Source organism: Plantibacter sp. AC185 (assembly GCF_979258065.1).
Genome location: NZ_OZ409831.1, coordinates 2,706,141 through 2,819,853, shown reverse-complemented (window position 1 = coordinate 2,819,853; position 113,713 = coordinate 2,706,141). Strand labels below are relative to the sequence as shown.

General features: G+C 68.3%; 104 protein-coding genes, 1 tRNA gene and 2 pseudogenes (2 of these 107 only partly in view). 47 read left to right on the top strand and 60 right to left on the bottom strand.

Translation table 11 applies throughout. The annotated features are described in order from the left end of the window. A protein-coding gene (locus tag ACZZZB_RS13360; protein ID WP_463529941.1) for a response regulator transcription factor crosses the window boundary here: on the bottom strand, window positions 1-425 show its 5' portion. It extends 301 nt beyond the left edge of the window; 425 of the gene's 726 nt are visible here — the first part of the coding sequence; its start codon is at window positions 423-425; its stop codon lies beyond the left edge, outside the window. 197 nt (window positions 426-622) lie between these two features. Between ACZZZB_RS13360 and ACZZZB_RS13355 the strand changes: the two genes are divergently transcribed. Continuing rightward, window positions 623-1,297 carry a M15 family metallopeptidase gene (locus tag ACZZZB_RS13355; protein ID WP_463529940.1) on the top strand — a complete coding sequence of 225 codons (675 nt, stop codon included), beginning with the start codon at window positions 623-625 and terminating at the stop codon, window positions 1,295-1,297. A 42-nt stretch (window positions 1,298-1,339) separates the two neighbouring features. Here the strand turns inward: ACZZZB_RS13355 and ACZZZB_RS13350 are convergent, their stop codons facing one another. Beyond that, a complete protein-coding gene (locus tag ACZZZB_RS13350; RefSeq protein WP_463529939.1) occupies window positions 1,340-2,005 on the bottom strand; it encodes a metalloregulator ArsR/SmtB family transcription factor in 666 nt (221 codons plus the stop codon). A gap of 114 nt (window positions 2,006-2,119) precedes the next feature. Here ACZZZB_RS13350 and ACZZZB_RS13345 point away from each other — a divergent pair, with 114 nt between their 5' ends. From ACZZZB_RS13345 to ACZZZB_RS13330, 4 genes are read left to right on the top strand one after another with little or no spacing between them, the layout of a single operon-like run. Beyond that, complete coding sequence (locus ACZZZB_RS13345; protein WP_064295666.1) at window positions 2,120-2,380, top strand: DUF6458 family protein; 261 nt, start codon at window positions 2,120-2,122, stop codon at window positions 2,378-2,380. A 23-nt stretch (window positions 2,381-2,403) separates the two neighbouring features. Further along, on the top strand, window positions 2,404-3,639 hold the full coding sequence (locus ACZZZB_RS13340) for a serine/threonine-protein kinase (protein ID WP_463529938.1): 1,236 nt from the start codon (window positions 2,404-2,406) through the stop codon (window positions 3,637-3,639). Then, window positions 3,636-4,097, top strand: coding sequence for a hypothetical protein (locus ACZZZB_RS13335; protein ID WP_463529937.1), 462 nt, complete (start codon window positions 3,636-3,638; stop codon window positions 4,095-4,097). Before ACZZZB_RS13340 ends, ACZZZB_RS13335 begins: the two co-directional genes overlap by 4 nt. Continuing rightward, window positions 4,094-4,657 carry an SRPBCC family protein gene (locus ACZZZB_RS13330; RefSeq protein WP_463529936.1) on the top strand — a complete coding sequence of 188 codons (564 nt, stop codon included), beginning with the start codon at window positions 4,094-4,096 and terminating at the stop codon, window positions 4,655-4,657. Before ACZZZB_RS13335 ends, ACZZZB_RS13330 begins: the two co-directional genes overlap by 4 nt. 17 nt (window positions 4,658-4,674) lie before the next feature. Here ACZZZB_RS13330 and ACZZZB_RS13325 read toward each other — a convergent pair whose 3' ends face one another. The 3 genes from ACZZZB_RS13325 to ACZZZB_RS13315 form a co-directional block, all read right to left on the bottom strand. Then, window positions 4,675-5,469 carry an SDR family NAD(P)-dependent oxidoreductase gene (locus ACZZZB_RS13325; protein WP_463529935.1) on the bottom strand — a complete coding sequence of 265 codons (795 nt, stop codon included), beginning with the start codon at window positions 5,467-5,469 and terminating at the stop codon, window positions 4,675-4,677. 152 nt (window positions 5,470-5,621) lie between these two features. Beyond that, a complete protein-coding gene (locus ACZZZB_RS13320; protein ID WP_463530563.1) occupies window positions 5,622-7,286 on the bottom strand; it encodes an MDR family MFS transporter in 1,665 nt (554 codons plus the stop codon). A 32-nt stretch (window positions 7,287-7,318) separates the two neighbouring features. After that, a complete protein-coding gene (locus tag ACZZZB_RS13315) occupies window positions 7,319-7,996 on the bottom strand; it encodes a TetR/AcrR family transcriptional regulator (RefSeq protein WP_463529934.1) in 678 nt (225 codons plus the stop codon). A 122-nt stretch (window positions 7,997-8,118) separates the two neighbouring features. Between ACZZZB_RS13315 and ACZZZB_RS13310 the strand changes: the two genes are divergently transcribed. The 3 genes from ACZZZB_RS13310 to ACZZZB_RS13300 all read left to right on the top strand — a co-directional run bounded on the left by ACZZZB_RS13310 (window position 8,119) and on the right by ACZZZB_RS13300 (window position 10,342). Beyond that, the gene (locus ACZZZB_RS13310; protein WP_124767453.1) at window positions 8,119-8,709 is read left to right on the top strand and encodes a TetR/AcrR family transcriptional regulator; all 591 of its coding nucleotides are present in this window, start codon (window positions 8,119-8,121) and stop codon (window positions 8,707-8,709) included. Between the two features lie 227 nt (window positions 8,710-8,936). Then, a complete protein-coding gene (locus ACZZZB_RS13305) occupies window positions 8,937-9,503 on the top strand; it encodes a hypothetical protein (RefSeq protein ID WP_137244019.1) in 567 nt (188 codons plus the stop codon). A 53-nt stretch (window positions 9,504-9,556) separates the two neighbouring features. Next, a complete protein-coding gene (locus ACZZZB_RS13300) occupies window positions 9,557-10,342 on the top strand; it encodes a PKD domain-containing protein (protein ID WP_463529933.1) in 786 nt (261 codons plus the stop codon). A gap of 36 nt (window positions 10,343-10,378) precedes the next feature. Here the strand turns inward: ACZZZB_RS13300 and ACZZZB_RS13295 are convergent, their stop codons facing one another. From ACZZZB_RS13295 to ACZZZB_RS13280, 4 genes are all read right to left on the bottom strand, one after another. After that, window positions 10,379-11,428 (bottom strand): aldo/keto reductase, encoded by a 1,050-nt coding sequence (locus ACZZZB_RS13295; protein WP_463529932.1) that lies wholly within the window; start codon window positions 11,426-11,428, stop codon window positions 10,379-10,381. Window positions 11,429-11,486: 58 nt separating this feature from the next. Beyond that, window positions 11,487-12,482, bottom strand: a complete 996-nt coding sequence (locus tag ACZZZB_RS13290) for a hypothetical protein (protein ID WP_463529931.1) — start codon at window positions 12,480-12,482, stop codon at window positions 11,487-11,489. Between the two features lie 77 nt (window positions 12,483-12,559). Beyond that, window positions 12,560-12,907 carry a GntR family transcriptional regulator gene (locus ACZZZB_RS13285; RefSeq protein WP_137244023.1) on the bottom strand — a complete coding sequence of 116 codons (348 nt, stop codon included), beginning with the start codon at window positions 12,905-12,907 and terminating at the stop codon, window positions 12,560-12,562. 214 nt (window positions 12,908-13,121) lie between these two features. Then, window positions 13,122-13,937 (bottom strand): DeoR/GlpR family DNA-binding transcription regulator, encoded by an 816-nt coding sequence (locus ACZZZB_RS13280; protein ID WP_463529930.1) that lies wholly within the window; start codon window positions 13,935-13,937, stop codon window positions 13,122-13,124. A 110-nt stretch (window positions 13,938-14,047) separates the two neighbouring features. Between ACZZZB_RS13280 and melA the strand changes: the two genes are divergently transcribed. The 7 genes from melA to ACZZZB_RS13245 all read left to right on the top strand — a co-directional run bounded on the left by melA (window position 14,048) and on the right by ACZZZB_RS13245 (window position 22,039). After that, the gene (gene melA / locus ACZZZB_RS13275; RefSeq protein WP_426737670.1) at window positions 14,048-15,364 is read left to right on the top strand and encodes an alpha-glucosidase/alpha-galactosidase; all 1,317 of its coding nucleotides are present in this window, start codon (window positions 14,048-14,050) and stop codon (window positions 15,362-15,364) included. Between the two features lie 62 nt (window positions 15,365-15,426). Beyond that, entirely contained in the window at window positions 15,427-16,782 is a 1,356-nt protein-coding gene (locus ACZZZB_RS13270; protein ID WP_079706575.1) for an ABC transporter substrate-binding protein, read from the top strand. Then, window positions 16,782-17,747, top strand: coding sequence for a carbohydrate ABC transporter permease (locus ACZZZB_RS13265; protein WP_124767461.1), 966 nt, complete (start codon window positions 16,782-16,784; stop codon window positions 17,745-17,747). The genes ACZZZB_RS13270 and ACZZZB_RS13265 overlap by 1 nt, the downstream gene beginning before the upstream one ends. Continuing rightward, the gene (locus tag ACZZZB_RS13260; protein ID WP_192019877.1) at window positions 17,747-18,643 is read left to right on the top strand and encodes a carbohydrate ABC transporter permease; all 897 of its coding nucleotides are present in this window, start codon (window positions 17,747-17,749) and stop codon (window positions 18,641-18,643) included. The genes ACZZZB_RS13265 and ACZZZB_RS13260 overlap by 1 nt, the downstream gene beginning before the upstream one ends. A 116-nt stretch (window positions 18,644-18,759) precedes the next feature. Next, entirely contained in the window at window positions 18,760-19,932 is a 1,173-nt protein-coding gene (locus tag ACZZZB_RS13255) for an SIS domain-containing protein (protein WP_463529929.1), read from the top strand. 2 nt (window positions 19,933-19,934) lie between these two features. After that, window positions 19,935-20,900, top strand: coding sequence for an N-acetylglucosamine kinase (locus tag ACZZZB_RS13250; RefSeq protein WP_202939354.1), 966 nt, complete (start codon window positions 19,935-19,937; stop codon window positions 20,898-20,900). Window positions 20,901-21,154: 254 nt separating this feature from the next. Beyond that, window positions 21,155-22,039, top strand: coding sequence for a DUF2268 domain-containing putative Zn-dependent protease (locus ACZZZB_RS13245; protein ID WP_463529928.1), 885 nt, complete (start codon window positions 21,155-21,157; stop codon window positions 22,037-22,039). A 12-nt stretch (window positions 22,040-22,051) separates the two neighbouring features. On the opposite strand, the gene ACZZZB_RS13240 is transcribed toward ACZZZB_RS13245, so the two are convergent. Both ACZZZB_RS13240 and ACZZZB_RS13235 read right to left on the bottom strand, forming a co-directional pair. Continuing rightward, window positions 22,052-22,858 (bottom strand): MerR family transcriptional regulator, encoded by an 807-nt coding sequence (locus ACZZZB_RS13240; RefSeq protein ID WP_463529927.1) that lies wholly within the window; start codon window positions 22,856-22,858, stop codon window positions 22,052-22,054. A gap of 407 nt (window positions 22,859-23,265) precedes the next feature. Beyond that, window positions 23,266-26,358 (bottom strand): lamin tail domain-containing protein, encoded by a 3,093-nt coding sequence (locus ACZZZB_RS13235; protein WP_463529926.1) that lies wholly within the window; start codon window positions 26,356-26,358, stop codon window positions 23,266-23,268. 166 nt (window positions 26,359-26,524) lie between these two features. Here ACZZZB_RS13235 and ACZZZB_RS13230 point away from each other — a divergent pair, with 166 nt between their 5' ends. Both ACZZZB_RS13230 and ACZZZB_RS13225 read left to right on the top strand, forming a co-directional pair. Continuing rightward, on the top strand, window positions 26,525-27,361 hold the full coding sequence (locus tag ACZZZB_RS13230; protein ID WP_463529925.1) for a dienelactone hydrolase family protein: 837 nt from the start codon (window positions 26,525-26,527) through the stop codon (window positions 27,359-27,361). A 38-nt stretch (window positions 27,362-27,399) separates the two neighbouring features. Next, entirely contained in the window at window positions 27,400-27,777 is a 378-nt protein-coding gene (locus ACZZZB_RS13225) for a bleomycin resistance protein (RefSeq protein WP_463529924.1), read from the top strand. Window positions 27,778-27,820: 43 nt separating this feature from the next. Here the strand turns inward: ACZZZB_RS13225 and ACZZZB_RS13220 are convergent, their stop codons facing one another. The 5 genes from ACZZZB_RS13220 to ACZZZB_RS13200 form a co-directional block, all read right to left on the bottom strand. Continuing rightward, window positions 27,821-29,143 (bottom strand): GNAT family N-acetyltransferase, encoded by a 1,323-nt coding sequence (locus tag ACZZZB_RS13220; protein ID WP_191941873.1) that lies wholly within the window; start codon window positions 29,141-29,143, stop codon window positions 27,821-27,823. Between the two features lie 59 nt (window positions 29,144-29,202). Then, the gene (locus ACZZZB_RS13215) at window positions 29,203-30,012 is read right to left on the bottom strand and encodes a MerR family DNA-binding transcriptional regulator (RefSeq protein WP_463529923.1); all 810 of its coding nucleotides are present in this window, start codon (window positions 30,010-30,012) and stop codon (window positions 29,203-29,205) included. A 244-nt stretch (window positions 30,013-30,256) separates the two neighbouring features. Then, the gene (locus ACZZZB_RS13210; RefSeq protein ID WP_463529922.1) at window positions 30,257-31,435 is read right to left on the bottom strand and encodes an MFS transporter; all 1,179 of its coding nucleotides are present in this window, start codon (window positions 31,433-31,435) and stop codon (window positions 30,257-30,259) included. A gap of 80 nt (window positions 31,436-31,515) precedes the next feature. After that, window positions 31,516-32,895, bottom strand: a complete 1,380-nt coding sequence (locus ACZZZB_RS13205; RefSeq protein ID WP_463529921.1) for an ATP-grasp domain-containing protein — start codon at window positions 32,893-32,895, stop codon at window positions 31,516-31,518. Beyond that, window positions 32,885-34,036, bottom strand: a complete 1,152-nt coding sequence (locus ACZZZB_RS13200; protein ID WP_463529920.1) for an ATP-grasp domain-containing protein — start codon at window positions 34,034-34,036, stop codon at window positions 32,885-32,887. Before ACZZZB_RS13200 ends, ACZZZB_RS13205 begins: the two co-directional genes overlap by 11 nt. A 249-nt stretch (window positions 34,037-34,285) precedes the next feature. Here ACZZZB_RS13200 and ACZZZB_RS13195 point away from each other — a divergent pair, with 249 nt between their 5' ends. Continuing rightward, window positions 34,286-34,468: a hypothetical protein gene (locus ACZZZB_RS13195; RefSeq protein WP_137244039.1), complete on the top strand. Its 183-nt coding sequence runs from the start codon at window positions 34,286-34,288 to the stop codon at window positions 34,466-34,468. A 14-nt stretch (window positions 34,469-34,482) separates the two neighbouring features. Next, the gene (locus ACZZZB_RS13190; protein ID WP_463529919.1) at window positions 34,483-35,028 is read left to right on the top strand and encodes a GNAT family N-acetyltransferase; all 546 of its coding nucleotides are present in this window, start codon (window positions 34,483-34,485) and stop codon (window positions 35,026-35,028) included. Window positions 35,029-35,037: 9 nt separating this feature from the next. On the opposite strand, the gene ACZZZB_RS13185 is transcribed toward ACZZZB_RS13190, so the two are convergent. Together ACZZZB_RS13185 and tdh are read right to left on the bottom strand one after the other, a co-directional pair. Beyond that, window positions 35,038-36,207: a glycine C-acetyltransferase gene (locus ACZZZB_RS13185; RefSeq protein ID WP_463529918.1), complete on the bottom strand. Its 1,170-nt coding sequence runs from the start codon at window positions 36,205-36,207 to the stop codon at window positions 35,038-35,040. 49 nt (window positions 36,208-36,256) lie between these two features. Continuing rightward, window positions 36,257-37,369 (bottom strand): L-threonine 3-dehydrogenase, encoded by a 1,113-nt coding sequence (gene tdh / locus ACZZZB_RS13180; RefSeq protein WP_137244318.1) that lies wholly within the window; start codon window positions 37,367-37,369, stop codon window positions 36,257-36,259. Window positions 37,370-37,514: 145 nt separating this feature from the next. Between tdh and ACZZZB_RS13175 the strand changes: the two are divergent. Next, window positions 37,515-38,375: pseudogene (locus ACZZZB_RS13175) on the top strand (LysR family transcriptional regulator); the annotation flags it as partial. 24 nt (window positions 38,376-38,399) lie between these two features. After that, complete coding sequence (locus ACZZZB_RS13170) at window positions 38,400-38,876, top strand: VOC family protein (RefSeq protein WP_228502027.1); 477 nt, start codon at window positions 38,400-38,402, stop codon at window positions 38,874-38,876. Here ACZZZB_RS13170 and ACZZZB_RS13165 read toward each other — a convergent pair. Together ACZZZB_RS13165 and ACZZZB_RS13160 are read right to left on the bottom strand one after the other, a co-directional pair. Continuing rightward, window positions 38,873-39,352: a hypothetical protein gene (locus tag ACZZZB_RS13165; protein WP_137244044.1), complete on the bottom strand. Its 480-nt coding sequence runs from the start codon at window positions 39,350-39,352 to the stop codon at window positions 38,873-38,875. The genes ACZZZB_RS13170 and ACZZZB_RS13165 overlap by 4 nt on opposite strands. 184 nt (window positions 39,353-39,536) lie before the next feature. Then, complete coding sequence (locus tag ACZZZB_RS13160; protein WP_463529917.1) at window positions 39,537-40,049, bottom strand: hypothetical protein; 513 nt, start codon at window positions 40,047-40,049, stop codon at window positions 39,537-39,539. Between the two features lie 238 nt (window positions 40,050-40,287). Between ACZZZB_RS13160 and ACZZZB_RS13155 the strand changes: the two genes are divergently transcribed. The 3 genes from ACZZZB_RS13155 to ACZZZB_RS13145 are packed head-to-tail and all read left to right on the top strand — an operon-like array spanning window position 40,288 to window position 42,849. Further along, complete coding sequence (locus tag ACZZZB_RS13155; protein ID WP_463529916.1) at window positions 40,288-41,088, top strand: DUF2510 domain-containing protein; 801 nt, start codon at window positions 40,288-40,290, stop codon at window positions 41,086-41,088. A gap of 40 nt (window positions 41,089-41,128) precedes the next feature. Further along, the gene (locus ACZZZB_RS13150; protein ID WP_463529915.1) at window positions 41,129-42,382 is read left to right on the top strand and encodes a hypothetical protein; all 1,254 of its coding nucleotides are present in this window, start codon (window positions 41,129-41,131) and stop codon (window positions 42,380-42,382) included. 5 nt (window positions 42,383-42,387) lie between these two features. Next, a complete protein-coding gene (locus ACZZZB_RS13145) occupies window positions 42,388-42,849 on the top strand; it encodes a hypothetical protein (protein WP_137244047.1) in 462 nt (153 codons plus the stop codon). 589 nt (window positions 42,850-43,438) lie between these two features. Here the strand turns inward: ACZZZB_RS13145 and ACZZZB_RS13140 are convergent. The 12 genes and pseudogenes from ACZZZB_RS13140 to ACZZZB_RS13085 form a co-directional block, all read right to left on the bottom strand. Then, window positions 43,439-49,507, bottom strand: coding sequence for a DUF4011 domain-containing protein (locus tag ACZZZB_RS13140; RefSeq protein WP_463530562.1), 6,069 nt, complete (start codon window positions 49,505-49,507; stop codon window positions 43,439-43,441). Between the two features lie 183 nt (window positions 49,508-49,690). Then, a pseudogene (locus ACZZZB_RS13135) lies at window positions 49,691-50,059 on the bottom strand (Swt1 family HEPN domain-containing protein); the annotation flags it as partial. 414 nt (window positions 50,060-50,473) lie between these two features. After that, window positions 50,474-51,595, bottom strand: coding sequence for a DUF3320 domain-containing protein (locus ACZZZB_RS13130; RefSeq protein ID WP_463529914.1), 1,122 nt, complete (start codon window positions 51,593-51,595; stop codon window positions 50,474-50,476). Next, entirely contained in the window at window positions 51,592-55,020 is a 3,429-nt protein-coding gene (locus ACZZZB_RS13125; protein WP_463529913.1) for an SNF2-related protein, read from the bottom strand. The genes ACZZZB_RS13130 and ACZZZB_RS13125 overlap by 4 nt, the downstream gene beginning before the upstream one ends. Then, window positions 55,017-59,024 (bottom strand): Eco57I restriction-modification methylase domain-containing protein, encoded by a 4,008-nt coding sequence (locus ACZZZB_RS13120; RefSeq protein WP_463529912.1) that lies wholly within the window; start codon window positions 59,022-59,024, stop codon window positions 55,017-55,019. The genes ACZZZB_RS13125 and ACZZZB_RS13120 overlap by 4 nt, the downstream gene beginning before the upstream one ends. Window positions 59,025-59,255: 231 nt before the next feature. After that, window positions 59,256-59,636, bottom strand: coding sequence for a hypothetical protein (locus tag ACZZZB_RS13115; RefSeq protein WP_463529911.1), 381 nt, complete (start codon window positions 59,634-59,636; stop codon window positions 59,256-59,258). A 25-nt stretch (window positions 59,637-59,661) separates the two neighbouring features. Next, window positions 59,662-60,816 carry a Wadjet anti-phage system protein JetD domain-containing protein gene (locus ACZZZB_RS13110; protein ID WP_463529910.1) on the bottom strand — a complete coding sequence of 385 codons (1,155 nt, stop codon included), beginning with the start codon at window positions 60,814-60,816 and terminating at the stop codon, window positions 59,662-59,664. Then, on the bottom strand, window positions 60,813-64,181 hold the full coding sequence (locus ACZZZB_RS13105) for an ATP-binding protein (protein WP_463529909.1): 3,369 nt from the start codon (window positions 64,179-64,181) through the stop codon (window positions 60,813-60,815). Before ACZZZB_RS13105 ends, ACZZZB_RS13110 begins: the two co-directional genes overlap by 4 nt. After that, window positions 64,174-64,794, bottom strand: coding sequence for a DUF4194 domain-containing protein (locus ACZZZB_RS13100; RefSeq protein ID WP_463529908.1), 621 nt, complete (start codon window positions 64,792-64,794; stop codon window positions 64,174-64,176). Before ACZZZB_RS13100 ends, ACZZZB_RS13105 begins: the two co-directional genes overlap by 8 nt. Beyond that, window positions 64,791-66,221 carry a DUF3375 domain-containing protein gene (locus ACZZZB_RS13095; RefSeq protein WP_463529907.1) on the bottom strand — a complete coding sequence of 477 codons (1,431 nt, stop codon included), beginning with the start codon at window positions 66,219-66,221 and terminating at the stop codon, window positions 64,791-64,793. Before ACZZZB_RS13095 ends, ACZZZB_RS13100 begins: the two co-directional genes overlap by 4 nt. A 565-nt stretch (window positions 66,222-66,786) precedes the next feature. Further along, window positions 66,787-67,383, bottom strand: a complete 597-nt coding sequence (locus ACZZZB_RS13090; RefSeq protein ID WP_463529906.1) for a suppressor of fused domain protein — start codon at window positions 67,381-67,383, stop codon at window positions 66,787-66,789. An 82-nt stretch (window positions 67,384-67,465) separates the two neighbouring features. After that, on the bottom strand, window positions 67,466-67,960 hold the full coding sequence (locus ACZZZB_RS13085) for a MarR family winged helix-turn-helix transcriptional regulator (RefSeq protein WP_463529905.1): 495 nt from the start codon (window positions 67,958-67,960) through the stop codon (window positions 67,466-67,468). A gap of 164 nt (window positions 67,961-68,124) precedes the next feature. Between ACZZZB_RS13085 and ACZZZB_RS13080 the strand changes: the two genes are divergently transcribed. The 5 genes from ACZZZB_RS13080 (at window position 68,125) to ACZZZB_RS13060 (ending at window position 71,926) form a co-directional block, all read left to right on the top strand. Further along, window positions 68,125-68,931 carry an MBL fold metallo-hydrolase gene (locus tag ACZZZB_RS13080; RefSeq protein ID WP_463529904.1) on the top strand — a complete coding sequence of 269 codons (807 nt, stop codon included), beginning with the start codon at window positions 68,125-68,127 and terminating at the stop codon, window positions 68,929-68,931. Beyond that, a complete protein-coding gene (locus ACZZZB_RS13075; protein WP_463529903.1) occupies window positions 68,922-69,344 on the top strand; it encodes a nuclear transport factor 2 family protein in 423 nt (140 codons plus the stop codon). Before ACZZZB_RS13080 ends, ACZZZB_RS13075 begins: the two co-directional genes overlap by 10 nt. Window positions 69,345-69,487: 143 nt before the next feature. Next, window positions 69,488-70,195, top strand: coding sequence for a DUF4190 domain-containing protein (locus ACZZZB_RS13070; protein WP_194645020.1), 708 nt, complete (start codon window positions 69,488-69,490; stop codon window positions 70,193-70,195). 322 nt (window positions 70,196-70,517) lie between these two features. Next, window positions 70,518-71,018: a DUF2510 domain-containing protein gene (locus tag ACZZZB_RS13065; protein ID WP_463529902.1), complete on the top strand. Its 501-nt coding sequence runs from the start codon at window positions 70,518-70,520 to the stop codon at window positions 71,016-71,018. Window positions 71,019-71,137: 119 nt separating this feature from the next. Then, on the top strand, window positions 71,138-71,926 hold the full coding sequence (locus ACZZZB_RS13060) for an MmpS family transport accessory protein (RefSeq protein ID WP_463529901.1): 789 nt from the start codon (window positions 71,138-71,140) through the stop codon (window positions 71,924-71,926). A gap of 122 nt (window positions 71,927-72,048) precedes the next feature. On the opposite strand, the gene ACZZZB_RS13055 is transcribed toward ACZZZB_RS13060, so the two are convergent. Both ACZZZB_RS13055 and ACZZZB_RS13050 read right to left on the bottom strand, forming a co-directional pair. Then, entirely contained in the window at window positions 72,049-72,390 is a 342-nt protein-coding gene (locus ACZZZB_RS13055; protein WP_463529900.1) for a hypothetical protein, read from the bottom strand. Window positions 72,391-72,496: 106 nt separating this feature from the next. Continuing rightward, entirely contained in the window at window positions 72,497-73,024 is a 528-nt protein-coding gene (locus ACZZZB_RS13050; RefSeq protein ID WP_079003398.1) for a hypothetical protein, read from the bottom strand. Window positions 73,025-73,264: 240 nt separating this feature from the next. Between ACZZZB_RS13050 and ACZZZB_RS13045 the strand changes: the two genes are divergently transcribed. From ACZZZB_RS13045 to ACZZZB_RS13030, 4 genes are all read left to right on the top strand, one after another. After that, window positions 73,265-74,374, top strand: coding sequence for a DNA alkylation repair protein (locus tag ACZZZB_RS13045; protein ID WP_463529899.1), 1,110 nt, complete (start codon window positions 73,265-73,267; stop codon window positions 74,372-74,374). Between the two features lie 203 nt (window positions 74,375-74,577). Beyond that, on the top strand, window positions 74,578-75,393 hold the full coding sequence (locus tag ACZZZB_RS13040; RefSeq protein ID WP_463529898.1) for a lysostaphin resistance A-like protein: 816 nt from the start codon (window positions 74,578-74,580) through the stop codon (window positions 75,391-75,393). A 4-nt stretch (window positions 75,394-75,397) separates the two neighbouring features. Beyond that, a complete protein-coding gene (locus ACZZZB_RS13035; protein WP_463529897.1) occupies window positions 75,398-75,985 on the top strand; it encodes a TetR/AcrR family transcriptional regulator in 588 nt (195 codons plus the stop codon). A 99-nt stretch (window positions 75,986-76,084) separates the two neighbouring features. Then, entirely contained in the window at window positions 76,085-76,732 is a 648-nt protein-coding gene (locus ACZZZB_RS13030) for an NADPH-dependent F420 reductase (RefSeq protein ID WP_079003400.1), read from the top strand. Window positions 76,733-76,807: 75 nt separating this feature from the next. Here the strand turns inward: ACZZZB_RS13030 and ACZZZB_RS13025 are convergent, their stop codons facing one another. Both ACZZZB_RS13025 and ACZZZB_RS13020 read right to left on the bottom strand, forming a co-directional pair. Further along, window positions 76,808-77,284 (bottom strand): N-acetyltransferase family protein, encoded by a 477-nt coding sequence (locus tag ACZZZB_RS13025; RefSeq protein ID WP_463529896.1) that lies wholly within the window; start codon window positions 77,282-77,284, stop codon window positions 76,808-76,810. A gap of 399 nt (window positions 77,285-77,683) precedes the next feature. Then, the gene (locus ACZZZB_RS13020; RefSeq protein ID WP_463529895.1) at window positions 77,684-78,640 is read right to left on the bottom strand and encodes an alpha/beta fold hydrolase; all 957 of its coding nucleotides are present in this window, start codon (window positions 78,638-78,640) and stop codon (window positions 77,684-77,686) included. 179 nt (window positions 78,641-78,819) lie between these two features. On the opposite strand from ACZZZB_RS13020, the gene ACZZZB_RS13015 reads away from it, so the two are divergent. Together ACZZZB_RS13015 and ACZZZB_RS13010 are read left to right on the top strand one after the other, a co-directional pair. After that, entirely contained in the window at window positions 78,820-79,443 is a 624-nt protein-coding gene (locus ACZZZB_RS13015) for a hypothetical protein (protein WP_463529894.1), read from the top strand. A 40-nt stretch (window positions 79,444-79,483) separates the two neighbouring features. Further along, the gene (locus ACZZZB_RS13010; protein WP_463529893.1) at window positions 79,484-79,942 is read left to right on the top strand and encodes a hypothetical protein; all 459 of its coding nucleotides are present in this window, start codon (window positions 79,484-79,486) and stop codon (window positions 79,940-79,942) included. Window positions 79,943-80,143: 201 nt separating this feature from the next. Here ACZZZB_RS13010 and ACZZZB_RS13005 read toward each other — a convergent pair whose 3' ends face one another. Next, window positions 80,144-80,440 (bottom strand): helix-turn-helix domain-containing protein, encoded by a 297-nt coding sequence (locus ACZZZB_RS13005; RefSeq protein ID WP_463529892.1) that lies wholly within the window; start codon window positions 80,438-80,440, stop codon window positions 80,144-80,146. Window positions 80,441-80,551: 111 nt separating this feature from the next. Here ACZZZB_RS13005 and map point away from each other — a divergent pair, with 111 nt between their 5' ends. Then, window positions 80,552-81,328 (top strand): type I methionyl aminopeptidase, encoded by a 777-nt coding sequence (gene map, locus ACZZZB_RS13000; protein ID WP_079706538.1) that lies wholly within the window; start codon window positions 80,552-80,554, stop codon window positions 81,326-81,328. 61 nt (window positions 81,329-81,389) lie between these two features. Next, on the top strand, window positions 81,390-81,890 hold the full coding sequence (locus ACZZZB_RS12995) for a hypothetical protein (protein WP_202938377.1): 501 nt from the start codon (window positions 81,390-81,392) through the stop codon (window positions 81,888-81,890). Window positions 81,891-81,893: 3 nt separating this feature from the next. Here the strand turns inward: ACZZZB_RS12995 and ACZZZB_RS12990 are convergent, their stop codons facing one another. Next, window positions 81,894-82,646, bottom strand: a complete 753-nt coding sequence (locus tag ACZZZB_RS12990; protein ID WP_202938376.1) for an SDR family oxidoreductase — start codon at window positions 82,644-82,646, stop codon at window positions 81,894-81,896. Window positions 82,647-82,673: 27 nt separating this feature from the next. Next, window positions 82,674-83,339 carry a hypothetical protein gene (locus ACZZZB_RS12985; RefSeq protein ID WP_463529891.1) on the bottom strand — a complete coding sequence of 222 codons (666 nt, stop codon included), beginning with the start codon at window positions 83,337-83,339 and terminating at the stop codon, window positions 82,674-82,676. Between the two features lie 288 nt (window positions 83,340-83,627). Between ACZZZB_RS12985 and ACZZZB_RS12980 the strand changes: the two genes are divergently transcribed. Further along, entirely contained in the window at window positions 83,628-83,873 is a 246-nt protein-coding gene (locus ACZZZB_RS12980; protein ID WP_463529890.1) for a hypothetical protein, read from the top strand. 37 nt (window positions 83,874-83,910) lie between these two features. Here ACZZZB_RS12980 and ACZZZB_RS12975 read toward each other — a convergent pair whose 3' ends face one another. The 4 genes from ACZZZB_RS12975 to ACZZZB_RS12960 form a co-directional block, all read right to left on the bottom strand. Next, window positions 83,911-85,182: a GNAT family N-acetyltransferase gene (locus tag ACZZZB_RS12975; protein ID WP_463529889.1), complete on the bottom strand. Its 1,272-nt coding sequence runs from the start codon at window positions 85,180-85,182 to the stop codon at window positions 83,911-83,913. A gap of 742 nt (window positions 85,183-85,924) precedes the next feature. Beyond that, window positions 85,925-86,275, bottom strand: a complete 351-nt coding sequence (locus ACZZZB_RS12970; protein ID WP_229940227.1) for a cupin domain-containing protein — start codon at window positions 86,273-86,275, stop codon at window positions 85,925-85,927. 54 nt (window positions 86,276-86,329) lie between these two features. Next, window positions 86,330-86,782 (bottom strand): Lrp/AsnC family transcriptional regulator, encoded by a 453-nt coding sequence (locus ACZZZB_RS12965; RefSeq protein ID WP_056013555.1) that lies wholly within the window; start codon window positions 86,780-86,782, stop codon window positions 86,330-86,332. A 191-nt stretch (window positions 86,783-86,973) separates the two neighbouring features. Continuing rightward, a complete protein-coding gene (locus ACZZZB_RS12960) occupies window positions 86,974-88,431 on the bottom strand; it encodes an aldehyde dehydrogenase family protein (protein WP_463529888.1) in 1,458 nt (485 codons plus the stop codon). A 243-nt stretch (window positions 88,432-88,674) separates the two neighbouring features. Here ACZZZB_RS12960 and ACZZZB_RS12955 point away from each other — a divergent pair, with 243 nt between their 5' ends. The 3 genes from ACZZZB_RS12955 (at window position 88,675) to ACZZZB_RS12945 (ending at window position 93,175) form a co-directional block, all read left to right on the top strand. Continuing rightward, window positions 88,675-90,150 (top strand): APC family permease, encoded by a 1,476-nt coding sequence (locus ACZZZB_RS12955; RefSeq protein ID WP_463529887.1) that lies wholly within the window; start codon window positions 88,675-88,677, stop codon window positions 90,148-90,150. A gap of 48 nt (window positions 90,151-90,198) precedes the next feature. Then, window positions 90,199-91,632, top strand: a complete 1,434-nt coding sequence (locus ACZZZB_RS12950) for an NAD(P)/FAD-dependent oxidoreductase (protein ID WP_463529886.1) — start codon at window positions 90,199-90,201, stop codon at window positions 91,630-91,632. Window positions 91,633-91,795: 163 nt separating this feature from the next. Continuing rightward, window positions 91,796-93,175: an NAD-dependent succinate-semialdehyde dehydrogenase gene (locus tag ACZZZB_RS12945; protein ID WP_463529885.1), complete on the top strand. Its 1,380-nt coding sequence runs from the start codon at window positions 91,796-91,798 to the stop codon at window positions 93,173-93,175. Between the two features lie 577 nt (window positions 93,176-93,752). Here the strand turns inward: ACZZZB_RS12945 and ACZZZB_RS12940 are convergent. Beyond that, a complete protein-coding gene (locus tag ACZZZB_RS12940) occupies window positions 93,753-95,315 on the bottom strand; it encodes a PucR family transcriptional regulator (RefSeq protein WP_463529884.1) in 1,563 nt (520 codons plus the stop codon). A 26-nt stretch (window positions 95,316-95,341) separates the two neighbouring features. Between ACZZZB_RS12940 and ACZZZB_RS12935 the strand changes: the two genes are divergently transcribed. The 3 genes from ACZZZB_RS12935 (at window position 95,342) to ACZZZB_RS12925 (ending at window position 98,798) form a co-directional block, all read left to right on the top strand. Further along, window positions 95,342-96,700 carry an aminotransferase class III-fold pyridoxal phosphate-dependent enzyme gene (locus tag ACZZZB_RS12935; protein ID WP_463529883.1) on the top strand — a complete coding sequence of 453 codons (1,359 nt, stop codon included), beginning with the start codon at window positions 95,342-95,344 and terminating at the stop codon, window positions 96,698-96,700. A gap of 109 nt (window positions 96,701-96,809) precedes the next feature. Further along, window positions 96,810-98,345, top strand: a complete 1,536-nt coding sequence (locus tag ACZZZB_RS12930) for a CoA-acylating methylmalonate-semialdehyde dehydrogenase (RefSeq protein WP_463529882.1) — start codon at window positions 96,810-96,812, stop codon at window positions 98,343-98,345. A gap of 162 nt (window positions 98,346-98,507) precedes the next feature. Beyond that, window positions 98,508-98,798, top strand: a complete 291-nt coding sequence (locus ACZZZB_RS12925; RefSeq protein ID WP_463529881.1) for a DUF1905 domain-containing protein — start codon at window positions 98,508-98,510, stop codon at window positions 98,796-98,798. A 71-nt stretch (window positions 98,799-98,869) separates the two neighbouring features. Here ACZZZB_RS12925 and ACZZZB_RS12920 read toward each other — a convergent pair whose 3' ends face one another. From ACZZZB_RS12920 to fdhA, 9 genes are all read right to left on the bottom strand, one after another. Then, window positions 98,870-99,283: a hypothetical protein gene (locus ACZZZB_RS12920; protein WP_463529880.1), complete on the bottom strand. Its 414-nt coding sequence runs from the start codon at window positions 99,281-99,283 to the stop codon at window positions 98,870-98,872. Between the two features lies 1 nt (window position 99,284). After that, window positions 99,285-100,691, bottom strand: a complete 1,407-nt coding sequence (locus ACZZZB_RS12915) for an Asp23/Gls24 family envelope stress response protein (protein ID WP_463529879.1) — start codon at window positions 100,689-100,691, stop codon at window positions 99,285-99,287. A gap of 84 nt (window positions 100,692-100,775) precedes the next feature. Continuing rightward, window positions 100,776-101,378, bottom strand: a complete 603-nt coding sequence (locus tag ACZZZB_RS12910) for a hypothetical protein (RefSeq protein WP_159875968.1) — start codon at window positions 101,376-101,378, stop codon at window positions 100,776-100,778. Beyond that, window positions 101,378-101,953: a hypothetical protein gene (locus ACZZZB_RS12905; RefSeq protein ID WP_463529878.1), complete on the bottom strand. Its 576-nt coding sequence runs from the start codon at window positions 101,951-101,953 to the stop codon at window positions 101,378-101,380. The genes ACZZZB_RS12910 and ACZZZB_RS12905 overlap by 1 nt, the downstream gene beginning before the upstream one ends. Further along, entirely contained in the window at window positions 101,950-102,303 is a 354-nt protein-coding gene (locus tag ACZZZB_RS12900) for a hypothetical protein (protein ID WP_064296820.1), read from the bottom strand. The genes ACZZZB_RS12905 and ACZZZB_RS12900 overlap by 4 nt, the downstream gene beginning before the upstream one ends. After that, window positions 102,300-102,488 (bottom strand): DUF2273 domain-containing protein, encoded by a 189-nt coding sequence (locus ACZZZB_RS12895; RefSeq protein ID WP_064296821.1) that lies wholly within the window; start codon window positions 102,486-102,488, stop codon window positions 102,300-102,302. Before ACZZZB_RS12895 ends, ACZZZB_RS12900 begins: the two co-directional genes overlap by 4 nt. Further along, window positions 102,485-102,904, bottom strand: a complete 420-nt coding sequence (locus tag ACZZZB_RS12890; protein WP_079706516.1) for an Asp23/Gls24 family envelope stress response protein — start codon at window positions 102,902-102,904, stop codon at window positions 102,485-102,487. The genes ACZZZB_RS12895 and ACZZZB_RS12890 overlap by 4 nt, the downstream gene beginning before the upstream one ends. 168 nt (window positions 102,905-103,072) lie before the next feature. After that, window positions 103,073-104,107 (bottom strand): helix-turn-helix transcriptional regulator, encoded by a 1,035-nt coding sequence (locus ACZZZB_RS12885; protein WP_463529877.1) that lies wholly within the window; start codon window positions 104,105-104,107, stop codon window positions 103,073-103,075. A 368-nt stretch (window positions 104,108-104,475) separates the two neighbouring features. Then, complete coding sequence (gene fdhA / locus ACZZZB_RS12880; RefSeq protein ID WP_079706515.1) at window positions 104,476-105,696, bottom strand: formaldehyde dehydrogenase, glutathione-independent; 1,221 nt, start codon at window positions 105,694-105,696, stop codon at window positions 104,476-104,478. A gap of 326 nt (window positions 105,697-106,022) precedes the next feature. Between fdhA and ACZZZB_RS12875 the strand changes: the two genes are divergently transcribed. After that, window positions 106,023-106,799 carry an HNH endonuclease family protein gene (locus ACZZZB_RS12875; RefSeq protein ID WP_463529876.1) on the top strand — a complete coding sequence of 259 codons (777 nt, stop codon included), beginning with the start codon at window positions 106,023-106,025 and terminating at the stop codon, window positions 106,797-106,799. Between the two features lie 136 nt (window positions 106,800-106,935). Here the strand turns inward: ACZZZB_RS12875 and ACZZZB_RS12870 are convergent. After that, window positions 106,936-107,008: transfer RNA gene (locus ACZZZB_RS12870), tRNA-Arg, on the bottom strand. Window positions 107,009-107,319: 311 nt separating this feature from the next. On the opposite strand from ACZZZB_RS12870, the gene ACZZZB_RS12865 reads away from it, so the two are divergent. Further along, window positions 107,320-109,041, top strand: coding sequence for a hypothetical protein (locus tag ACZZZB_RS12865; protein ID WP_463529875.1), 1,722 nt, complete (start codon window positions 107,320-107,322; stop codon window positions 109,039-109,041). Window positions 109,042-109,207: 166 nt separating this feature from the next. On the opposite strand, the gene ACZZZB_RS12860 is transcribed toward ACZZZB_RS12865, so the two are convergent. The 6 genes from ACZZZB_RS12860 to ACZZZB_RS12835 form a co-directional block, all read right to left on the bottom strand. Then, complete coding sequence (locus ACZZZB_RS12860; RefSeq protein ID WP_463530561.1) at window positions 109,208-109,717, bottom strand: hypothetical protein; 510 nt, start codon at window positions 109,715-109,717, stop codon at window positions 109,208-109,210. Between the two features lie 126 nt (window positions 109,718-109,843). Further along, window positions 109,844-110,359 carry a hypothetical protein gene (locus ACZZZB_RS12855; protein ID WP_463529874.1) on the bottom strand — a complete coding sequence of 172 codons (516 nt, stop codon included), beginning with the start codon at window positions 110,357-110,359 and terminating at the stop codon, window positions 109,844-109,846. A 107-nt stretch (window positions 110,360-110,466) separates the two neighbouring features. After that, the gene (locus ACZZZB_RS12850; protein WP_463529873.1) at window positions 110,467-111,153 is read right to left on the bottom strand and encodes a GNAT family N-acetyltransferase; all 687 of its coding nucleotides are present in this window, start codon (window positions 111,151-111,153) and stop codon (window positions 110,467-110,469) included. 49 nt (window positions 111,154-111,202) lie between these two features. Then, a complete protein-coding gene (locus tag ACZZZB_RS12845) occupies window positions 111,203-111,529 on the bottom strand; it encodes a DMT family transporter (RefSeq protein WP_463529872.1) in 327 nt (108 codons plus the stop codon). After that, window positions 111,526-111,888: a DMT family transporter gene (locus ACZZZB_RS12840; RefSeq protein ID WP_463529871.1), complete on the bottom strand. Its 363-nt coding sequence runs from the start codon at window positions 111,886-111,888 to the stop codon at window positions 111,526-111,528. Before ACZZZB_RS12840 ends, ACZZZB_RS12845 begins: the two co-directional genes overlap by 4 nt. Beyond that, the gene (locus tag ACZZZB_RS12835; RefSeq protein WP_463529870.1) at window positions 111,885-112,421 is read right to left on the bottom strand and encodes a TetR/AcrR family transcriptional regulator; all 537 of its coding nucleotides are present in this window, start codon (window positions 112,419-112,421) and stop codon (window positions 111,885-111,887) included. Before ACZZZB_RS12835 ends, ACZZZB_RS12840 begins: the two co-directional genes overlap by 4 nt. Window positions 112,422-112,612: 191 nt before the next feature. On the opposite strand from ACZZZB_RS12835, the gene ACZZZB_RS12830 reads away from it, so the two are divergent. Continuing rightward, window positions 112,613-113,713: the 5' portion of an LLM class flavin-dependent oxidoreductase gene (locus ACZZZB_RS12830; RefSeq protein ID WP_463529869.1), read on the top strand. The gene runs 369 nt beyond the window's last position; the window shows 1,101 of its 1,470 coding nt (coding positions 1-1,101); the start codon lies at window positions 112,613-112,615; its stop codon lies beyond the right edge, outside the window.

Sequence of the window (113,713 nt, the reverse complement as noted above, 5' to 3'; positions counted from 1 at the left end):
TACACCTCGCGGCGGAACGGGTCGAGCCGCACACCGGCGTACTCGAGGACGGGCGGGAGCGACGCCTTGGGTCGACGCGCCAACGACCGGAGCCGGAGGACGAGCTCGCGTAGCTCGAACGGCTTCGTCAGGTAGTCGTCGGCGCCGATCTCGAAGCCGCTCTCCTTGTCGTCGAGGTCGGCGGCAGCGGTGAGCATGAGCACCCGGCAGGGCAGCTCCTGGGCGATGATCCAGCGGCAGACGTCGTCGCCGTGCGTGCCAGGGAGGTCGCGGTCGAGCACCACGACGTCGTAGGCGTTGACGGCGAGCCGCTCGAGCGCGGCGTCACCGTCGAACACGAGGTCGGCGGCGAGCCCCTCGTGCTGCAGGCCCTCGAGGATGCTCTCGGCGAGGTACTGCTCGTCCTCGGCGATCAGGACACGCATGGGACCTCCGGTGTTCGGGACGGACGACGCGTCGAAGGCGTCGCTCCGGCGCCCGCGATGGGCGTCGTGTCGATCGTAGGCGGCGCGGTGTTTCGGAACCGTCTGGTGATCGGCCGACGCTCGCGCAACCACCGTCGAGCTGGACTGGGGGCCTGGTCGTCGCGTGCCGAACACCGACGACCGACCGAGGAGGAACCATGCACCACGACATCCAGCAGCAGCCGCACCGCCACCAGGGTCGACGGAGCACCGTCGCCCGCAGAGGCTCCAACCGAGCCGTCGTCATCCTCGCCGCCACGGCCGTCGCCCTCACCGCCGCGATCGCCCTGGCCGCGTGCACGGGCGTCGCGCCGACCATCACCCGCGGGATCACCGCGCTGGCCGAGCGGCCGTCCGGAGACACGGGTGCCGGAACCACGACCACGACGGATGGCGAGTTCGGGGCCGAGGACGGCGTGTTGGAGGAGAACCGGTACTCGGCCTACGACACCGATCTCCCGGCAATCGCGAACCTCGATGCGGACCTCCTGGAGGCCGTCCAGCAGGCGACCGACGCAGCAGCGCAGGACGACATCGCGCTGTACGTGAGCTCCGGCTGGCGGAGCACGGCGTACCAGCAGCACCTGCTCGACGAGGCGATCCTCCAGTACGGCAGCGAGGCGGCCGCCCGGCAGTACGTCGCCACGCCCGACGGCTCCTCGCACACGCGCGGGGCGGCCGTCGACATCGGTGCGACCGACGCCGACTACTGGCTCATCGAGCACGGCGCCGACTACGGCCTCTGCCAGACCTACGCGAACGAGATCTGGCACTTCGAGTTGGCCACCGTCCCCGGAGGCGAGTGCCCGGAACTGCTGCCCGACGCCGGATGAGGTCGGTGCCGCGACCAGCTGCTACCGCCGGGCGTCCCGGTCCTACCCGGCGACCGGTGCCAGCCGACTGACGAACTCGTCGACGCGCAGTCGGATGTCCCGGAACGCCTCGTCGAACGCCTCGTCGGTCGCGGGCACGGCCGGGTCGGGGATCGACCAGTGCAGGTCGTCCCGCCCGCCGAGCTCCTCGTGCGCCCGGTTGCACACGGTGATGACGAAGTCGCCGTGCCGGAGGACCTCCGCCGTTGCGCGTGGAACGCTCGGGCTGATCCGGACGCCATGGCGCGCCGCCGCCCGAACGGCGCCCGGGTTGACCTCGCTCGCCGGCCGGCTGCCCGCGGATGCGACGGGGACATCGCTGCGGTCCTGCCAGAGCGCCTCCGCCATCTGCGACCGCGCCGAGTTCGCCGTGCAGACGAAGACGACCCGCGCCGGGGCGCTGATCGGTTCGGGCGCGAGGCGGTCGAACGCCCCCGGGACGAGCCGCACGTAGTTGCGGCGTCCATCGGACTCGGATCGCGACCGCGAGAGGATCCCCGCTCGCTGGAGGACGCTCAGGTGATGGGAGACGAGGTTCGACCCCATCCCGAGGGCGAGCTGGATCTCGGTCGGTGAGAGGTCACCGAGCGCCAGAAGGTCCACGATGCGCAGCCGTGCCGGCTCCGCGAGCGCGGCGAACTTGGACGCCCTTACCGCCAGCGACTCCACCGACACAACCCCCGTTGACTCAACCGTGATTGACTCAATAATAGGCTGAGTCGTCCGTGAACACCCCTTGAGCGATCCGCTCGAACTCACGGTCGTCCAGAAGAGGAGCTACTCATGGGTCTCGGAACCGGAATCGCCCTGATCGTCATCGGCGCCATCCTCGCCTTCGCCGTGAACGTCGACGTCCCCGCTGTGGACCTCACGCTCATCGGGTACATCCTCATGGCCGCCGGCGCTGTGGTGTTCCTCATCTCGCTCGTCCTCGTGCTCCGCCGCCGACAGGTCTCCTCGACCACGCGCTCCGCAGTGGACCCCGGTAGCGGCGAACGCGTCACCCGCCGCAGCACGACCGACAACGACGGCCCCGTCCTCTGACGACCGGACCGGCCGCACCACCCATGACCGAACCCGCTACCGCGCCGTCCCAGAGCGGCGAACTGCTGGACGGTCGGTATCGACTCGAGCGACCGATCGGTGCCGGCGGGATGGCGACCGTCCATCTGGCGACCGACGAGGTGCTCGGGCGCAAGGTGGCGGTGAAGCTGTTCCGCCCGGGAACGACCGATGCGACCGACGGCGCCAGGACCGCCTCGGAGACGCGTCTGCTCGCGTCGCTGAACCACCCGGCCCTCGTCACCCTGTTCGACGCCAGGGTCGTGGCCGGTGACGGCTCCTACCTCGTCATGGAGCACGTCGACGGCCCGACGCTGTCCCAACGCATCGCTCGGTCGCCGCTTCCGGCGTCCGAGGTCGCCGCGATGGCCGTCGACCTCGCGGAGGCGCTCCACACGGTGCACGCGGCGCGGGTCGTCCATCGAGACATCAAGCCGTCCAACGTGCTGCTGCGACCGACGATCCTGCCCCACCAGGAGTACCGCGCGAAGCTCGCCGACTTCGGCATCGCCTACCTCATCGACAGCACCCGCATGACCGCGCCGGGATCACTGATGGGCACGGTCGCCTACCTCAGTCCTGAGCTCGTCCGTGGTGCGGATCCGGCCCCTCCGGCCGACGTGTACGCCCTCGGACTCGTCCTCCTCGAAGCCCTGACCGGTCGCCGCGCCTACCCGCAGACCACCACGCACGAGTCGCTCATGGCACGCCTCAACGCGTCGCCGACGATCCCCGGCGAGCTCGGCTACCAGTGGAAGTCGCTACTCACCGCGATGACCGCCGCCGATCCGGCGCAACGCCCCACCGCCCTCGACGTCGCGACGACCGTCCGCGCGATGGACCCCGTGCTCGACCCGGCGGATGTGACCGTGGCGACCTCGGCACCTGCGATGACGACGACCGGCGACCCGGCACCGACGGCAGCGACCGAGCCGCTCGTCTCGACGACGCCGTTCGAGCCGATGACAGGCGCGCGCGCCGAGACCGGCCCGACCACGGTGCTCGACGGCACTCGCCGCTCGGAGCGACGTCTCGACGGTGGTGCACGGCGACAGGTCGCAGCGCACCAGCCGCGGCGCTTTCGACGCTGGCTGATCCTCGCGGCCGTGCTGCTGGTGATCGCGGTCGCCGTCGTCTGGCTCATCGTGTCCCAGGCACAGCCGCCCGCCCCGACGCTGCCCACCCTGCCCGAACCGTTGTCGACGCATCTGGATGAACTCCTGCGGGAGGTGACGCCGTGAGGAACTCCTGGAACCGAGGGCTCCGGCTGCTCGCAGCACCGGTGATCGTCGTCGCCCTGCTGAGTGGCTGCACCGGACCCGCTGCAGACCTAGACGCGAGCACCGGCCGCGACTTGCAGAGTCGTGTACTCGTGGTCGCGAACGCAGCCGCCGACGGCGACACTGCGGGTGCGCTCGCGGTTCTCGACGCGCTCGAGGCGCAGCTGGCCGCTGCTGAGGCGGCTGGGACCGTTTCGGCGACCCGAGCCGCGGACATCCGTGCGGCGATCGCGCTCGTCCGCGCCGACCTCTCCCCCGCGGTCGAGACCCCGACGCCGACCCCGGAACCCAGTTCGGTCGCGCCGGCCGAACCCGCTGCACCGGTCGAAGACGACGGAGGCGGGGACGATTCCGGGAACAACGGGAACAACGGGAACAACGGCAACAACGGCAAGAACAAGGACAAGAAGGACAAATGAAGCGACGAGGAAGCACCGACTCCGTTCCCGACGACGGATCGTTCGAGCCCGGGGACGAAGAGGCGGCGAAGCGAACCCGTACGGCGGAGGACGGGGTCTCGACCGTCCAGCACAGCATCATCGTCGACCTCCCCATCGCCGCCGTCTACAAGCAGTGGGTCGACTTCGAGTCGTACCCGGAGTTCTTGCCGGCTGTCCGCGAGGTGAAGCTGACCGGCGAGGTCTACAGTCGCTGGACCGTCGCGATCAGCAAGCTCTCGCGGCAGTTCCTCGTCGAGATCCTGGAGCAGCTCCCCGAGGAGCGTCTGGTCTGGCGCACCATCGAGGGCGACGTCTGGTTCAGTGGCGACGCCACCTTCGACGCGATCGACAAGCAGCAGACCCGCGTGGACGTCACGGTGCACTGGAAGCCGGTGTCCGCGGTGGAGCGGACCGCTGCGGCGCTCGGGCTCGCCGGACGGGTCGTCCGTGGGGCGCTCGAGGCGTTCAAGACCCACATCGAGTCGGCCGGCGGCCCCTCGGGTCACTCCCGCATCAAGGTCGTCTCCCCGAAGGGCTAGCCGTCGGCCCCACCTGATCAGCTCATGAACGGTCGCAGGTCCGGATAGCCGGTGGTCTGCCAGGCACCGTCGACGACGAGATTGTCGCCCGAGATGTACGACGCGTCGTCGCTCGCGAGGAACAGGGCGGCTGCGGCGATCTCCTCCGGCGCAGCCGCACGTCGGAGCGGGATGCGCTCGTCGTACGCGGCCTGCACACCGGGGATGTCGGTCAGCGACTTCGTCAACGGCGTCGCGACGAGACCCGGCGACACGGCGTTCACCCGGATGCCATGCTCACCGAGCTCGAGCGCCGCCTGTTTGGTCAACATGACCGCGCCGGCCTTCGACGCCGTGTAACCGACACCGAAGTGCATGGGGACGAGCGAGTTGAGCGAAGCGATGTTGACGATCGACCCGGCCTTGCCCTCCGCGAGGAACTGACGGGCGGCGAGCCGGGTGCCGTTGAAGGCGCTGTAGAGGTTCAGCCGGACGGTGAAGTCCCAGTCCTCGAAGGAGATGTCGGTGATCGTCCCGGCGCGTGATCCACCGGCGACGTTGAAGAGCGTGTCGAGCGTTCCGAAGCGTTCGACGGTCTCAGCGACCAACGCGGAGAAGTCCGCCTCGTCGGTGACGTCGGTGCGCCGACCCCACACGCGATCGCCGAAGGTCTCGGCGGCACCCGCGATGAGCTCGGCGTTGATGTCCGCGACGACGACCGAGGCACCCTCGGCGACCAGCCGTTCGGTGATCTTCGCCCCGATGCCGGACACGCCCCCGGTGACGATCGCGACCTTGCCGGCGAACCGGCCCTGGATGGATTCATTCGACATGATGCGGCTCCATTCTGCTCGCCGGCTCTGGCGAGCACCTCCAGCATACGCATCTATCAGTCACATGTCAGATAGTTCCAGCCGGCCCTCAGCATGACGACGCCGGCCCCGGGACGGTGTGTCCCAGGGCCGGCGTCAGGCAGCGGCGAGTCCTACCGCGGTGACTGCTCGCGATCGGCGTCCGCCAGCTCACTGTCGTCGGTCGAGGCCCGGTCGAACGAGGGCGCCCCGTCGGTCGAAGCAGGCACCTTGCCGCGCGCTGCAGCCTCGAGCGACTCCGCCTCGTCCCCACCGACCGCCTCGCCGCGGGCGACGAGCCCGGCGACGTCGGACAACGGGATCTGCTTGAGGAACAACGACAGCAGGAAGGCTGCACCGATGAACGGCAGCAGGTACCAGAACACCGGGGCGAGGGCATCGGCATAGGCGGTCACGACGCCGTCGCGGATGCCCGGCGGGAGCTGGCTGAGCGTCTGCGGGTCGATCGTCGCCGCCGCGTTGGAGGCGTCCCCCGCGCTGGCTCCCGAACTCGCGAAGACGTCCTTGAGGTTCGCGGTGAGGCGCGTGGTGAAGATCGTGCCGAACACGGCGACACCGAGCGACGCACCGACCTCGCGGAAGTAGTTGTTCGTGCTGGTCGCGGTTCCGACCATCGACGCGTCAACCGAGTTCTGGGCGACGAGCACGACGACCTGCATGATCAGGCCGAGACCGGCGCCGAAGAAGAACAGGAAGACGCAGATCAGCCAGATCGGGGTGTCCGCCGTGAGCGTCGTGAACGCGACCATCGAGGCGGCGGTGACGAGCGTGCCGATGACCGGGAACATCCGGTAGCGACCGGTCCTGGTGATCAGGTTCCCCGAGACGATCGAGGTACCGATGAGGCCGACCATCATCGGGATCATGAGCAGGCCCGATGCGGCTGCCGAGGTGCCAGACGACATCTGGAGGAACGTCGGCACGAAGCCGATCGCCGAGAACATGCCGAGGCCGAGCGTGAGGCCGATCGCGGTCGCGTTGATGAACGTCGGGTTCTTGAAGAGCGACAGCGGGATGATCGGGTCCTTGGCGCGCGCCTCGGTGATGACGAAGAGCAGCGCGGCGAGCAGCATGCCGATGCCGAACATCCAGGTCTCGATGGCACCCCAACCGTGCGCAGCGTCGCCACCGAAGTCGGTGAAGAAGATGAGGCAGGTGGTGAACGCCGAGAGGAAGATCACGCCGAGGAGGTCGATCGGTGCGGTCGCCTTCTTGTTCGGCAGCTTCAGCGTGAAGAACGCGATCGCGAAGGCCGCGATGCCGACCGGGATGTTGATGTAGAACGCCCACTGCCAGGTGAGGTGGTCGACGAAGAAGCCACCGAGGAGCGGGCCACCGACGGCGGAGAGACCGAAGACGGCGCCGAGCGGGCCGAGGTACTTGCCGCGCTCGGAGGCGGGCACGATGTCGGCGATGATCGCCTGCGACAGGATCATGAGGCCACCGCCACCGAGGCCCTGGACGGCTCGCCAGACGATGAGCTGGGTGAAGTCACCCGCGAACGCACAACCGACGGAGGCGATCGTGAACAGGGCGATCGCGACGAGGAAGAGGCGACGACGACCGAGGACGTCACCGAACTTGCCGTAGACGGGCATGACGATCGTGGTCGCCAGGAGGTAGGCGGTGGTGAGCCAGACCTGGTGGTCGACGCCGCCCAGCTGTCCGACGATCGTCGGCATGGCGGTGGAGACGATCGTCTGGTCGAGGCTGGAGAGCAGCATGCCCGCGATGAGGGCGGCGAAGATGATCCAGATGCGGCGCTTGGTGAGCAGCATCGGGCCCTCGGTGGGTGCGGCGGTGGCGGCGGTCACTGGAGGTCCTTTCGGGGGGTGGGGTTCGTGTGGGGATGCTGAGGCGCGGCGGCGGTGGGTCCGGCGTCGGCGGATTCGGGGTCGTCGGGCTCGAGGATGGCGCGATACGTCGCGAGGCAGTCGCGGATGGAGCAGACGATGTCGAACTCCCCGCCCTGGCCGATGTCGGCGACGCCGCTGCCGAAGACGCGCGCCATCGTCGTCTTGATCGCCATCCCGAAGAGGTCGGCGCAGGCGCGGGCACGCGGGTCGTCTGCCGGGACGCCTTCCCGCACGGCGATGAGCTCGACGAGCAGTTGCTCGCGCTCACGGTTGAGGCCCATGAACCGGACCAGCAACTTCGGTTCGCGCTCGAGGGCGGCGTGGAAGTCGACGTGCTCGGCCAGACCGAACCCGGACCGCTCCGCATGGCCGGCCGCGATGAGCATGAAGTCGTCGAGCACGGCGCGCCACCCCCGCGAGCCGAGGGCGAGGAACTCGGTGGCGAACCGCTCGGTCTCCTCGGTCTCGTCGATGCCGAGGACGGCGTCCTCCTTGCTCGGGAAGTAGTTGAAGAAGGTGCGACGCGAGACGCCGACCTCCTCGCAGAGTTCCTCGATCGTGAAGCCGTTGAGCCCCTGTGCGGCCGTGAGTCGACGCGACACGGTCGTCAGGCGCGCGGCGGTGGCGGCCATCCGATCGGACAGCCGATTCGTCGAATTTGCACTCTGCATCACGAAGTGCAGTATTGCACTCTCCGAGCCGGGGTGCAACTTAGGGCACGAGCCGACTGGTCGGGCCTCACTAGAGTGAACGCATGGACCCTCGTCAGGCACGAACCCGCAGTGCCCTTCGCGACGCGATCCACACCCTCGCGGCGGCGAAGCGCATCGATCAGGTGACCGTTGCGGAAGTGTCCCGGGTGGCGGGGATCACCCGCGACACCTTCTACCGTCACGCCGCGACGCCGGTCCACCTGCTCGCTGACGTGCTCGGCGAGGAACTGGATGAGACGCTCCAGGCGCACGCCGATCTGCCGGCGCACAGCGACTCGACGCTGAGCGTCTTCGACGAGTCCGAACGCGACCTCCTGCGTCACGTCGCCGAGCACGCGACGATCTACCGCAACGCCATGCACCCCCGGCTCATCGGACCCCTGCGTGACGCGCTCACCGAGCGGATCGAGCAGGCGCTCGCGCACCACCTCGACCGGCACCCGCACATCGCCCCACCTCGCGAGGACGGCATCACGCCGGAGCGACACGTGCGCATGCTCGTGGCCTACGCCGGCGCCGGCACCGTCGCGGCGATCGAGGAGTGGCTCCGGTCCGGCGACCTCGACGACATCGACGCGGCGGCCCGCACCGTCATCGCGGCCTCCCCCGCCTGGTGGCTCGGCCGCTCCTGACCCCGGCGCCTGGGCCTTGGCCTGACGCCAGCGCGGTGCACTGACGCGAGCGCGGGTCCCTCACGTGAGCGCGCCCCTCCGGAGACCCGCGCTCACCTACCCTGGGGTGCGCTCACGCCAGCGCACCGCGCTGGCACAACGGCCTCATGCGCGACATATGTCGGTGTAGGCATATCTGCTCTGTGGATAACCCTGGGCTGGAGTGTGGGTGCGCTTAGCGTCGAGGGATGCCAAAGACCCTGCTGCCTCGAACTGTTTCCACGCTGGCCTTCGTGTCAGGACTCCTCGGCCTGGTGGCCTGCACCGGCCCAGCGCCAGCCCTGTCACCGACGAGCACGCCTCCGGTCTTCGAGAACGAGGAGGAGGCTCTTGCGGCGGTGACAGAGATCTATCAACAGTTCCTCGACATCTCGAACACGATCCTCCATGAGGGAGGCGTCAATCCGGAGCGCATCGATGTGATCGCGTCCGCCGACGTCGCGGCGATCGAATACGAGGCCTACTCCCGAATGCGCGATGGCGGCTACAGCACCCGAGGAGATATAACTCTGTCCGGTGTCCAGGTCCGCGAGTTCTACAACTCGCCCGACTCAGTCGGAGTCGTCGCTCGAGCGTTCGCATGCGAGATCATCGGCTCCGTCGAGATCTTGGATGCGAACGGTCAACCCCAACCGCAACCTGACCGCCTGCCCGCCATCGGATTCGAGATATCGCTCGGCGTCGACCCGGCAAGCTCCGGCCGCTTCCTCATCACGTCGAAGGATGCGGAAGAAGGTGCTTCATCATGCGCGTGAAGACGGCAATTGCAACGCTCGCCATGGCTCTTGTCGCGGGAGTGACGATCACAATGGCCGCTCCTGGACCTGCGAGGGCCGCGAGTTGCGGGTCCGCGGATGCGATCTGGGGATGCGCTGGTAACGGCTCGGTCGACATCGGCGGCAGCGTCGAACGCCCTGGCACCGGCGGTGGCTCCGGCGGCGGAACCGGCGGAGGCGACGACGAAGGAGGCGGCTCGGCGGAGCTGCCACCCGGGGTGACCGACGGGCCCAACGGTGAGCGGACGGTCTGCAGCCTCATGCGGCCGGACGAGTGTTACACCTTCACCCCCGGCGACCTCGGCACCGACCTCGAAGCAGCACCGGCGGCCCCCGTCACGATCCGCGACGTCACCAGCTTCGCCCCCGCCGCACCCACCGTCACCACCGAACCCGCCGCCTGGGGTGTCCGCGGGCTCCACACCAACGTCATCGCAGCTGCTTCCGGCCACACCCGCACCGGCACCCTCTTGGGGCAGGTCGCAGAGGTGAACTTCATCCCCGTCGGCTTCACCTTCGACTACAGCGACGGCGACACGACCACCACCCGGACCGGCGGATCCTCGTGGGCTGCCCTCGGACTCGCGGAGTTCTCCAAGACCCCGACCAGCCACCGCTACACAAGCGTTGGAACGAAGACCATCACCGCGGAGGTCGAATACGCCGCCGAGTACCGCATCGGCGACAGTGGCTGGCTTCCCGTCGTCGGAACCCTCTCGATCCCGACCGAAGAACCCCACGCGGTGCAGATCGTGCGGAACTCGACCGTGGGCGTCGACAAACCCTGCCGCCCCGGCAAACCAGCCATCGGCTGCTGACCGCCTGACCGGAACCGTGCTCGAGCTCGGTTCCGATCAGATGAGCCCCTCGCGACCGCCCGACACCCAGTTCGGGTCGGCGGCCCGCGGACCGCTCACCTGGTCGGCGTAGGTGTCGATCTCGGCTCGGATCTCATCCATCAGCTCAACCTGGAACGCCTCGAGGTTCGCGTGCAGGTGCGCGACGCTCCGGGTGCCGGGGATCGAGACGACCCGTGCGCCGAGCTGTTGTCCTCGGTCGTGCACCCAGGCGAGCGCGAGCGCCTCCGCGGTCGTCCCGATGCGGTGAGCGAGGGTGCGGAAGCGGGCCGCCAGTTCGAGGTTCGCCGCGAGGTGCTCGGGCTGGAAGCGCGGGAAGTTCGCTCGCGTCCCCCCGAGCGGCACCGTCTCGGCCGTGAAGTCCTCGGTGAACAGTCCGCGCGACAGCGGCGAGAACGCGACGACCGTCACGCCGAGCTCCGCCGCCGTCGGGACGACGTGGCTCTCGATGTCGCGGCTCACGATGCTCCACTCGGACTGGATCGCGGCGATCGGGTGCACGCCGTGCGCGCGGCGGAGTTCGTCGCCCGTCGCCTCGGACAGACCGATGCGGAGGACCTTGCCCGCGGTGACCAGTTCCGCGAGCGCCCCCACCGTCTCCTCGATCGGGATGTCGGGGTCGACGCGGTGCTGGTAGTAGAGGTCGAGGTGGTCGGTGCCGAGGCGGGTGAGCGTCCCGTCGATCTGCTCGTGGAGGTGGGCGCGGTCGCCACGGATCCTTCGTTTGCCGATGCCGCCGCCGGTGACGATGCCCACCTTGGACGCCAAGAAGACGTCGTCGCGGCGCCCGGTCAGGTACCGGCCGAGGAGTTCCTCGCTCCGACCGTCGCCGTAGACGTTCGCGGTGTCGATGAGGTTCACCCCACTCGCCTGGGTGGCGTCGAGGATCGTGGTCACATCGGCGTCGGCGATCGCCCCATAGGTGCCGGCGATGGACATCGCGCCGTACCCGATGGCGCCGACCTGCGCGGCGGTGTCGCCGACCCCGATCGTGGTCGAGGGCAGCGCGGTCGTGGTCGGCTCCGTGGCCAGGGGTGCTTCGTTCATGGATTCACCGTACGGCGTCAGGACAGGTTGGACGTCCGGTTCGTCACGCGGTGCAACGTCAGACGCGCGAGCCGGCGCGGGCGGCGAGTGCCTGCAAGAGCGCGGCGGGTTCCTCGGGGTCGTCGACCGTGATCGCGAACTGCTTGCCCGAGGTGCTCGTGACGACGAGTCCGGGGCCGGAGCGCAGCACGACGGCCGAGCGGCCGGGCATGATCCGGTAGCCCCAGCCGCCCCAGTCCATCGGGCGGATGTCGGTGGCCTCGACGACGTCGACCTGGTCGAGGGGGATGCGCTTCATCGGGATGCCGAAGAGCGATACGACGCGGAGGCCGCGCCAGTCGACGCTCACGCGGAGCCGGATGAACGAGGCGCAGAGGAGGGTCGCGAGGGCGAGGAGCGACAGACCGAACATCGCGACGCCCGACTCGCCGCCCAGCAGGATCGGCGTGTAGGCGATGGCGCCGATCGCGACGAGGGCGAGGGTGAGCCAGAGGAACAGCAGGGCTGTGACACTCCGGCTCCAGGCACCGACCTCGGTCTCGCCGAGGTCCATCGGCGCCGGTCGTGCAGCCGCACCGGCGAGCAGCGGCTGAGCCGGCAGGAGCACGGCGGGGATCACGCCCCAGAGCGAACACGCGGCGAGCGGGACGATCCACCAACCGAGGACGGCACCGTCGACCGATCCCGCCTGCACAGTGAGCCAGGTGGGGATGATCCACACGGACGCGGCCGAGCCGGCGGCGATGCCGAGGAAGAGGATGATCATGCGCTTGGTGCGCATGTCCGGCTTCGGGAGGGCGAGCAGGATGATGGCTGCGATCGCCGCGACGGACGCGATGATCAGCGTCACGAGGAAGACGCCCGCGGCGGGCAGGGAGTCGTCCGGTGCCCCGGTGCCCGACCAGTGCGAGGCGACGTCGACGGGGATCGCATCGCCCCAGACGAGCCGGGTGAGTGCGATCGCGATCGCCGGGACGGCCATGGCGAGGCCGGCGAGCAGGATCCGTCCGCGCGCAGGTGCTGCCGGTGGCGGCGTGGTGGTGGTGTCGTGCATGTGCTCCCCCTGAGCTGCTGAGGTGGTCTGATCGTCGGCGTCGACCGACGTGGTCGCGAGGTGGGCGCCGGAGCCCGTCAGGTGCGTTCGATCATCCGGCTGAGGTCCGTCGGCGAGATCCCGAACTTGCGCGCCTCGGTGACGAGCTGGGCGACGAGTTCGTTGACCCGGACGAGGCCCGGTGCTGCATCCTCGTTCACCCACGCACCGCGGCCCTGTCGCATCCCGATGAGGCCGTCGTCGCGGAGCTCTCCGTAGGCGCGGAGGACCGTGTGCATGTTGATCTGCAGTGCTCGGGCGAGGTCGCGGGCGGGCGGGAGGCGCTCCCCCGGTGCCAGCGCGCCCGTCGCGATGCCGGAGCGCACCTGCACCGCGATCTGCTCGGCGAGCGAGACCGCGGAGGTGGGATCGACGCGGAACAACATGTTTGCAATGGTACTAGAACAATGCCGCCCGTGCCCACGACATCTGTGGGGTTGAGGTCCGGCGCGGTGCGCTGACGCGAGTGTGCGCCACTCGGCGCGGGCGCACCCCACAACCGCGAGCGCGCCCCTCCAGAGACCAGCGCTCACGTCGGAGGCCCGCGCTCACGTCAGCGCACCGCGCTGGCCCAAGCCGCAGCAGAGGAAGGAGGACGGGTCAGAGGGCGACGACGTGCACGGCGATGTCCGCGGCCGCCAGGCGCTCGAGCTCGTCCGGGTCGGCGGAGGAGTCGGTCACGAGGTCGTGGATCTGCCCCAACTCGGCCATGCGCGCGAGCGTGACCCGCCCGACCTTCGAACCGTCGGCGACCACGATGACCCGCTGCGCGTGTAGCACCATCGCCAGGTTCGTCCGCGCCTCACGCTCGTCGTGCGTCGTCGCTCCACCCTGCGCACTGATGCCGTCGGTCCCGAGGATCGCGGTACCCACGTTGATCGCGCTGAAGGTGTTCTCGGCGAGCGCCCCCACCGCCTCGAACGACGAGGAGCGCACCAGGCCTCCCGTCATGATCACCTGCAGGTTCGGCCGGGAGGCGATCTCGGTCGCCGTGGTGAGCGAGTTCGTCACGATCGTCAGTTCCGCCCGGTTGCTCAACTCCTTGGCGACCGCCGCCGTGGTGGTGCCACCACTCAGGGCGATCGCGTACGGTCCCGCGGGGATCATCTCCGCCGCGCGCAAGGCGATCCGACGCTTGGCCTCGCGGAACTGCGTGTCGCGGAACCGCACGGGCACCTCGTCGCGCGATTCCACCGCCCGAGCGCCACCGTGCGTCCGGAGGACGAGGCCCAGGTCGTCGAGGTCGGCGAGGTCGCGCCGGATCGTCGGGGCCGACACGTCGAGCCGGGTCGTGAGGTCGTCGATCGAGACGACGGCGTCCTCCGCCGCGAGGAGCGCGAGGATGGCGCGCATCCGCTGACTGCGTTTCCCGGACGGAGCGTGTCGCGAGAGCTCGGCTGCGGTCGGTCCTCCCACGGCGAACCCTTCCCTCGTCGCCGACGGCTCTGCTCAGCGAAAGTGATCATTTCAATCGATTTCCGATCAAGTTCTTGCTCGGTTCGATCACTGTAGTCGATGATCACTCCATGACACGAGTGACTTTCATCGGGGCGGGCAGCGTCGTCTTCACCCGCCAACTCATCGCCGACCTCCTCCGCTACCGCGACCTCGCCGGCCTCGAGATCGTCCTGCACGACATCGACCCCGAACGCCTCGCCGTGGCCGAGGGCACCGCCCGCCACGTCGACGAACGCCTCGACGGCCGGGCGACGATCTCGGCGGAGTCCGACCGTCGTCGCGCCCTCGCCGGTGCGGACTTCGTGATCAACATGGTCCAGGTCGGCGGCATCCACGCGACCGTCTCCGACCTCGAGATCCCAGCGGCCCGCGGTCTCCTGCAGACCATCGGCGACACCACCGGCGTCGGCGGCGTCTTCCGCGCCCTCCGCACCTTCCCTCTGCTCTCGGCGCTGACCGCCGACATGCGGGAGATCTGCCCGGACGCCCACCTCCTGAACTACACCAACCCGATGGCGATGAACATCTGGTGGGCGTCGGTCGTCGCCCCCGACATCAGCGCGATCGGCCTCTGCCACAGCGTGTTCTGGACGGTCAACGACCTCTGCGAGCTCGTCGGCGTGCCGATCGAGGGCACGAGCTACCGAGCCGCCGGAGTCAACCACCAGTCGTGGTTGCTCGAGTGGACCCACGAGGGCCGCGACCTCTACCCGGCCCTGCGCGACCGCATCCGCGAGGACCCGGAGCTCAGCCGCCGCGTGCGCGTCGAGATGTTCCGCCGCATCGGCTACTACCCCACCGAGACGAGTGAGCACTCCTCCGAGTACCTGTCGTGGTTCCTCCGCTCCCCCGAGCAGGTCGAGCGCTTCCGCCTCCAGCCGCTCGAGTACCTCGGCATCAGCGAGGAGAACGTCGCGGAGTTCGAGGCGACGAAGGCCGCCCTCGCCGCCGGGACCCCGCTGACGCTCGAGGACGAGGCGAGCGAGTACGCCCCGCAGCTCATCCACTCGCTCGTGACCGACACCCCGCGACTCATCCACGGGAACGTCGTCAACCGCGGCCTCATCGACAACCTGCCGCAGGGCGCCGTCGTCGAGGTCCCCGTCCAGGTCGACGGGAACGGCATCGCCCCGCAGCCCATGGGCGCCCTGCCCGTGCAGTGCGCCGCGCTCAACCGCCCGTACGTCTCCGTCGCCGAGCTCACGATCGAGGCGGCCCGCACCGGCAACCCGACGCTCATCCGGCAGGCGGTCCTCATGGACCCGAACGCCTCGTCCACCCTCACGCCCGAGCAGATCTGGGAGCTGTGCAACGACCTCGTCGCCGCGCACGGCGAGCTGCTGCCGGAGCCGCTCCGGGAGATCATCCCCGCCGACCGCATCTGACCGACCCGAAGCACCGCCGAACCGATTCCTTCCCGAACGATCGACACAGGAGACGACCACCGATGTTCCCACCCCGTTCCACGATCCACGCTTCCACTTCCCCGCACGCCCGCCGGGCACGTCGCCTCATCACCGCGACCGCAGTCCTCGCCGTCGGAGCGCTCGCGCTCTCCGGGTGCGCCGGCGGATCCTCCGGTGCCACGACGCTCGACAAGGACGCGAAGGTGAAGCTCACCTTCTGGACCGGGCAGGCCGACGCCGCCCAGCAGATCCTCACCGGTCTCGTCGACGACTTCGAGAAGCTGCACCCCAACGTGACCATCGACGTGTCCTCTGGCGCGCCGTCCACGGAGGACCTCCTGCAGAAGCTCTCCGCGAGCTTCGCGGGTGGCAACTACCCCGACGTCTCGTATGCCTTCGGATCCTGGGCGAGCCGACTCGAGGCGTCCGGCCGCACCCTCGACATCACCGACCAGGTGGCCGAGCCCGACGTGAAGTGGGACGAGTTCTCCGAGGCGGCCCGCAAGACGGTGCAGCCGACCGGCGAGAAGACGATCGGCTTCCCCGCCGTGGTCGACAACATCTCCCTCCTCTACAACACGACCGTCTTCGACGCGGCCGGCGTCGACTACCCCACGGCCGACTGGACCTGGGACGACTTCCGTGAGGCGTCGAAGCAGCTCACCGACCCGGCGACGAACACCTACGGCTACGCGTACTCGGTGTCGGGCAGTGAGGAGACGACCTGGCAGTTCTGGCCGCACCTCTGGCAGAACGGTGGATCGATCATCTCCGACGACGCCAAGACGGCCGAGTTCGCCTCGGATGCGGGCGTCGACGCACTGACCTTCCTCCGCGACATGGCGGTCGAGGACAAGAGCGTCTACCTCGACCAGACCGACACGAAGTTCGGCGACCTCTTCGCCAGCGACCGAATCGGCATGATCACCTCTGGTCCGTGGCAGCTGTCGACCCTGCAGACGAAGGGCACGAAGTACGGCGTCACCGTCCTCCCCGGCACCGACGGCGACCACCAGACCGTCTCAGGCCCCGACGTCTGGGCGCTCTTCGACCACAAGGACAAGAACCGCGAGTACTGGGCGTACGAGTTCACGAAGTGGCTGACCGACTCGGAGCAGGACCTCAAGTGGAACGTCGCCTACGGCAACCTCCCGCTGCGCTCGAGCGAGATCGACACCCCCGAGTTCCAGGCGCAGGTGGCTCAGCTGCCCGGCCTCGACGTGATGGCCGAGAACGGCGTCAACGCCAAGCAGGCCCGTCCGACGGTGCCCGGCTACGTCGGCCTGTCGGAGGCCATCGGCAAGGCGATCTCCTCGGTGCTGCAGGGCCAGGGCGACCCGAAGCAAGCGCTCGAGGACGCCGCGAAGACCGCCGACGACGCCCTGGCGGAGGACTGATGTCCACGGTCGCCGGACGCGACACACGTCCATCGACGGAGCCGAAGCCGGAGCGTGCCGAGCGCGCTCCGGCCCGGCCCCGCCGTTCCGGACGACGGTTCCGCGACAGCCTCACCGGCTGGGGCTTCGTCGCCCCGGCGATGCTCATCGTGCTGGGCTTGTCGATCTTCCCCGCGATCTGGGCGTTCTTCCTGTCGCTCCAGAAGTGGGACGGGTTCAGCGAGCCGGAGCAGGTGGGGCTGGAGAACTACGCCAGCATGATCGGCAACGACGAGCTGCAGGCGGCCGTCGTCCACACGGTCGTCTACACGCTCCTCTTCGTCCCGGCGTCGCTCGGACTCGGACTCTTCCTCGCCGTCGCGCTCAACCGCCGGATCCGCTTCATCGGCGTCTACCGCACGGCGATCTTCGTCCCCTTCGTCGCCTCTGCCGCCGCGACCGGCATCCTCACGACCTACCTCTTCAACCCGCAGTTCGGCCTCCTCAACACCGTGTTCCGGTTCCTCGGACTCCCGGCGCAGGGCTGGCTCGAAGACCAGGGGCAGGCGATGGTCGTCATCACGATCATGTCGCTCTGGGGGCAGGCAGCCTTCACGACCGTCATCTACCTGGCGGCCTTGCAGGACATCCCCGCCGAACTGCTCGAGGCGGCACGGATCGACGGCGCGAACGCCTGGCAGTCGTTCTGGCGCATCACCTTCCCGCAGCTCGGGCCGGTCACCGTGTTCGTCGCCATCTGGCAGTTCATCCAGGCGATCCAGCTGTTCGACCTCGTGTACACGACCACCAGGGGCGGCCCGCTCGGCGCCACCCAGACGATCGTGTTCTACCTCTGGGACGCGGCGTTCAAGCAGTTGCAGTTCGGGTACGGCTCCGCGGTCGCCTACGGGCTGTTCGTGGTGACGCTCATCGCCACGATCGGTGTCGTGCTCTACTCCCGCCGTTCCAACGTGGAGGCATTCTGATGACCGTCCTGACCACCCCGCCACGCGGTGACGCCGCCGCCGGCAAGCCGTCCGTGACCGCTCCGCCCGCCGAGCGACGCACGCGTCGACGCTTCAGCCCCTGGCACCTCGTGCTCGCGCCGATCGCGATCATCTTCGCCATCCCGTTCGTGCAGATGTTCATCACCTCGGTGACGCCGGAGTCGGAGATCAACACCTATCCGCCCCGCATCCTCCCCTCGCACATCACCTTCGACGGGTTCGCGAAGCTCTTCTCCGAGTCGAACATCCTGCTCTGGCTCGGCAACACGGTCATCGTGTCGACGGTCGCGGTCCTGTCCCACCTCGTGCTCTGCTCGCTCGCCGGCTACGGGTTCGCGCGCCTGAAGTTCCGCGGGAAGACGATGGGCTTCCTCATGATCGTCGCGACGATCATGATCCCGACGCAGCTGCTCATGATCCCGACCTACATCCTGTTCTCCCGGATCGGTCTCATCGACAGCCTCGGGGCGGCGATCGTGCCGTGGCTGGCGTCCGCGTTCGGCATCTTCCTCATGCGGCAGTTCTTCCTGTCACTGCCGGCGGAGCTCGAGGAGGCCGCGCTCATCGACGGCTGCACCCGCCTCCAGGTGTTCTTCCGGGTGATCCTTCCGCTCGCGAAGCCCGCGCTGGCGACGCTCGCGATCTTCACCCTGTTGGGCTCGTGGAACGACCTCGTCTGGCCGCTCATCGCGATCAACAACGACCAGGCCTTCACGCTGCAGCTCGGCATCACGAACTTCCAGGGCGCGCGCCGCACCGACTGGGCGCTCCTCATGGCCGGCAACGTCGTCGCCACGCTCCCGCTGATCGTCTTCTTCCTCTTCGCCCAGAAGCAGTTCGTGGCGACCATGACCTTCTCAGGCCTCAAGGGGTAGGCACCGATCCCGGCGTGGCAGGATCACGTCCATCGCCGCGCGCGCGTCGAACGCTCAACCAACATCGATACCTCGCAACTCCCCCTCATCACCTCGACCCACCCCAGGAGCAACCCGTGTCCATCACCACCATCGTCGGTTCGGAAGCCACCGTCCGCGAGATCACCCAGCAGCCCGACGTCTGGCTCGAGGCGTCGACGGGGATCGCCGACCGCCGCGAGGAGATCGACGCGTTCCTCGCACCGCTCCTGGCACGACCCGAGCTGCGTATCGTCCTGACCGGGGCGGGGACCTCGGCCTTCATCGGCGAGATCGCGGCACCGGCCCTGACCCGGACGCTCCGTCGCCGGATCGACGCGGTCGCGACCACCGACATCGTCTCCAACCCGCGGGAGTCGTTCGCCGAGGACGTCCCGCTGCTCCTCGTGTCGTTCGCCCGCTCCGGCAACAGCCCGGAGAGCGTGGCCGCGACGGAACTCGCCGACCAGTCGCTCGCCGAGGTGCACCACCTGGTGATCACGTGCGACGAGACCGGCGAGCTGTACCGACGCCACCACGACCGCGCCACGTCGCTCACCGTCCTCATGCCGCTGCGGTCGAACGACGAGGGCTTCGCGATGACGTCGAGCTTCAGCTCGATGCTGCTCTCGGTCCTCCTCATCCTCGGCGGCGCGGACGACTCCGCCGTACAGGCGCTCGCGGCCGGAGCGACGACGATCCTCGACCAGCGCGAGGTGGACATCCGCGCCCTGGCCAACGAGGGGTGCGAACGCGTCGTCTACATCGGCAGCGGCCCGCTCACCGGTCTGGCCCGCGAGTCGGCGCTCAAGCTGCTCGAGCTGACCGCCGGACGGATCGTCACCTACTACGACTCGGCGCTCGGGTTCCGTCACGGACCGAAGGCGGTCGTCGACGACAGCACGCTCGTCGTCGTCTACCTGTCGTCCGATCCGTACACGCGGCGGTACGACCTCGACATCGTCACCGAACTGCGCGCCACGCTGTCGCCGGAACGCGTGATCGCGATCTCCTCCGAGCCGGTCGCCGACGCCACGGCGTACGACTGGGTGCTGCCCGAGCTCGCCGGCCTCGACGACGCGCAGCTCGCGATCGGCTACGTGCTCGTCGCCCAGCTGCTCGGCCTCTCGTACTCGCTCCAGCTCGGCGCGACCCCGGACAACCCGTTCCCGAGCGGCACGGTGAACCGCGTCGTGCAGGGCGTCCGGATCCACGAGTTCGACGGCGTCGACGACGCTCGGAGTGTCGCCGCTCAGCTGCAGGAGCAGTAGTCGTGGCGCGGTACCTCGGCGTCGACGGTGGCGGGTCGAAGACGGCCTTCGTGCTGCTCGACGACGCCGGACGGGTGCTCGCGGAAGCGAGGACGGCGAGCTGCTACTACTTCGACGAGGGGATCGAGCTGGTCGGTCGCATCCTCACCGAGGGTGTCTCGGAGGTGTGCCGGCAGGCGGGAGTCACGACCGCCGACATCGATCAGGCCTTCTTCGGTCTGCCCGGGTACGGCGAGGTGAGTTCCGACATCGTCCACCTCGATGCGCTGCCGCGCGACGTGCTCGGACATGACCGGTTCTCCTGCGACAACGACATGGTGTGCGGGTGGGCCGGATCGCTCGGCGCCGTCGACGGGATCAACGTGATCAGCGGCACGGGCTCGATGACGTACGGCGAGCGCCGTGGCCGCGGGCACCGGGTCGGCGGCTGGAGCGAGCTGTTCGGCGACGAGGGCTCGGCGTACTGGATCGCCGCTCGAGGCTTGAACGCGTTCACGCGGATGAGCGACGGCCGCCTGCCGCGCGGTCCGCTCGTCGACCTCGTGCGGGCGAGGGTCGGGATCACGAGCGACCTCGATGTGATCGACGTCGTCATGAACCGCTGGAAGGGTCAGCGTGGCCGGATCGCGGATCTCGCGAAGACGGTCGTCGCTGCGGCCGAGCAGGGCGACGAGGTCGCGGCGCGGATCCTGGCCGACGCGAGCGGGGAGCTGGCCGAGATCGTCGAGGCGACCCGCGTGGAGCTCGGTTTCAGCGGCGACGAGGTCGTTCCGGTGTCGTACTCGGGCGGGGTGTTCTCCGCTGAGCCGGTGCGGTCGGGTTTCGAGCAGGCCATCGCGGCACTGCCCGCCCGGTACGAACTCCGGACCCCGCTCTTGGGTCCGGCGATCGGCGCCGCGCTGTACGCCGCGAAGCGCGCCGGGTCACCGCTCTCGCCCCAGGCGCTCGAGGTGCTGCGCTCCCGGTAGCCCGCTCCTCCGCCCGCCGTCGCCTTGGGCCAGCGCGGTGCGCTGACGCGACCGCGGGCCTGACGCGTGAGCGCGGGTCTCCGGAGGGTCGCGCTCACGCGCGCGGGGCGCGGCCACGCCGGTTGCGCAGCGGCCACGCTGGTTCTGCAGCGGTCACGCCGCGTACACCACACTCGCGTCAGCGCACCGCGCTGGCAGCCTCCCGGGGTAGGGCCCTTGACCCTCACGCGGCGTGAGGCTTTAGCGTCGTCGCCATGACCATCACGATCCTCGACACCGCCAGCGGCATGCGTTCCGTCCTCGACGCGCCGGAAGCCGAACGACCAGCGCGACTCCGGGCCATGCTCGAGCCCGTCGCCGACATGTACCGGTACTTCCCGGGCGAGGTCGACCTGCTCGCCATGCACACGATGGGCTCGGGGTTCCCGATCGACCGGAGTCGGGATCGGGTCGTCGACGGCCTCGGCCGGCTCGTCGCGGCGGACGCGTGGGGACGGATCTCACGGGCGCTCGACGCGGCGGTCGCCACTCAGCTCGCGGCGGTGCCGACCCTCGTCGTCCCCGACATCACCGTCCTGCTCGTCCTCGGCGACCCCGACGACAGCTACTTCATGGAGTCGATCCGCGGGTTCATCGGTAACGGCAGCGCGACCGGGTTCATCTCGCTCATCCTCTGGCCGACGGAGGAGAACCTCGCGCGCCTCGAAGCGGCCGCCGTCCACGAGCTCAACCACAACCTGCGATACGCGCCGGGTGGGGTGGTGTGGGATCCGGCGACCGTCGTGGTCGCTGAGCAGGTGGTGTCGGAGGGGCTCGCGGACGCGTTCGCCCGGCAGTTGCACGGGTCGTCCGGCTACACGCCGATCGGTGTCGCGCACCTCGACGACGACGCGGTGTTCGACCGGGTCGTCGAGGGTCTCGACGTCGGAGGGATGCAGCACTTCGTCTCGTGGGTGCACGGTGACGAGGCCGCGCTGCGATACGGGGGCGAGCCGGTCGGTCTGCCGATGGGTGCCGGTTATGCAGCGGGCAACCGTCTCGTCGACGCATATCTTGCGGCGACCGGGACGACCGCCGCCGAAGCGCTGCACGTCCCGAGCGCGACGATCATCGAGGTGGCACTCCACGAGCTGGGTTGAGGCGGCTCCCCCTCACTCCCAGACGGCGGTCTCGGGGTCCACGCTGTGGCTGCGCGCGTTCTCGTCGATGACATGTGAGAGCCACGCGGCGAGGCCGGGTTCGATCCGATCGTAGGTGTCGGCCATGCCGGGCTCCGTGAGAGCGAGGCGACCGGTGATCACGTGCATGGACGGCGTGCAGTGGAAGTACTCGCTGAGGGCTGCGCGATGCCGTTCGGCGAGGGTGTTCGCCGTCTCGCTTCCGGCCGCGACACCGGCGCGCTTGGCCTCGGCGAGTTCGTCGACCAGGTCGCGCATGGGTCCGACCAGCGCCCGCCAGTCGTCCGGCGTGCGGGTCGCGGACCGTTCGGCGTACTCGGCCCACTGCGCGGAGTCGCCCCAGCGGGCGCGGGCCGTCTCAGCCATCGTGGGGTTCCAGCCGTCGCCGAACACCGCTTGGCGCTCGTCCTCGGGGACGAGCACGCCGACCTCGTCGGCTTCGAGCAGGCGGTCGACGGATTGGGCGACGGCTTCGAGTCGTTTGATGGTGGCGCCGAGTTCGTGCCGACGCTGCGTGAGCTCCGCGCGTCGTTCCGCGGCCGGTGCGCTGAGGAGGGTGGGGATGCGAGCGAGCGGGACCCTGAGGTCGCGGAGGAGCACGACGCGTCGAAGCCGGGCGATGTCGACGGGCAGGTACGAGCGGTAGCCGCTCTGGTTCCTTCCGGACGGCTGCGCGACGCCGATCTCATCCCAGTGGTGCAGCGTTCGCACGCTGACCCCTATCTCGGCCGCCGCCCGACCGACGGTCACGCCACCCTCGGCCCTCCCGTGCTCGTCCATCCACCCAGCATCGCACCCGGACCCGACCTGCGTCCTCTGCCTGCTGCCAGCGCGGTGCGCTGACGCGAATGGACCCGACCCGGCGTGGGCGCACCCCACACACGTGAGCGCGCTCCTCCGGAGACCCGCGCTCAGCCCCAGCGCACCGCGCTGACACCGGTACCGAGCTCGCCAGCGCGGTGCGCCGGCGTGAGTGCGCCGCACTCGGCGCGAGCGTGCGCCTACCGGCGTGGGCGCGGCCCACACCCGCGAGCGCGCCCCTCCGGAGACCCGCGCCCACGCGCCAGACCCGCGCTCACGTCACAGCACCGCGCTGGCACCCACCACCACACACCGCGCAGGCCCGACCGGTGACGCGAACGGCCCCGGGAGCAGTGTGCTCCCGGGGCCGTCCGGCGTTCAGACGGTCACGCCGCCCGGCGACGCGCTCGCATCGCGACGAGGACTCCGCCGAGGAGGACCAACAGGACTCCCGCACCGATCGTGCCGAACGGCAGCTCGGTACCCGTCGTCGCGAGCGCCCCACCCGATGCCGAACCGTCGACGCTCGTCCCGTCGGCCGCGACGATCCGCACCTCGGTCCACCCGATGAGCGAGCCGTCGGCCGCGTAGACCGCGACCCGGTGGTCGCCCAGCGTCGCGTCGGCCGGGATCGTGGCCGACAGGTCAGCGGCGGCGTTCGTCGTGCCGGTGGCGATTCGCGCCGGCGTCGAGTACAGCCACACCTCGACGGCCGTCGCGGCGAAGCGGTCCTCGAGTCCGACCGTCACGGTCTCGCCCCGCCGCACCGTGTCGGCGAGCGTGATCGCACCGCGGTTGGCCTCGGTGAAGCTCGTCCCGGGCAGTGGCGTGACCCCACCGGTCGGGGGCGTCACGGGCGGCGTGGTCGTCCCTGGCAGCGACCCGAGACGCAGGGCCTCGGAAGCGTAGCCGTCGGCGAACCAGTACACGGGACGCTTGCCGTCGACTGACAGCGAGGCCGGCGCGGTCGCGAAGCCCTCGTTGTTGAGGTTGGGCAGTCCCGCCGGACGCTCGACCTGAGCGATCCCGGGCTGCTCGGTCCCGTTCAGCGTGATCTGTGCACCGGTACCCGCACAGCCGTCGTCGCACACGGCCCACAGCACGCCGAGCGTCGTGTCGTAGTCGAGCGCCATGACCGCTGGGAGGCCCGGGTCGATCGTCGAGATCAGCGTGGCCGAGCCGTCGGCGTTCAGTGCGAAGGCGTACACGTCGCCGGTGTCCTCGACGCCGACGAAGAACAGTCCGTCACCATGGCCCGCGTAGTTCGCCGGGTCGTACGTCGCCTTCGTGTTGTCGTCGAAGAGCTTGCCGGCGAGGTCGCCGTCGGCCACCCACTCGACGGCCTCAACACCGAGGTTCGCACCGACCGTCGGCAGCAGGACCGTGAGGTCCCACTCCTGGGAGGCGACGACGTCGGGGCCGGGCGCGTTCGGGTCGACCTTGAGCACGGCGTTGAGCGTCGTGCCCTTCACACTGTTGTCGCGCTCGACGCCGACATAGACGGAACCAGCGCCGTCGACCGTGATGCCCTCGGTGTCGGGGCCGGCAGCGGACGGGTTCGACGCGTCCTTCTGGAAGCGGGCGCGCTTGCCCTTCTCCCAACCGTCGACGAACGAGACCGAACCGTCTGCGGCGATCGCGAGCTTCCAGAACGAGCCGGTGCCATTGTCGACCGCCCAGAGGAACGCGCCGTCGGCGGTGACCTGGGTGTCGAGGCCGGAGCTGTCCTCGAGGAACATCGGCGTGGTGTCGAGCACCGTCACGTCGGGCGAACCGGGCCACGGGCCGACCGGGATCTCACCGGCGCAGACGTTGGCCGCACCCTTGGTGGCCTCGGCCGTCGCTGCGAAGGCGCCGGTCGCATCGGGGCAGCGTCCCCAGGTGTTCGCCGGGTGGCCCTCGCTCCAGGTGGTCGAGTCGAGCAGTGCGTCGCCCTCGAAGAGACGGACCGTGTCGCCGCCGCCGAGACCGAAGCCGAGGGCTGCGCGCTCGATGACGAGGTAGCCGCCGGCCGCGATGCTCGTGCCGGTGGGGATGGCGTAGGCGTGAGTGTCGTCGTCGTCCTTCACGACGATGCCGGAGACGTCGAGCGCGGCGGTCGTCGGGTTGACGAGCTCGATCCAGTCGTCGGGCGATCCGCCGTCGGACTCGACCTCGTTGATGCGCACCGGGTTGCCGCACGCGTTCCGCAGGCCCTTGGTGGAGACGGCGGTGTCGACGAACTCGCCCGTGCCGTCGGGGCAGCGCGCGAAGACGCCGTCCGCGTGGGCCGCGTAGGTGTACTCGGCGACCGTCGCGCCGGCGGCGTTCCGCACGGTGGTGGTGTCGCCGTTGCCGAGCCCGAACGCGAAGTTCACGTTCTGGTCGAAGACGAAGTAGGCGCCGGGCTCGAGGATCGTGCCCGCGGGCAGCGGGGTCGTCTCGGCGGCGTGGCTCACCGGGTCGTTGTCCATGAGCGTCCAGCCGGAGATGTCCAGCGCGGTCGCCTCGAGGTTGACGATCTCGACCCAGTCGGTCGTGTCCTTGTTCGACTCGACCTCGTTGATCGCGACGTTCGGGAGGACGCAGTCGTTCGCGGCACCCTTGGTGATGCGTGCGAGCGTGAAGGCGCCTTCACCGTCGGGGCAGCGGGCGAGCGTCGCAGCGATGAAGTCGCCGTCGATGGCCGCGTGGCCGCTCCACGTTCCCGAGCGGTCGATGAGCGTGCCGGTCGCGTCGAACAGGCGGATCTCGTCGGCGCTGCCGATGCCGATCGGGTCACGGAACGCGCCCTGCGTCTCGGTACCGCCGACCAGGCCGATCGTCGCTTCGTCGACCACGAGGAACTCGCCGGGAGCGATCGACGTGCCGGGCAGGAACTGCCAGCGGTGGTCGTCGGAGTTGTCGCGGATCTCGTAGCGCGAGATGTCGAGGGCCGTCGTGCCGGGGTTGAAGAACTCGACCCAGTCGGATGGCTGGGAGTCGATCTCGTTGATGCGGATCTCACCGTCGGTCTCGGGGACCTCGGGTGCGGTGAAGACGTTCGCGGCGCCATTCGTCGACTCGGTGGTCTCGGCCCAGCCGCCGCGGTCGGCGGTGACGCCGTAGGTGACCGGCGCGTGTGCGGTCCACGAGTACTCGTCGGCGATCGCGGCGGTCGGGTCGAACAGGCGGACCGAGTCCTCCTTGCCGAGACCGAAGCCGAACTGGGTGTCGTCGATGACGAGGAACGCGCCGGGCTCGACGACGGTGCCGGCCGGGAAGGCGTAGGGCTTGTCGTCCTTGTTGTCCTTCACGACCCAGCCGTCGAGCGTGACGGCGGTCGTCGCGGTGTTGGTGAACTCGATCCAGTCTGAGGCTTGGCCGTCGGAGGACTCGATCTCGTTGATCTGGAGCCCCGGCGCTGGGGCGGCGATGGCGGCGGCGGGCGTCGCGATGAGTGCGGTTGCGGCGATGGCGCACGCGGCGGTCATCGTCAACACGCGGTTGAGGCGGGGCATGGGTCTCCAGGGCACGAAGGGACGGGGATCGCGTCCCATCCCATCGGCGTGGGGTGGCCAGGTGGAGGAGCGGCGGTGACCGGGAGGTGAACGGCGGGTGGCTTCCCAGGCGGGACGTGCCACGATCCAGCAGATCGGACGCAGCGACCAGGACTACGCTCACCCCATGACCGACGATGCGACCACCGACACCGCTCCACGCGCAGACCTCACCGGCTGGGTGCGGACCCCGTTCACCGGCGGCGGCGTCACGCACGACCGCTTCGAGAAGGGGTCGGGGCCGGGCGTCGTCCTCATCCCCGAGCTGCCCGGACTCACGCCCGAGGTCCTCGGGCTGGCGGAGCACCTCGTCGCTGAGGGCTTCACCGTCGCGATCCCGTCACCGTTCGGGACGCCCGGACACGAGGGGACCCTCGGCTACACGCTCGCCAGCGTCAGCAAGGTCTGCGTCTCCGCCGAGTTCAAGGCGTTCGCGACCGGCGCCCACCGACCCGTCGCCGACCACGTCCGGGCACTGGCCGCCGACCTCGCGGCCCGCACGCCGGGCCCTGGCGTCGGCGTCATCGGCATGTGCTTCACCGGCGGTTTCGCGCTCGCGGCTGCCGTCGACGAGCACGTCCTCGCGTCCGTCATGAGCCAGCCGTCCACGCCGTTCCCCGTCAGCCGGGCCCGCCGCATCGACCCCGGGATGTCCAGCGCCGAGTTCGACGCCGTCGCAGCCCGCGCAGCTCAGGGCTCGGTCTGCGCACTCGGCCTCCGCTTCAGCGAGGATCGAGCCGTCCCACGGGAGCGCTTCGCGACCATCGCGGCCAAGCTCGGTAACGCGTTCGAGGTCATCGAACTCGACTCCTCTCCCGGCAACGCCGCCGGCTTCTCGAAGACCGCGCACTCGGTCCTCACGGGCGAGGTCCGCGAGCGCGACGGCCACCCGGCGTTCGAAGCCCGGAAGCGCGTGGTCGCCTTCCTGCGGGAACGACTCGCGACACCGACCACGTCGGCCTGACCTTCCCAGCTGGCCGTCACGCTGCGATCATCGACTCCATGACCTCGACACGACACGACCGCGCGACACCGAACCTGCCGTCCCGCAGCTTCGACGCGACGGAGACGTTCTACTCGGCGTTCGGTTTCGAGCGCACGTTCCGAGACGACGGCTGGCTGATCCTCGTCCGCGGTGGTCTGCAGCTCGAGTTCTTCCCGGCACCCGACCTCGACCCGGCATCGAGCGGCTTAATGTGCTGCCTGCGTGTGGCCGACGTCGACGAGCTCTACGACGCCATTCAGAAATCGGGAGTCGCCGAGGCGACCGTCGGCGCGCCTCGCCTGCACCCGGTCCGGATGCAGGATTGGGGACTCCGAGCTGGATTCCTCATCGACCCGGACGGCACGCAACTCACCCTCATCGAGCAACGCGACTGATCCGCGACGGCGCGACGTCCGCGGATCGCTGCTCAGGACCGCCCTAGAAGAAGGTGATCCCGTGCGGAGCGCGCGGCGTCTGGAGCATCGATCGAAGCAGGAGCGGCGCAGCAGGGTCGGCCGCCTGCAGCACACCGGCGGCAGCGAGCGACACCGGCGAGACCGCGCCGAGCAGCAGCGAACCGAGGTCGGCGACGTCGAGCGCGAGGTCGGCGCCGGCAGCGTCGGTCTCGTCGCTCAGCTTCGTGGCCGTGCCGCGACCACCGGTCACCGCGAGGCGGAACGTGCCGGCCGCGTAGCCGAGCGCGTCCGTCACCGCGATCGTCAACGTGCCGTCGACCGCGAACGGACGCGACGCGAGGACGGCCGGGAGGTCGAGGACGCGCAGCCACACGTGGTCCTCTTCGTGCTCGATGTCGTAGGCACGGTTGTCGCCGAGGGCCGACACGATCGGGTCGTCGAGCCTGGCGCGGTTGTACTTCACGACGTCGTTGAGGTCGATGGAGAGCAGGAACTCCCAGAGCGACAGGTAGGCCGCGTCGGTCGCGTAGACGAGGTCGATGATCTCGATGCCGGTCTGACCGCCGGGCTGCTCGACCATGCGCCACGTGACGTAGCCGTCGATCTCCTCGCCGTCGGCGGGACGGTGCACGGCGGCGCGGGTGTCCTTCGCCGGTTCGCCGTCGCGACCCAGCGTGCCGAGGACCAACGGCCAGGATCCGGTGTTGCGGACCATGGACCCGATCGAGCGCTCGTCGAAGCGGTCGAACACCTGACGTGCGACGCCATCGACAAGATACTCGGGGGTGACGACCGACACGATGCCGCTCGTCGGCGCGAGGAACGGCAGGGCCTTCGCGCGCTTCACGACGACGTTGCGCTCACGGATCGCGGAGCCGAATCCGAAGCGACGGTAGATCGTGCCCTCGCTGGCGGTGAGGGCCGCGATCGCATAGCCGTCAGCGACGCCGCGCTCGAGAGCCTGCGTCATCATGCGGCGCAGGATCCCGCGGCGGCGCTCGGTCGGGCGGACCGTGACGTCGGAGATCGCCTGCGTGTTGATGCTGGTGCCGTCGCCCCAGCTGAGCGCCTTCGGGAACCAGGAGAAGGTGCCGGCGGGCCAGGTCTCGTCGACCGAACCGGGCTGCGGCTTGCGGACATAGGCACCGAGCAGCACCGCTTCGTCGGCGATGAGTTCGTTCACCTTGCGCTTGCGCGCCTCCGGCTTCGGGGTGGACTCGTGGAAACCGAATCCGATGGCGTCGAGGGCCGCAAGGCTCTCGGGCGTCGGTTCGCCGTCGGCCCCGTTCGCGAACGGGAACTCACGGAGCTCGTACCGGGTGTCGAAATCTTTGCTGTTGGCCACGACTCCAGCCTAACGACCCGGCCTGACACGCCCCCGGGAAGCGCGGTGGGAGAGCGACCTCACGGCAGGGTGATCGACACCTCGACCGTGTACTCGTCGGCGGTCTGGCCCAGCACCCGCTGCCGCAGCTCGGTGGTCGGCATCGTGATCCCCCGCTCCGCGATCGCGTCGAACAGGGCGACCACCGCGGGGTGGGTCGATCCCTCGGGGAGCTCGACGCCGGGTTCGGATCGCCAGACCGCAGCGAGCTCGGTCCGCTCGGGCAGCACATTGACCGTGGTCTCGTCACCACCCCACGTCGGTTCGAGCTGCGACGAGGTCGGCCAGCAGCAGACGATCTCGACCGCCCCCTGCTCGCCCGGACGGAGCGCGGTCCAGAACGTGCCCGTCGGACCGACGCCGGCCTCCTGCAGGGCGACGTAGAGCTGCGAGAACTGCTCGTTCGCGTCGTCGTTCGTCACGGCGTCCTCGTCGCCGCGCGGCACGGTGAGCACGCGGCCGACGTAGGGCTGGGGCGGGAGCGCGCGTTCGACGATCTCGACCGGTGCCGCGAGCGACGCGACGACCAAGCGGGCCTGCGCGAACGCGTGGTCCTCCTGCTCCCGCTGCTCCAGGACCAGGCGATGGTGCACGTCGAGAGCGGTCGACGGGTCGGCGCCGGCGACGGAGACGCCCACTGCGGCGAGGGGAACACCGGCATCGCGGAGGGCCTTCACGATCACGCCCGAACGCACCTGCTCCTCGCCGTAGCGGCGGTAGCCGGAGTCGGGATCGACGTCGGCCGGAACCAGGACGCCCTTCTCGTCGTAGTGGCGGAGCGCCTTGACGCTCAACCCGGTCATGCCTGCGAACTCTCCGATGTGCAACATGCTTCAAGCATCACGCCTCCCCCTACGGGAGAGTCAAACCGGCGCGTCTCATTGGTGCTGGCGACGGCTCAGAGCGCACCTCGGCGCCCGACAGGCTTCAGCAGGGAGGGGCGTTACTGAAGTTTATGGAGCCATCCTTCAGTAAGGACGATCGTTGGTGAAGGATACGGTCCGAGCATTCGCTGTCGCCCCTGCCCCCACGAACGCTGCGACGCAGTCCTCGACTGCTGTGCCCCAGGGGCCATCAGTGCTTCTGGGCTCGGAACCGGCGCGACACTGCAACCCACAGCAGACCGCCGATCATCGTGTACGCACCTCCGAGGATCAGCCATCCGACCGCGGTCTCTCCGACCGATGGCCGGATGACGATCGCGGTGAGCGCGACAGGCGCGACCATGACCCCGAGCGATGTTCCGAAACCGAAGACGCCCTGGTAGGCGCCGATCCGCTGCGGTGGCGCGTAGGCGTAGCTCAGGGTCCACCCGGCGGCCGACGTCAACAGCTCGGCCAGGGTGAGGACGACGACAGCCCCGCAGAACAGCGAGGCGCCCGGCAGGTCAGGGACCAGCGTCGAGGCAGCGAACAACGCTGTCGCGCCAAACAGGAGTCCGCCCGCGAGAGCGAGCGCACGAGCCGACCGTGAGGGTGTGTCGGCGAGGGAGGAGATCGGGACCTGCAGCAAGACGACCAGGACGGTGTTGACAACGATCGCGACGGGGATGAGGACGTAGCGATCCTCAGTTCCGGTCGACACCCACAGCGGCAGCAGGAAGTCCAGGATCAGGTAGAACGACGACAGCGCGGCGATCCCGAGGACGAAGACCGTGAATCCGTGGTTGGAGAACACCGACAGCGGCGATCCTTCCCCAACCGGTCGGGCGTCGACCGGCTTCGGCCGAGGGGCGCGCAGCAGCAGGAAGATGCCTCCCATCTCAGCTACCGCCATCGCAAGGAACGCTGCGCCGTACGGAGTCGGGTCAGGAAGCACGAGGACGACCGCAGCGAGCGCGGCTCCGATCGCGATGCCGAGATTGCCGACCGCACGCATCAGAGCGCGACACCTCGTCGCGGCCGCGGTCGGCAGCCGCTGACCGATCCACGTCGCGAGAGTCGCCGCGGAGCTCCGGTCGAATGCAGCCACCACGCTGAACGCGATGACAGCCATCAGCCAGTCGTCGTAGAACACGAGCGAGCCGTACCCGACTGCGACACCGCAGGACGAACCGACGGTGACCGCCTTCGGGCTGAAGTGGTCGGCAACGAACCCGCCGAAGAGCGACCCGACAAGCCCGAACGCCCCTGTGATGAAGACGGCGACCGCGACCGTCTGCTCATCGATGCGCAGCCCACTCGACAGGTAGATGACCGACAGCGCCACGAATCCTCCGCGCGCCACGGCTTTCGCAAGTCCGTTGGACAGCATGGCGACGACCGTCCGCCGATCCCCGTCACTGAGATCGTTCGGAAGATGCCAGCCGCCGCGCAGTCCATGCAGCAGCGAGGTCATCGCGCACCTGGCCCGGCATCAAGACCGAACGTCGCCTCCGATGGCATCGCATCGGAGAAGTGCGCTCGCTGCCAGGCCCGAAGCCCGGCGGCATCGGACGCTGGTGGTGCCACGTCGACCTGCTCAGCGAACCAAGCTTGGAGCAGGCGGACCCGTTCGTCGAACTGGGCGAGATCCGGCGCGGTGATGAGTGCCTCAGCGGTACGGATGTGCGTTCCGTGGGCGGCTCCGTGCCGCAGGACCGATCCGGGGGCGAGGAAGTACCGGGCGAACTCGACGCCGCTCTGGCCGTGGACCTCGTCGAGCGTCGGAACCGTCAGGATCGTGCCCTCCGGCGTCAGCAACTGCGTCGTGCCGACGATGCCGGAACGCGTCGCGGTCGGCTGCTGCGGTTGTCGCCCGAGCGCGCAGCGGATGGCTGCCTCGACGATCGAGAAGCCGTACTTCAGGAGCAGCTGCTCGAAGGTGAAGGCCCCTCCACGCCGGAGGGCGCACTCACCGAAGACGTAGCCGTCGCTCGGCGACCAGAAGATCTCCATGTGGAATGCCCCGCGCCAGGCGCCGAGGGCGGACAGCGCCGACTCGGCCATCGGCGACACGTCCCGATACGCGTCAGGCGCTTGTGTTGGGTCGAGCTTCACCATCGTCATCGGCGCACCGGCACTCAGTGATTGCAGCGGCGGAGCACCGTAGTGACTGATCGAGAGGAACTCGACGCGACCGTCGAAGACGATCCCGTCGACCACCCACTCCTTCGCGACGTCGACGCATGATTCGAGGAGGAAGTCCTTGTCGCCGGCGTCGGACTCGCCGAGGGCGGTCAGCGCCGCACGGAGCTCGGGCTCATTCCGGACGATCGCGGTGTGCATCGTCCCTGCGCGCGATGCCGGCTTCAGGACGTACGAGCCAGGCCAGGGCACTGAACCGGCGTCGAAGGTCCGCACGTCCGGAATCGGCCAATGGGCGGCGGTCGCGATCCCTGCTGCCTGGACCGCGCTCTTCTGCACGCGCTTGTCACGAAGGACCGAGACATCACCTGAGCGGGTGAGCCGCGACGTGTCGGCGAGCGCGGCGAGCCCATTGCAGGCGCCGAGCGCGAACTCGTCCGTCGTGTAGACACCGTCGAACTGCTCGGGACGCGAGCCGGCGAGCATCAGAGCGGCGAGACAATCGTCGAGTCGACTGTGGTCCTCGACCAGCAGGACTGGCAAGTCTCCAAGCTCACGAAGCCCAGCTCGCGCACTGGCTCGTGAGCAGATGACCACCGTCTCGACGCCGAGGGCTGCTGCAGTATCGACCGCCGGCCAGTCGAGCCCGATCATCAAGAGGCGTGATCCGGCGAGGTCGCGGTCGCGGGCGTTCGAGCTATCGGTCATGGTGCTCCTCGTAGCGGACCGAGACGTCACGGTCCAAGTGTTGGTGGAACGTGATCAGCTGATCGAGGTCGTCGTGCACCGACAGGATGAATGCCGGATATCCACTGAACTCGGGATACGGACGCACCCGATCGCCCGCACGCATCATCTGCACGACGTCGGTGACAGCTGGATGCTTCCGCACCGTTTCCAGCCCTCGGATCTCAGAGATCGTTCCGCTACCGCCGCAGGGCACGATGTAGTTTCCGGCGGCCCGAATCGGAGCACACTGGTCGACGTCGAGCACCGACGGTCGGCGGCCGAGCGCGACAGCGAACACTTCGGCGAAGTAGTCGATGCCGGTGGCGGCCTCCACTAGGACATGGGATACACCGGACCCACCCACTCGCGCACCGATCTCCAGGATGTAGGGCTTACCGTTTCTCCCGACACGGAGTTCCGTATGGGCCGGCCCGGTATCGATGCCGAGGGCGCCATGAGCTTGCTCGACGACCGCGCGGATGTCTCGTTCTGCCTCTGGCGTCAGCCCGGACGGGATGCGGTAGACGGACTCCTCGAAATAGGGTCCCGACGGTCGGCCCTTGTACCCGATGGTCAGCACCCGCGTCCGGCCTTCGTACGAGATCGATTCCACCGCGTACTCGGGACCGTCGACATACTCTTCGATCACCACTTCCCCGGCCAACATCCCCGCGCGGCGCATCGCGACGAGCGCACGTTCGCATGCGGGCGCCACATCCTCGTAACGCTCGACTCGTTCGACGCCGATGCTCGAGAAGCCGTCGACTGGTTTGACGACGAGCGGCAGCGGCAGCTTCAACGCCTCGTTCACGAACGGTGTGTCGAGCAAGCCCACCACGAACCTTGGCGTCGGCATATCGTGCTGGGACAGCACCTTGCGCATAGCGCCCTTGGATCGAAGCGCAGCGACCACTTCAGGATCGAGGGAGCTGAGACCGTAGCTCTCTGCGGCGCTACTGACGGCCAGTAGGGCCGCATCGTGCAAGCCGACGATCCCCGTCGCACCGTAGTCCTCGATCAACCGCTCGAGGAAGTAGACGAGATCCAGACCGTCGAGCGGCCCGGACCACGCTTCAACTCCAACGATGGAAGGCGGCAGACCGGTGTTCCAGAGCGCCACCTCGTCCGTTCTCGGAACGACAACCAGATCGCACTCGAGTCTCTCAGCACTCGCGATGAACGCGTCGAGCTGACGGCGAGGGAAGACGAGTACGAGCCGTTCCCGCCTGCTTCGCGTCATCGCCTCCTCCGGGTGGGATCGCCGTCGGGGCGGGCGGAGAGAACTAGGGACATCAGCCCAGTCTAGGCCACTGAAATATTGCATTTCAAGATCGCCGAGGTCGGTTCACTGTGCCGGTAGCCTTCATGGATGAACTTCGACCCGACGGCCCTCATCGTCCTCTACAGCGCTGCCGGGTTGCTCGGCTTCATCCTGTTCGTGCTGCTGTGGATCTTCATCATCCGGACCGCGGTCCTGTCGGCGCTTCGGAAGCACCACGCGGAGACACAGGCCGAGCGCCGAGCCGCCGCAGGACGCGGCCTGCCGCAGTAGAGGCCGCGCAACTGATGCCACTTCCCCACGACACGGAGCACCTCCGGTTCCGGCGCATGACACCGGCGGACCTCGACGAGATGGCGAAGCTCCTCGGCGACCTTGCGGTCATGCAGTTCTACCCGGCGCCGAAGACCCGCGAGCAGGCCGCGGCGTGGATCGCCTGGAACGAGGACAACTATGCCCAGTACGGTCTCGGCCTGTGGATCATCGAGACCCGCGACGGCGACTTCGTCGGTGACTGCGGCCTGACGTGGCAGCGGGTCAACGGCGATCTGAAGCTCGAGGTCGGGTACCACGTGAGTCCTGCCTGGCAGGGTCGAGGGTTCGCGACCGAGGCCGCCGCCGCCAGTCGGGACTTCGCCCAGGAGCACACGGACTCGTCAGAGCTCGTCGCGATCGTCCACCCCGACAACCGGGCGTCGTCGCGCGTGGCGGAGAAGATCGGCATGCGGCGCGTGGACGACGACCTCGGGGCAGACGGGTCGGTGCGGCACGTGCTGAGCATGCGACTTCGATCGACGGCCGCTTCCAGCGACGCCGATCACCTCGCTGAGTAGCCGCCGCACCTACCCCCGCGCCGCTACGAACGCCGCGACGCAGTCCTCGATGTCCTGCTCACTGTGGGCGGCACTGATCTGCACGCGGATGCGGGCCTCGCCGCGGGGCACCACGGGGAAGCTGAACGGGATCACGTAGATGCCCTGCTCCAACATCCGCGCCGCGACCTGCACCGCCTGCTGCTCGTCGTCGAACATCACCGGGATGATCGGGTGCGAGCCTTCCAGCAGCCGGAAGCCCTCCTGGGTCATGCGTGACCGGAACAGGTCGGCCTTGCGGAACAGTCCCTCCCGCAGCTCGTCACCCTCCGCCGCGAGCTCCACGGCCCGACGCGCTCCGGCGACCAGCGACGGCGCCAGGCTGTTCGAGAACAGGTACGGCCGGCCCGACTGCCGCAGCACGTCCACGATCTCCTGCTTCGCGCTCACATACCCGCCCGACGCACCACCGAGCGCTTTGCCGAGGGTGCCGGTGAGGATGTCGACGCGGTCCTGCACCCCGAACAACTCGGGCGTCCCGCGACCACCCGGGCCGACGAAGCCCACGGCGTGCGAGTCGTCGACGAGGACGAGCGCGCCGTAGCGGTCGGCGAGGTCGCAGATCTCATCCAAGGGCGCGTAGAAGCCGTCCATCGAGAACACGCCGTCGGTGACGATGACGGTGCGACGAGCGTCGGCGGCGTTCATGAGCTGCTGCTCGAGGTCGGCCATGTTGCGGTTGCGATAGCGCAGGCGGCGGGCCTTGCTCAGACGGATCCCGTCGATGAGCGACGCGTGGTTGAGCGCGTCGGAGATGATCGCGCCGTGCTCCCCGAACAGCGCACCGAAGACCGCTCCGTTCGCGTCGAAGCAGGAGGAGAACAGGATGGTGTCCTCCGTGCCGAGGAACGCGCTCAACTCCTGCTCGAGGTCGCGGTGGATCTGCTGCGTGCCGCAGATGAAGCGGACGCTCGCGAGCCCGTAGCCCCACTCGTCGAGCGCCAGCTTGGCGGCCTCGACGATCGAGGGCTCGTTGGCGAGGCCGAGGTAGTTGTTGGCGCAGAAGTTCCGCACCTCGCGGCCGTCGATCGTCACGTGACTGCCCTGGCGGGACGTGATCGCGAACTCGCGCTTCGTGAGGTCGTCGGCCTCGATGCGGTCGAGCTGGTCGCGCAGCTGCGCCTTGATGGTGCCGTACATGTCGTCTCCTCGGGGTCGAGTGGGCGGTTGAGCTGAGTGTCGCGGTCGCTTAGGCGGCGGTCGCGGCGTGGGCGGCGACCGGTGCCTGTTCGTCGACGACGCCGGTGATGACGACGTCGCGGGTGTCGGTCCAGTCGATGAGCACCTTGCCCGCCGCTCCCCCGCGCGCGGTGTCGAACGCGTCCTGCCAGGAGGCGAGCGGGAAGCGGGCGGTCACGAGCGACTCGAGGGCGTTGCGGAGCTCGGGGCTGTGGTCCACCATTGCGCTCGCGTGGTGCCAGGTGTCGAACATCTCGCGGCCGTAGATGCCCTTGATGGTGATCATGCGGGTGATGACCTTGGTCCAGTCGATCTCGATGTTGGTCGACGGGAGACCGAGGAGCGCGACCTTGCCACCGGTATTGAGGTTCTCGATGAGCTCACTCGCCGCGGCGGCCTGTCCGGACATCTCGAGGCCGATGTCGAAACCCTCGAGCATGCCGAGCTCGGCCTGGGCGTCGGCGACCCGTTCCTTCGAGACGTCGACGACGCGGTCCGCGCCGACGGCGAGGGCCTTCTCGAGGCGGTCGGCGACGACGTCGGTCGCGACGATGTTGCGTGCCCCGGCCACCCGGCAGACCGCGATGGCCATGAGGCCGATGGGGCCGCAGCCGGTGATGAGGACGTCTTCGCCGAGGATCGGGAAGCTGAGCGCGGTGTGGACGGCGTTGCCGAGGGGGTCGAAGAGTGCGCCGAGGTCGGGGGTGACCTGGTCGCCGTGGACCCAGACGTTGGTGGCCGGCAGGACGACGTACTCGGCGAAGGCGCCGTCGAGGTTGACGCCGAGGCCGCGCGTGTGGCGGCAGAGGTGGCGGCGGCCGGAGCGGCAGTTGCGGCACGTGCCACAGACGAGGTGGCCCTCACCGGAGACCGCTGCGCCGACGGGGATCCCCTCGACGCGGCTGCCGACCTCGACGACCTCGCCGGAGAACTCGTGGCCGGGCACGAGCGGGGCGTCGACCGCGCCGGCCGCCCACGGGTCCCACGACTCGATGTGGAGGTCGGTGCCGCAGATGCCGGTGCGGTGGACGCGGATCAGGACGTCGTCGGAACCCATGGCCGGCATCGCGCGCTCGACGAGTTCGAAACCGGCGGTGTCGGGTCGTTTCCAGAGGGCGAGCAACGGCGTTCCTTCCTGCGGGAGCGGCGGCGGCCGGCGGGGCCGGCTGTCGCGGACGGGCGTCGTCGCGCTGTCCTGGTGACCAACGTAGTCAGATCGATCCGTCATGAATATTGAGGGTTTCCACGCGACCAGTTAGCTTGAGCTGATGAATCTCTCTCAGATGCGGATCATGCGCGAGCTGGCCGAGCGTGGCACTATCGCGGCGGTCGCGCGGCACCTGCATGTGACGGCGCCGGCGATCTCGCAGCAGCTGGCCGCTCTGCATCGTGAGCTTGGCGTCGCGCTGACGTATCGGGTTGGGCGCGAGATCCGCCTGACCGAGGCGGGCATGGCGCTGGCCGAGATGGCGGGGACGGTCCACACACTGATCGACCGTGCGGCCGAGACGGTGCGCGAGTACGGCGGCGACACCGGCGCGCGGGTGCGGGTGGCGGCGTTCCAGAGTGCCGGGCAGGCGTTGCTGCCGGGGTTGCTGGAGGACGCTGAGAGTGGACCGTCGCTGGTGTTCGGCGAGCACGATGTCGCGCAGCCGGAGTTCGCCGAGCTCGTCGACCAGTACGACCTCGTCATCGCGCACCGGATGGACCATGACGAGCCGTGGCCGTCGGAACAGTTGTCGGTGACGACGCTGTTGAGCGAGCCGTTCGACGTGGCGATGTCGGTGGACCATTCGCTCGCGGGCCGGTCATCGGTGTCGGCGGCCGAGCTCGCGGACGAGTCGTGGATCGCCGCCCACGCGGGCTTCGCGCCGGATGTCGCGCTCGGGGTGGTCGAGGCGACGGCTGGGGTGCGGTTCCATCGGGCGCATCGGGTGAACGACTACCACCTGGCCGCGTCGCTCATCGTGGGCGGGGAGCTGCTGGCGTTGTTCCCCCGGTACACGGCGCCGCGGGCCGATCCGCGACTGGTGTTGGTGCCGCTCGAGGACGTGCGGATCGCCCGGAACATCGACGTGCTCGCGCGACCGCATGCGCTCGCGCGGGTCGCGGTGGCGGGGACGCTGGAGCGACTGCAGGACGGAGCTGATGCGCTGCAGCGGGAGCGTCCGTCGGCGCCGGCCGGTCCCGGGCTGCATCACGTCGAGGTGTGGCTCGCGGACGTCGAGGCGGAGCGGGCGGGCTGGGCCTGGCTGCTGTCGCGTATCGGGTTCTCCAAGGAGAGCGAATGGCCGGGCGGCGAGTCCTGGGAGGCCGGCGACACCTACGTCACGCTGACGGCGTCGCCGAACCTCAGTGCGTCAACGCATGATCGGCGACGGCCGGGTGTGAACCATCTCGCGTTCCGCGGAGGCAGGCGGGATGCTGTCGACGCGATCATGGCGGCGGGCCCCGAACACGGCTGGCGACCGCTGTACCAGGATCGCTATCCGCACGCCGGTGGCCAGCAGCACTACGCGGGCTGGCTCGAGAACGAGGCGGGGTTCAAGGTCGAGGTGGTCGCGGATCTCGTGGTCAACGCTCTGCACAGCCTCAACGCCGCCGCCCCACCGTCAGCGCCTGAATGCTAGGCTTCACTTACCACATCCCCCACGCCTCTCGTTGAAGCGCACTTGGGGGATTTTTTGTTCAGCAGCGCCGCCCATGTCTCGACGCTGACGATCGCGATGATGACCAGGCCGATGCAGCCGAGCCCGGCGATGGTGTTGCCGCTGAGCAGGAAGATTCCGCCGAGCCCGAGGCAGACGAGCAGGAGATCGTTGAAGCTGCCGGCCCGGACGGTCACGGATAGGTCACGCTCAAGACCAGCCGACTCGTCGACCCGACCCTTCGCGAGGAGACGATCCCGGAGCATGTTGGATCCCAGGCCGGCCGAGAGGACAATCACCGCATAGACCGCACTGACGATCGGCGGCGGGACCTCCTGCCAGAGAACCGTCCGGACGAGCCACACGAGCACGATGGCGCCTGCCACGGCGGCCGTGAAGATGTACCAGGGCTTCCCCATCAGGCTCCTCCCCCGCTGCGGTCGGCCGATGCCGAACATCTCATCGACGCTAGGCGCATGGTGAAGTGATGTCAATGCACTGGTGACATAAGCCACATACGTCGCCTGTGAAACGAGCTACTCCGCCGCTGATCGCGCGCCTCATGACGGTGCCGCGCAGGGCCAGCTCGCGAGAACCCCAACGCCAGCGGGTCCGCTCAGAGTCGGTGGTCGGTCGCCCTCGTCACCGCTTGCCGAGATAGATCTCACTGGCACAGAGCGCAGCGACCTCCGGAAAGGTGAGGCCCGATTCGGAGGAAGCGAGCTCTGGCACGCACAACATGACGTCCATCGGCTCGATACCGAGCTTGTCGGTGACGGCGAGGACCGAACTCCAAGCTCTGGAGAAGTTGTCGGTCGTCACCGGCGTACCGGTTGCGACCAGCGCCGCAGCGGTCGCTTGCTGCACTCGTTCGTAGGAGTACGAGCCGCCAACCACCTCGCGTGCTTGTTCTATCGGATCATCTGCAGCCTGCATCGAAGGGCCGTCAGCTGGCGGCGAGTGCATCGACGACTGGCTGTCCGACTGGACGGCTGGAGGACGCGATCCGCCGACGACAACGCTGACGATGACTATCGCGCCGATCGCCGCGATGACCGAGCACGCGATCAGAAACTGCCCCGCCGTGGTTCGCATGAACTTCATCGGCGCGGGTGGGTCTCCCCCGGGATCGATTTCAGGTTGCGCTTCGGACATGCGGAGGTCACTCTCCATCGGGTCAAGTCGGAGTGGTCGATGCCGGCCGGGGATACCAGGCTCGTCGATCCACCTTGCGCTACCCTCCCACAACTCGGGCGCGTGACCCATTCTGGGACTGATGACCCCCGCCCCTCCCCCGCCAGACTGTGTTTGGCCCGGTTCTCGGGTCCGTCACCTGCCGTCGATGATCCGATGCTGCTGCGGGTCGCGTTGACCCGATGCAAGGACCGTTCCCATGAGCTCGACCACCCCGCCCTCTGCCACGCCCGCCGGCTGGTACCCCGACTACTCGGACCCGACGCAGCAGCGCTACTGGGACGGTGCCGCATGGACCACCCACACGGCGCCCGCCGGAGTCATGCCTCCGCAGCAGGCGGCGACCGCTCCGCTCGTCAGCCAGCCGCTCCAGCTGCAGAAGTCCGCACCGCCCGCGTTCGCCGCCGCCGCACCGGTTCCGTCGCCATACGCGTCACAGCCAGGCACCACGTCCGGCATGAGCGGCAAGGCGAAGGGTTGGATCATCGCTGGCGCTGTCGTCGGTTCGCTCCTACTCGTCGGTGGTGTCTCGAACGCGATCAACGGCGGACGGACCGAGCCGGTTGTCGTCGCCCAGACCGCAACGCAGACGCCGACAGCAACGCCGACACCGGTTCCGACCGCGACGGTCGAGCCCATCGCCGAGCCCGCTGCGCCGGCCGTGGTCGATGTCGCCGCCTTCCAGGCGGGCGCGAGCAAGCACACCGCGGACATCGACAAGGACCTCGACGACATGGTCACCACGCTGGCCGAGGGCGGCACCTGGCGGTTGATCTCGAATACGGCTGAGATCAGCTTCAACCTCGGTCAGCTGGAATCGCTGGACGTGCCGGCATCGATCGCCGCCGAATGGGCGCCCGCCCTCGTCGGGCTGCAGACCAACCTCGACACGCTGACGACCGCGGTCTCGGGCGGCGACCCAGCTACCATCCAGGGCGCGATGGATGGCGTCCGCGCGTCGGCCGCCGTGCTTCGCGACATCGGTACTCGGGCGGTCTAGGTTGACTGACGAGCCCAACCCACAACCAAAGGATCACCCCATGAGTGACGAGATCGAACTGATCGCAGACGAAGATGGTCTGGCCGTCATCGGCGATCCAGCTGCTGTCGAACGGTTCATCGCAGCAGAGGGATTGACGTCGAAGCACCTTGGGCTTGAGCGCCTTCGTCCTGCCATGGGGCATGCCGCGACCGCCGCTCAGGTGGGATCTCACATCGCCGCAAGCTCCGGCCGGTGGGTGAAGCTGACGAAAGAATCCGCGAAGGCTCTGCAGAAGTACCCGCTGATGAAGGGTTCGTCTCCGGGAGTGAGTCGAGCCATCCTGATGAGTGGTGGGAAGACCAAGGGGATCATCCAGTTCGTCACGGGACCGGCGACGCTCGTAGCGAATCCTGCGATCCTGGCTGGCGCGGCAGGCATCATGACGCAGATCGCGATGCAGCAGGCCATGGATGAAATCACTGACTACCTCGCAAAGATCGACGCCAAGGTCGACGATCTCCTCCGCGGTCAGCGAGACTCTGTTCTGGCCGACATGATCGGCGTCGACCTCATGATCGAAGAGGCCATGACGATCCGGGAGCATTCCGGACGGGTGTCTGAGACCGGTTGGTCCAAGATTCAGAACTCTTCCGGCATTGTCGCTCGCACTCAGGCGTATTCACTGCTGCAGCTCGACGCCATTGCGGAGAAGTTGGAGCGGGAAGGGAACGTCGACGACCTCGCCGTCCTGGCAAAGTCCGCCGAGTCATCCGTGGCTGAATGGCTCGCTGTTCTCGCTCGATGCTTCCAGCTGCAGGACGGCATCGCCATCCTCGAACTCGACCGGGTGCTGGATGGTTCACCTGCAGAACTCGACGCTCACCGGGTGGGGCTGCAGGCCGCACGAAGGAACCGTTTGAACCGCATCGCGAAGACCACCGAGAACCTCCTCGTTCGAATCAACACGGCAGCAACGCTGGCGAATGGGAAGGTGCTGATGAACCCGTTCTCCGCTCGCAAGGTCGTTCATTCGAGCAACCATGCATCGGCTGCCATCGTGGAATTCGAAAGCCGACTGGGTATCGAGAGTGACCATGAGGCACTGCACGTGAAGCGATGGGGCGAGGCGGCTGCCGACGTTCGCGACAGTGCTCTCGAGACCGGCGCAGCCGGTGTCGGTGCAGCGGTCCGCCTCGGGAATGAAGGAGTCGACCGCGCTCGCGTCGCAGCGGGGACGCTGCTGGGCGGCATGTCAGAGCGGATGCTCCGTCGACGTGGTGACGACGAAAAATCCTCCAAAGACTTGAAGTAGCAGAGATGACACGAGGTACCACCCAACACATCGGAGCTGCCGGCGAACTGCTCGTGCAGTATCGATTGCTGAAACACGGCATAGATTCAGCGCGCCTCACTACCGACAGCGGGGTTGATCTCGTCGCCTATCTCCCCGCCAGCAACCAGGCATTGACGGTCCAGGTAAAGACCCAGCGGCGCCCGCGCCCATCTGGAGGCACCGGGCCGCTCAGCGTCGGCTGGTTCTTCCCTCATGATTTGAAGGCCGATTTCCTCGCGGTCGCGCTCTTGGACTCCGACGACGTCTGGGTTTTCTCCAGGGATGAAGCACGAGAACTCGCTCAGGAGCACAGCGCACGAGGGATCCGCCAGATCCATTGGCTCATCGAGCCGAAGAGCAGAATCGATGGTACTGCACGGCGATCAGCACGTGATGTCGAGCATTTCCAGGTGGATGCCTACGTCGCCAGGTGGTTTTCAGAATGACCGAGGGAGCGCATCGTGAACCCCACTCACGACCGTTCGTCACAGCTTGGAACCGTCCCGGACTAGAGGCTGCTGGTTTCGACGGATTCGTCCAGCTGCGAACCCTGACCCTGGCGGGCGTTCCTCTTGGTCATGGCGTATACGTGGTCTCGCGCCCAGTCGGCTTGCGGCCTCGCTTCCTCGAGAAGAGCCACGGTCAACGACTGCGCGCGTATGACCTCGATCACCTTGAGTCGCGTTGGGTCTCGCAAGCCGAAACTGTGTATATCGGAAAAGCGGGAGGTAGGCGCGGGCTTCGCGGCCGGCTCGCGCCGTTCGCCCGGATGGCCGCCAATCACAGCGGCGGTCGCGCAATCTGGCAGCTCTCAGACCCTGAAGCGCTTACCGTCAGCTGGCTTCAAACCTCTGTCGGATCTGCGACAGAAATCGAGGACCTCCTCCATGCGGAGTTCTGGATGGAATACGGCGCACTGCCATTCGCGAACGTCGGATTCTCTAGAGCAGCTCGTGCTCTGGCAGGCCAGCCGAGGCTTGGCGGAAGACCCGGTCCGCTCAACCTGTAAGTGCACGGGTACTCCTCTGACCACTACTACGGTGACGTGAGCACAGGAACGATGCGGTCCGGCCCGCTTCGCGCCAACCTCCCCGACGCCAGCCCGAACTCGAGCGCTTCGTCGAGGCGCGACCCGATCGCGGCGGTGACTCGCTTGCCGCCGAAGATCGCGAGGGTCTCGCGGCGGAGTTCGTCCGGCGAGAGGCCGGCGGACTCCTCCGCTGCGATCGCCATCGCGTTCGCGATCTCCACCAGGGAGATGTGCTCGATCGCGCGGGCCGCGTCGGCCGAGGACTGACGCGCACCGCGCCAGGTGACTGGATCGATCGAAGTCGGCCAGGCGAACGGCTCGTCGGAGCGGCCCAGCAACTCGGTCGGGACCTTGTCGAGGATCGACTTCGCCCGCGACCCCACCACCCTGTCGAGACCGAACGCACCCGCGACCAGCTTCGCCAGACGCGTCACGTGGATCGGCCCTTCAGCCTCCACCGCAGCACGGATCGCACCCTGCACCGCGACGACCGACTGACGGCCCGGCAACCGGTCGAGCACTTCGATCCCACCCAGCGTGGGTGCGTCCCAGGGCTCGTACTCCGAGAGCTCCGGGTGGCGCGCGGATGCGTCCGCCTCCGGCACCGCCTCGACGGGCTGCGCCGCACCGACCTTGCGGTCGCGGAACTCCGAGAGGGTCTCCAGTGACGCCAGCCGCTCCGACCACTCGCGCACTCGGGCGCTGCGAACGGGCGCGGGCGCGTCCGAGTCCTCGCCAGGGACGTCCGCATCATCAGCAGCCGACGCCTCGGCCGGGTCCGCCTCCGCACCAGCCGCGACCTCCGTCGGCGCACTCCCTGCTGCAGCTCGCTCAGCCGCAGCCTCAACCGCCGCGACCAACCGGTCCAGCACCTCCTCACGGTGGTGCAACCACTCCGGCAACCACACGCGCTCGACGCCTGGCCACCGCATCAGGCCACTCAGCACCTCGACCGGCAGTCCGTCACGGTCCGCGACCGTCCGACGCTCACGCCATGACGCCCCGTCGAGGAGCACCGCCACCAACGGTCGGTCCGGCTCCGCTTCCGTAGCGATGCTGATGTCGACCCGGAAGTCCGACAAGCCGACATCCGTCCGCACGGCGTGCCCGGCGTACCGCAGCTCGTCGGCGATCTCGTCGCGGTGGCGGTCGATGATCGCCTGACGACGTCCGTCCTCGCCCGCGGCCTCACTCCCCCGCTGCGCCAGCTCCAGATACGCCTTCAGGTGCTTGATGCCGATAGACGAGGTCTGCTCCGCCCGCAGCTCGGACGGGTCGAAGCTCGCGAACAACACCACCTGTCGCCGCGCCCGAGTCACCGCGACGTTCAACCGTCGCTCGCCACCCGCCCGCGTGAGCGGACCGAAGTTCAACGGGATCACGCCCTTCTCGTTCGCACTGAACGCGATCGAGAACAGGATCGTGTCGCGCTCGTCGCCCTGCACGTTCTCCAGGTTCTTGACGAACAGCCCGTCCTGCTCGTCGAGCGCCAGCGCGATCCGCGGGTCGGCACTATCGCGCAGCAGGTCTTCGATGAGCGTCCGCTGCTGCGCGTTGAACGTGATGACCCCGAGCGACGGCGTCTCGTCCGGCGATGCTTCGAAGCGGCGCGAGATCTCCTCGACGATCGCCTGCGCCTCCACCGGGTTCGTCCGCAACGTCTTGCCGCGGCCGCCACGCTCGAATTGCCCGTCGAGCCGCACGAACGCCAAACCATGACCCGCCACGCCACCGTCGCCCACGCCCGCGAACGGCGCCGGGAACGACGACAGCTGGCTGTCGTAGTAGTGGTGGTTCGAGAACGCGATGAGCGACTCGTCCTGGCTGCGGTAGTGCCACGACAGCCACTTGCTCGGCACCCGCGCTTGCACGCACTCGGAGAGAATCGACTCCTCGTCCTGCAGCACCTCGCTCGTGAAGTCGGCCTCATCGTCGATCGTCGCGCCCGCCTCGGCGAACGTCGTCGGCGGCATCTGCTTGCTGTCGCCCACGACGACGACCGAGCGCGAACGCCCCATCGCCCCGATCGCGTCGGCGACCCGGATCTGCGACGCCTCGTCGAACACGACGATGTCGAACAGCTCCGCAGCGGCCGGGAAGAAGCGCGCGACCGACTCCGGGCTCGCGAGCGTGCACGGCATGATCTGCGTGATGAGCTCGCCGAAGTTCTCGAGCAGCGCACGGACACTCATGCCGCCGCGCTGGCGGTCGATCTGCCGACGCAGCCCGCCGACCTGACCGCTCTCCGACTGCGAACTGAACGTCCGCAGGCCGAGCACCGATGCCGGGATCGCCCGCGGCAGCTCCTCACGCACGGCCTTCACACTCGTGGTGAAGCGGGTGACGCTGCGATTGTGGGCGGTGGCGTCGAAGGCGTCGAGCGTGGTGGTGCGCTCGCGCTCGTCGATCGATGCCTGCGCAAGGCCCTTCTCGAAGGCGAGCGTCGCGTCCTCGGCCTCGATGCGACCGGCGAGGATCGCGGCGCGGACGTCGTCGAGCCCGTGGGTGCGGAGCGGTTCGATGACCCGCACGAGGTCGAGCCAGCGTTCGAGGACGACCGGCTCGGCGGCGTCGAGCCGGCGTGCGTCGCGTGTCGACCACCAGGCCTGCAGGAAGCCCTCGCCACCCGACCACGCCGCCAGGCGCTCGGTGCTGACGGACGCGGTGCGCAGGAAGTCGCTCCAGGTGCTCGCGAGCGTCGTCAGCGCCTGGGCCGCCTGCTGCAACGGCTGGGTCGTGGCGTAGTGGTCGCGGACGGCGGTGATGAACGCGTCGTCGGGGGTGCCCGGGAGGCGGAAGCCCTCCGACAGCCAGCGGTACCAGCCGAGGAGTTCGCGGACGGGCTGGGTCGGCTCGACGAGCGGGTTCCAGCGGTCGCCGACGAGCGGCAGAGCGGTCGAGCGCAGTGTGCCGCGCAGTTGCACGAGACGGTCCTGCACCGCCTTCGCCTCGGTGAGCTGCGGCACGAGCTGCTTGACCTTGAATACGGTGGCATCGACGGCGAGGACGTCGCTCAGCTGCGCGAGCGCGGCCCGGAGTCGCTTCTTGCGGCCGAAGAAGCTCGACGCCGCGGCCTGCTCGGCGGCGTGGAGCGGGCCGGCGATGTCGCGGTCGAGGATGGCGGGTGTGAAGGTCGAGCGCCACTCGGCCTGGGCGTCGCGGAGCAGTTCGGCGGCGGCGAGGGCGTCGTCGAGCCGGGAGAAGTCCTCGGGTCGCGTTCCCGCCATGAGCGCACCGATCGGCAGGCGCGGTGCGGCGACCGCGGTCGACCAGAGTCCGAGGAGGTCGGGGCGCGACGCGAGGCGCAGGGCGTCCATCGGGAGGCCTGCGTCGAGGGTCGCTGCGAGGGCCGCGTCCAGCGCGCGGGCGGCCTGCTGCACGGTCGCGGCGTCCAGCCCGGGAGCGGACGGGCCGTCGAGGAACGCCCACGGGTGCGTGGTGCTCGGGCGTGCGAGGTCGGAGCGCTCGGGGAGGTCGCGGAACGCCTGCCGCAGCTGCTCGAAGGCCTCGGGCGTGCCGGCGGCGACGAGCTGCTCGGGGATCGCCATCGGGACGAGGTCGTGGTCCATCGCGAGCAGGCGACTCCGCGCGGAGTAGAGGGAGAAGCCGGCGGCGTTGACCTCGTGGAGGCGGTCGGCGTAGCGGGTGAGGGCGCGGAGGCCGGACTCGGACAGCTCGCGGTTGGTGCTCAGCGCGTCGACGTCGGCCTTGGTGCGGAGGTCGAGGCCGGTCTTGATCTGCGCACGGACGACGTTGGGCCTGGCGCCCTTGTCGTGGAGGTCGAGCGAGAACGCACCGAGTCCGACGTCTTCGAGTCGCTGCTTCACGACGTTGAGCGCCGCACGCTTCTCGGCGACGAACAGGACCTTCTTGCCCTCGGCGAGCGAGCGGGCGAGGAGGTTGGTGATGGTCTGCGACTTGCCGGTGCCGGGAGGGCCTTCGAGCACGAAGGTGCGGCCGGCGACCGCTTCGGCGACGGCGTCGAGCTGGGAGGAGTCGGCGGCGACCGGGCAGTCGAGGCCGAGGCGGTCGAGGTCGGTGTCGGTCTGCGCCGGCATCGGGTCGGCGTAGGCCTCGAGCGGCGAGTTGATGAGGTGGTCGACGAGGCTGTTGGACGCGAGCGTCTCCCAGTTCTCGTCGAGGTCCTTCCACAGCCGGTACTTCGCGAACTGGAGGATCGACAGCGACGCCGTCTCCTCCACGCGGAACGGGAGGCCGGCGTCGAGGATTGCCTGGCGCACGGCGGTGAACGCGGCCGGGAGGTCGATGCCGGAGCCGTCCTCGGCGGGGTTGGCGAGTCCGGGGATCTCGAGGCCGAAGCTCAGCCGCAGCTTCTCGAGCAGGCAGTAGTTGGGTGTGGAGGAGCCCGACTCGTCGAGGGTGAGGCGGTAGGAGGAGCCGCGACTCGTGGTCGTGAGCGTGACGGGCACGAGCACGAGGGGTGAGCGGAGGTCGCGGTCGCCGAAGCGCCAGCTCAGCATGCCGAACGCGAGGTAGAGGTTGTTGGCGCCGGTCTCCTCGACGATCGTCTTGGCCTTGTAGGCGAGGGCGCGGAGCTTCGTCGGGTAGGCGGCCTCGGTGACGTCGATGAAGGCGCTCTTCTTGTCCTCGAGGAAGGTGATGCGGTCGCTCTCGGCGAGGTCGCGGCCGAAGCGGATGCCGCGCTGCTGGTCGATCGTCGCGACGCTGTCGGAGGCGACGAGGGTGAGCGGGGTACCGTGGTTGATGCTGTCCTCGAGGCGGCCGAGCGCGGGGCCGGGGACGGCGAGCTCGAAGCCGGAACGGTCGGTGTAGTTGATGAGCTTGTTGCGGAGGCTGAGGTCGAGGAGGGCGTTCTTCCAGGCGGACACGCGCTTGGGGACGTCGGGACCGTGACCGGCGGCGGTCGACTCGGCGGTGGCCGGGGCGTCCTGCGTGAGGGCGCGGGCTTCGGGCGCCTGGTAGAGGGTGACGACGGGTTCGCCCTCGGCGTTGATCCGGCGGCTCGGCAGCGGGTAGATCTTGCGGAGGCGGGCCTGGACGACGTCGGTGATGCCGATGAAGTCGTCGAGCGAGCCGGCGAGGTGGTCGGTGTGGGGCCGGCGGGAGGCGTCGGCGAAGGTGGCGGAGGTGCCGGTGAGCATGGTGGTCTCGACGACGCCGATGCGGCCGAGCTCGAGGGAGTTGACGGCTTCGGAGACGTCGGTGCTGGCGACGACGTCGAGAGTGGTCTGGACGCGCCAGTAGCCGAGGAAGATGTGGTCCTTGAGCAGCCAGAGGAGGGGGTGGATGCCGATGGCTTCGAGGACGGACGCGAGCAGGATGGTGGTGTCGAGGCAGGTGCCGAGGTGGCCGGTGAGGACTTCCTCGGGGGTGCGGACCTTCTGGCCGCTCTGGCCCCAGCTGGCCGGCGGTTCGGCGTAGCGGATGTCGCGGGCGCGCGCGGCGTCCCAGACGGCGGCGACGATGGCGTCGATGCGGGCGGGGTCGTCGAGTTGGTAGGTGGCGAGGGAGCTGTTGCCGGTCTGCTGGTCGAGGAGGTCGGAGACCTCGAGCATGAGCTCGCTGACGACGAGGGCGTTGGGCTGCACGTGGGCGGCGAGGAGTTCGAGGCCGAGCTGCACGGGTGCGGCGATCCACTGGTTGGACGCGAGCACGGTGACCGGGCTCTCGACGGCGCCGAGCTGGGTGCCGGCGGCGTCGCGGACGGTGACGCGGATGACGCCGGGACGCTGCTCTTCGACGAGGAGCATGCGGCGTGGATCGAGGAGGACCTCGGGGCTGCGGAGGAGGGTGGTGCGGTCTTCGCCGAGGTCGGCGAGGAGCACCTTGGTGTCGGCGAGGGCGCCATCGGCGGTGACGACGTCGATCTCGACGGACGCCGCCCGGCGTTCCCCACCGTGGTTCTCGAGGACGATCTCGTCGATCACCGCGATGCTGCAGAGCGCCATCGCGTAGCTGAGCGTCGGCGTCGCGCTGACGCGGATGGAGACGGAGGTGGGGGAGGGGGCTGCGGGAGAGGAGCCTGCGGCAGACAAGGAGCCTGCGGCGCTCTGCTCGTCGTCCGCTCCGCGATCGCTGGCCTCTCCTGTCAACGCAACCCTCTCGGTCCCTGAGCCTGTCGAAGGGCCCATCTCGTCTTCGTTCGCCACTTCGACCAGCGCAACCCTGTCGGTCCTTGAGCTCACCCCACCGGTCCCTGAGCTTGCCGAAGGGCTCAACACCCGCCCCTTCAACTCGCCAACAACCGCAGCCTGCTCCGCAGCCCCAACGCTCGCCAACAACAACTGCATCGAATCCAACGCCCGATACGCCGACTGCTCCGTGAACCCCGCGTTATGGGCCCAGGCATTCCGAACCTCCCGAAGCTCACTCGCGTACCCACGAGCGCTCCGCGACAGCACGCGGTCGAACGGGTACCCCAGCTCCCCGATCCGCTCGGTCATCGCCCTGAGCATCAGCGACACGTCGGTCGCCGAGTACCGCCCGTGCCCGATCCCGGCCGTGCGGTCCTTCTCCTCGATGATCCGAGTCCACTCGACACCGGGCACCGCCTCGGAGAACGCACCCTCGACGATGGGGCGAAGCCCCAACCCAAGCTGCTCCAGCCCTTGGCCGACGGCGGAGTTGAGTTCAGAAGTGTCCACGTGTGGGCCTTTCAGTCGGGGTGATGCGTTTAGGTCGGGCGCGGACCTCGTGCACCCGAAAGCGACGACAGAACTAAGCGGGTAGTGACTACCGCGGCCCTGTCACCGCGATTCAAGAAGTCTGCTGGGCGCGACTGTACGAACCCTAACGAAGGCTGGCGACATGAGGGCCCCCGAGGCTACCCGTCCAATGAGATCTGGTCGTTTCACCCGGCTAGCGACACCTGGCCACTAGCGCTGGGTTTCGCCATCCCTCGTACAGGCAAGCCTCGAGCTCTAGGTGAATCAGCAATAGAGTCGACGCAGAAAGCCTGTTCCACTTCCGCACCATCCGCAGCCCAGGTCCCGCACCGGCAGCCTTTCTCGCCTGGAACGCTTCAGTGGCGTTCCGAGACCGCCCTCATAAAGACCCTTCTAGCCATCCAGCGCACGAGCGAGGTGTCTTTTGAACTGCGCCGTGCGTCTCTTCCGTCCGAAAGTTTGTAGTATCACCGCTTCCAGTTCGTCCTGATTCAGCGACTCATTACGTTCTTGGATAAAGCGAGCTGCATTCCTGATCTCCGCTGGGCTGATCTGCACAAAAGAGCGATCGATATCGCCCCCGCTAGGCCGGAACTCGTCCCATGATTCGAATGCGATTGACTCTGGCCATACGAATTTATCCGCATCCACAGTCAGTCCTGAAGCGACAATCTGTCTCACTATTTGCCCGCGACGCTTGGCATGCAACTTGGTTCTTCCGAATGAAGCCGCCGTCAGCTCAGCCAAGCGATCAAGGTGAATCGGTCCTTCGAACTCGGCAATCTCAATCGCAACAGCTCGAACCTGTTCCTTCGCTGCTTTCTTGGGAAGTTCGTCGAGCGTTGAAGAGTCTGCAACCAGTACGACAGTCCATGGTTCGAACGCGGAGCGCTCCGAGCCAATCCTCGGAGTCTCAGCCGCGTTACTTCGGATCATCATGCTCGGATCAGGGTGCACGTCATCATCAGGTGAACCAGTGCTCCGCTCATCCGGCAACAACGAAGACACACGTAACGGTGGAAGCCCGGCAGTATCAGTCTCCACGGAGGCAGGCGACCTCGGCACCCCAGATTCTCGTGCCACCTCTTCAATCGCGACGAGTCGCAGCACCTCTGCCTCAACAAGGCCATCACGATCCTCGAAGTGCTCAAGCAGACGCACAACGAAATCATGCGTCCTCCAGGCGTCGAGCCCTGTGAGCTCGTGACCGTGAGCCCACCTATTCCGCATGATGCGAAGCTCTCCACCCAAGGTGCTCACGATGCGACTGTGCGGATCGTCGAACGGATACCCGAGACCCCCAAGCCGTTCTGTCAACATGCGCAGTTGAGCTTGTAAATCCAAGGACGAATACTGCTTAGACGGATAGCCCTTGGCCTTATCGAGCTCCCGCAAGATGATGGTCCACTCCAAGCCCTGCAGCGAGGTTGACAGGCGAGCCGGGATGATGAGGTTGAGGCGTCCGGCAAGCAGATCAAGCCCGTCCTGCACAGAGGCTCGAGGTTTAAACGTCACGATTCGTCCTTTCCTTGCACCGCCATCCACGCGATAAGGCGCACATCCTCCAGAGCGATCGGGGGAAGAGGGTCCACCTTCTCGGCGGGCTGCACGCCAAATCCATCGAGAACCTTTACGATCGCGTCAACGACCACGGTCGAACTGCCAGATGTACGCAGGGCAGTTCGCATCGCTCTTCTTGCCTTCGTTGTAGGGACAGTGTTAAGCCTCTTGATCGTCTGAATCTGCGCCAGACCCAAATGCCCACCGTGATTCATAACCAGCTCTCGCGCGTCGCGGAAGGATGCCGGGATCTCGGCGGCGAGGGCGTTCGGGTCGGTAGAGAGCGTCCATTCGTCGTGCGCGTCCTTCTGCGCGAGCGCCCACGCCTCGTAGGCAGCATGGAACGCCTCGTGAGGCAGGGAGCGCGGCTGGTCAGGCTTGCCAGGGTCTGCCGTGACGAGCGAGATCAGGGTGTCGTCGACCACGACTCGGCCGTCTTCATCGGCGATGGGCTGCCAGGCGTCGTTGGCGTTCACATTGCGGAACCAGATGTGACCGGTGTCACCCATCTTCATGCAGAACACAAAGGAGCGGCCGGAGACGGCTGGATTCACGAACCCGCTGCCGACGCCGTAGGGCAGGTCTTCGAGCCGCCCGCGAAGCGCTTGGTCGGCGTCGAGCGCGTTGGCAAGGCGCCGCCGGTACTCCTCCCCCGATCCCGCGGCCGAGCCGCCGCCCTGCTCGATGAGTTCCTCGATCTCGCCAACAATCGCGTCGGGGTCGTAGTGCTCCTGCGGCGGGTGGTGCGAGATGCCGGGGAGTACCTTGCCCGCGCCGATGGCGGCGTCCGCCTGCCTGAGCTTGCGGATCAGGGTCTGCTCCAGCCCGAGGAATTCATCGAGGTGCTCCGCTGGGAAGAATACGTCAAGTTCGATGGACTTGTGCTGGCTACCGATGCGGTCGACGCGGCCGTGGCGCTGCACGATGCGCATCGGATTCCACGGCAGGTCGTAGTTGACGATGTGCGCAGCCTGCTGGAGGTTCACACCCTCGGCGAGCACGTCGGTGGTCAGCAGGACATCGTAGAGGTCCGCCTCGACGGGAGTGCCGTCGTCGCGGAGCTGGCCGGCGGTGCGGGGCGCGAAGTTGGCGACCGCTTTCGCGCGGGTCGGCTGGTCGATTCCGCCGCGCTTGCCCGAAGCGAACTCGCCGATCACCGCGGGTGCGACCCGGCCGCGGTAGGCCGCGAGCGGCGAGCCGTCAGGCAGCGCGTCCAGTGCGTCGATGAGTCGCTCGCGCAGATCGCGGATCGTGTCGGCATAGGTGGAGAAAACGATGACCTTCCGCCGGTCGCCGCTGGGTGCGTTCGTCGCGGCGGGCTTCGCGGCCGCGGCCGCGATCCGCTCCAGCTCGGCGAGCAGCGCCGCGACCTTCGGCTCGCCGTCGTGCGCCGCCGCCTTGGCGAGTTCCTGGAGGTGACGAATCAGCTCAAGGTCGCGCTCGACATCCGATGCAAGTAACTCCGCGTCGTACAGCTCCGCAGGGGTGGCCTGATGCTCGGTGTCCTCGTCGAGTCTCGCGACGATCTCGTCAAGATCTTCCGATTCGGAGTTCACATAGTCGCGTAGCGCGCCGCCGACGAGCACGGTGCCTTTGCCGAGTGCGGAGAGGAACGCCTCGTGCGTCTGGATGAGCACGCCGAGCGTGCCGGCCAGAGCGGTCGGCGAGGATTCGAGGCGCTTCAGCAGCGCGGAGCGCAGCAGCCCCATGTTCGAGACCTCGGTCTTATTCAGGTCCTCGGTCCTCAAATACCTGCTGGGGACGTACCGCACGAGCAGCAGACGGCCTGGGTCGCTGCGGCGCACACTGAACGACGCGACATGCGCCTCGTTGTCCGGGATGTCGAGCGCATACGTCACAGCGTCGACCAGTTGCTCCCCAGGCTCATCGAGCTGGTAGTCGACGCGGCGCACATCGGCGTCCGGGAACTCCACCGGGATCTTCCTGCCGCCAGGCCCGGCGATCGTCTCACCGCGGTAGTTGTCCTTGACGAACTTCCGGGTGCGCCGCACCGCGACCTGATCCATCAGGTCGAACAGGTGCGCGGGCGTCAACGCCTCCGGATCGAGCGCCTGCGCATCGCGGATGTACCTCCGGATCGACGGGATGCCGATGGAGGCGAAGCGCGCGTCGTCACGGATGAAGTACTTGACCAGCGTCTCGAGGTCGATGAGCGAGTTGTTCACCGGAGTCGCGGTCAGCAGCACAACCTTCTTCGGATGCCGCCCGGCAAGGATGATCCGATCCAGTGCCTCCGAGCGCGCAGCCCCTGCGTTCCGCAGGTTGTGCGCCTCGTCCACGATCACCAGCGCGGCATCCTCGGCGCGCTCGTAGAACCCGAGGTGCTCGGGGTGCTCGGGGTCCATCCGGCTGCGGATCTCCTCGTAGGAGTGCACCGATACACGACGGGAGATGTCGTACCGCTCCAGCACCGGGTCCCACACCGATGCCTTGAGCGCCGCGGGAGCCGCGACTAGCACGCGCTGACGCTGCTGCTCGGTAGCCGCAGCTATCACTTCGAGGGCGAGGAACGTCTTACCCAGGCCCACCTCGTCGGCTACGAGCACGCCGCCGATCTCTTCCAGCAGTCGCCGCATCCGCTTCACGCCGTCGGCCTGGAACCGGGTCAGCTCGAAGCGTGTGGGACCGGCCTGCTCGTCATCGAGGTGTTCGCCATAGCGTGCGAGCAGCATGCGAAGGAAGACGCTCCAAGGGGTGTGCTCCGCCCACAGCGGCTCGTACAGCCCAGCGAGGTCGAAAGCCTCGGATTCCGCCCAGCACTCCTCGAACCAGTCGATCACCTGCGGCGTCGACCCGTGCTGCCCGGACGCACCCACGTTTAGCTCGGCGTTGCGAGTGAGCCCGGCGTAGGTCAGGTTCGAGGACCCCGCGAGATACGCGGGATGCGTCGGGTGGTGACTGATAAACGCCTTGCCGTGCAAGAACCCGGCCGTGTAGCGACGGATCTCCACAATCGGCTCGCCGCGTTCGTCTGCGGTCCTCAGCCACGCCACCAGCCGCTTTGCCGACTGTGTAGCCTTCAGCTCGAAACCGAGCGCATCACGCTCCGCCTTCAGCCAGCGCACATGATCCGTCAGGGCGGCATCGAGCCGCTTCTGGAGTATCGCGTCGGCATTCTTCGGCAACAGCGGATCGGGCACGGGGTCAGCGCCGAGGAGGATTCGGATGCGCGGCAGCTTCTCAAGCTCGTCGGCGAGCAGCAGGAACCCCGCCGGATTGATGTAAGCGGTCGCAATCGCGGCGCTCGGCGGCACCGCAAGCGCCTCCCGATTCACCCGGAACAAGCGACGCACCTCCTCGCGCACCGTCATCGGCGGCGTGATCCGGTTCGTCGCAAAGACGGGAAGCTGCTCGGTCATGCGGCGTCCTTCCACTGCTCGTAGTACGCGAGCACACGCTCTAGCCGCGCGGTGTAGTTCCAGCCTCGGTGGAAGGTGGCAAAGACGTGCTCGACCTGCTCTGGCGTCAGCTCGTAGAGGAGGGACACGAGCGCGTCCAGCTCGTCTATGAGGTCGTCCTTCACCGGCGAGGAGTTTGCCGTGCCTACCTCTACGCCAACTTCCGCCGCCCAGACGGCGTAGCGTGGGTCGACAGCCGCGAGGCGCCCGGCCACCTGGACGAGCCGCGCACCGAGCGGCGAAGCCAAGTTCGGGCGCGGGACAGGGCTTGGGGCGAGCAGCTCGAAGGACAGCTTCATCTCAACCCATCGACGCATGTACCAGTCAAACGGCAGGCTCGAGAGAACTCCGAGCAGCGCCGCTTCTTCCCGCGCCCCGCCACGACGCCGGACTATGACCGGAGCCTTCTCCATTGCTGCTGTGCCCGGCGCAAGGAGGCATGCCCTCATCGTCCTTGAATCCGTGGCCCGAGTTATATCGCGGAACGCGATTCGCGCCCTATCCAGGGGCAGCGCTCCATCCGGGAAACGCATCTGGAAGTACGCAGATCTTTTGAGGCGAGCCGACCGTTCCAGCCGCGTCCGCAGGAACCCTCGGAGGACATCCGACTCACCATATGCTTTTGGTGTTCCGTAGTTAGGATCCCACGTATCGAACGAGGCTCCGGTGACAACCGGGATACGTCCATGCGCCTCAGCTACGTCTAGCTCGATGTACTTGGAGTCGCTCGTGGCATTGAGATCTCCCTGCAGGGGGCGGAACTCCCAGTCCTCACGCGCATCATCTAACCGCGGTGCCTTCTTCATCTGAGCAAGAATCTGCGCCGAGAATGGGTCAGGAACCAGCGGGAACGCGGCCGTCGCCGACCAGGACAGGAACTCGTCTGCCGATGCGGACGCGAGCAGATTGGCGCCCGATAGGAATTCAGCCTCGTTCGCAAACGGCCCGCAGAACGCAGCGACATGCTGATCACTTCGCTCGAGCACGGTCAGGCCAACGGTGTACTGCGGGTGGACGCTAGGGAATACCCAACTCTGGTTGTTCAATAGGAAGCAAACGTCCCTGAACGATCCGTCAGCAAGAATGCTCCGCCTCCATTCGGCGAGTCCTGAGCCAGCGAGCGCGCCTCGGGGAAGGACGATGGCCGCTCGACCGTTGTCGCGAATAAGAAGCCAGTTGCGCCAGGCGAAGGCCGAGAAGAGATCAATGTGAGCGGCACCAATCCTAGGGAAGGGTCCCGCTGCGACTGCCCGGTTCATCAACGCTACGGATGCGATGTCACTCTCGTAGGCATCAACTAGGTCGGGCCGCGACTCCTGAAACGACCTGAGAACACGGTTCATTTCGGCCTGCGGCATCGAGCGAAGCCCCGGAATTCTGAGACCCCACCATTGATGCGCCTCGACATGGAGTTTCTCCCACGGCGGGTTCCCAACGAGAACGTCGAATCCCGGCCGCTCGCGGAGGAACACCTCGGGGAACAGGAACGGCATGTGTGCGGGCTGGAGCGGATCGATCGCTTCGCGCACATCACGCATCGCTGCGAGCGCGACGAACTGCTCGGCGTCCCACGCCTCGTCAATCGTCACGCCGAGCCGCTTGGCGACGGCTACATCGAAGATTGCCTTCGCGGGGGCCGCTGCGTCGCGCGCCTTCGCCAGCATCTCCGCACCGGCAGCGACCTCCGACTTGTCAGCCTCGGAAGCATTCGCGTAGTCGATGAGGAGGTCGCGCGCGGCTGTCAGCGGCTCGCGGATGATCTGTTCGAACAGGCCGTCGGCCTTCAGCGCGTCCATCGCTTCGTCGATGGTACCGATGCCCGTGAGGGAGTTGGCGAGGACGAGCCCGTGGTCGAGGCTCGACATCGGCAGGCCGGGCACGAAGGTGTGAATCCAGAGCGCGAGCTGCGACAGCTCGACGGCGAGCGGGTTGACGTCGAGGCCGTAGATGCAACGGCGTGCCACCTGGCGGCGGAGGAGCTGGCCGTCGGTGATCGCCTTTGCGCCCTCCGTGTCCTGTCCGAGCGCCTCACGCGCCTTCTCTGCGAGGCGCGCGAGTTCGGCGCGGACGCCCGGCACCTCGGTGGCAGTAAGGAAGTCGCGCATGCCGCGCTCGATCTTGTCCACGGCGGCGACCAGGAAGTGCGCGGAGCCCATCGCCAGGTCGGCGATGCGGAAGTCGAAGAATGCGTCCGCGGCCTGGTGCTCCTTGCCCTCGTCTACGAGCGCCTTGATCCGGTCGAGGTGGGCCTTCAGCGCAGGCTCCACCGACCGCTCAATCAGGTGATCGACGATGATCTTCGGCGTGTAATAGGAGCCGGTCGCTTTGCGCTCCCCTGATGCCGAGTGAAAGTACGGATGGCCCGCGTGAGCGACGACTTCATCGTCGTCCTTTGCGGGAACGTATGCGCCGTTCCTGTCGACGGTGAGGTCCTGCGGCGCGAGCGAGAGGCTGGACTCCAGCAGGCCCTCGTAAATGGTGCCGAACTCGCGCACTTGGAGGCTGCGGAAGTCGACTGGCCCCCAGGTCTGATCGACGGTCTCCTCGCTGAGGAGTTCCTGGAGCGCGGGGGCGATCACGCTGTCGGTGAGCTTGACCCGCGACAGCAGCGCGCCTTCTTCGGTGGTCGGGTCGAACAGACTGCCGCCGTAGGCGGGCACCTCCCAGCGGGAGTTGCCATGGAAGATAACCTCCCACACCTGCGTGAGGTCCGACCAGATCGCGGCCGACTCGGTGGAGAACTGGTCGGGGCCGGTGCCGATCTCGCGGGCTACGAACGCCTGGAGCGAGTTCGCGTCGTAGTGATCGTTGCGGCCGGCGGGGAGCAGCTCGGTTGCTTCCCCGTATGCCTGGAACAGCAGGCGGAACAGGATGCGCATCGTGAGCCGGTACGCGGTCTGCAGGCCGGGCGCGTTGAGCGCGAGACCGAGCGACGGGAGCTGATCGGCGATGGCCAGCGCGACCCGAGGCACCACGCCTTCGTACACACGGTCGCGCAGGCGCGTGCCGAGATCGGCGGCGTATTTGCCCGACCCTTCAAGTATCTGCTGCGCGGAGCCGTCCGCGACGAGTGCATCGGCGGAGAAGATGAGCGTGAGCAGCGCGGCCTGTTCGGGGGCGAGCAGATCGAGGTCTAGTTCAAAATAGGTCTCGGACTGCCCGCGCTGGCCGACGCCGACGCCATCGCGTCCTGGGTAGAGGCGCAGGGTTGACTTGCGCAGCGCGATGACCCACGGCACGTCCTCGCGGCTAGCGATTTCAAGTGCCTTAGCAACGGGCGTGAGCTGGTACGTAGCAGACTTCTGATCGAAGTGCTCGTCGTCGCGCAGCAGGACCGCGACGGCGCGGCGCGGTCCGCTGGAGGTGCGCAGGACGAGCAACTGCTCCGACCCCGCGTGCTCGGCGTCGAACCCGAGCGCGGTGACCAGCTCGATGCCGCGCTTGGGCAGGATCGGCGTCGCCTTCTTGCTCGCTGACTCCCAGTCCGGGCGGCGAGGGACGTCGCGGTTCAGGTGGTAGGTGGCGAACAGGAAGTGGTTCGAGAAGCCGTCCGTACCCGCCGAGGACATCGCCTCCTGGATGGCGCGAATACGCCCGTGGGCGGCGAGCCCGTTCGTCTCCTCCAGGACGGACTGGAGCTGGCGCTCTGCCTGGCCGCCCGTGATGGGGCCGATGGGCGGAGCGCCGGCAGACGGGTAGTGAATCCACACGCCGTCCGGCGTGACGGCTGCGACGATGAAGCCCATTGGAGCCCGCGTGCCGCGCGACTTCCACAGGTCGTCCAGCACGCCCTTCGTCGGCCGTGTGACCAGGCGAGCTACACCGACCTGGATCGCGCCTGCCCCAGCGTCATCCCTGCCGAGGACGACGATGGCATCTGCCGCGCCCGCTGGAGCATCCGCCCACCCGACCGTGCTCGAACCTACAAGCTGCAATGCCGACACGTTCCTGCTCTCCACGCTCATCCGAGATGCCCCGGAACTACTCGATGGCCGACACCTTCGCCGATTGCCCCATGCTATCTGCGTCTCCCAACGACCAGGAGGTACTGCAGTCGTGTCCGTTGCGTCGTGTTGAGTGAGATCTGCATGCCGCTCAACATCCGACAACGCGTCGACCGACCCCACCGCCTCGACCAACGCCTCCGACCCACGCTCAGCCACCACCGCCGCCTCACCACCGGTCAGCGTCCGCAACTACCGCACATGCCCGACGGCTTGCCCGCCTTCGTCGCGGATCTCGTCGAATGACCGACCCGACCGCGACGGAGTGACCACGAGTGCCGAGATCGCCCTGCTCGAGAGAAAGGGCGTGACATTGCGCCACGGCGCGAGCATCAGCTGGACCCGACGGTTCATGGCAATCTCGTCCCACACGAAACGCAGAGCGACGAACGCCGCGCCCCGCTGACCGTCGACCACCTCGACCGCCAGCTCGAGGCGCTCGGCTGTGACCGTCTCGATACGCGACACCCCCGACGTCATGATCGTGATCGGACCATCCACCAGACGCTTTTCAACCACCATCACCGAACCGCCGATGCGCTCGTCGAACGGCAGCGGCGGAACCCCGAGCACATCGTGGATATGGGCATCCGATGTCTCAAATTTCGAGATGTTCCGACACCCACGCCCAGTCAATGCGTTCCTGCTCCAACCGGATGCTTGCACCGTATCGATCCGAGACCAAGTCGGCATAGAGCGCTTCCTCGTCAGCTCTCAGGAGAGGGAGTCTCGCCGTCGTCGGCTTGGGCTCGCTTCCCCACCGTGCCTCATGCCGGAGGAGTGTTGCCCTGTCCATCAGCACGGACCGCGCTTCGGGGAGATGCGCTCGAACGCGGTTGAGGATGGCGAAGCCGTGCGTGTCGAGATCACCCCAATAGGAAACCGGCACACCCTGGAGCCACTCGAGAGAAGCGGACTCCTCAACATCGAACCCTCGACCCCACAGCACAACCGATCCTTTCGTAAGTGGCACACTCAGATAGCTGATCTCGTTCTCGACGATGAGAGCGCGAGCGGGCATCACCTGAAGCATACGAAGCTCTCCGGCACGCAGGGTGGCCTCGCTCAGGGACGACGGGAAGCCGAACACATCCGGGTCGAATCTCAAACGCACAGTCGACGGAGCCACAGAGAGACCGAGTTGCGCCTCGAACTGCCGCGTCCGGGACGACACCTGCAGCAACGCCGAGAGGGTGCTGCGGTTGCGTTCGATGAATTTTGTGTCCACCCCGCGTGCATCGATCTGGCGGAGGAACTTGCGAGACCCACGTTGCATCGCGAGCCACTGATAGGCAACAAGGATCGTTGCCCAATCGGGCCAGACCCGCAGAGCCTGGACGGGGTGAGCCAGCGCCCAATGGCGGGCCGCCGGCTCAGCCTCCGCACGATCGACCATCTCCCTGAAGTGATCTGCCTCGACTGCAACTCCAAGCGTCGCCCAAACCTGATCGAAGGTCGACAACACAGCCCGTTTCGGGAGGGATGATCGACCAGCCCGAACCCCGCCGATTGAGCCCTCGACGAGGTCGTACGCGCGCCCATCCCGAGAACCCCGCCGCAACTGTTCAGCCCAGGACCGGGCCTCGTCGTAGTACTCTCCCAGGTCGGCCACGGTAGGTCCCCGGAGCGGCACGTCGATCACCGGAGCTGGTGAGCCGAGGACGAACGCTCGGAGGAGCGACCCATCGTCCCAGCGACGCTGCGCAACAGTGCGCACATCGCTCGGGGAAGTCCATTTCCGCGGATCGCTCATACGCCGATGCTCCGCTGCTGTGCGCGGAATTGTTCGATTGTCAGGGTCACCACACGGGAGCCGGCTCCGGTGGGATTGTCGACGAAACCGATGGAGCTGACGTAGGGCTCGATGACGTGCACCTTTTGCAGGGGCGTGACGATCAACAGTTGAAGGCCGAGTTTTGCGAACAGATCGAGCGCGTACTTCGTCGACGCATCTGATCCACGGCCGAAGGCTTCGTCGATCACGGCAAAACGGAAGTCGCGAGACTTGGAGACGCCCCATTCCAATCCGAATTGGTACGCCAACGAGGCCGCAAGAATCGTGTACGCGAGCTTTTCCTTCTGCCCACCCGATTTGCCGTCGGAATCGGTATAGTGCTCGAACTCCTGGCCGCTCGCTCGATCACGCTCACTCGCCGCGAAGGTGTACCAGTTGCGGACATCGGTGACACGACGCACCCAAGCCCGATCACTCTCCGTGTGCCCTTCACGGCCGCGGAACCGCTCAATCAATCGCCGGATTTGTTCAAACCGCTGCTCCTGGAGTGCCTCATCCTCGTCGAGGACATCGGCCGTCGCCTCGCGGAGATCGGCTCTGAACTGACGAATCTCCTGATTGACCGTTAGTTCGTTGACGAGCACGATGATGCGGCCGGGGTTGTAGTCGATCGCGGCCAGCGCCTCATTGATCACCCCCACCCGAGCGCCGATCTCCGTCGACTGTCGGAACAACCACGCGTTGAACTGCGCGAGCTCTCGCAGCGCGTTAACGGTCAGTTGGTGGCGGAACTCCTGCTCGAACCGAGGTAGGTCATCACGGAGTATTCGGTCGTGAGTGCTCCGGAAATCTGCAATCGCACCGACGTTAGCGTCCATCTCAGCGTTCAGCTCGGGCCACTGCTTGAGGAACTCTCCCATCTGCTGCTGGATGCCGCTGGTGAGCCCAGCGATCTCACGTTGAGCGACATCTGCTGCTGCCTCGAGGCCACTACTGAGTGTTTCACGAAGCCTGTCGTAATCCTCGACGGTCTGAATGTCGTCTGCCACAAACCGCAACGCTAGAGATGCGGCGAATCGCTGGGCCGCAGCTCCGGCGTCCAACCCGAGGCGCTCTGCATCCTCGACCTCCCGCTGCAGGCGTGATTCGATTCTCGACAGCACGGTTCGTTGGCTGCCGATACTCTCGCCGACGAGGCCGAGCGCTTCAGCGAGACGCTGATCTTCCTGATCGATCGACGCCAACTGCGTGTCTATCGACGCGAGCTTCGACGAGCCGGAGACAAGCTCCTCTCGCTCGCGCTCAGACTGTTTAACAGCAGTGACGACGCGTTCGACATCTACGTCTTCCCAAGACCCATACTGCGCAAGAGCGACCAGTGAACGGCCGAGCTCCGTGAGCGATCTGCTTTCCGCGTCGATCGCCGCCAACTGCCGCTCGACCCGGTGGAGTGCTGCGTCATGGTCATCGCGTTCACCCTCAAGTGCATGAACCTTCTGCGCGCTGCTGCGTCCAAGCACCCACCGCCGCGGATCGGAGACACTCCGGCGGTCGTCCTTCACGTGACGGTCTCGGTCTCGGACGAGACCCTCACGGGTCGTCGCGCGGTCCTCGCGCTGCAGTTCCTCGACCGACTCGGCGAGAATGTGACTCGCGCGCTGAGCGAGCTCACTCGCGAGGTAGTCCGCAAACATTCCCGGTTCGATCTCGATGATCTCGAAGAGTTGACGACCGGAGCGCTGCGCCGGGACGGTCTTCATGCGGCGCTCCGCGACGCGGAGGTAGACGAGTTTGGCGTTCAGCCGATTGGCGTTGACCCAGCGCGATACCTCACGGTAGTGCTGTTGGGGCACCAATAGGGACAACGCAAATCCGCTGAGGACGCGCTCCGCAGCGCCTCGCCACTCTGCGGCGTCCAGACGGACATCGAGCAGTTCGGCGGCGAACGGGACATCGTCCTCAGTCAGCGCCAAGTCCGCACAGAGCCGTCTCCGCACGCTGTCGATATCGGCTGGCAGGCTGTTCCGACGTGAGCGCAAGCTCTCGATCTCCTCCGCGACCATCGCACGATGCTGGCGCACTTCCGCGCGACGTTCGACAAGCGGTTGCTCGCGGGCTTTCAGGTCTCGACTCGAGACGTCGATCTCCGACTGGCAGCCAATGATCTGCGTGGTCCGGGCAGCGAAGTCATCGAGGGTCTGAATCGGGAGGAGTCCAGCCGCGGCAAGGTGCCCGTCGTAGAGCAGACGTCGCGCCGCAATCTGATCCCGTTGTCGCCGTAGGTTCGGTATCAGGCGGTCGAGCTCCTGCAATCTATCGCCCCCGACGCCAGCACGTTCGAGCATCAGCCGATCCCGTTCAGGAACGAGCGCCGCGCGCTGCTCCGTGAGCAGAAGCTTGTCGCGCTCAAGTGAACCGACGCGTTCTCGTGTCGCAAGCCGCTCGCGCTCGAGCAGCTCGCGTACGCGGCGCCCGACGAATGGCGCGACAGCAGATCTTTCGTCGACAAGATCCTTTCGGCGAAGCACGGCCGCGTTAAACCGGTCTGCGTTCTGCATCAGCGGGCCCAGAACGGCAAGCTGATCTGTCGCCGTGCGCACCGCATCATGCGCGCGCACCAAGTTCTCGAAATGATCGACGATCGCCTGCACACGGTCGTCAGCAGCGACCGGCTCGAGCATGTGGTCGCGCACGAAATCCGTCAGATTACCAACCGACTTCATCGAAACCGTTTGGTGAAACAGTTCCATAGCCTGCTCAGAACGGATCCCGAGCAGTCGGCGCACCCGCCTGTGATAGTCCGGGAACGTATTGTCGATGCTGGCACCAGCCGCGCGAAGGCGGGATCTGAGCGACTTGAGCTCTTGACCAAAATCGCTGAAATGTGGCTCCACCGACAGCGCCCCGGATGACGTGACATAGAAGCGATCGGGTTGACCCGTTCGATCCTTCTGATGGAAGACCTGCGCAATCGTTACAGACTCGCCAAAGTGCTCGTTCACGAAGAGCCCCAGAATCACGGAGTACGACCGATGGTCGCGCAACCCGACCGGCCGTGACGCACCGGTCGCCTCGTTTCGCTCTGACTTGTAGTGGCCCTCGACGTAGCTGCGCAGCGATCGCTCCTTGGCATCCGCACCTGCAGCCTTGTTGTACGCGATCCGATGCGCAGGAAGCAACAACGTCGTAATCGCGTCGACGAGCGTCGATTTTCCACTCCCGATGTCGCCGGTGAGCAGCGACGTATGTCCGTTCGGTGTGATCGACCACACGCGCGAATCGAATGTTCCCCAGTTGTATGCCTCGACGCGATGCAGTCGGTATCCAGTCTTCTGGTGCTCCTCAGTCGGACTGTCCAGCGCCGAAAAGAGGGTGTCAGACATCGTGGGCCTTCACTTCCTGAGAAACATCGGATTTCGCGCTATCGCCTGCGTACTCCTCCAGCTTGGTCGCGAAGTCGGAGAGCGTCTGCGCGTCGACGTAGGCCTTGAGAATGCGACGAACCTCCCAGGAGCCGGCTTGGCCGCGCAGCTCACGGAGAAACCCGAGCTCAGCGGCAAGCATGATCGTGCGGTCGGCCTGATCGACGACGCGGGCATCGTTCGTCGACGTCGCTTGGAAGACGCGCAACATTTCGATGATCTGGTCGCGGTTGAGGACAAGCTTGCCGTCGCCACCTGTGGCCTCGAACTCTGCCAGGCGCTTCCGCAAGAGAACCAAGAGCAGGCTGACGTTGTACGTCAGCGCCCGCCGTCGCACCAGGCGGGGCAAGGCCTCCTCCCCGTCCTCACTCTCACGAGTCCGGAGATACGCATATCCTTCAGCGTCTGCAACCACCACCTCGATGCCGATAGCTCCGAAATGATCTGCGATCGCGGCTCGATGTCGCTGGAGGGCCGCCCAGACCTCCTCGTGCGCCGGGACCTCTTGGTAGACAACCTCGCGCATCAGAACGAGGATCACTGTTGCTCGGGCATGTTCTTCTGCGGTTCTCACGACCGTGTCACCTCTACTCTTGGCATGCGCACTCGTCGCGCCGTTCCAGATGAATCCGCGTAGCCAATCGTCGTCTCCTCGCTTGTCACTCGGATCTCAATGTCGTCTTCGTCGAGTGCGAGGTACCCAAGGATCTCGGCAATGCCCTCCCTGACGGGAAAGAGCATGAGGATGTCCTCGAGGGCAGCTGTGCTGCTGGGTGGTACGACCGAGCGGATACTCGCCACTAACCGTCCGGAATCGACGAAGCGCTGCGAGAACAGCCCGTCCAGCGCGATTTCGCCTGCGGCTGACGGCGAAGGGAGTGTCTCGATGAGTGAGTCCGGCTGCAATTCGTACAGCGGGCGTTCGAACGGCAAGACAATCTGTAACCCCGGCAGCTCAATGTTGAGCCCGAGTGTCTGCCCTGTGGGCAGAGACTCCCTCGTCGCCAAGGCAGCACTCTCGATACTGCGGATCAGATCCATGACACGCCGGTTCTCCAGCCAGGTCCGATCCTCGAGAAACCGACGGAACTGCTCGGAGAGGTTGCGCACGGTCTGTTGCGTGCGTTCAGCGGCGTCAGCCCAGTCGTGATGCACCTTGCGAAGGCGGCGATCTGCGGCGATCTGCGGGATCTCTTGCACGGAGGCCAGCATGCTTTCGAGTTCTTCTTGCCGGTCCTGAGACAGCAGGTAGTCATAGAACGCCTGAAAGCTCCTCCCTTGATCAGATGATGCGATATCAGCTCGATTTGTCACGAGCTCGGCCAGGAGATCGCCTTTCCCTCCGTCCCAGCTCGTAATCTTCTCCCTCGCCGATCTGTCCAGCACGCGGAAGTTCTCCTCCACACCCCGGAAATCTGAGAGGAGCTCACGAGCGGTCGCCGAAAACTGCTGGTAACGCTCGCGAAGCGACCTATCGTCGAGCACGGCAAAGCGACCTTCTCGCGCCGCTGCAAGCTCCTCCTCGATCGCGTCGCGTTTGCGTTCCAGCTCCGCAACGCGTTGCTCAGGGTCCTGCTGGGAACCGTGCACCATCTGTCTCAGAAGATCGACGAGCGTGTGCAGGCGGGACTCGGTTCCGATGAAAGTTCTCTCCTGCAGGCTTTCCACCCAGCGGTAGGCCTTCTCAAGCGCAGGAGTCGCTTCATAGTGAACCTCTTCTGATCCGAGAGGGTAAAACCGACGCAACCATGCGGATTCTGAAGTCGACCAGTTGGCGAGGTACGTGGCAGGTTCTGCTGTGTAGCGATCTGGCTCCCCCCGGTGAATCGCGTAGAGGTAGTCGTCGAGAGCTGACACCACGATGCCTGCCGATGTCGGTCCACGGTTCTCATCGATGAAATAGGTGCCGAAGAAGGAGAGTATGAGCGGTGCGTTCGGAAGTCGAAGCAGCCGCCACGCGGCGCTATGTTCCCAGAGCCGATCAAGGTCTTCAAGCCGCATACGTTCCCCTCGTCGCCAGCCATCGAACATGTGCTCGCCCGGTGTCCCCCACTGGCGCCATCATTCGCTCTCGCCATCGTTCCACACGGGACGAGCGCCGTATGCCGACAACTGATGACTGATGGCCGAAACGTTGTTCGTACGGGAGCAGCCCCAACGTCATAAAACGTTGCAGAGCTGCCATCCGTTTAGCACACGCAAACCAACTCAACCGCGGCCGTAGGAGGCCCAAGACGCCTGCCGCCCACTCCGCCGCAGGGATCGACAGGACACGCTGCGCTAAGTCTGCGAGCCCCCCCCCCCCCCCCCGGCTGCGGCTCGCCATCCTGTTCCTCGGGCTCGGGCTCGGGGTCGATCGCGTCGAGGCAGGCGCCCACATGGAGGTGTCCTCGATCTCCGGTGAGGCGGCGAGGCCTCAACGCGTGAGTTCTTCGGCCAAGGCAGTCAGCGATGCAGTCATGCGCGCCAGATACTGCGATACCTTCTTGCGGCGTGAGTGCGAAGCAGGACGCGATCTACCAAATCGACGACACCTAAGCCTGCACCGTACGAGCGTCAGGGCGCACTACACCAGGCCCTCGCCTCCGACCTCGGCCGACTCCCCGAATGGCGCACTCCGCTCCACATCCAACAACGCATCCAACGACCCCACCTCGGCAACGAGCGCGTCCCACCCACGCTCCCCTGCGACCGCAGCCTCGCGGTCAGTGAGCAGCCGCAGCGTTCGCACGTGCCCGACCACCTGGCCAGCCTCGTTCCGGATCTCGTCGAACGATGCTCCCCAGCGCGACGGCGTCACCAGGAGTGCAGAGATTTCCGTCCCGTTGAGGAACGGGGTCCCGTTGCGCCACGGCGCGAGCACCGGCGGCACCCGGCGGTTCGTCGCGATCTCGTTGATGACGATGCGCAGCGCGACCATCGCGGCACCCTGCTGACCGTCGATGACCTCCACTGCGAGCTCGATCCGCTCGCCGGAGTCGGTCGCGAGCCGTGACACCCCGGAGGTGAGGATCGTCACCGGCCCATTGTCTGGCCGCTTCTCGATCACCATCACCGACCCACCGATGCGGTCCTTGAACACCACCGGGTCCAAGCCGAGGGCGTCGAAGATGTGGAGCGGAAAGGCGTCTTCGCCCGGGACAAGAGGGACATCGCTTCTCATGCGGCGAGCCTAGCCAAACCGGAGCTCGGCGAGCCAGAGGGCAGGCACCGAAACCGACGGGTCGAACACGAGCCGACGCGCCCTACGGCATCACCGGCAGCGCCCCCGAGGCGTGCTTGCTCAACGTCTTCACCGACTCCTCGAAGACCGCGCGGTTCTCAGCCGGCAGCACGGAAAGCATCAGACGCTCGATGTTCCGAGCATGGAGACCAGCGGCCTCGACGACCGCCCGCTCGCCCTCCGCCGTCAGCTCGATGAGTTGCACCCGGCCGTCCTCGGCAGAGGCCCGGCGACTCACCAGCCCCTGCTCGACGGCGCGATGCACGAGCCGCGTCGCCCCACCGGACGTGACGACCTTCGCCTGCGCGATGTCCCGCACCGACAGCCCGCCGACTCCGGCCCGACCGACGATCAGCAACAGCTCGAACAGCGAATGGCTGAGGCCGGTCTGCTCCTCGAGCTCCTTGCTCAGCAGGTACTCGAGCCCGTTCGCCGCGCCCAACAGACGACCGAACACCAGGATTCGCGCATCACTCGCGGCGTCCTTCGCCGAAGCGAACTCGTTCTCAGTCGTCACGTCTCCACAGTAGACGCCGGGGACAGGCCGCCGATCGGTCGGGAGATCTTCGTGCAAGGATCGGGAATAGCTGACGAGTCAGCTTTTGTTATGCCTTCATGTACGCCGCACCGCGGCATCGACTCGGGCGCACCGAGCCTCGTCCAACCGAAGGATCCACCACCATGACGCTCAATTTCGACGTCTTCGACCTCGACTTCCCCGCCGGTTCGAAGAACAAGTCCGCCGTCCTCGTGACCGGCGAAACCGAGGCGCTCCTCGTCGACGCCGGCTTCACCCGTGCCGACGGCCACCGGCTCGTCGCGGCCATCCTCGACTCCGGTAAGACGCTCACCACCGTGTTCGTCAGCCACGCCGACCCCGACTTCTATTTCGGCCTCGAGGTCGTCGCAGACGCCTTCCCCGACGCAGCGCTCGTCGCCACCCCCATCGTCATCGAGCACATCAACGCGTCGTTCGACGGCAAGCTGACCGCCTGGGCCTCCCTCGGCGCGAACCTGCCCACCCGCCTCGTCCCCCTCACTCCGCTCAGCGGCGACGCACTCGTCGTCGACGGCCAGCGCCTCGAGCTCAAGGGCGCCTCAGCCGCCCTCCCGGACCGCCAGTACCTCTGGAACGCGGAGCACCGCGCCATCCTCGGTGGCGTCCTGCTCTTCCAGCAGGAGCACGTGTGGACCGCAGACACGGCGACGCCGGAACTCCGCGCAGCGTGGATCGAGCTCCTCGACGGGATGCAGGCCCTCGACCCGCAGCTCGTGATCGCCGGCCACCGCCTCCCCGACACCGCGAACGACGCGACCGCCATCGACTACACGCGCTCGTACCTGCAGGCGTTCGAGACGATCGTCGCAGCGTCCGCCGATGGTGCTGCCGCGACGCAGGCGCTCGTCGAGCAGTACCCGTCCTCGGGCATGCTCATCGCCGCCCAGATCGGACCGAAGGTCGCGAAGGGTGAGATGACATGGGGCTGAACGAGACCACCACGACCGAACCGTCCTCGGCACCTCGGGACGTCGTGCGGAGGCAGTACCTCGCCTCCGCCGCCGGCGACCTCGACGCACTGCGCGCTACCCTCGCTCCCGATGTCGAGTGGACCGAGATGGCCGGCTTCCCGCTCGCCGGCACGTACCGGACGCCGGAGGGCGTCACCAGCAACGTGATGGAACGACTCGGTGCGGACTGGGCCGACTGGGCCGCGCACGACGACACCTACGTGGTCGACGGCGAGAACGTCGTGGTGCTCGCGCGGTACACGGCGACGCACCGCGGCACGGGCAAGCACCTGAACGCCCGGGTGGCCCACCACTTCGTCGTCCGCGCCGGGCTCATCGTGCGCTTCGAACAGTTCGTCGACACGGCACTCGTCCGCGACGCGAGCCGGTAGCAACCAGCGCTGGCAAACGAAGGGGCGGGGCGGACATGCCCCGCCCCTTCGCTGTCGGCCTGGACCGCGAACCGAAGACGGCAGTGATCCAGAGCGTCGACCTCGGTACGGTGGATGCAACGCAGCAGAGAGGCACCACGCGCATGTCGTATTCGAATCAGCCGCCCGCCCAGAACCAGCCCTACCCGCTCCCGGTGCCCGGCCCGGCTCCGGTGAAGACCGGCAAGCGTGGCAACGGGCTCGGCATCGCCGCCCTCATCGTCGGCGGGTTCGCACTCATCGGAGCGTTCATCCCGATCCTGAACTACGTCGCCGGGTTCGTCGGACTCGTCGGCCTTGTGCTCGGCATCATCGCGCTGTGCCTCAAGAACCGGAAGAAGGGCTTCGCCGTCGCCGGCACGATCGTCTCTGCCATCGCGATCGTCCTGAGCATCATCCTCGCGATCACCTACACGGCGGGGTTTGCCGGACTCATCGGCGACGCCGTCAAGACCGCCGAAGCGAAGTCCTCCGAGGCGGCCAACAAGGAGATCTCGATCGTCTACGAGGTCAACGGCACCGCCACCGACGCCTCCATCGTCTACTCCACCTACACGGCCGGCACCAACGGCACCGAGCAGTCCACCGGTCAGGCGCTCCCGTTCATCAAGGAGCTCGCCGTCAAGGCCGGCAGCGACACCGACTTCACCGCGTTCTCCCTCGTCGCGACCAACGGCGCCGAGGACACCGGGTCCGTCACCTGCAAGATCACCGTCGATGGTGACGTCGTCGCCGAGCAGACCTCGACCGGCGCGTACGCGTCGGTGGCGTGCTCTGCGTCGGGTGTCGATGGGGTGACGGAGAACAAGTAGTTTCCATCGCCCGCCTGGCGATTGAGGCCGCCGACCCCCCGACTGAACATCGTGAGCTCGGCAGTGGACCCGCGGACTGATCGACCCGTGAACAGGCGCTGCGGAGCAAGGTCGCGGACGAGGGACCGCGCGGACGCAATCCGATGCCAGACCAGGGGATAACCCCCTCTTCGAACTTGGTCGCGTGCCCTACATTGGGACTGATGTCCCCCACAGTGCGGACATCAGACTGAACACCCAGGGGGCCGCACGGCGTGAACCTGACTTCGCCGCCTGCCCGCTGAACCTCCCGCCGGTGCATGCCCTCTCCGAAAGCACCTCGATGACGCTCGTCCCGCAGCAGCCCGGACACATCCCGGCCGGTTGGTACCCGAACCCGCAGCGACCCGGTCAGCAGCAGTACTGGGACGGCACCGCCTGGACCTCGGCCGTCGCACCGCTCGCTCCGACCGGGCGGATGCCGATGCTTCCCGCACCACAGCAGTACGGAGCACCCGCGGCTCCGGCCGCGTATGCGCCCATGCCCTACAACCACCAGCAGTACCCGGCACCGGTCCCGTACGCCCGCCCACTCAAGGAGAGCGGCACCGGCTACCTGCTGGCGATCCTCCTCGGCGGCTTCGGTGCGCACCAGTTCTATCTGGGGAACGTCGGCGCCGGCATCGGCTTCATCGCGCTCTGGTGGGGCGGCTGGGCGCTGAGTGTCTTCGGCATCGGCTTCGTCGCGATCCTCGCCGCCTTCGTGTGGTGGATCATCGACCTCTGCACCATGCAGTCCCAGGTCGACACCGCCAACCGACGCCTCATCGCGTACCCCTACTGACCCGCCGGGCATCCAGGTCGCGCACGCGGCGCTGACCAGGCGCCCTCCCACTCGCTTCCCCGCACCACCGACCGACGCCAGCACGCCGGCCGATCACACCGCAGAAAGGCACCACCACCATGTCCTACCCCGAGCAGCCTCCGTCACCGCAGGACCCTTACGGTCAGCAGCCGTACGGCCAGGCACCCCAGGGCCAGCAGCCCTATGGGCAGGCACCCTATGGGCAGGCACCCTATGGGCAGGCACCCTACGGCCAGCCCGGTTTCGGCCAGCCGACGCCGCCGCCCGCGAAGACCGGCAACGGTCTCGGACTCGCCGCCCTCATCATCGGTGTCGTCGCACTCATCGGCGCGTTCATCCCGTTCGTGAACTTCGTCTCCGGCTTCCTCGCTTTCGTCGGCCTGGTGCTCGGCATCATCGCCCTCTTCCTCAAGAACAAGTCGAAGGGCCTCGCCATCGCGGGCACGGTCCTGTCGCTCATCGCGATGATCCTCAGCATCATCCTCGCGATCACCTACACCGCCGGGTTCGCCGGCGCCGTGAGCGAGGGCATCAAGACCGCGCAGGCCGAGTCGTCCGCTGAAGCCGACCGCGACGTCACCGTCGTCTACGAGGTGACCGGCACGTCCGCCGCATCGTCGATCACCTACATGACGTTCACCGACGGCAACAGCGGCACCGAGCAGGCCAACGACCAGGCGCTCCCCTTCACCAAGGAGTTCACCATCAAGGCCGGTGGCACCTTCGACTACAGCTCGTTCTACGTCATGGCGATGAACGGTGCCGACGACGCGGGTGACATCTCCTGCAAGATCACCGTCGACGGCAAGGTGCTCGCAGAGAACACCTCCACCGGCGCGTACGCATCGGCGTCGTGCTCCGCCTCGAGCATGGACCTCAACGAGTAGTCACCTCGCCCGTCGTCGTTCAGGACCCCACCAACCCGCCCCGGCCGGTTCGTGGGGTCTTGTCGTCGAGCGGCCGGGATGAATCGAACCGCTACCAGCGGAGAAGCAGCGATCAGTAGAGATCAGTAGCGGATCACCCAGGCCGGGCTCAACGAGAGGTGGAACCCCGCGACGCTCAGGACGATCGATGCAGCGACCAACGCGAGCAGGAGGGCGGCTTGAGCGCGCGAACGGGGCCGACGAGTCAAGACGCCTGCGACAGCCGCGATACCGACGAGCAGGAGCGCGGTGACGACCAATGCTGCGGGTTCCAGGTCCATTACCGGGCACCGGGCGGGATAGGACTCCTGGCAGCTGTCCTCGAAGAACGCGTCGAACAGCAGCACCACCGTCACGTAGACGGCGGCGATGGCGACCAGCACCCAGAGGATCGGTTGCCGGAGAGCATGTGTCACCGTGCCCATGTCAGGCCTTCGGCACGCTCAGCGACCGGGGATGGGCGTGTCACTGGCAGCTCCGCAACGAGATCACGGACCAGAAGAGACACGAACTCACCGACCGACGCCGCACTCACATCGAGAGGCGGCGCACGAGCTCCTCGACGGTCGAGAACTTGATCGACTCGACACCCTCCTCGTCGTCCTCGTCGGGCTCGACCTCGACGGCCTCGAACGCGAGGTCGGCGTCGAGCTGCACGAGCACCGAGCTGTCGGGGAACTGCTTCGGCGCGTCGAACGAGAGCAGCACGGCGTCGATGAAGACGATCACCGAGCGCAACACGAGGTCATCACGCAGGTCGGCGGTCTCGATGACCTCGTCCGACTCGACGGCTTCCTCGATCTCCGACGCCACGCGGTCGAGCAGCACCTTCCACTCAGCTGTCGGCGTCGACAGGACCCGCTGCGCCAAGTCGGCGAGCGCCGCCGGCTCCGGCTCGCCCTCCTGCTCCTCGGGCTCGGGGTCGACGTTGAGCATGACCTCGGCGTCGATCGCGTCGAAGCGGGCGAGCCCGTAGACGAAGGTGTCCTCGATCTCCGGTGAGGCGACGAGGCCCCGACGCGTGAGTTCTTCGGCCAGGGCGGTCAGCGATGCAGTCATGCGCGCCAGGCTATCGCGACCGGGTGAACGGACGCGGAACGTGCCGTCGCGCTGAGTTGCCCGAATGTGTCCGGAATCGAGCGAGATTGCAACAGTTTCGGGCGACTCGTACGAGTGGCGACGCCCAAGCACCTTGAGTCGCCCAGATCTGTCGCAGATTGCGCGGATTCGGAACACATCCGGGCGACTCAGCCCGGGCCCAGCAGCACACCTGTCAGCGGCACACGCCATGATCGCCGTATGCCCTTCGCAGACGAGCTCCTCGGCACCGCCGTCGCCCGCACCCTCACCCGCTCGCTTCAGGAGGCCGCGCCGGGCAGCCCGTTCGGGGCCACGGCCCATGCAGCCGAGCACCTCGACGGTCTCGCGCTCCGCGAGCGCGCCGATCTCCTGCGCGACGCCCTGCTCAAGGACGTCCCGGGCGACTACGCGACGCTCGCCGGCATCATCCGCACCGCCCAGGCGACGAACCCCGCGTTCACCGGCTGGCTGATCTGGCCGGTGACGAGCGCCGTCGCGACCCGCGCGGTCGAGGAGTGCACCCCCGATGCCTTCGACGACGCCATGCGACTCCTCGCCGAACTCACCGAACGCCTCAGCGCTGAGTTCGCCATCCGCACCCTGCTCCGCCACGACCTCGACCGCGCGCTCGCCATCGTCCTCGACTGGACTTCATCCGACAACGAGCACATCCGCCGCCTCGCCAGCGAAGGCACCCGCCCCTACCTGCCGTGGGCGGTGCGCGTGCGGGAGATCGTCGCGAACCCGGGCGTCACCATCCCGATCCTCGACGCCCTCTACCGCGACCCGAGCGAATACGTGCGCCGCTCCGTCGCCAACCACCTCAACGACCTCAGCCGCGACGACCCCGACCTCGTCGTAGCCACCGCGAACCGCTGGCTGGCCGACCCCGACGCCAACACCCCGGCGCTCGTCCGCCACGCCCTGCGCACGCTCGTGAAGCGCGGCAACCCGGGTGCCCTCGCGGCCCTCGGCTTCGGCGCGGCGACGACGGAGGTCGAGGGCTTCGCGGTCGACAGCGCCCACATCCCGTTCGGAGGCTCGGTCCGATTCGTCGCGACCGTCCGCAACACCGGCACCGAGACGGTCCGCCTCGCGATCGACTACGTCGTGCACCACCAGAAGGCGAACGGCTCGCAGACGACGAAGACGTTCAAGCTGACGACGACCGAACTGGCTCCCGGCGAGCACATCCTCCTCTCCCGCGAGCACTCGTTCCGCGCGATCACCACCCGTCGCTACCACCCGGGTGCGCACGGGATCGCGCTGCAGGTGAACGGGGTCGCGACCGAACCGCTGGCGTTCGAGCTGCTGCCGCCGGTGGAGTGAGGCGAACGTCACCACGGCCGAGCCCGCTTACTGAGCCGGTCGAAGGGCGCACTTCGACAAGCTCAGTGACCGAGGAACGCGCTCAGTGACCGAGGAGGGTGCTCGGCGACCGGAGGGAGCTCAGCGGCGGCCTCGGCGGGCCGCTCCTCACCCGACCGCATCCGGCAGTCACGCCAAGCGGAATACAGATGTATTCTTTCCGCGTGTCCACTCTCTCTTCGCCCACATCTACGCCCGATCTGATCAGCGACCACCACATCGCGAGCTGGCGCGTGCGCGCACCATGGCTCGCCGCCATCGCCTTCGCGCTCGTCCCCGTGGTGTTCACGGCCGGCGCGTCAGCAGCAGCGCAACTCTCCGAGGCGAGCGAGGCCGGGGCAGCCCTCACGCTCGCCGCGGGAGCAGCCGTCTCCGCGATCATCGGCCTGGTCGTCATGCGCCTGTCGCCGCCTCGATTCCGCGACTTCGGCTTCCGGCGTCCGCGGCGAGCGCGCGTCGCACTCTGGTTCATCCCGGCGGCAGCCACCGTCCTGATCATCCTCGGCACCCAGGGCATCCGGGTCGACGCACCGACCGTCGCGGCGTATGGGGTCCTCGTCGTCGCCGTCGCGCTGAACGAGGAGACCTGGTTCCGCGGCATCGTGTTCGCGATCCTCCGCGCACGCAGCACCCGCACTGCCGCCATCGGCAGTTCCGTCCTCTTCGGCGTCCTGCACCTGGCGAACCTCGCCGGCGGTGCGGACGTCGGATCCTCCATCCTGCAGGTGGCGTTCGCAGCGTTGTTCGGCCTCGTCGCCGCCCAACTCCTCGTGCTCACCGGCAGCCTCTGGCCCGCGATCGCCTGGCACGCCGCCTGGAACTTCGTCAGCTTCATCGGCGGCGACTCGACCGACAGCCGGTCGCTCGTCGGACTCGGCGCGGCCTGCGTCGTCATGCTCGGCTACGCGGTGTTCCTCGGGCGACGAAGGTCCTCGCGGCCGGACGGATCAGCGACGACCGACGCCCCAGCCCTACCCTGAGAACGTGGACCTGACCGAGCGCCAAAGCCAACTCGCCGACGCGGCGCTGCGGATCGTCGCACGGTCCGGCCTGGGCGCCCTCTCGTTCCGCGCCGTCGCGAGTGAGGACGGCTGCTCGCTCGGTTCCGTGCAGAAGGCGTTCCCGAGCAAGCAGCGGATGGTGGCGGCAGCGTTCACCCGACTCCGCGACACCTCGGCGCCCCTGCCAGCCGGCGAACCGGGCCGCCCGAACCTGCGACAGTGGCTCGTCGACCTGTTCATCGGCGTCCTCCCGCTCGACGAACCACGCCGAGCCGCGCACCGCCAGGGCGAGGTGTTCGCGCAGGTCGCGCTCGTCGACCCGCACATCGCCGCCGCCATCGCCGAGAGCGACACCCGACTCCGCGGCCTCATCGCCTCGCTCGTGACGCGCGGGCGTGCTGAGGGAGAGATCCCCGCGTGGGTCGATCCGGACACCGCCGCCTGGGCCGTGTGGGCGCTCGCGGGCGGCGTCGCCTCCCAGCTCACCTACGACCCCGAGCCGGAGGACGAGGTCCGCACCCGACTCGACACGGCGATCGGCGCCCTCCTCGGCGTCGCGTCCACCGACTGAGTCGCCCCGCCGGCACCCCGCCGTCGTCGCGGATGAACGTCCGCTGGGAATGACCCAGGGTGAGGAATGCCCCACCCCGCCCGAACCGTTCCCCTGACCATGACAACCATCGGAATCATCGGTTCAGGAAACATCGGCTCTCAGCTCGCACGCCTCACGGTGGCGCAGGGTCACGACGTCATCGTGTCCAACTCGCGCGGACCGGAGACGCTCACCGACCTCGTCTCGGAGCTCGGCGAGCACGCCACCGCCGGCACCGCCCTCGACGCGGCCGAGCGTGGCGACATCGTGATCGTCACCATCCCGCTGCACGCGATCGACACCGTCCCCGTCGCACCGCTCGCGGGCAAGGTCGTCATCGACACGAACAACTACTACCCCGAGCGCGACGGCCACATCGCCGAGCTCGACGAGGAGACGACCACCACGGCCGAGATGCTGCAGGCGCACCTCCCGGAATCGAAGGTCGTGAAGGCGTTCAATCACATCTACGCCGCCGACCTCACCACCAAGGGCAAGCCGTCCGGCACCCCGAACCGCCGGGCCCTCGTCATCGCCGGTGACGACGCCGACGCGAAGGCCACGGTCGCCGCACTCATCGACTCCTTCGGGTTCGAGCCCCTCGACATCGGCGCGCTCTCCGAGGGATGGCGCATCCAGCGCGACACCCCCGGCTACGGCCCGGACGTCGACGCCGACAAGCTGCGCGAACTCGTCGCCGAGGCCAAGCGCTACCGCGACATGTAAGTCACGCCGCATCGCGAATCGCCTCGAGTGGTCGTCCAGGAGGTCCTGGAGCGACCATTCGGGGCGATTCGTCGTTCAGTGACCCGGTGGGTCGGCCCGCCACTCGAGGAGCAGCGGCGCTTCCTCGAACCCGGTACGGCGGTAGACCGGCGCACCCGCGTCGTTCGAGCTGACGGAGACCCGGCCGATGTCGCGAGCTCGTGCGGCGTCGAGGAGTCCGTCGACGAGACGGCCGGCGATACCGCGACCGCGGAACTCCGGGCGGACGAAGACACTCTGCACATCGCCCGTCAGTCGGCGGAGTGCGCCGATATTGGGGGCGCGGGAGAACACGACGAGCCATGCCATGCCGACGAGCTGATCGTCGACCTCGGCGACCAGGCATACCCGGGAGTCGGGGTCGACTGCGATCCACGAGACGAGGTCGTGTGCGAACAGTGCCCGTTCCCAGTCGGCGAGCGGGCCGGTGGGCGGCGACATCATCAGCTTCAGTTCGGCGAGCCCGGTGGCATCGGCCGGCGTTGCGACGCGGATCACGACCTCGGGTTCCATGGGTCGAGTGTGCCATGCGCCGCTGTCACGGCTGGGAGGTGGTGAGTCCGGGGTGCCCTTCGACAGGCGGATCCTGAGCCTGTCGAAGTGCAGGGACCGAAAAGGGCGTCTTGAGCGGAGGGACCGCCGAGGCACCCGTGACCCAGAACCGAGTGACGGTCACTGAGCTTGTCGAAGTGCACACGAGGGACGCCCGCCCGGGCGAAAGCCTCCGAGCGGGAGGGGCGGACTCGTGGGCCCTTCGACAGGCTCAGGGAGCGGGATGGTGTCCGAGATGGAGGCCGCCGCCGCTAGCCAAGTGACCCGGGGCCGGGCTCCGCTCGCCGACCCCGTCGAGGTGCTCGAGGACCCTTCGACAAGCTCAGGGAACGGCGATGCGCTCAGCGAGCGGGGCTGGGCTCAGGGACCCAGCGCCGCGAAGCGGTCCAGGGCCGCACGGAGCACGGCGCTCTCCTCGGTGCCGCCGTGGCCCTCGGTCTCGACGATCGTCAGCTCACTCGCCAGCCAGAGCTGGTGGAGCCGCCAGGCGGTCACGGCCGGTCCGCTGATGTCTCGGCGGCCGTGCACCAGCGCGCCGGGGAGGTGCGCGATACGGTCCATCCGCGACAGCACCGCCCGGTCGCCAGTGAGGAAACCGTCGTGACTCCAGTAGTGGGTGACGAGCGTCGCGAACGCCTCGCGCACGGTCGCGTCGGCGAACAGCTGGCCGACGCGTTCGGGGTGGTCGAGTGACACGTGCGCACTCTCCCAGCGGTCCCAAGCGGTCGCGGCATGCGTCCGCTCCGTCGCGTCGCCCTCGCGGAGGCGGCGCGCGTAGGCCTCGACGACCCGCTCGCCCTCCCGCCGGCCGCTGTCAGCTTCGAACCGCGCCCACTCCTCGGGGAAGACGCGGCCGACGCCCTCGGTGATCCAGTCGACCTCGTCACGACTCGTGGTCGTCACCGCGACGAGCGCCAGCGCGATCACCCGATCGGGATGCTCCTGCGCGTAGGCGAGCGCGAGGGTCGTGCCCCATGAGACCCCGGCGACCACCCAGCGCTCCACACCCGAGGCGACTCGCACCGCCTCGATGTCGGCGATCAGGCGCTGGGTCGTGTGCTCGTCGAGCTGCTCGCGCGCGTCCACGATGTTCGGGATACTGCGGCCGCTCCCGCGCTGGTCGATGCCGATGAGGCGGTACCGCGACAGGTCGAAGTGCGAACGGTACCAGCCGGAGCCGAGCGAACCGCCGGGGCCGCCGTGCAGCCAGAGCGCTGGGACGCCGTCGGGGGTGCCGGACTCTTCGACGAAGATCGACGCGCCGCCCTCCACGTCGACGAAACCGGTGGTGTGCGGGTCGGCTTGCTCCTCGGTCATCTGTGCCACGGTACACAGCTCAGGTCCTGCGTGCAGGCCCTTCGACAGGCTCAGGGACCGAGAGGGGGCCGCCTCCCTTCGACAAGCTCAGGGACCGGGAAGAGGTGTGCCGCCCTCGACGGGCCCACGGACCGGGGACCCACGAAGCGGAAAAAGGGCCGTCCGTAGACTGGGCGCCCATGGGGGAAACGAACGCAGTCACGTCAGGGTCCAAGCAGGTGTGGATCATCGCCGGAGCGCTCCTGGTCGGGTCGGTCCTCCTCGGCCCACTCGTCCAGATCGGGTCGTTCCTCGGGCCGACCGGTGGCATCCTCGCGACGTTCCTGTCCGTCTTCTCGATCGCCCTGTTCGCGATCGGCTCGGACCGTTCCAGCAGCGTGACCGCGAGGCGCCCGCTCGGCACCGGCGCCCTCATCGCGCTCGGCATCTGGATGACGATCAGCTCGTTCGTCCGCGGTCTGGCGACAATCCCGGCCGCCGTCGAGACCTTCCTCAGCTTCGGCTACATCGACCTGCTCATCCAGTTCGTGCTCGCGGCCATCGCGACAACGCAGATCGCGCGCGCCGGAACCGTGCCCCGCCCCTGGCACCTCGCGCCGCTCTGGGTCGTGGCGGTGACAGCAGCATCGTGGGTCGTCCAGCAGATCATCGTCGTGGCGGCGGGTTCGAACGTGTCCCTCTTCGTCCCGATCATCGTCATCCTCGACGGGTGGGTCCGTGTCGTCGGCCCCGTCTTCCTCGGGATCGTCGCCATCGCCCTCGCCAGCCGCGAGTCGGCCGTCGCGGCTGCCGCCCGGGAGTAGGAGTCGTAGGCTGTCGGGAATCGACTTCGGGGGACGTCACATGCAGCGACGCATCGCAGCAGGACTCATCGCACTTACACTCGCCGCCGGGCTGAGCGCCTGCACCGGCGGAGTGACGAGCTACGCGGACCTCGAGCGCGACCAGGCCGACAAGGATCGTCTTCCGGCGAGCGCCGTCGGAGCCGGCAGCGACGACCCGTTCACGATCGATGCCGAGTCGACCCGACTCGTCGCTGTCCAAGGCGACACGGAGATCTTCCTCGCGTCGGCGACCGAGCAGGGGCAATCTCGGATCTGCATCATCGTGTTCGCGGAGACCCAGCCGTTCCGAGCCTGCGGTAGCGGCGACCGCGTCGGCATGAGCGACAGCGTCAACGAGTACACGGTGCTCTCCGACGCCGTCGTCGACACCGCGCTCGACCCCGCCGAGGACTGGACGAAGATCAGCGAGAACGTCTTCACCCGCCCGGTCCAACCGACGACGAGCGACACGCAGTAGCGATCGAACATAGACCCTTCGACAAGCTCAGGGACCGGCGTGGTGCGTCGAGCAGACGCGGCCGCGCGATTGCGCGCGCCCTTCGACAAGCTCAGGGACCGGCGCGGCACGTCGGGCGGACACGGCCGCGGGATTGCGCGGGCCCTTCGACAAGCGGATCCTGAGCCTGTCGAAGGGCAGGGAACGGGAGCGACCGGGGAGCTAGGAGACGAGTCGCTCGCGCAGGCGTTCGGCGGGTTGGGCGGCGTCACGTCGCGCAGGGCTGATCGTCGCCCAGACCTCGTCGAGGGAGAGGCCGAGCACCTCGGCGATGGCGGCGATGGTCGAGAACGCCGGCGTCGCGACCCGGCCCGACTCGATCTTCCGCAGCGTCTCCGGCGAGAGGCCGGCGTCGAGGGCGATGTCGAGCATCGAACGCTCACCACGGGCCTCGCGCAGGAGCGCGCCGAGGCGCTGACCGCGTTCGACATCGGTGGGGGTGAGCGGGAGGCGGACCATGCGCCCAGTGTAGTACGGGATAGTTTGACCGGTATAGTTATTGGTCGAGCGCCGTTCGCGGCACGAACACCACCGCACCACGCACGCAGCACGCCGATGGAAGGGCCCCGCATGATCGAGATCTTCACCCCCACCGAGGTCGCGAAGGCGCGTCGCACCGGCGAGCTGGTCGCGAACATCCTTCACACGCTCAAGCACCGCGTGACGGTCGGCACGAACCTCCTCGAGATCGACCGCTGGGCCAAGGCGATGATCCTCGAGGCCGGCGCCGTCTCCTGCTACGTCGACTACGCCCCCTCCTTCGGCCGCGGACCCTTCGGCCACTACATCTGCACCGCCGTCAACGACGCCGTCCTCCACGGCCTCCCCCGCGACTACACGCTGGCCGACGGCGACCTCCTCACCCTCGACCTCGCCGTCCTCCTCGACGGCATCGCCGCAGACTCGGCCATCAGCTTCGTCGTCGGCACGGCGACCCCCGAAGACCTCGCGCTCATCGAGACCACCCAGGAGGCCCTCGCCGCCGGAATCGCAGCTGCCAAGCCGGGTGCGAAAATCGGCGACATCTCCTTCGCGATCGGCACCGTGCTGCGTGGCGCCGGCTACCCGGTCAACATGGAGTTCGGCGGCCACGGCATCGGCACGACGATGCACCAGGACCCGCACGTCTCGAACGACGGTCGCGCCGGCCGCGGCTACAAGCTGCGCCCGGGCCTGCTCCTCGCGATCGAGCCGTGGGTCATGGCCGACACCGACAAGCTCGTCACCGACGCCGACGGCTGGACCCTCCGCAGCGTGACCGGCAGCCGCACGGCCCACAGCGAGCACACCATCGCGATCACCGAGGACGGAGCTGAGATCATGACGCTGCCGACCGTCACGTTCTGAGCACCTGAAGGTCTGTCGAGCGCACTCGACCGGCCCGGCACACCGTGTTTAGGCTGGTGACATGACCGATGATCGCCGCACGGTCCTCCGGGGCCGGTACCTGAGCCTCGGACTCGGCGAGCTGTTCGCCGCCGTCGTGTTCATCTGGGTCGCGTTCGTCTCGGCGCTGCCTTTGCTCGAACGACCAACCGATGTGCTCGCGTTCTGGTCGGCCCTCGTACCGCTGCTGGTGATCCTCGTGCAGGCCGGCGTCTACTGGCTCCTCGCCCGGCGGTGGGTCAAGCAGCGCACCATGCCTCCTGGACTAGCCGCCACCTACCGCGGTTTCCGCGCGCTCGACGCGGTCCTGCTGCTCGCGGGACTCGTCGGCATCATCGTCTGGTTCCCCGCCCACCCCTTCGCGGCCATCGGCATCCCGTTCGTCTGGCTCCTGGGTGTCATCGAGTACGTGAACTACTTCGTCGTCCGGCTCGCCTACCCACCGTCCATGTGGTTCCAGCGGATCGGCGAATGGCGAACGCCTCGACTCATGCAGGACGTCCGGGCGGCTCAGCGGAGCTGACGCTCAGCGAGCGGCGCTGAGCCCCTCGATCCACTGCGCGAAGGTCTGCACACCGCGCTGCGCGCCCGGGCCGGCCAGGGTCGTGCCGTCGCGCATCGCCTTGCCGAAGCCGCCGGGCAGCGGGATCTGCACGACCGGGCCACGGGTGCCCGTGGCCGCGGTGTAGGCCTTGACCATCGCGGTCATCCGCAGTTCCTCGGGGCCCGCGAGATCGGCCGGGCGCCCCTGCGGCTCACCCTCCGCCAGCTCCACGAGGCGCTCGGCGACTTCGCGCGCGGCGACCGGCTGTGAGGTCATCGTCGGCACCATCGTGACCGGCCCGAAGCGGAACCGCTCGACCATCTGCTGCGCGAACTCGTGGAACTGCGTCGCCCGGAGGATCGTCCACGGGATGCGCCCGGTGCTGACGAGCTCCTCCTGCAGCGCCTTGCCCGCGTAGTAGCCGAAGGGCGCCTTGTCGCTTCCGACGATCGACAGCGCGACGTGGTGGGGCACGCCTGCGGCGCCCTCGGCCTCGAGCAGGTTGCGAGTGACCGCCCCGAAGAACTGACGCGACTGCTGGGCGGACTGGGTGGCCGTCGAGGTCACATCGATGACGACGTCCGCGGCCTCCAACTGCTGGGCGAGCCCGGCTCCGGTGGCGAGGTCGACGCCGGTGGAACGCGACAGCACGACCACCCGGTGTCCGCGCTCCTGGGCCACCGCGACGACGTGTCGCCCGACCATCCCGCTGCCTCCTGCGACGACGATCTTCATGCGACACTCCCCTCTGCTCGACGGATGTCACTCTATCGGCGGGAGGAAGCAGCCGTTCTCGACCGTGATCCGCAGCACGTCGGCATCGGGTCGGAGCTCCCGTTCGAAGATGATGGCGTCGTCGCGGAGCTGCGTCGACAGCTCCAGCTCGCCGTACGAGGGCACGATGAGCTTCGACCGGAACTCGTCCGAGTCGGTCGCGAGTTCGAGCGGCGGGGCGTACCCGTTGATGAGGTCGACGAGCACGGCGCGACTCGTTCCGACCGGCAGCTCGACCTCGACGGCCATGCGTGCCAGCTTCGTGGCCCGACCGGACGGCGCCTGACTGCTGCAGGGCGCCTCCGAGGCCTGGGGCGAGAACGCGAACGGCTGCCCGCCCGTCGCCGTGTTGACCATCTGCCCGAGGAGGTCTGCAGCCACGGCGAACACCTCGTCTCGGGTGGGAAGTTCGTCGTCACGCTGAGGAGCGCTCGGGTCCATCGCCGGCGCCTCGGCCACCGGCGAAGCACGATCACCCCGCGGCTCACCGACCTGTCCCGTGCAGGAGACGATCAGCAGCGCGAACACACTCAGCTGAGCGATCACTGCGACGACGATCGCCACGATCGAGCGCCGCCCGAGCGACCTGGAACGGCGCCCTGGCGGCGCCTCCGCGCGCGCGTCGGTGGTCATTTCGTCCGGGATCGTGTCCACGCATACTCCTATCTGGCCGTGCGCCGCGACGATGGCCGTCACGATGCTGCAGCGACGGTATCGATCGGGAGCCGGTCGACGGCTCGACAGTTGGCGGGCATGACGCGGCGAGCGCGGATCGGGCGCCTGTGGAGCGGCGTCATGCGTGTGCGCCGCCGACGACATGCAGGCACGTCTGCCACGGTGTATAACAAATCTGCACTTCGAGATACAGATCTGAGACCGACCGATCAGCCGCCCCCGAAGCGCGCCTCCCGACCGAACCCGACCAGGAACCACCCGACCCCGATGACGACCCTGCAGCACCCCGCCACCACCGGCTCCATCCCCACCCCGCGCCCGCAGCTCGCGGCACTTCCCCGCACCCTGCGCCGCAGCGTCCCGGCCGAGCAACGCCAGCTGTGCCGCACCCTCGCCGCCACCATCGGTGGTTTCACCCTCCTGGCCGGCCTCGTCGGTGCGCTCATCACCGGTTGGATGATGCTGCTCGCCCTCCCGGCCGCGGCGATCCTCCTCGGCACGACCGCTCCCTGATCGATCGGCCGAGCCACATCACCTTGGCGGGTAGCACCTAGAAGTGCGTCCGAAGGAAGGACGCCTGCTCCGTCACGAATGCGAGGTCGAGCGCTCGGACCGCCTCCGATGACCCGGTGATGAGCCCTGCCTCGGCGAGCGCCGACACGCGCGGGCCGCCGAGGAGCACCGCCGACAGCTCGTTGATGGTGAGGCGCACAGCGTCGTCGTCGTCGTCGGCCGACTCCGGCACGTCGCCGAGGCGTTCTGCGACCGCGGCACCGTGCTCGTCGATGCGGAGCGCGAACCGACCGCCGGCGAGACCGAGCGCGTCCTCGACGTCGAGCAGGTGCTCGCGACGCTCGGACGCCGCCGGGATGGTGAACCGGCGCGCACCGAGCACGGTCGGCACGTCGACGATGCGCAGCCAGAGCGAGTCGGCTCGCGCGGTGGTCTTGACGGCGCGGCGGTCGACAAGTCGCCACTGGATGGCTTCGACCGTCGGAGCCTGGTGGAAGGTGACCTTCGTGGTGAGGCTGATCCCGGTGAGGTGCCGCCAGAGCGCGTAGCGGGCCTCCGGGGTGGTGGCGACGAGGTCGTCGACGACGATCGTGCCCCACTCCTCGCCGACGCGGTAGAGCGCGTAACCCTGTGGTTCGCCGTCGGCGTCGTCGTAGCGGAGGGCGAGCGTGTCTCCCTCACCGTGGCTGAAGTGCCGGATGGTCACCTCACGGAGGGCCTGCTTCCACCACGCGACCCCGCGGTCGATGTCACCGGTGCTGCGGGAGCGCTCGAACAGCCCGGGTGCGACGGTGGCGAGCGAGCGCGGGTCGAGCGTGTGGACGCGGCCGGCGGGCGGCGCACCCCGCCAAGCGACGCGCTTGGGGTCGACCTCGTGCGTGAACTCCCAGGTCGCCGGGGCGAAGCCGTAGCGGCCGTAGATGGTCGCCTCACTCGCGGTGAGCGCGACGACTGCGGCACCGGTGGCCTTCGCGTGGTGGAGTCGGTTCTCCATCAGCGATCGGGCGATACCGCGACGTTCGTGCGAGGTCGAGACGGTGACCTCGGTGATGGCCAGGGCACGGACGGAGCCACCCGGGATCGACAGGGCGGTCGGGAAGGAACCGAGCGTGCCGACGGGGACGAGCGGTTCGGCCGCGGTGTCGTCGTAGACCCCGAGGATGGAGCTGCCGACGAGGAGCTGACGCCGCTCGGCACGCACCGCCACGTCGGTGTCGGGCTTCGAGAGGAAGCCGCGGGACGCTGCACCCCACCAGAGGTCGAGGGCGGCGTGGTCCGTGTGGTCGAGCTCGACGGTGCGCAGGTTCATGCGACAAGCCTATTGCGGCCGCGGTGACGGACCTCGGTCGGAAAACGAACCCCGGTCACTGAGCCTGTCGAAGTGCACACCGAGAACATCACCCGGCGAACAGAGGCCAGCCCGAGAACCCTTCGACAAGCTCAGGGACCGAAAGAAGGCAGCCGGTCGGAGAAGGAACCCCGGTCACTGAGCCTGTCGAAGTGCACACCGCGAACACCACCCGGCGAGCAGAGGCCAGCCCGAGAACCCTTCGACAAGCTCAGGGACCGAAAGAAGGCACCCGATCGGAGAACCCACCCCGGTCACTGAGCCTGTCGAAGTGCACACCGAGAACACCACCCGGCGAGCAGAGGCCAGCCCGAGAACCCTTCGACAAGCTCAGGGACCGTAAGAAGGCAGCCGATCGGAGAACGAACCCCGGTCACTGAGCCTGTCGAAGTGCACACCGCGAACACCACCCGGCGAACAGAGGCCAGCCCGAGAACCCTTCGACAAGCTCAGGGACCGAAAGAAGGCACCCGATCGGAGAACCCACCCCGGTCACTGAGCCTGTCGAAGTGCACACCGAGAACATCGCCCCGAGAGAGGAGGTCACCCCGGAGCCCTTCGACAAGCTCAGGGACCGGATGAGGCTGAGCTCAGGGACCGGAGTGGCAGGAACGCAGGAGATCGGCGCGAGAGCAGGACGGGCGGGCACGAAGCGTCCTGCTGTCGGGCGGATGTCCTGCTGCCGCGCCGGGAGTCGCGCGGGTCAGGCGACGTAGACCTTGCGGAGGGTCTCGCGGACCGTCCAGGTGGTGCGGGCGCCGGCGGCGAGTCGGCCGATGGAGCCGGCACGGAGCTCCAGCGACGGAGTGCCGTCGGCGAAGTCGACGGTCGCCTCGCCCGAGAGGACCACGAACACCTCGTCGATCTCGGTGTCCTGCACGACGCCGACACCCAGCTCCCAGACACCGACCTCGGTGTCACCGACGGCCGCGAGCGACACGATGCCGCTGCGCGGCGACCCCGAGACGACGTCCTCGGGCGCCAGCGGGTTGTCGGCGAGCGCCACGTCGGCGCCCTGGAGCGCCGCGTTGGGGGCGAGCAGGTGGTCGGTCATGAGGTACCTCTCTGAGCAGGACGGAGACGAGCGGGGTCGGCACAGCCCGACGACCTACCCGACGCCCCAGCCGTAGGCGAGCTTGTGGGCTTCGAGCACGAAGAAGGTCTCGGTCGACCGCACCCCTGGCGTCGGCTGCAGGGTGTCGAGCAGGAAGGTCTTGTAGTGGTCCATGTCACGGCACACGGCCTCGACCATCACGTCGAAACCACCGCTCGTGAGCACCACGTAACTCGTCTCCGCGTGCTTCGACAGCTCCTGGCACACCCCGCGCGCCATCCCCGGCTCGCAGCGGATGCCGATGAGCGCCAGGTGGTCGAAGCCGATCGACAGCGGGTTCGCGATGCCGACGATCTGCAGGATCCCGGTGTCCTCGAGTCGCTGGATCCGGTAGCGGACGGACGACGCCGGCAGCCCGGTCTCGGTGGCGATCTCCGAGAACGCCTTCCGTCCGTCCTGCTGCAGGATCGCGATCAGCCGACGGTCGATGTCGTCAAGGTCGTTCATGTGGCTCCTCCGGCAGCGGGCGGATGGTCATCTGGCAAGCGTAGCGAGGGAAGCCGTGCGGCCCGGGTGCGGTGTCCGCCCCACCCGAGCCACGAGCCCCGGCCGACCGACCGACCCGAACGCGGGCGGTCGACCGGGGCGACGCCGATCGAGCGGACCGAGGGAGGTCGCCGATCGGCGGATCGGTCCGACTAGCGGACGTGGATCGCGCCGGTGCGGAGGTCGGTCATGTCGTGCAGCGTGTACATGCCGCCGATCCGGCCCCAGCCGGTGCCCTTGCCGCCCGCGCCGCCGAACGGCATGTTGATGTCCCACCAGCCGTTGGAATCGTTCACGATGACCTGGCCGGTCTCGAGCTCCTCCATGAAGCGGTAGGCCTTCGACAGACTCTCGGTGAACACCGCCGACTGCAGGCCGAGCGCGTCGGCGTTGGCGATACGGAGGATGTCGTCGTCGTCCTGCGCCGTGAGGATGGGGAGGACCGGACCGAACGACTCCTCGCGTGACAGCAGGCTGTCCTCGGAGACGCCGTCGACGATCGTGAAGTCGTAGTAGAGGTCCGTCGGGTGGCCTGCGGCACGACCGCCGCCGAGCAGGATGTCGAAGCCGAGCGAGCGGGCCTCGTCGAGGTGGCGGTCCATCTTCGCGGCGACGCCCTCGTTGTTGAGCGGGCCGAGGTTGATCCCCTCGTCGAACGGGTTGCCGAGTCGCACGGTGGCTTTCGCGTAGGCGAGGGCGGCCTCGACGAAGGCGTCGTGGACGTTGTGGTGGACGATGAGCCGCTCGGTCGCGCAGCAGACCTGCCCGCCGCTGTAGAACGCGGAGTCGACGGCGGCCTTCGCGGCGCGTTCGATGTTCGCGTCCTCGAGGACGACGATCGGACCGTTGCCGGAGCACTCCATGAGCGAGCGCTTGAGGCCGGCGGTGCGGACGATCTTCGCCCCGGTGGCGGACGAGCCGATGAAGCCGATCGCGTCGATGCCGTCGTGGGAGACGAGCTCGGAACCGAACGCGCCGTCGCCGGGGAGGACGCTGACGAGCCCGGCCGGGACGCCCGCCTCGACGAGGCAGTCCATCGCCGCGAGGACCGCGAGGGGCGTGTTGCTCGGCGGCTTGACGATGCAGGCGTTGCCGGTCGCGAGGCCCGGGGCGACGAACTCGCTGAACATGAGGAGCGGGAAGTTCCAGGGCGTGATGATGCCCCAGACACCGACCGGCGCGCGCCAGGTGAACATGCGCTTGTCGATGTCGCTCGACGGCAGCGTCTCGCCGTAGAGACGGAGGGCGTCCTCGGCGTGGAGGTGGAAGAGCTGTGCGGCCTCGGCGATGTCGGCGGTCGACTCGGCGAGCGGCTTGCCCTGCTCCAGCGTCTGCAGGCGGGCGAGCTCCTCCACGCGGGCGTTGATGGCATCACCGACGCGGTGACAGATCTCCGCGCGCTTGAACACGCCGAGCTTCCGCCACTCCCGCTGCGCCTCGTGCGCACGTCGCACCGCCTCGTCGAGTTCGGCGGTGCCGGCGACGGGGATCGACGCGATGACGTCACCGGTGACGGGGCTGATCACCTCCGAGCGCTCCGAGCTGGTTCCGTCGGTGAACTCGCCGGCGATGAAGAGCTGGGTGCGAGTGGGTGTCGGCAACGTGGTCATTCCGGACCTCCTGGTGTCGTGGCTGGGCCGACGACGCCGAACAGCGTCGTGCGGATGTCGTCGGGAGAATGTGGGATCAGCCTAGGACCTTGCGATTCCTCGAACAAGCAGTATTGTTTCGTCAAAGTTACGATTACAACAACGAGACCGACACGATCTTGTCGTCACAACAATTCTTCGGCACATTGAGTGCACCAGCAGCGAGACAGCGACGTCCCGTCCCCCACGAATCGAGAAGAGCCCATGTCGACCGAACACGTCACCAACACCGACGAGACCACGCACCTGCCGAAACGGATGCGCTGGTTCGACGGCTTCGCCATGGCGATGACCATGCCAGCCGCGCTCATCGCCACCCTCGGCGCCTCCATCACCGGCCTCGGCGGCTGGGGGGCCGCCGTCCTGTGGGCGATCTCCATGATCCTCGCCATGGGCGTCAACTGGATCTACACCGAGCTCGCCACCATGTTCCCGAACTCCTCCGGCGGCATCGCGCACTACGCGGCCGAAGCGTGGAAGTCGCGCGCACCCTGGGTCGCACCGATCACGGGCGTCGGCTACTGGCTCCCCTGGGGCACCAACCTCGCCACCTACGGCGCGGTGACCGGTGCACTCATCCAGGCGCAGTGGTTCCCGAACGAGGACTGGGTGATCCAGCTCGGCCCGATCTCCATCACCTTCCCGATCCTCATCGGGCTCGGCGTCATCGGCGTGATGTACCTCATCAACGTCATCGGCGTCCGCGTCACGATGGCGTTCGTCTACATCACGGCGGGCATCCTGCTCATCCCGCTGTTCGTGTTCATCGTCTTCCCGCTCTTCAGCGCCGACTGGGCGCCCCTCGACCTCACCTGGAAACTCGAGGGCATCGAGGGCCTGCACACCGCGATCGTCTGGCTGTACATCATGGCGTGGACCACCTTCGGCATCGAGGTCTGCGCGACCTTCGCCCCGGAGTACCGCGACTCGGTGAAGGACACGACCAAGGCGATCAAGGCCTCCGTCCTCTTCTGCCTCGGCGTCTTCTTCGTCATCCCGCTGACCCTCGGCGGCTACGCGGGTGAAGCGGCGATCGCCGACAACCCGGCGACCTTCTTCGTCGCGAGCTTCGCCTCGCTCGTCGGTGGTGCTGCGGACGTCATGGTGCTCTGCCTCATCGCCTCGCTGCTGCTCATCATGACCACTTCGGTGGCCGACGCCTCGCGCGTGCTGTTCAACATGGGCAAGGAGCGCGTCACCGTCCCGTCGCTCGGTGTGCTCAACCGTCGCGGGGTGCCGTTCCGCTCGCTCAACGTGATGCTCGTCATGAACGTCGTGATCCTGGTGGTGCTGCAGAACCCGCTCGCGATCATCGTGACCGGCAACCTCGGCTACATCCTCACGCACTTCTTCGCCGTCTCCGGCTTCTTCCTGCTGCGCAAGGACCGCCCCGACGCCGTCCGCCCGATCCGGCTGCCGCGCTTCTTCGTGCCGCTGTCGGTCGTACTGTCGGTGCTCCTCGCGATCATCCTCATCGTCGGCGCGACCGGGTTCTCCACCACGGGCTACGGCGGGTTCCTCGAGCTCGGCATCGCGCTCGGACTGCTCGCACTGGGCGTCGTGATCTGGCTGTTCGTGCAGCGGAGCACCAAGCGCGACGCGGGCCTCGGGAGCGGCGGGGCATCCGCCGGAACCCCACGTGCCGAGACCGAACGCACCGACGCCGCCCGCACCGACTGACCGCGCACCACGCGACCGCACCGAACCACGCACCACAGGGGACCCACCATGAGAACCACCTACGAACTGGCCGAAGAGCTCGCCGACACCGCACGCCTGCGGGAACAGCTGGCGGCGGCCGACCCGGAGCCGTACTGGCTCGACGACCCGGCACGGCCCGCTCCACTCCCCCGCCTCGAGGCGGACGTCGAGACGGACCTGGCGATCGTCGGTGGTGGGTACTCGGGCCTGTGGACCGCACTGCTCGCGAAGGAGCGCGACCCGGACCGCCGGGTCGTGCTCCTCGAGGGCCGGCGCATCGCGTGGGCGGCGTCCGGTCGCAACGGCGGGTTCTGCGAGCCGAGCCTCACCCACGGATCGTCGAACGGCAAGAGTCGCCTGCCGCACGAGTTCGACCGTCTGGAGGAGCTGGGGCGCGAGAACCTGCGCGAGATCGGCGAGACCATCGCCCGGTACGACATGGACTGCGACTGGGAGGAGACGGGGCTGCTGCAGGCGGCGACGGCTCCACACCACGTCGACTGGTTGCGGGAGAGTGCCGAGGAGCACGGCGCCCGGTTCCTCGACCGCGAGGCGATGCAGGCGGAGGTCCACTCGCCGATCTTCCAGGCCGGCCTGTTCGAGCCCACCGGAGCGGCGCTCGTCAACCCGGCCAAGCTGGCGTGGGAGCTGCGACGCGTGTGCCTCGACCTGGGTGTGGAGATCCACGAGTACACGCACGTCCGCTCGATCCGGTCGGACGCGACGTCGGTCACCCTGACGACGACGCACGGTTCGGTCGTCGCGAAGCACGTCGCCCTCGGCACCAACGTCTTCAAGGCACTCATCCCGAGTGCCCGGAAGTACACGGTGCCGGTCTACGACTACGCCCTGATGACGAACCCGCTCTCCGCCGAACAGCTCGAGAGCCTGGGCTGGAAGGGCCGGCAGGGCATCTCCGATCTCGACAACCGCTTCCACTACTCGCGACTCACGACCGACGCGAACGGGGCTACCCGCATCCTCTACGGCGGCTACGACGCGGTGTACAACTACGGCGGGCGGGTCGAGCCGCGGTTCGACCAGCGCGAGGAGTCGTTCCTCAAGCTCGCCGCCCACTTCGCCCACACCTACCCGCAGCTCGCCGACCTCGGCTTCTCACACAAGTGGGGCGGCGCGATCGACACCTGCGGGCGGTTCTTCTCCTTCTTCGAGACCGCGCACGGCGGCAAGGTCGCGCACGCCGCCGGGTTCACCGGGCTCGGCGTCGGGGCGACGCGGTACGGCGCGAACGTCATGCTCGACCTCCTCGCCGGCACGCCGACCGAGCGCACGACGATGGACTTCGTCCAGAAGAAGCCGACGCCGTTCCCGCCCGACCCGCTCGCATTTATCGGCGCGCGCATCTCGCTGTCGGAGATGGCCCGAGCCGACCGCAACGAGGGCAAACGCGGGCTCTGGCTCCGCACGATGGACGCCGTCGGGCTGGGCTTCGACTCCTGAGCCGGGTTTCGACGCAGGAGCCGCAGTCCAACCCATGACAGGCGGAGCGTGGTTCGATACGGTGCAGGTGGTGGTCCCGCTCCCGTCGAACCCGCACAGCTCGCATCGGCCGGCAACGGACACCGCACCGCACCAGCAGCACCTCAGACAAAGGAGCACACCAGTGAGCGACTACGCCGTCGTCAACCCCGCGACCGGAGAGACTCTCCGCGACTACCCGACGATCACGGACGAGGAGCTGCAGCAGGCGATCACCGCCGCGTCCGCCGCCCACGAGGAGTGGTCGCGTCGCGCTCCCGTCGCCGACCGCGCTGCGCTCGTCGCCCGCGTCGCCGCCCTCCACACGGAGCGCCGTGAGCAGCTGGCCGAGATCGCCGTCCGCGAGATGGGCAAGACCTACGAGCAGGCGCTCGGCGAGGTCGACTTCGCCGCCGCGATCTACCAGTACTACGCCGACAACGGCGAGGCGTTCTCCGCCGACGAGTCGATCGAGCTGTCCGACGGCACCGGTTCGGCGTTCATCCGTCGCGCGTCGCTCGGTGTGCTGCTCGGCATCATGCCGTGGAACTTCCCGTACTACCAGGTGGCGCGGTTCGTCGGCCCGAACGTCGTCAACGGCAACACGATCCTCCTCAAGCACGCACCGCAGTGCCCCGAGTCGGCGCTGGCGATCGCGCAGATCTTCGACGACGCCGAAGCCGAGCTGGGCGCCCACGATTCCGTGTACGTGAACATCTTCGCCACGAACGACCAGATCGCGACGGTCATCGCCGACCCGCGCGTGCAGGGCGTCTCGGTCACCGGTTCTGAGCGCGCCGGTTCCGCCGTCGCCGAGCTGGCCGGCAAGCACCTCAAGAAGGTCGTGCTCGAGCTCGGTGGGTCCGACCCGTTCATCCTGCTGTCGACCGACGACCTCGACGCCGCCGTCCAGGACGCCGTCAACGCCCGCATCGACAACAACGGGCAGTCCTGCAACGCCGCCAAGCGGTTCATCATCATCGACGAGCTGTTCGACGACTTCGCCGCGAAGTTCACCGAGGTCTTCACGGCGAACGCGCCGGCCGACCCGATGGCGGAGAGCACGCAGCTCGGCCCACTGTCGTCGGCCGCCGCGACCGAGCGGCTCGGCGAGCAGTTGGGCCGCGCGAAGGCGCAGGGCGCGACGATCCTGGCATCGGGCGAGCCGTCCGGGAACTTCTTCCCGCCGGCCGTGCTCACCGACGTGACGCCCGAGATGGACGCGTTCCACGAGGAGTTCTTCGGACCCGTCGCGTCGCTGTACCGGGTCGCGTCGGAGGAGGAGGCCGTGCGCCTCGCGAACGACACGCCGTTCGGCCTCGGCTCCTACGTCTACACGACCGACCAGGAACAGGCGCTGCGGGTCGCGGACGGGATCGACGCCGGCATGGTGTGGATCAACCTCGTCCTCGGCGACGCGGCGGAGCTGCCCTTCGGCGGCGTGAAGCGCTCCGGTACCGGCCGCGAGATGGGCAAGCCCGCGATGGACGAGTTCGTCAACAAGAAGCTCATCCGCATCGCCTAGGCGCTTCGGCCCCGGTCGCCGAGCTCGCACCACGGTCACTGACGCCCCATCCAGTCTCTGAGCTCGCACCACCGGTCACTGACGCCCCCATCCGGTCACTGAGCCTGTCGAAGTGCGGTCCCGCCCCATGTCGACCGCCCTTCGACAAGCTCAGGGACCGGGATGGGGTGCGCGCGAGGACCGGGACACGGTGCACCCGCTCACCGCGCTCCTCACCCGCGGAACGCTTTCCGGTCGCTGAGCTTGTCGAAGTGCGGTCCCGTCGTGCGGTCGCTGCCCTTCGACAAGTTCAGGGACCGAGAGGAGTGCGACTCAGGGACCGGACCGGGATGGTGCAGCTCAGGGACCGGGACGGCAGGGTGCGGCTTGGGCACCGGAACCCCTGCTGGGGTTCGGCGGCAAGCGGCGGTCACCCCGAACCGTGCACCCTCTCCGCTCCCTGAGCCTGTCGAAGGGCCCACGGTGGCACCTCGACAAGCTCGGTGACCGGGGTGGGCTCGGTGACCGGGGTGGGCTCGGTGACCGGGGTTGGGGTCGGTGACCGGGATGGGCTCGGTGACCTGGGCCCGAAGGACCTTCAGCCGTCGGTGAGCTGGAGGGCGCTCCACAGCTCGGCACGGTCGCCGAAGCGCGAGAGGTCGAGGTCGAGCAGCGACTCCAGCGTGGTGATGCGCGCGCGAAGGGTCTGCCGGTGGATCCCGAGGCGGCCAGCCGCCTGATCGGTGACGCAGTTCGCCTCCAACCACACCCGAGCCGTTTCCACGTGGACCGCCCGAGCCTCGGCTCCGAGCCGACCCAGCGGCTCCAGCAGCCGGTTCGCCAGCACCGAGCCGCCCGAGGCGCTCAGCAACCCGAGCAACCCCTGCTCGGCGAGTGCCTCGTACCGCACGAGCCGCGCGGTCTCCCCGGCCGACGCCCGAGCCCGCTCGGCCTCGGACAGCCCGTCCCGCAACCCCTCCCAACTCGTCCTCGCCGACACCCCGCCCGACAGCCCGTGGCGGCCGACGACGGCGTCCCAGAGTCCGGTGTCCGCGTCGCTCGACACGATGACGATCCGCTCGTCCTGCTCGGCGAAGAACAGCTTGCCGCCGTGCGCCGCGGCCTGCACGTCGAGTTCCGAGAGGAAGCCCAGCTCACCCTCGGGGATGTCGACCACGGCGACGCGGATCGGGTCGGGCGGCAGCGGCCCCCAGAGCCGCTGGGCGGTGCGCTCGGCGACGGCACGGTCCCCGGAGAGCAGCAGCTCGAGGAGCCCGGAGCGCAGCTGCCGGCGTGCGAGGTCGAGGGCGCTGTGCTGCTCGAGGGCGATGCTCGCGAGGCCGATGACGCTGGAGACGAGGTCGTGCTCGGCGTGGTCGAGCGGCACGCTGGAGCCGACGGCGAGGATGCCCCGCAGCTCACCCCGGCGACCGAGCGTCAGCAGCGTCGCACCCTCGGCTCCGTCCGCGAGGTGCAGGCCGGCCCGCGACCCGCGGCGCAACACCTCCGCGACGGCGGCCTCCACGCCCTCCGGCACCGGCTCACGCGTCCTCGTGGTGACCCGGTTGCCGAGCGCGTCGTACAGCGCGACCCAGCAGCCGAGCTGCTGCCCCAGCTCCGCGAGGATCGCGGTCAGGCCGTCGGGTCTGAGCGCCGCCCTCGCGACCGCACGCTGGGCGGCGAGTGACCACTCGAGCGACGCCACGCGCGCGGCCGCGACGGCGTCGGCGACGAATCGGATGATGCCGATGAACGGGGTCCGCTCCCCCACCTCGAGCAGGGTGAACCCGTGACGCTCGCATGCCTCGACGAGCCGCTGCGGGATGTCGGCGTGGATGATCCCGGTGGCGAACCCGAGCGCGAGCACGCCCCGGGCGGAGAGGCGGCGGACGTACTCGTCGGCGCGACGGTCGGCGAGCTCGTCGCTCATCTCGCCGGTGAACTGCATGCCATCGGTGAGGAGCAGCTGGCCGGGCTCCAGCCAGGGTGTCGGGTCGCCGAGGTCGGAGCTGTGCACCCAGGCGATGTCGCGGTCGAGGACGTCGGCGTCACCCGCGACGACGAGGCCGAGCTTGAAGACCGGCTCGGCCATGAGCGTGCGCAGGGACACGTTCGAGGACGCACGGCCGACCTCGCCAGCGATCACTGAAGTGGTGGGCATGTGCCGAAGCTATCACCGATCCCGCCATGTACATCGGCACCATCGATTGCCAGGCTGCAGGAGTGATCAATGACTTCCTCTCCGGCCTCGACAACGCCGGTGTCCGCGACGCCGACACCCAGCGCGTCCTGCACTCCTGGTCCGCCCAGAGCACGCTCAAGCCACTCCCCATCGCGGGTGGGCTCGGCAGTACCGTGTGGGACCACGACGGACGCCACTACCTCGACTTCTCCAGCCAGCTCGTCAACGTGAACCTCGGGTACCAGCACCCGAAGGTGGTCGCGGCGATCCAGGAGCAGGCGGCGCAGCTCACGACGATCGCGCCCGCTGCGGCGAACGCGACCCGCGCCGAGGCGGCGCGGCTCATCCTCGAGCGTGCGCCCGAGGGCTTCGAGAAGGTCTTCTTCACCAACGGCGGCGCCGACGCGAACGAGAACGCGATCCGCATGGCGCGCATCGCCACCGGCCGCGACAAGGTCATCTCGACCTACCGCTCGTACCACGGCAACACGGGCGCGGCCATCGTGGCGACGGGCGACTGGCGCCGCATCCCCAACGAGTACGCGCGCGGTCACGTGCACGTGTTCGGCCCCTACCTCTACCGCACCGAGTTCTGGGCGACGACGCCGGAGGAGGAGTCGGAGCGCGCCCTCCGCCACCTCGAGCGCACCGTCCAGGCCGAGGGTCCCGGCTCGATCGCCGCCATCCTCCTCGAGACCGTTCCAGGCACCGCCGGCATCCTGACCCCGCCGCCCGGCTACCTCGCGGGGGTCCGCGCGATCGCCGACCGCTACGGCATCATGCTCATCCTCGACGAGGTCATGGCCGGCTTCGCCCGCACCGGTGAGTGGTTCGCGTTCGACGCGTTCGACGTGCGCCCCGACCTCATCACCTTCGCGAAGGGCGTCAACTCCGGCTACGTGCCGCTCGGTGGCGTCATCGTCTCCGAGCACATCGCCCGCGTCTTCGACGAGCAGGTGTTCCCCGGTGGGCTCACGTACTCCGGCCACCCGCTCGCCGCCGCGAGTGTCGTCGCGACGCTCACCGCGATGGCTGAGGAAGGCGTCGTCGAACACGCCAAGGCGATCGGCGCCGACCACATCGGGCCCGCGCTCCGCTCCCTCGCCGAGCGCCACGAGCTCATCGGCGAGGTTCGCGGCAGCGGCGTGTTCTGGGCGGTCGAGCTCGTCGAGGACCGCGACACCCGCGCACCGCTCGATGCGGCGGCGATGGGTCGGTTCAAGTCATCCCTGCTCGAGGCCGGCCTCCTGCCGTTCATCAGCGAGAACCGCATCCACGTCGTCCCGCCCGCCGTCGTGACCGCCGACGAGGTCGCCTCGGGCATCGCGATCATCGATGCCGCCCTCGACGAGCTGCGCGCATGAGCGGCGACCCGGACTCGTTCTGGGACTCGGTGTCGGGACTCCCGGCACCTGTCCCGGCACGACCAGCACCCAGCACCCCTGCACCCCACGACGCCCAGGAGCCCTCCGCATGACCACCACCGCCACGAGCACCACCCCCACCACCGACGCCGGTTCGCTGCAGGTCGTCCCGCACTGGATCGACGGAGCCGAGGCCCCGTCCACCTCGGGTCGCACCGCCCCGGTCTACGACCCAGCACTCGGTGTCGCGACGAAGCACGTCGCGCTCGCGGACCAGTCGGAGATCGACCACGCCGTCGCATCCGCCGCCGCGGCATTCCCCGCCTGGCGCGACCTGCCGCTCGCGAAGCGTCAGCAGGTCGTGTTCAAGTTCCGTGAGCTGCTCGAGGCGAAGAAGGGCGAGCTGGCGGAGATCATCACGGCGGAGCACGGCAAGGTCGTCTCCGACGCGTTGGGCGAGATCACGCGCGGTCAGGAGGTCGTGGAGTTCGCGACCGGCCTCGCGCACCACCTCAAGGGTGAGTTCTCCGAGCAGGTCTCCACCGGTGTCGACGTGTACTCCACGAAGCAGCCGCTCGGGGTCGTTGGGATCATCTCGCCGTTCAACTTCCCCGCGATGGTGCCGATGTGGTTCTTCCCGATCGCGATCGCGGCCGGGAACACGGTCGTGCTGAAGCCGAGTGAGAAGGACCCGTCCGCGGCGATCTGGCTCGCGAAGCTGTGGAAGGAAGCCGGGCTCCCCGACGGGGTGTTCACGGTGCTGAACGGTGACAAGGAGGCCGTCGACGGGCTGCTCACCCACCCCGACGTCCGTGCGATCTCCTTCGTGGGTTCCACGCCGATCGCGAAGTACGTGTACGAGACCGGCACCGCACACGGCAAGCGCGTCCAGGCGCTCGGCGGGGCGAAGAACCACATGCTCGTGCTGCCCGACGCCGACCTCGACCTCGTCGCCGACTCCGCGATCAACGCCGGTTTCGGCTCCGCGGGCGAGCGGTGCATGGCGATCTCCGTGGTCGTCGCTGTGGAGCCCGTCGCGGACGAGCTCATCGGCAAGATCGCCGAACGTGCAGCGACCCTGCGGATCGGTGACGGACGCCGGAACTGCGACATGGGGCCGCTGGTGACGAAGGTGCACCGCGACAAGGTCGCGTCCTACCTCGACATCGCCGAGGCCGACGGTGCGACGATCGTCGTCGACGGCCGCAACACCCCCATCGACGGCGACCCGAACGGGTTCTGGCTCGGCCCGACCCTCATCGACCGGGTGCCGACGACGTCGAAGGTGTACACGGAGGAGATCTTCGGACCCGTCCTCGCCGTCGTCCGCGTCGCCTCGTATGAGGAGGGTGTCGCACTCATCAACGGCGGCGCGTTCGGGAACGGGACCGCGATCTTCACCAACGACGGCGGCGCCGCCCGACGGTTCCAGAACGAGATCCAGGTCGGCATGATCGGCATCAACGTGCCCATCCCCGTCCCGGTCGCGACGTTCTCCTTCGGCGGGTGGAAGGACTCCCTGTTCGGCGACACCAAAGCCCACGGCGCCGAGGGCGTCCGCTTCTTCACCCAGCAGAAGGCCATCACCTCCCGCTGGCTCGACCCCTCCCACGGCGGCATCAACCTCGGCTTCCCCCAGAACTGAGGTTCGCGCGGCGGGGGCTGGCCCTTCGACAAGCTCAGGGACCGGCGGGTGGTGTTGGTCCCTGAGCCTGTCGAAGGGCGGTCCCTGGTCCCACCCTTGCCACGGGTCGGACGCAGCCGCGACAATGGCCCCGCCGACCACGACCGACGAGGGGCGCCACCGATGGCCATCGAACCGACCGAGCTCGATCACCACTTCACCGCGCCGATCGGCGTCGACGTGAAGGGCGACGTCTGGTCCTGCGTCGAGATGCCCGGCTCGGCCGAGTTCTTCGGCACCGGCAAATCCGTCCGGGTCGACGCGAACGTCGACGGTGTCGAGCTTCCGAACGTCGGACTCATGCCGACCGGCTCCGGTGGTCACATGCTGTCCATCAGCGCGAAGCTCCGGAAGCGTCTCGGCAAGGACATCGGCGACACCGTCGACGTCCACCTCACCCGCCGCCTGAGCTGAAAACAGGAGATCCGCGCGGCAGCAGGAGATCCTGAGGGAGAACCCCCTGCTGCCGCGCGGATCTCCTGCGCTCAGCCGCCCGTGACCCGGCGGATGAGGTCCTGGATGAACGGGACGACGTCAGACGCCTGGTCGACGCCCGCGAAGGCGACCGCCAGCAGCGGCCACAGCGACACGAGGAGCGCCGAGATCACCGCGGCGACGGCGAGCACCCAGGAGAGTGCGCCGTTGCGACTGCGGACGCATCCGAGCAGGAACAGCAGCGCGAGCACGTACCCGATGAGCAGCGCGACCACGATGCCACCGACGGGGACCCTGAGCGCACCGACCGTCGCGCCGTCGGCCGCACCGATGAGCCCGAGGATCGGGATCAGCACGCCGATGACGATGAGGACGAGCAGGACGACACCCGTGATCGCGGCGGCCCACACGGCACGCGGACGCGGGCGGGCGCCGTACGACGTGGTCCGGCTGAAGAGCGGCATGTCACTGCTCCTTCGTCGGCGCAGCAGCTTGGACGGCCGTTGCCTCGGCGGAGGCGTCCGCCCCGTCCGCCACCTCGGTGACGTCAGCGACCTTCGGGGCAGGCTGGTCCTGCGTGTCCTCGTCGACGGGCTCGAGCGCCTCCGGGACACCGTCGACGGGCGCCGCGGCGCTGCCGTCCTGCTCGGGGGCCAAAACCAGGTCGGCATCAGCGCTCGTTGCGGCAGGCTCTTCCGCTGGAGCGTCGTGGATCGCGTCAGCCGCCCCGAGGGGCTCAGCGTCGGCGAGGTTCGGGTCGGCGCCGTGCGTCACCTCCTCGGCGACGGTCGCGAGCGAGTCGGCCGCAGTGGCCAGCTGACGGGCGGCCTCAGCGAGTTCCTCGGACACGTCGTCGGAGGATTCCGACACCACCGCGTCGATCGGTTCACCAGCGACGTCGCCGTCAGCCACGAGCCCGCCGTCGGCACCGGCGGCCGCGCCCGGCTGCTCGTTCTCCAGCGACCGGCCGTCGTCGCCCTCGGACCGGACGGTCCGCTGCTCTGGCCGCTGCTCCACCGCGTCACCAGCGGCGTCGGCCAGGTCGGCCGCTCCGGCTCGCGCCGAGTCCGCCGCGTCCGCTGCAGCCGTCTTGGCGTTGCCCAACGCTTCTCCAGCGGCCTCCGCCGCATCGCCGATCGCAGCACCCGCCGCGGACGTCGCGTCACCGATGGCGGCCTTCGCCCCGTCGATCGCCTCGCCCGGGTCGGGCTCGATCGGGTCGAACGGCCCGTGGATGTCGGTGACCGTGATGTCGATGTCGACCGGTCCGGGGTGGCGGGCCTCCAGCGCCGCCGCGACGTCGGCCCGGACGGTGTCCGCGACCTCGTCGATGCTGGCCGGGTACTCGGCCACCAGTGAGACCTCGACGTTCAGCACGTCGTCGTCGGCCAGGACGTTGACGCCGGGGACGGCGGTGCGACCGAGCAGGCGGGTGCGGGCACTGTCGATGGCGCGGGCCGTCGGGGAACCGAGGGCGTGCACGCCGGGGACCGTCTCGGCCGTCGTGGCGATGACCTGGGCGAGTTCGTCGGCCTCCTGCTCACGCCGGCGGCCGGAGTCGAGCTCGACCACCGGTGCGTCTGCCGGTTCCGGCGAAGCCACCGGCTCTGACACCGTCACCGTCGGCGACTCGTCGGAGACCGAGTCGGCCACAGCCGGTTCAACGGCCGCTGATCCAGCGACCGTCGTGTCCGCCGCAGCGACCGATCCAGGGGCGGACGCGGTCCCACCCGCGTGCTCGCCGTCGTGCGACTCGATGCGGCGGACCTCGTCATCGGGATGCGCGGGCACGAGCACCGTCGGGTGCTCCGCCCGGACCTCGGCCGGGGTGGGGATGTGGTGCTGGTCCGGGTGCTTCGTGTCGTCGCTCATGCGATCCTCCTCGCACCGCGTCGGCGGTGCATCGGTCCTGCTGCTGTCGGTTCGGGTGCCGCGGTGGCACCGCGGAGTGTCGGGTCAGACGACCCGGTTGGTGCTGGCGAGCCGCGTGCGCAGTCCGCTGACGATCTGGATGACCACCGGGGTGGATGTCCCGAGGACGCCGTCCCACTCGTGGATGGCCGCCTCGATGTCGCGCCGCAGCTGGACGGGCGAGGCGCCGCGACGAGCGTGTGCGGTGAGGCGCAGCGTGGACTGCTTGCGGATCCGGAAGCCGGTGACGTCGACGGAGACCACGTCGGGGTTGCGCCCGATCGCCTCCTCGAGGACCTGCTCGGCGACCTTCACGTCGAGCACGACGCGACCACCGGTCGGGGTGTCCTTCGTCCGCTGCTCGTCGACCTGCAGCAGCGTTCCGGTGTGCCCGCGGCCCTGCCGGAAGACGAACCAGAGGATGACGAGGATGAGCAGCAGGGCGACGACCGCCGCGACCCACAGGATCCACGGCTGGGCGTCGATGGTGTCGTTCGTCGGTCCGACGGCCCGCTCGGCGTTCTCGCTGATCGTGCGCTGCACGTCCGGCAGGAGCGCGCCCACGGACAGGGCCGCGCCGGCCGCGAGGACGACGAGTCCCACGACGAAGATGAAGAACCGGTTGAGGAATCGATTCGTGGAGTTCATCAGGCCACCGTTCCCTTGCTGCTCACGCGGACCTTGGCGCGGAGCGCCGGTCGGTAGTCGTAGGACGCGACCTCCGCGTCCACGGCTTGCTGGATCTCGCGCTGGTCGACGCGTCGGCCGCTCGTCGGCGTGACGTCGACGCGGGCGCTCCTGGCGCCGACGCTCACACTCACCTGCGAGGGGTCGATGTCGTCGGCGTACGAGGCGACGCGGGCGAGCGACTGCGCGATCACCCGGTCATCCACGACGGCCGCGGTGCGGTCGGCGATCGACCCGCGATGCCCTTGGCGGGCGGGAGCCAGCGACAGGACGATCAGCACGAGGCCGATGATCGCCGCGACCGCGCCGATGGCGACGAGCAGCGGGGCCGGAGCGGTCGCTGCAGTCAGCACCGCGGTGACGATGTCCTTCGGTGCGACGAGGAGCGCCGGCTGCCCGATCGCGGCCAGGACCGATTCGGTGCCGAGCCAGGCGAGCACGAGCGCGAGGATGATCGCGATCGTGATCGCGAGCGTCGACCGCGGCGAGTGGGTCTCGCGACGCACCGCGCGGCGGTACAGGGCTGGGGTGCTCACAACACCCTCCTTCGTTCTTCGAGCTTCGCGCCCGTGATGTGGAGGTCGACGCGTCCGATCGTCGACCCGGTCAGGTCCAGGCACCGCTCACGGATGCTGGTCTGTGCGCGTGCCAGGCGTTCGAGGACGGTTCCCGAGGTCCGGGATCCGGCGCCGAGCGGCGACACGTGGATGGGCGTGCTCGCGGTGACCGTGAGGGCCCCCTGGGCGTCGGAGAGCTCGACCGAGACCTCCGACGCCCGCACACCGAGTTCCTCCGCGGTGACGGCAGACACGACGCGACGCACGGCGCGGGAGCTGATCGTGTTGCGACCATGCACGGCCTGTTCGGCCGTCACCGCCGCGGTCACGACGACCGCCGCCCGCGGAGCGCGTCGGCGACACCGCGCAGGTCGAGCTTGCCCTCGAGGACGCGTCCGATGCCGAATCCGATCAGCATGAACAGCGCGACGAGGATCATGCTCCAGAACCCGAATGCGACGGCCGCCAGTGCCAGGACGGCACCGACGAGGATGCCGCGATCGGTCGTGGTCACTGGACGCGGCTCTCGTCAGCGTCGTTGTCGTCGTCCGACGGGATGTGGACGTCGGAGACGGTGACGTTGACCTCGGTGACGTCCATGCCGACGACGTTCGAGATCGCGTCGGTGACGCTGCGACGGACGTCGTCCGCGACGCGCTGGAGGTCGACGGGGTACTCGGCGACGATCACGATGTCAGCGGCGACCTGCTTCTCGCCGACCTCGACCGAGACGCCCTGACCGCGGTCCTGAGCGTTGATGGCGTTGCGGATGGCGCCGATGGCGCGAGCTGCTCCGCCGCCGAGGTCGTGCACGCCGGGGACCTCGCGGGCTGCGATGCCGGCGACCTTCTGGACGACGCCATCGGCGATGACGTTCTTGCCCGTGGAGGTGGTGGCTGCGTGGTTGGCGGTGTCGGTGGTGTTCGACATGGTGTTGCTCCTTCGGTGGCTGGTACTGCGGTTTCGCGTTCCGGGTGTCCGGTCGCGGTGCCCGTGTTCCGGGCGACATCTATGAGACTGCGTGTCACGCCCGAACCTCACGGTCGATCGTGGATTCGTCCCGAAGCACTCATTTTCTGGATATCCGGGGTTCGTCGATCAGCCGCGGAGGGTCTGACTCGGGCCCTCGTCGAAGCGGTTCCGGTAGGCGGACGCGAAGCGTCCGAGGTGGACGAACCCCCACCGCTTCGCGACCTCGCCGACCGTCGTCTCCTGCGGTGAGCTGTCGGCGAGCTCGCGCCGGGTGCGGTCGAGGCGGATGTCGCGCAGGTAGGCGGTGGGCGACATGCCGAGCTCGCGACGGCAGTGGAGCTGCAGCGTCCTCGTGTGCAGCCCGGCCGCCTTCGCCGCGTCAGCGGGCGTGATGGGCTCCGCCGCGTGGTGGTGCAGGTATTCGACCGCGAGGCGGGTGCGCGCCATCGAGGGCTCGCGGAGCGGCTCAGGCAGGTCGACCACCGCCCACGGTGCGAGCTGGAGCAGCGCGAGGGCGAGCGGTCGCTGGGCGTTCATGCGGAGCAGCGGAGGCGCCGTCTCGTCGGTGAGCACCGGGGTGGAGGCGTTCAGCGCCACGCGCCAGCGCTCGATCGCCTCGGGTGTCGGCGTCGCCTCGAGGTCGAAGGACACCGCTTGACTCGGGCCGGCGTGGATCTCGGTCGCGATGTCCTCGAGGTACGGTGCAGAGAACAGCACGGAGTTCTGCCGGTGCGGGGTGAGATGCACCGTGTACGGCCGGTGAAACGGGAGGACGAACGGCGAGCGCGGGATCTCCATCCGCTGCCCGTCACGACGCACGATCCAGCCGCCGCCGGTCTGGACCCATGAGACCACGTAGTCGGTGAGGCCCGGGGTCTCGCCGGTGACGTGCCCGGTCATCGTCGCGGTGCGGAGCGAGACCCGGTCGTCGCCGATCGACACCCACTGGAACGAGAACGGATCGGTACCGCGGGTGACGGTGAATCGGCTGCCGTCGTAGGCGCGCTCGTAGTTCTGCCGGGCGACCGCCGGGTCGTCGCCACTGACCGTGACCTTGCGGATCGGAACGGTCGACGCCGTACTGCTCTCACTGCCGAGCAGCGGGCCGGTGCTGGAGTCGCTCTCCGGGTCTGATTCGGATGCGAGGAAGGAGTGTTGCATGGTCGTCCTTGTGCGAGTGGGGGGGTCTCTTCGTCACGGGACGGGCCCCAAGGCCCCGCCGATTTCCGCGTCATTGAAGAGACGGACCGAGAGGACTGGATCTCACGGTTCACTCAGCTGTTCGTCAGGCAACGCCGTTCCGGATGCCTCGCAGCAGGCGTTCCGGTGAAAACTCAGTAGTCGGGACCTCCCGGTGACAACATGAATCCGCCCTCCGGCGCCCGGTCCCTGAGCTGGCTGTTCTCGGTCCCTGAGCTGGCTGCCCCCGGTCCCTGAGCCTGTCGAAGGGCAGCCGAAAGCGCCCGTTCCGTCGTCCTGATGCTCTCCAGACGACGCAACGGGCGCTCTCGGTGATGTCGCAGCGCCGCCTACGCGGCGTCCAGATACCCGTTCGGGTTGAGGACGAACTTCTGCGCAGCCCCCGCATCGAACTCGGCGTACCCGCGCGGGGCGTCCTCGAGGGTGATCGCGGTGGCGTTGACGTTCTTCGCGATGTGCACCTTGTCGTGCAGGATCGCCATCATGAGGCCGTGGTTGTACTTCATGACCGGGCACTGACCGGTGGTGAACGACAGCGACTTCGCCCAGCCGGTGCCGAGGCTCAGCGACAACGCACCCTTCTTCGCGGCCTCGTCGATACCGCCCGGGTCACCCGTCACGTAGAGCCCGGGGATGCCGAGCGCACCGCCGGCCGCCGTGATGTCCATGAGCGAGTTGAGCACGGTCGCCGGGGCTTCGTGACCCGCGTCGCCGCCGTGACCACGAGCCTCGAACCCGACGGCGTCGACCGCGCAGTCGACCTCCGGGACACCGAGGATCTGTTCGATCTGCTCCGCCGGCTCGCCCTTGGTGAGGTCGACGGTCTCGCAACCGAAGCTCCGCGCCTGCGCCAGCCGGTCGGCGTTCATGTCGCCGACGATGACTGCAGCGGCGCCGAGGAGCATGGCCCCGGTCGCTGCGGCGAGTCCGACGGGACCCGCGCCCGCCACGTAGACGGTCGATCCGACACCGACACCCGCCGTCACCGCACCGTGGAAGCCGGTCGGGAAGATGTCGGAGAGCATCGTGAGGTCCATGATCTTCTCGAGCGCCTGGTCGCGGTCCGGGAACTTCAGGAGGTTCCAGTCCGCGTAGGGCACGAGCACGTACTCGGCCTGGCCGCCGACCCAGCCGCCCATGTCGACGTAGCCGTAGGCACTGCCCGGGCGGTCGGGGTTCACGTTGAGGCAGATGCCGGTCTTGCGCTCCTTGCAGTTGCGACAGCGACCGCAGGCGATGTTGAAGGGCACCGAGACGATGTCACCGACCTTGATGAACTCGACGTCCGGTCCGACCTCGACGACTTCACCGGTGATCTCGTGTCCGAGGACGAGGTTCGGCGGTGCCGTGGTGCGGCCGCGGACCATGTGCTGGTCGGAGCCGCAGATGTTGGTCGCGACGGTCTTGAGGATGGCACCGTGGGGGACTTTCCGGCCGACGTTGGCCGGGTTCACCCCCGGTCCGTCCTTGAGTTCGAAGGTGGGGTAGTCGATGTCGATGACCTCGACGACACCCGCTGCTTTGTAGGCGACAGCTCTGTTACCTGACACGTGATCCTCCTTGATCGCGGGCGCCCGTTGTGGGGCACCCTGTGTCTGCTCGACCCTATCCCGGCCCTGTCGCGAGCGGCAGTCCCCCGGTCCCTGAGAACACCCCCGCCGGTCCCTGGGCCATTCCCGGTCCCTGAGCGCACCTCCGCCGGTCCCTGAGCCTGTCGAAGGGCCACGGTCCCCGAGCCACTCCCCCGGTCCCTGGGCCATTCCCGGTCCCTGAGCGCACCTCCGCCGGTCCCTGAGCCTGTCGAAGGGCTTGTGCAACCTTCATGTCAGCCCCCACCCCTACGCTGGTGGAGCAGACCCCGAGGAGAGCACCCAGCATGAAGAAGACTCCCTTGGCGTTGCTCGTCGCGCTCATTGCAGCCGTCGTGGTGCTTGTCGCGACGCAGGTCGACGGCGGGAACGTGTTCGGCGGACCAGGCTTACCGACGCCGACATCCGTCGCACCGACGCCCGGAGCGGTCAGCCCGAGCGCGCGGGCTTCGCTCGAGGCCGCCGGCTTCGCTGTCGTGGACGCGTCCGGGCAGTTGATCGTCTCGGCCGACGCCGTCGAAGACGCGCTGGCCGACGTCGACACCGCCACCCGGGTCGCCACCGGCTACGACCGGGACCGGTTCGGTCAGCGCTGGGCCGACATCGACCGCAACGGCTGCGACACCCGCAATGACGTGCTCGCGCGCGACCTCGTCGACGTCACTTTCAAGCCGGGGACCCGCGACTGCGTCGTCCTCACCGGCGTTCTGCACGACCTCTACACGGGGTCGACGATCGACTTCCAGCGCGGTGAGCGGTCGAGTCAGCTCGTGCAGATCGATCACGTCGTGCCGCTCGCGTGGGGTTGGCGTCACGGCGGGAACACGTGGACTGAGCAGCAGCGGGAGCAGTTCGCGAACGACCCGATCAACCTGCAGGCCGTCGACGGCGCGACGAACTCCTCGAAGTCGGACTCCGGCCCCGGCGATTGGATGCCGCCCTCGGCCGCCTCCCACTGCGAGTACGCGGCTCGGTTCGTGCTCGTGCTGATGGCGTACGACCTCACGGTCGACGACGCCGACCGCCAGGCGCTCACGGGCACGCTGGACAGCTGCCGGGCGTAGCTCCCTCGGCACCACAGCAGGACAAACGCCCGAGAACCGGAGGTTTCCCGCGATTCCATCCTGTTCTCGCGCCAATATCCTGCTGTCACGTGGCACGAAAAAAGCGGCCCACCGAAGTGGACCGCTTTCCGAAATGTGCGCCCGAAGGGATTCGAACCCCCAACCTTCTGATCCGTAGTCAGATGCTCTATCCGTTGAGCTACGGGCGCATTGCTTGCTGAGAGAAGAGAACTTCGGCTCGGCAGGCCGAAGTAGAGCCTACAACACGGAAGCCGAAGACGCGAATCGAGCTGCGAGGGTTTCGGGGCCGGGGAGGGGAACGCCCTTCGACAAGCTCAGGGACCGGAGGAAGTGGCTCAGGGACCGGAGGAGGTGGCTCATGGACCGGAGGAGGTGACCCAGGGACCGGAGGAGGCGACTCAGGGAACGGGTGCCACCCAGGGACCACGAATGGGCTCCCCATCGACACGACGGGCGCCGACATGGAACAGTCGATGCGACCACCTGCCGAGAGGACGATGTGAGCGCAGCACCAGGACCGACGAACGACGGCTTCACCATGATCGGCCGCCATCCCGTCAGGGCGAACCTCGTCCTCATCCTGATCCTGTCGGGCATCCTCGCCACCGTCCTCGGCTGGATCACCGGAAGCGTCATCGACGGCATCTTCGACATCACACCCACAGCGCTCATCGTCATTCCGGCCTTCTTCCTCCTCACCGCCGGCATCTGCCTGTCCTACCTCCGGGCCGCCTTCCGCCCGGTCGGCGTCGACACCGTCCGCGGGACCGCGCTCCTCGGCGGCCAGACGATCCCGATGCGCTCGATCATGAGCGGTGAACTCCTCACCCGCAATCCCGCCGCCACCACGCCGGCCCTCAGTCTGCGACTCACGACCGACACCGGTACACGTGCGCGCATCATCGTGAACGGCGGTTGGCTCCGGAGCCTCCCCACGTCGGACCTCGTACCACTTGTCGCGCTCATCGCCGGCAGCGGTATCCCCGACGACACCGGCCAGGATCCGCTCGACGTCGGCCGGGAACGCATCTCCCGTTCACTCGCTGGGAAGGGCTCGGACGTCGCGATCGGTCGACGCGGGTTCATCGGCGACTGCATCGCCGTGGCGGAGTCCACCGGCGACGTGAAGCTGCTCGACGCGGTGGTCCAGGCCGCGGGGCCGCTCGGCCGGAGCATCCGGGACGAAGCGATGCGGGCCGCACAGGGCGAAGTGGAGGAGGTCGTGCGCGCGCATCAAGACGTGGCTCCAGCGGCGCCTGACGCCCCGAACCCGACTCCCCTCGTGCCGCCTGCGCCGCAGTACGGGTCGGTCGTCGTGGACGAGGACGAGGCGACGGCGGTCGACGACGACACGAACGACGACCGGTTCCGTCGACCGGACGACCCGGCCCGGCTGGCCGCGGAGCAGCTCATCGACCGAGTGCACCTCGACAAGCTCGGTGACCGGAATGGGGCGCTCGATGACCGGAATGGGGCGCTCGGCAATCGGGATGCGGAGCGCGGCGATCGGGACGCGGAGCGCGGCGACCCGGACGACGGACGCGAGTTGCCGTCGTGGATTCCGCCACAGGACGAGGCTCGGGTGCGGTCCTGGCTCGCGGACGACGACGACGTCGTCCACCTGCAACCGATTCCGGAGACGGTCGGCGCACGCACCCTCCGAAAGGTCTGCGACCGGATTCTCATCGGGCTCGCCGGGATCGGCCTGCTCGCGATCTTCGGGGCGGCCATCGCGGAAGGGGTCATCGACCGCCTCCTGCCGTCCGACGCGAACGCGCTCGTCGCCGTCGCCGTGGTCGGCTGTGCTCTGCTCGCGTTCGTCGCGTGGATCGTCGGTGGCATCGCGCGGGCACGCGAGCTCCACATCGCCCAGCAGTTCTCCCTTGACTGGCTCGACCGACGCGGCCCGGAACAACGCCGCCGCGGACTCCCGCCGGTGCTCCTGCAGCACTTCCTCGGCCCGATCCCCGCGTCGCGCCTGTTCGCAGCCGGAGCCTACGCCGGCACCTGCCTCGGCGGCGTCGGCGTCCTCGCGGGCGCCCTCCTGTCCGTCGACCCGGAGGAGCTCGGCGCGACCGGGCCGATCATGCTCGGCGTCAGCATCGTTCTCACGGCTGTCGGGACGGTGCTCTTCATCGTGCGCTGGCGGCGAATCAAACGGCAGCGGGCGCTGGCGATCGAACTCGGCGGCGAGCGCCTGGCCTACCTCGGGAATCTGTAGGCGAGCGGGCGGTCGGCGGGCCCTTCGACAGGCTCAGGGACCGGAGGGAGGCTCAGGGACCGGAGGGAGGCTCAGGGACCGGAGGGAGGCTCAGGGACCAGAGGGAGGCTCAGGGACCAGAGGGAGGCTCAGGGACCAGACGAGGGCTCCCAGCCCTTCGACAAGCTCAGGGACCGGCGACGATTGCCGAGAGGATCTCTCGAGCGACCTCCCTGGGCCGTTTATGAGTCGTGTCGATGCGCATGTCGTCGGTGAATGCGGCCCGCTCAAGAATGCCCGCCAGTTCGGGGTGACGCCGCGTGTGCCAGCTGAGCGCTGCCGCGTCGTCACCGTGGCGTCCGGCCAACCTCGAGCGCGCGACGTCCGGATCCAGGGTCAGGCGGACGTGCAGCGACCTCGGGGAGCCGAGGGCGACGGTGGTGCGTTGCAGCTTGTCGAGCGTCTCCATCACCGTGGCGACGACGACGACCGCTGCGCCGGCGCGCCGGAAGTTCGCGGTGATCGCCTGCAGATTCTCGAGAGCGAGAGCGGTCCGGAACGGATCGTCGTCGGATGCAGGCCAGAACCGGCTCAACCAGTCGACGTCGATGACCGCGCCTGAAACGCCGCATCGCTGCAACGCCTCACCGACTGCCTCGGCAGCGGAGGTCTTGCCGGTGCCCACGCTGCCATTGATCAGGACGGTGTCGAACCTCGCGATGGACGTTGCCCGATGGTATCGGTCGCGGCCACGATGGTGCTGGCGCCTCCGCAGCTCTTCCGGAGGGGTGAGTGAGCGCCGCCGCGATTCGGGAGAGGTGACTCAGCGAGCGACGACCTTCGCGAGCACCCAGTGCGCGCGGTCGAGGGAGTTCGCGGGTGCCGGCTGGTACTGGAAGGCCCGCGCGCCACGCTGGACGGAGACACCCTGCGCCGTCGCAGCGGCCTCCAATTGACCGGTGAAGCGCTGCCAGCCGTCGAGCCCCTGCGGGAAGCCGAAGTTCTCCTCGAGGGAGGTGACCAGCACCTCAGCGGCGGAACCCGCGGGCCACACCTCGATCACCGCGTCCTCCTTCGAGATCTGATTGAGGCCCCAGACGCCCGGACGCAGGGACTTCAACCGACTCTTCGGCAGCCCCTCGATGAGCGCGACCGCACCGGCGGTGTCGGTCCCGAGGATGACGGAGCGACCGAACTCCTGCAGGGTCGCGGGGATCCTGGCCTGCTTGCTCTCGCCGGCCTCCCGGATCTTCCGGCGCCCGAGTCCCTTCAACACCCCCAGCCCGACGATCGCGAGCAGGACGAGAATGGCGATGATCGCGAGCACGTTGCTGTCCACAGGAGCCCCCCAAGGCTGTCGGTCACGAGCGGTATCGCTCTCGACGAGGATGCCGCAGACCCGACAGCCGTTCAATGGGTACAGCTCCTCACCCCGTCAGGCCACGGTCAGGCCGGCGACGGAAGTCCAGCGTCAACGGCCACCGATCCACGCCTGTCCGTCGACGCCGAGACGGTCGACGCAGGAGCGGACCGCGCGGCGTCCCGCCACATCGCAGCCGGCGTCACGCCCGGGATGCCCGTGATGGAGGCGATACTCCGGAATCCGCTTCGCCGATACAGCGCGCGATTGCGCTCGTTCGACGACTCCAGGTACACGGGGAGGCCGTCGGCGTCGATGGTGCGCAGGCGTGACTCGAGGAGCGCACCCCCGACACCGGCCCCGCGAGCGCCGTCGCCGACGCCGATCTGTGCGAGGTACCAGTGCGGTTCGGCCGGACGGTGCAGCGCAAGAGTCCGCTGCAGGCGCATGGCTCGCGGAAGGCCGCGCAGCCCCAGCGCACGGGCGAACCTCGGCAGCTGCCGCACCTGGTCGAGCACGGAGTGGCGGGCGTCCGGCGTCTCCCAGACGGCGACACCGAGGACGACACCGTCGGTGTCCCGGCGAGCGAGGTCGACGCGGCCACTCGATGCCGCACCCGAGCACAGCATCGCCTCGAAGAGGAGGGCGAGCCGGCGCTCACGGTCAGAACCGGAGACGAGCGTCGAGGTGACCGTGTCCTGCCGGAAGGCGGTCGCAAGTACGGCCGCGGCCTCCTCGAGGTCGGCGGGCGAGGCGGGAGCGATGGTGAACACGCGTTTCCTTTCGGGCGGAGAGTGAGTGTGGGGCGACGACCAGCGCGGGTCAGTGCGACTGGGAACCGAGCTCGATGACGAGGACACCGACCGCGATCAGGCCGATGCCGACGATCATCGTCGGTGTCAGCTTCTCCTTGAAGAGCACGCGCGCACCGATGGCCGTGAGGGCGACCCCGCAGGCGGCCCAGATCCCGTAGGCGATCCCGACGGGCATCCCGTTTGCGAGTGCGATGGTCAGCAGTCCGAAGGCGGTCACGTAGAACACGGCGACGGGAGCGATCCACCGCTTCTTCCGCAGGCCTTCCGAGGCGCGCAGGGAGAGCGTCGCGGCGACCTCGGTGACGATGGCGCCGGCCAGGAGCAACCAGGTCATGCGCCGACCTCCTCGTTGGTCGCGGCGGGCGTCGGCGACTCCGGTGCGTGGCCCGTCTCCACGAGCACGACGCCGGCGATCACGATCGCGATGCCGAGCCCGATCGTGAGGGTGAACTGCTCGCCGAACACCAGCGACGCGAGCACCGCGGTGAGCGCGACGCCCGCAGCGGCCCAGATGCCGTAGACCACCCCGATCGGCACTCCCATGCGGAGCAGCAGGGACAGCGCGATGAACGCACCCGCGTACCCGGCCACCGCGAGGATCGACCACCAGGGGTTCTCGATGGCGCCACGGAGCGAGAGGGTCGCCGTGACCTCCAACAGGATGGCGGCGGAGAGGATCAGCCACTTCTTCATCGGGCTTCACCTCCAGCGAGGGCCAGGAGTCGCGAGACGAGGTCGGCGCGCTGGTCACGGCCGACGTCGAGGATGCCGGTCGCCTCGGCGATCCAGAGGCCGTTCGCCGCCAACCAGACGAGCAGGAGGGAGGTCGAATCGGTATCCTCACCGAACCCGAACCAGGTGCGGAGGTACTCGAGCCAGGGAGCGGCGAGTTCGGGACGCCTGACCGCCTCGGCGAAGACGACGAACTCGCCCTGGCTCGCCCCGCCCTCCCCGGCGAAGGCGACGAAGGCCCGCACACGCTCCTCGAGTGTCGACGTCTCGAGCGGCGTCCCCAACTCCTCCACGAGCTCGCGCTGCCAGCGAGCGACCACGTGCTCGATCACCGCGATCATCATCGCGTCCCGTGAGGGGAAGTGGTAGCGCAGGCCGGCCTTCGTCAGACCGACCTCCTGCGCCACCGCCTCGTAGGTGATGTCGGCCTCTCCGGAGGCGTCGACGACGCGGACGGCCGCATCGAGGATCTCGTTCCGTGCACTGGGTCTCATGGAAGTTACTTTACCTTACGTAAGGTAAAGTAACTCTGGGAAGGTACCGGGAGGAACGGACGCCCAGCAGCCCATGTGACGCTCTGTTTCGGGCCCCTCGCGAGCACCCGAGCCCCCGAGTACCGTCGTGCTGGACGGCGCCGTGATCGCCGTCGGACCCAGCCTCGACGAGACGACCCGGTGGTATCCCTGTGAGCAAGCGCATCATCCTCAACGCGTTCGACATGAGCTGCGTGACCCATCAAGCGCCCGGCCTGTGGAAGCACCCCGACAACCAGGCGCACCGCTACAACGACATCGACTACTGGATCGACCTCGCCAGACTCCTCGAGCGGGGCACCTTCGACGCCCTGTTCATCGCCGACGTCGTCGGCATCTACGACGTCTACCGGCACTCCTCCGCGCCCGCGCTCATCGACTCCGCTCAGCTCCCCGTCGGCGACCCGATCATCCAGGTGTCGGCCATGGCGAAGGCGACCGAGCACCTCGGCTTCGGCGTCACCGTCGCCTCCACCTACGAACTGCCCTACGCCCTCGCCCGCCGCTTCTCGACGCTCGACCACTTCACGAAGGGTCGGGTCGGCTGGAACGTCGTCACCTCCTACCTCGACTCTGCCGCCCGCAACCTCGGGCTGACGCAGCAGATCGGCCACGACGACCGCTACGGCATCGGCGAGGAGTTCCTCGACGTCACCTACAAGCTGTGGGAGGGTTCGTGGGAGGACGGCGCGGTCGTCATCGACCGCGAGAACGGCGTCTACACCGACCCCACGAAGGTGCACCCCATCAACCACCGGGGCGAGCACTTCCAGGTCCCCGGCATCCACCTCTCGGAACCGTCGCCGCAGCGCACCCCCGTCATCTTCCAGGCCGGCGCCTCGGCCCGCGGTCGCCAGTTCGCGGCCACCCACGGCGAGGCGGTGTTCATCAACGGGCTCGTCCCGGAGCTGACGCGCAAGACGACCGACGACATCCGCGACCGCGCCGAGGCCCTCGGACGGCCGCGCGACAGCGTGAAGATCCTCACCCTCGCCACGGCGATCGTCGCCGACACCGACGAGGAGGCGCAGGCGAAGTACGAGGAGTACCAGCAGTACATCTCGCTCGACGGCGCCCTCACCCTCTACGGCGGCTGGTCGGGCCTCGACCTCTCGTCCTTCGACCCCGACAAGCCGCTCAAGTACGTCGACACCGACGCGGCCCGCTCGGCACTCGCGATCTTCACGCTCGCCGACCCGGAACGCGAGTGGACGCCGCGCGACATCGCCCACTACATCGGCATCGGCGGCATC

Excerpts from the sequence above, each read along its gene's own strand:
- ACZZZB_RS13330 (WP_463529936.1), top strand. The coding sequence starts at position 4,094 with ATGAAGCGACGAGGAAGCACCGACTCCGTTCCCGACGACGGATCGTTC.
- ACZZZB_RS13060 (WP_463529901.1), top strand. The coding sequence starts at position 71,138 with ATGTCCTACCCCGAGCAGCCTCCGTCACCGCAGGACCCTTACGGTCAG.
- ACZZZB_RS13095 (WP_463529907.1), bottom strand. The coding sequence starts at position 66,221 with ATGCGGCTTGAAGACCTTGATCGGCTCTGGGAACATAGCGCCGCGTGG.
- ACZZZB_RS12970 (WP_229940227.1), bottom strand. The coding sequence starts at position 86,275 with ATGACCGACCACCTGCTCGCCCCCAACGCGGCGCTCCAGGGCGCCGAC.
- ACZZZB_RS13190 (WP_463529919.1), top strand. The coding sequence starts at position 34,483 with ATGCCACTTCCCCACGACACGGAGCACCTCCGGTTCCGGCGCATGACA.
- ACZZZB_RS12910 (WP_159875968.1), bottom strand. The coding sequence starts at position 101,378 with ATGAACTCCACGAATCGATTCCTCAACCGGTTCTTCATCTTCGTCGTG.
- ACZZZB_RS13045 (WP_463529899.1), top strand. The coding sequence starts at position 73,265 with ATGCCCTTCGCAGACGAGCTCCTCGGCACCGCCGTCGCCCGCACCCTC.
- ACZZZB_RS13070 (WP_194645020.1), top strand. The coding sequence starts at position 69,488 with ATGTCGTATTCGAATCAGCCGCCCGCCCAGAACCAGCCCTACCCGCTC.
- ACZZZB_RS13195 (WP_137244039.1), top strand. The coding sequence starts at position 34,286 with ATGAACTTCGACCCGACGGCCCTCATCGTCCTCTACAGCGCTGCCGGG.
- ACZZZB_RS13290 (WP_463529931.1), bottom strand. The coding sequence starts at position 12,482 with ATGCACGACACCACCACCACGCCGCCACCGGCAGCACCTGCGCGCGGA.
- ACZZZB_RS13345 (WP_064295666.1), top strand. The coding sequence starts at position 2,120 with ATGGGTCTCGGAACCGGAATCGCCCTGATCGTCATCGGCGCCATCCTC.
- ACZZZB_RS12915 (WP_463529879.1), bottom strand. The coding sequence starts at position 100,691 with ATGAGCGACGACACGAAGCACCCGGACCAGCACCACATCCCCACCCCG.
- ACZZZB_RS13020 (WP_463529895.1), bottom strand. The coding sequence starts at position 78,640 with ATGACCGAGGAGCAAGCCGACCCGCACACCACCGGTTTCGTCGACGTG.
- ACZZZB_RS13265 (WP_124767461.1), top strand. The coding sequence starts at position 16,782 with ATGTCCACGGTCGCCGGACGCGACACACGTCCATCGACGGAGCCGAAG.
- map (WP_079706538.1), top strand. The coding sequence starts at position 80,552 with ATGATCGAGATCTTCACCCCCACCGAGGTCGCGAAGGCGCGTCGCACC.
- ACZZZB_RS12935 (WP_463529883.1), top strand. The coding sequence starts at position 95,342 with ATGTACATCGGCACCATCGATTGCCAGGCTGCAGGAGTGATCAATGAC.
- ACZZZB_RS12975 (WP_463529889.1), bottom strand. The coding sequence starts at position 85,182 with ATGAACCTGCGCACCGTCGAGCTCGACCACACGGACCACGCCGCCCTC.
- ACZZZB_RS12925 (WP_463529881.1), top strand. The coding sequence starts at position 98,508 with ATGGCCATCGAACCGACCGAGCTCGATCACCACTTCACCGCGCCGATC.
- ACZZZB_RS13050 (WP_079003398.1), bottom strand. The coding sequence starts at position 73,024 with ATGACTGCATCGCTGACCGCCCTGGCCGAAGAACTCACGCGTCGGGGC.
- ACZZZB_RS13150 (WP_463529915.1), top strand. The coding sequence starts at position 41,129 with ATGAGTGACGAGATCGAACTGATCGCAGACGAAGATGGTCTGGCCGTC.
- ACZZZB_RS13215 (WP_463529923.1), bottom strand. The coding sequence starts at position 30,012 with ATGTTGCACATCGGAGAGTTCGCAGGCATGACCGGGTTGAGCGTCAAG.
- ACZZZB_RS13300 (WP_463529933.1), top strand. The coding sequence starts at position 9,557 with ATGGCCGCTCCTGGACCTGCGAGGGCCGCGAGTTGCGGGTCCGCGGAT.
- ACZZZB_RS13315 (WP_463529934.1), bottom strand. The coding sequence starts at position 7,996 with ATGGCCGCCACCGCCGCGCGCCTGACGACCGTGTCGCGTCGACTCACG.
- ACZZZB_RS13245 (WP_463529928.1), top strand. The coding sequence starts at position 21,155 with ATGACCATCACGATCCTCGACACCGCCAGCGGCATGCGTTCCGTCCTC.
- ACZZZB_RS13185 (WP_463529918.1), bottom strand. The coding sequence starts at position 36,207 with ATGTACGGCACCATCAAGGCGCAGCTGCGCGACCAGCTCGACCGCATC.
- melA (WP_426737670.1), top strand. The coding sequence starts at position 14,048 with ATGACACGAGTGACTTTCATCGGGGCGGGCAGCGTCGTCTTCACCCGC.
- ACZZZB_RS12845 (WP_463529872.1), bottom strand. The coding sequence starts at position 111,529 with ATGACCTGGTTGCTCCTGGCCGGCGCCATCGTCACCGAGGTCGCCGCG.
- ACZZZB_RS13025 (WP_463529896.1), bottom strand. The coding sequence starts at position 77,284 with ATGGAACCCGAGGTCGTGATCCGCGTCGCAACGCCGGCCGATGCCACC.
- ACZZZB_RS13270 (WP_079706575.1), top strand. The coding sequence starts at position 15,427 with ATGTTCCCACCCCGTTCCACGATCCACGCTTCCACTTCCCCGCACGCC.
- ACZZZB_RS13120 (WP_463529912.1), bottom strand. The coding sequence starts at position 59,024 with ATGAGCGTGGAGAGCAGGAACGTGTCGGCATTGCAGCTTGTAGGTTCG.
- ACZZZB_RS12885 (WP_463529877.1), bottom strand. The coding sequence starts at position 104,107 with ATGCAACACTCCTTCCTCGCATCCGAATCAGACCCGGAGAGCGACTCC.
- ACZZZB_RS13030 (WP_079003400.1), top strand. The coding sequence starts at position 76,085 with ATGACAACCATCGGAATCATCGGTTCAGGAAACATCGGCTCTCAGCTC.
- ACZZZB_RS13325 (WP_463529935.1), bottom strand. The coding sequence starts at position 5,469 with ATGTCGAATGAATCCATCCAGGGCCGGTTCGCCGGCAAGGTCGCGATC.
- ACZZZB_RS12875 (WP_463529876.1), top strand. The coding sequence starts at position 106,023 with ATGAAGAAGACTCCCTTGGCGTTGCTCGTCGCGCTCATTGCAGCCGTC.
- ACZZZB_RS13230 (WP_463529925.1), top strand. The coding sequence starts at position 26,525 with ATGACCGACGATGCGACCACCGACACCGCTCCACGCGCAGACCTCACC.
- ACZZZB_RS12980 (WP_463529890.1), top strand. The coding sequence starts at position 83,628 with ATGACGACCCTGCAGCACCCCGCCACCACCGGCTCCATCCCCACCCCG.
- ACZZZB_RS13285 (WP_137244023.1), bottom strand. The coding sequence starts at position 12,907 with ATGTTGTTCCGCGTCGATCCCACCTCCGCGGTCTCGCTCGCCGAGCAG.
- ACZZZB_RS12920 (WP_463529880.1), bottom strand. The coding sequence starts at position 99,283 with ATGCCGCTCTTCAGCCGGACCACGTCGTACGGCGCCCGCCCGCGTCCG.
- ACZZZB_RS12940 (WP_463529884.1), bottom strand. The coding sequence starts at position 95,315 with ATGCCCACCACTTCAGTGATCGCTGGCGAGGTCGGCCGTGCGTCCTCG.
- ACZZZB_RS13125 (WP_463529913.1), bottom strand. The coding sequence starts at position 55,020 with ATGACCGAGCAGCTTCCCGTCTTTGCGACGAACCGGATCACGCCGCCG.
- ACZZZB_RS13340 (WP_463529938.1), top strand. The coding sequence starts at position 2,404 with ATGACCGAACCCGCTACCGCGCCGTCCCAGAGCGGCGAACTGCTGGAC.
- ACZZZB_RS13105 (WP_463529909.1), bottom strand. The coding sequence starts at position 64,181 with ATGTCTGACACCCTCTTTTCGGCGCTGGACAGTCCGACTGAGGAGCAC.
- ACZZZB_RS13015 (WP_463529894.1), top strand. The coding sequence starts at position 78,820 with ATGGGGGAAACGAACGCAGTCACGTCAGGGTCCAAGCAGGTGTGGATC.
- ACZZZB_RS12995 (WP_202938377.1), top strand. The coding sequence starts at position 81,390 with ATGACCGATGATCGCCGCACGGTCCTCCGGGGCCGGTACCTGAGCCTC.
- ACZZZB_RS13225 (WP_463529924.1), top strand. The coding sequence starts at position 27,400 with ATGACCTCGACACGACACGACCGCGCGACACCGAACCTGCCGTCCCGC.
- ACZZZB_RS13080 (WP_463529904.1), top strand. The coding sequence starts at position 68,125 with ATGACGCTCAATTTCGACGTCTTCGACCTCGACTTCCCCGCCGGTTCG.
- ACZZZB_RS12840 (WP_463529871.1), bottom strand. The coding sequence starts at position 111,888 with ATGAAGAAGTGGCTGATCCTCTCCGCCGCCATCCTGTTGGAGGTCACG.
- ACZZZB_RS12955 (WP_463529887.1), top strand. The coding sequence starts at position 88,675 with ATGTCGACCGAACACGTCACCAACACCGACGAGACCACGCACCTGCCG.
- ACZZZB_RS13160 (WP_463529917.1), bottom strand. The coding sequence starts at position 40,049 with ATGTCCGAAGCGCAACCTGAAATCGATCCCGGGGGAGACCCACCCGCG.
- ACZZZB_RS13090 (WP_463529906.1), bottom strand. The coding sequence starts at position 67,383 with ATGAGAAGCGATGTCCCTCTTGTCCCGGGCGAAGACGCCTTTCCGCTC.
- ACZZZB_RS13320 (WP_463530563.1), bottom strand. The coding sequence starts at position 7,286 with ATGCTGCTCACCAAGCGCCGCATCTGGATCATCTTCGCCGCCCTCATC.
- ACZZZB_RS13010 (WP_463529893.1), top strand. The coding sequence starts at position 79,484 with ATGCAGCGACGCATCGCAGCAGGACTCATCGCACTTACACTCGCCGCC.
- ACZZZB_RS13355 (WP_463529940.1), top strand. The coding sequence starts at position 623 with ATGCACCACGACATCCAGCAGCAGCCGCACCGCCACCAGGGTCGACGG.
- ACZZZB_RS13310 (WP_124767453.1), top strand. The coding sequence starts at position 8,119 with ATGGACCCTCGTCAGGCACGAACCCGCAGTGCCCTTCGCGACGCGATC.
- ACZZZB_RS12950 (WP_463529886.1), top strand. The coding sequence starts at position 90,199 with ATGAGAACCACCTACGAACTGGCCGAAGAGCTCGCCGACACCGCACGC.
- ACZZZB_RS12965 (WP_056013555.1), bottom strand. The coding sequence starts at position 86,782 with ATGAACGACCTTGACGACATCGACCGTCGGCTGATCGCGATCCTGCAG.
- ACZZZB_RS13260 (WP_192019877.1), top strand. The coding sequence starts at position 17,747 with ATGACCGTCCTGACCACCCCGCCACGCGGTGACGCCGCCGCCGGCAAG.
- ACZZZB_RS13295 (WP_463529932.1), bottom strand. The coding sequence starts at position 11,428 with ATGAACGAAGCACCCCTGGCCACGGAGCCGACCACGACCGCGCTGCCC.
- ACZZZB_RS13055 (WP_463529900.1), bottom strand. The coding sequence starts at position 72,390 with ATGGGCACGGTGACACATGCTCTCCGGCAACCGATCCTCTGGGTGCTG.
- ACZZZB_RS12930 (WP_463529882.1), top strand. The coding sequence starts at position 96,810 with ATGACCACCACCGCCACGAGCACCACCCCCACCACCGACGCCGGTTCG.
- ACZZZB_RS12990 (WP_202938376.1), bottom strand. The coding sequence starts at position 82,646 with ATGAAGATCGTCGTCGCAGGAGGCAGCGGGATGGTCGGGCGACACGTC.
- ACZZZB_RS13145 (WP_137244047.1), top strand. The coding sequence starts at position 42,388 with ATGACACGAGGTACCACCCAACACATCGGAGCTGCCGGCGAACTGCTC.
- ACZZZB_RS13005 (WP_463529892.1), bottom strand. The coding sequence starts at position 80,440 with ATGGTCCGCCTCCCGCTCACCCCCACCGATGTCGAACGCGGTCAGCGC.
- ACZZZB_RS13305 (WP_137244019.1), top strand. The coding sequence starts at position 8,937 with ATGCCAAAGACCCTGCTGCCTCGAACTGTTTCCACGCTGGCCTTCGTG.
- ACZZZB_RS13165 (WP_137244044.1), bottom strand. The coding sequence starts at position 39,352 with ATGTTCGGCATCGGCCGACCGCAGCGGGGGAGGAGCCTGATGGGGAAG.
- ACZZZB_RS13205 (WP_463529921.1), bottom strand. The coding sequence starts at position 32,895 with ATGACCGATAGCTCGAACGCCCGCGACCGCGACCTCGCCGGATCACGC.
- ACZZZB_RS12890 (WP_079706516.1), bottom strand. The coding sequence starts at position 102,904 with ATGTCGAACACCACCGACACCGCCAACCACGCAGCCACCACCTCCACG.
- ACZZZB_RS13075 (WP_463529903.1), top strand. The coding sequence starts at position 68,922 with ATGGGGCTGAACGAGACCACCACGACCGAACCGTCCTCGGCACCTCGG.
- ACZZZB_RS12960 (WP_463529888.1), bottom strand. The coding sequence starts at position 88,431 with ATGACCACGTTGCCGACACCCACTCGCACCCAGCTCTTCATCGCCGGC.
- ACZZZB_RS13210 (WP_463529922.1), bottom strand. The coding sequence starts at position 31,435 with ATGCTGTCCAACGGACTTGCGAAAGCCGTGGCGCGCGGAGGATTCGTG.
- ACZZZB_RS13065 (WP_463529902.1), top strand. The coding sequence starts at position 70,518 with ATGACGCTCGTCCCGCAGCAGCCCGGACACATCCCGGCCGGTTGGTAC.
- ACZZZB_RS12835 (WP_463529870.1), bottom strand. The coding sequence starts at position 112,421 with ATGAGACCCAGTGCACGGAACGAGATCCTCGATGCGGCCGTCCGCGTC.
- ACZZZB_RS13155 (WP_463529916.1), top strand. The coding sequence starts at position 40,288 with ATGAGCTCGACCACCCCGCCCTCTGCCACGCCCGCCGGCTGGTACCCC.
- ACZZZB_RS13110 (WP_463529910.1), bottom strand. The coding sequence starts at position 60,816 with ATGAGCGATCCGCGGAAATGGACTTCCCCGAGCGATGTGCGCACTGTT.
- ACZZZB_RS13235 (WP_463529926.1), bottom strand. The coding sequence starts at position 26,358 with ATGCCCCGCCTCAACCGCGTGTTGACGATGACCGCCGCGTGCGCCATC.
- ACZZZB_RS13240 (WP_463529927.1), bottom strand. The coding sequence starts at position 22,858 with ATGGACGAGCACGGGAGGGCCGAGGGTGGCGTGACCGTCGGTCGGGCG.